The organism is Proteus faecis, from assembly GCF_003144395.1.
In the GTDB taxonomy this organism is placed as follows: domain Bacteria; phylum Pseudomonadota; class Gammaproteobacteria; order Enterobacterales; family Enterobacteriaceae; genus Proteus; species Proteus faecis.
Genome location: NZ_PENZ01000034.1, coordinates 288,358 through 403,700 on the forward strand (window position 1 = coordinate 288,358; position 115,343 = coordinate 403,700).

107 protein-coding genes (2 of these 107 only partly in view) are annotated in these 115,343 nt (G+C 37.3%); 42 read left to right on the forward strand and 65 right to left on the reverse strand.

Features of this window, described 5'->3' with window-relative positions; translation table 11 throughout:
- On the reverse strand, positions 1-108 hold the 5' end (the start) of the coding sequence (locus DK858_RS10935) for a YaiI/YqxD family protein (protein ID WP_109397421.1). It extends 348 nt beyond the left edge of the window; the window shows 108 of its 456 coding nt (coding positions 1-108); the start codon lies at positions 106-108; its stop codon lies off the left edge, out of view.
- Between the two features lie 478 nt (positions 109-586).
- Here DK858_RS10935 and hutW point away from each other — a divergent pair, with 478 nt between their 5' ends.
- The 8 genes from hutW to fhuB all read left to right on the forward strand — a co-directional run bounded on the left by hutW (position 587) and on the right by fhuB (position 11,170).
- On the forward strand, positions 587-1,933 hold the full coding sequence (gene hutW / locus DK858_RS10940) for a heme anaerobic degradation radical SAM methyltransferase ChuW/HutW (RefSeq protein WP_109397422.1): 1,347 nt from the start codon (positions 587-589) through the stop codon (positions 1,931-1,933).
- 42 nt (positions 1,934-1,975) lie between these two features.
- Positions 1,976-2,464, forward strand: a complete 489-nt coding sequence (gene hutX / locus DK858_RS10945) for a heme utilization cystosolic carrier protein HutX (RefSeq protein WP_370685725.1) — start codon at positions 1,976-1,978, stop codon at positions 2,462-2,464.
- Positions 2,465-2,470: 6 nt separating this feature from the next.
- Entirely contained in the window at positions 2,471-3,097 is a 627-nt protein-coding gene (locus DK858_RS10950) for an NAD(P)H-binding protein (protein WP_109397424.1), read from the forward strand.
- Between the two features lie 239 nt (positions 3,098-3,336).
- Positions 3,337-4,935: an ABC-F family ATPase gene (locus DK858_RS10955; protein WP_109397425.1), complete on the forward strand. Its 1,599-nt coding sequence runs from the start codon at positions 3,337-3,339 to the stop codon at positions 4,933-4,935.
- A 437-nt stretch (positions 4,936-5,372) separates the two neighbouring features.
- Positions 5,373-7,457, forward strand: a complete 2,085-nt coding sequence (locus tag DK858_RS10960; RefSeq protein ID WP_109397426.1) for a TonB-dependent siderophore receptor — start codon at positions 5,373-5,375, stop codon at positions 7,455-7,457.
- 74 nt (positions 7,458-7,531) lie between these two features.
- The gene (locus tag DK858_RS10965; RefSeq protein WP_109397427.1) at positions 7,532-8,314 is read left to right on the forward strand and encodes an ABC transporter ATP-binding protein; all 783 of its coding nucleotides are present in this window, start codon (positions 7,532-7,534) and stop codon (positions 8,312-8,314) included.
- Positions 8,305-9,213 (forward strand): iron-siderophore ABC transporter substrate-binding protein, encoded by a 909-nt coding sequence (locus tag DK858_RS10970; protein WP_109397428.1) that lies wholly within the window; start codon positions 8,305-8,307, stop codon positions 9,211-9,213. The genes DK858_RS10965 and DK858_RS10970 overlap by 10 nt, the downstream gene beginning before the upstream one ends.
- On the forward strand, positions 9,203-11,170 hold the full coding sequence (fhuB, locus tag DK858_RS10975; RefSeq protein WP_109397429.1) for a Fe(3+)-hydroxamate ABC transporter permease FhuB: 1,968 nt from the start codon (positions 9,203-9,205) through the stop codon (positions 11,168-11,170). Before DK858_RS10970 ends, fhuB begins: the two co-directional genes overlap by 11 nt.
- Before the next feature lie 63 nt (positions 11,171-11,233).
- Here the strand turns inward: fhuB and DK858_RS10980 are convergent, their stop codons facing one another.
- Positions 11,234-12,442, reverse strand: a complete 1,209-nt coding sequence (locus DK858_RS10980) for an MFS transporter (protein WP_109397430.1) — start codon at positions 12,440-12,442, stop codon at positions 11,234-11,236.
- Positions 12,443-12,582: 140 nt separating this feature from the next.
- Between DK858_RS10980 and DK858_RS10985 the strand changes: the two genes are divergently transcribed.
- Positions 12,583-13,173 (forward strand): TetR/AcrR family transcriptional regulator, encoded by a 591-nt coding sequence (locus tag DK858_RS10985; RefSeq protein WP_109397431.1) that lies wholly within the window; start codon positions 12,583-12,585, stop codon positions 13,171-13,173.
- Positions 13,174-13,245: 72 nt separating this feature from the next.
- On the opposite strand, the gene DK858_RS10990 is transcribed toward DK858_RS10985, so the two are convergent.
- The gene (locus DK858_RS10990; protein WP_109397432.1) at positions 13,246-13,842 is read right to left on the reverse strand and encodes a TetR/AcrR family transcriptional regulator; all 597 of its coding nucleotides are present in this window, start codon (positions 13,840-13,842) and stop codon (positions 13,246-13,248) included.
- 152 nt (positions 13,843-13,994) lie between these two features.
- Between DK858_RS10990 and DK858_RS10995 the strand changes: the two genes are divergently transcribed.
- Entirely contained in the window at positions 13,995-15,497 is a 1,503-nt protein-coding gene (locus DK858_RS10995) for an MFS transporter (protein WP_109397697.1), read from the forward strand.
- 3 nt (positions 15,498-15,500) lie between these two features.
- On the opposite strand, the gene DK858_RS11000 is transcribed toward DK858_RS10995, so the two are convergent.
- On the reverse strand, positions 15,501-16,388 hold the full coding sequence (locus DK858_RS11000) for a LysR family transcriptional regulator (protein WP_109397698.1): 888 nt from the start codon (positions 16,386-16,388) through the stop codon (positions 15,501-15,503).
- A 78-nt stretch (positions 16,389-16,466) separates the two neighbouring features.
- Entirely contained in the window at positions 16,467-17,429 is a 963-nt protein-coding gene (accA, locus tag DK858_RS11005; protein WP_109397433.1) for an acetyl-CoA carboxylase carboxyl transferase subunit alpha, read from the reverse strand.
- Positions 17,430-17,730: 301 nt separating this feature from the next.
- Here accA and ydeE point away from each other — a divergent pair, with 301 nt between their 5' ends.
- Positions 17,731-18,918, forward strand: coding sequence for an efflux MFS transporter YdeE (ydeE, locus tag DK858_RS11010; protein WP_109397434.1), 1,188 nt, complete (start codon positions 17,731-17,733; stop codon positions 18,916-18,918).
- 135 nt (positions 18,919-19,053) lie between these two features.
- Here ydeE and DK858_RS11015 read toward each other — a convergent pair whose 3' ends face one another.
- Positions 19,054-19,590: a metallophosphoesterase gene (locus DK858_RS11015; protein ID WP_109397435.1), complete on the reverse strand. Its 537-nt coding sequence runs from the start codon at positions 19,588-19,590 to the stop codon at positions 19,054-19,056.
- A 132-nt stretch (positions 19,591-19,722) separates the two neighbouring features.
- Positions 19,723-20,502, reverse strand: coding sequence for a helix-turn-helix domain-containing protein (locus tag DK858_RS11020; RefSeq protein ID WP_228407292.1), 780 nt, complete (start codon positions 20,500-20,502; stop codon positions 19,723-19,725).
- 288 nt (positions 20,503-20,790) lie between these two features.
- Between DK858_RS11020 and DK858_RS11025 the strand changes: the two genes are divergently transcribed.
- Entirely contained in the window at positions 20,791-21,348 is a 558-nt protein-coding gene (locus tag DK858_RS11025) for a GNAT family N-acetyltransferase (RefSeq protein ID WP_109397437.1), read from the forward strand.
- A 63-nt stretch (positions 21,349-21,411) separates the two neighbouring features.
- Here DK858_RS11025 and DK858_RS11030 read toward each other — a convergent pair whose 3' ends face one another.
- From DK858_RS11030 to DK858_RS11045, 4 genes are all read right to left on the reverse strand, one after another.
- Positions 21,412-22,695 carry a cystathionine gamma-synthase family protein gene (locus DK858_RS11030; RefSeq protein ID WP_109397438.1) on the reverse strand — a complete coding sequence of 428 codons (1,284 nt, stop codon included), beginning with the start codon at positions 22,693-22,695 and terminating at the stop codon, positions 21,412-21,414.
- Positions 22,696-22,972: 277 nt separating this feature from the next.
- Positions 22,973-23,773 (reverse strand): MetQ/NlpA family lipoprotein, encoded by an 801-nt coding sequence (locus DK858_RS11035; RefSeq protein ID WP_109397439.1) that lies wholly within the window; start codon positions 23,771-23,773, stop codon positions 22,973-22,975.
- 217 nt (positions 23,774-23,990) lie between these two features.
- On the reverse strand, positions 23,991-24,524 hold the full coding sequence (locus tag DK858_RS11040; protein WP_109397440.1) for a carbapenem self-resistance protein CarG family protein: 534 nt from the start codon (positions 24,522-24,524) through the stop codon (positions 23,991-23,993).
- A gap of 204 nt (positions 24,525-24,728) precedes the next feature.
- Entirely contained in the window at positions 24,729-25,106 is a 378-nt protein-coding gene (locus tag DK858_RS11045; RefSeq protein WP_228407293.1) for a lysozyme inhibitor LprI family protein, read from the reverse strand.
- Positions 25,107-25,641: 535 nt separating this feature from the next.
- On the opposite strand from DK858_RS11045, the gene DK858_RS11050 reads away from it, so the two are divergent.
- Positions 25,642-26,730, forward strand: coding sequence for an alpha/beta hydrolase family protein (locus tag DK858_RS11050; RefSeq protein WP_162556667.1), 1,089 nt, complete (start codon positions 25,642-25,644; stop codon positions 26,728-26,730).
- 118 nt (positions 26,731-26,848) lie between these two features.
- Here the strand turns inward: DK858_RS11050 and DK858_RS18070 are convergent, their stop codons facing one another.
- From DK858_RS18070 to DK858_RS11070, 5 genes are all read right to left on the reverse strand, one after another.
- A complete protein-coding gene (locus DK858_RS18070) occupies positions 26,849-26,998 on the reverse strand; it encodes a VOC family protein (protein ID WP_162556668.1) in 150 nt (49 codons plus the stop codon).
- A 22-nt stretch (positions 26,999-27,020) separates the two neighbouring features.
- Positions 27,021-28,121: a D-alanine--D-alanine ligase gene (gene ddlA / locus DK858_RS11055; RefSeq protein WP_109397443.1), complete on the reverse strand. Its 1,101-nt coding sequence runs from the start codon at positions 28,119-28,121 to the stop codon at positions 27,021-27,023.
- A 316-nt stretch (positions 28,122-28,437) separates the two neighbouring features.
- The gene (gene yqfB / locus DK858_RS11060) at positions 28,438-28,758 is read right to left on the reverse strand and encodes a N(4)-acetylcytidine aminohydrolase (protein WP_109397444.1); all 321 of its coding nucleotides are present in this window, start codon (positions 28,756-28,758) and stop codon (positions 28,438-28,440) included.
- Positions 28,759-28,819: 61 nt separating this feature from the next.
- Positions 28,820-29,668, reverse strand: a complete 849-nt coding sequence (ada, locus tag DK858_RS11065; protein WP_109397445.1) for a bifunctional DNA-binding transcriptional regulator/O6-methylguanine-DNA methyltransferase Ada — start codon at positions 29,666-29,668, stop codon at positions 28,820-28,822.
- Between the two features lie 78 nt (positions 29,669-29,746).
- On the reverse strand, positions 29,747-30,355 hold the full coding sequence (locus DK858_RS11070) for a DNA-3-methyladenine glycosylase family protein (protein ID WP_109397446.1): 609 nt from the start codon (positions 30,353-30,355) through the stop codon (positions 29,747-29,749).
- A gap of 244 nt (positions 30,356-30,599) precedes the next feature.
- Between DK858_RS11070 and DK858_RS11075 the strand changes: the two genes are divergently transcribed.
- Positions 30,600-31,619: a methyltransferase gene (locus DK858_RS11075; protein ID WP_228407295.1), complete on the forward strand. Its 1,020-nt coding sequence runs from the start codon at positions 30,600-30,602 to the stop codon at positions 31,617-31,619.
- A gap of 65 nt (positions 31,620-31,684) precedes the next feature.
- On the opposite strand, the gene leuE is transcribed toward DK858_RS11075, so the two are convergent.
- Entirely contained in the window at positions 31,685-32,332 is a 648-nt protein-coding gene (leuE, locus tag DK858_RS11080; protein ID WP_109397447.1) for a leucine efflux protein LeuE, read from the reverse strand.
- A gap of 876 nt (positions 32,333-33,208) precedes the next feature.
- Here leuE and DK858_RS11085 point away from each other — a divergent pair.
- Entirely contained in the window at positions 33,209-33,976 is a 768-nt protein-coding gene (locus DK858_RS11085) for a GNAT family N-acetyltransferase (protein WP_109397448.1), read from the forward strand.
- 527 nt (positions 33,977-34,503) lie between these two features.
- On the opposite strand, the gene DK858_RS11090 is transcribed toward DK858_RS11085, so the two are convergent.
- Positions 34,504-35,229 carry a sulfite exporter TauE/SafE family protein gene (locus tag DK858_RS11090; RefSeq protein ID WP_194294840.1) on the reverse strand — a complete coding sequence of 242 codons (726 nt, stop codon included), beginning with the start codon at positions 35,227-35,229 and terminating at the stop codon, positions 34,504-34,506.
- Positions 35,230-35,372: 143 nt separating this feature from the next.
- On the opposite strand from DK858_RS11090, the gene DK858_RS11095 reads away from it, so the two are divergent.
- The 8 genes from DK858_RS11095 to DK858_RS11130 all read left to right on the forward strand — a co-directional run bounded on the left by DK858_RS11095 (position 35,373) and on the right by DK858_RS11130 (position 47,654).
- Entirely contained in the window at positions 35,373-36,254 is an 882-nt protein-coding gene (locus DK858_RS11095; protein ID WP_109397450.1) for a LysR substrate-binding domain-containing protein, read from the forward strand.
- A 366-nt stretch (positions 36,255-36,620) separates the two neighbouring features.
- Entirely contained in the window at positions 36,621-38,804 is a 2,184-nt protein-coding gene (gene glgB, locus DK858_RS11100) for a 1,4-alpha-glucan branching protein GlgB (RefSeq protein ID WP_109397451.1), read from the forward strand.
- 1 nt (position 38,805) lies between these two features.
- Complete coding sequence (gene glgX / locus DK858_RS11105; RefSeq protein WP_109397452.1) at positions 38,806-40,875, forward strand: glycogen debranching protein GlgX; 2,070 nt, start codon at positions 38,806-38,808, stop codon at positions 40,873-40,875.
- 21 nt (positions 40,876-40,896) lie between these two features.
- Positions 40,897-42,240, forward strand: coding sequence for a glucose-1-phosphate adenylyltransferase (glgC, locus tag DK858_RS11110; protein ID WP_109397453.1), 1,344 nt, complete (start codon positions 40,897-40,899; stop codon positions 42,238-42,240).
- Positions 42,237-43,670, forward strand: a complete 1,434-nt coding sequence (glgA, locus tag DK858_RS11115; protein WP_109397454.1) for a glycogen synthase GlgA — start codon at positions 42,237-42,239, stop codon at positions 43,668-43,670. The genes glgC and glgA overlap by 4 nt, the downstream gene beginning before the upstream one ends.
- Positions 43,671-43,715: 45 nt before the next feature.
- Entirely contained in the window at positions 43,716-46,166 is a 2,451-nt protein-coding gene (gene glgP, locus DK858_RS11120; protein WP_109397455.1) for a glycogen/starch/alpha-glucan family phosphorylase, read from the forward strand.
- Positions 46,167-46,292: 126 nt separating this feature from the next.
- Positions 46,293-46,682 carry a RidA family protein gene (locus tag DK858_RS11125; RefSeq protein WP_109397456.1) on the forward strand — a complete coding sequence of 130 codons (390 nt, stop codon included), beginning with the start codon at positions 46,293-46,295 and terminating at the stop codon, positions 46,680-46,682.
- A gap of 3 nt (positions 46,683-46,685) precedes the next feature.
- Positions 46,686-47,654: a threo-3-hydroxy-L-aspartate ammonia-lyase gene (locus DK858_RS11130; RefSeq protein WP_109397457.1), complete on the forward strand. Its 969-nt coding sequence runs from the start codon at positions 46,686-46,688 to the stop codon at positions 47,652-47,654.
- A 121-nt stretch (positions 47,655-47,775) separates the two neighbouring features.
- On the opposite strand, the gene DK858_RS11135 is transcribed toward DK858_RS11130, so the two are convergent.
- The 10 genes from DK858_RS11135 to DK858_RS11185 all read right to left on the reverse strand — a co-directional run bounded on the left by DK858_RS11135 (position 47,776) and on the right by DK858_RS11185 (position 58,958).
- Entirely contained in the window at positions 47,776-48,687 is a 912-nt protein-coding gene (locus DK858_RS11135) for a dihydrodipicolinate synthase family protein (RefSeq protein WP_109397458.1), read from the reverse strand.
- An 18-nt stretch (positions 48,688-48,705) separates the two neighbouring features.
- Entirely contained in the window at positions 48,706-49,308 is a 603-nt protein-coding gene (locus DK858_RS11140; protein WP_072063946.1) for a dihydroxyacetone kinase subunit L, read from the reverse strand.
- A gap of 2 nt (positions 49,309-49,310) precedes the next feature.
- Positions 49,311-50,306 (reverse strand): dihydroxyacetone kinase subunit DhaK, encoded by a 996-nt coding sequence (locus DK858_RS11145; RefSeq protein WP_109397459.1) that lies wholly within the window; start codon positions 50,304-50,306, stop codon positions 49,311-49,313.
- Positions 50,307-50,443: 137 nt separating this feature from the next.
- Entirely contained in the window at positions 50,444-51,934 is a 1,491-nt protein-coding gene (locus DK858_RS11150; protein WP_109397460.1) for a tripartite tricarboxylate transporter permease, read from the reverse strand.
- 15 nt (positions 51,935-51,949) lie between these two features.
- Positions 51,950-52,387: a tripartite tricarboxylate transporter TctB family protein gene (locus tag DK858_RS11155; protein ID WP_072063949.1), complete on the reverse strand. Its 438-nt coding sequence runs from the start codon at positions 52,385-52,387 to the stop codon at positions 51,950-51,952.
- Between the two features lie 31 nt (positions 52,388-52,418).
- The gene (locus tag DK858_RS11160) at positions 52,419-53,363 is read right to left on the reverse strand and encodes a tripartite tricarboxylate transporter substrate binding protein (RefSeq protein ID WP_109397461.1); all 945 of its coding nucleotides are present in this window, start codon (positions 53,361-53,363) and stop codon (positions 52,419-52,421) included.
- A complete protein-coding gene (locus DK858_RS11165; protein WP_072063951.1) occupies positions 53,363-54,607 on the reverse strand; it encodes a PfkB family carbohydrate kinase in 1,245 nt (414 codons plus the stop codon). Before DK858_RS11165 ends, DK858_RS11160 begins: the two co-directional genes overlap by 1 nt.
- 499 nt (positions 54,608-55,106) lie before the next feature.
- Positions 55,107-56,117 (reverse strand): LacI family DNA-binding transcriptional regulator, encoded by a 1,011-nt coding sequence (locus DK858_RS11175; protein ID WP_109397463.1) that lies wholly within the window; start codon positions 56,115-56,117, stop codon positions 55,107-55,109.
- A gap of 72 nt (positions 56,118-56,189) precedes the next feature.
- Positions 56,190-57,587, reverse strand: coding sequence for a sucrose-6-phosphate hydrolase (locus DK858_RS11180; RefSeq protein ID WP_109397464.1), 1,398 nt, complete (start codon positions 57,585-57,587; stop codon positions 56,190-56,192).
- The gene (locus DK858_RS11185) at positions 57,588-58,958 is read right to left on the reverse strand and encodes a sucrose-specific PTS transporter subunit IIBC (protein WP_109397465.1); all 1,371 of its coding nucleotides are present in this window, start codon (positions 58,956-58,958) and stop codon (positions 57,588-57,590) included.
- Positions 58,959-59,637: 679 nt separating this feature from the next.
- On the opposite strand from DK858_RS11185, the gene dmsA reads away from it, so the two are divergent.
- From dmsA to dmsD, 4 genes are all read left to right on the forward strand, one after another.
- Positions 59,638-62,076 (forward strand): dimethylsulfoxide reductase subunit A, encoded by a 2,439-nt coding sequence (dmsA, locus tag DK858_RS11190; protein WP_109397466.1) that lies wholly within the window; start codon positions 59,638-59,640, stop codon positions 62,074-62,076.
- An 11-nt stretch (positions 62,077-62,087) separates the two neighbouring features.
- Positions 62,088-62,705: a DMSO/selenate family reductase complex B subunit gene (locus DK858_RS11195; protein WP_023582154.1), complete on the forward strand. Its 618-nt coding sequence runs from the start codon at positions 62,088-62,090 to the stop codon at positions 62,703-62,705.
- Between the two features lies 1 nt (position 62,706).
- Entirely contained in the window at positions 62,707-63,564 is an 858-nt protein-coding gene (locus DK858_RS11200) for a DmsC/YnfH family molybdoenzyme membrane anchor subunit (protein ID WP_109397467.1), read from the forward strand.
- 175 nt (positions 63,565-63,739) lie between these two features.
- Positions 63,740-64,351 (forward strand): Tat proofreading chaperone DmsD, encoded by a 612-nt coding sequence (dmsD, locus tag DK858_RS11205; RefSeq protein WP_109397468.1) that lies wholly within the window; start codon positions 63,740-63,742, stop codon positions 64,349-64,351.
- 100 nt (positions 64,352-64,451) lie between these two features.
- On the opposite strand, the gene DK858_RS11210 is transcribed toward dmsD, so the two are convergent.
- Positions 64,452-64,913: a nucleoside deaminase gene (locus DK858_RS11210; protein ID WP_109397469.1), complete on the reverse strand. Its 462-nt coding sequence runs from the start codon at positions 64,911-64,913 to the stop codon at positions 64,452-64,454.
- Positions 64,913-65,599, reverse strand: a complete 687-nt coding sequence (locus DK858_RS11215) for an ankyrin repeat domain-containing protein (protein WP_109397470.1) — start codon at positions 65,597-65,599, stop codon at positions 64,913-64,915. Before DK858_RS11215 ends, DK858_RS11210 begins: the two co-directional genes overlap by 1 nt.
- Before the next feature lie 228 nt (positions 65,600-65,827).
- Here DK858_RS11215 and DK858_RS18510 point away from each other — a divergent pair, with 228 nt between their 5' ends.
- The 6 genes from DK858_RS18510 to kdpE are packed head-to-tail and all read left to right on the forward strand — an operon-like array spanning position 65,828 to position 73,680.
- Positions 65,828-65,911: a potassium-transporting ATPase subunit F gene (locus tag DK858_RS18510; RefSeq protein ID WP_100158289.1), complete on the forward strand. Its 84-nt coding sequence runs from the start codon at positions 65,828-65,830 to the stop codon at positions 65,909-65,911.
- Positions 65,912-65,913: 2 nt separating this feature from the next.
- Positions 65,914-67,617, forward strand: coding sequence for a potassium-transporting ATPase subunit KdpA (gene kdpA, locus DK858_RS11225; RefSeq protein WP_109397471.1), 1,704 nt, complete (start codon positions 65,914-65,916; stop codon positions 67,615-67,617).
- A gap of 11 nt (positions 67,618-67,628) precedes the next feature.
- On the forward strand, positions 67,629-69,686 hold the full coding sequence (gene kdpB / locus DK858_RS11230; RefSeq protein ID WP_109397472.1) for a potassium-transporting ATPase subunit KdpB: 2,058 nt from the start codon (positions 67,629-67,631) through the stop codon (positions 69,684-69,686).
- A gap of 10 nt (positions 69,687-69,696) precedes the next feature.
- Complete coding sequence (kdpC, locus tag DK858_RS11235; RefSeq protein ID WP_109397473.1) at positions 69,697-70,293, forward strand: potassium-transporting ATPase subunit KdpC; 597 nt, start codon at positions 69,697-69,699, stop codon at positions 70,291-70,293.
- Between the two features lies 1 nt (position 70,294).
- Positions 70,295-73,000 (forward strand): two-component system sensor histidine kinase KdpD, encoded by a 2,706-nt coding sequence (kdpD, locus tag DK858_RS11240; RefSeq protein WP_109397474.1) that lies wholly within the window; start codon positions 70,295-70,297, stop codon positions 72,998-73,000.
- Positions 72,997-73,680, forward strand: coding sequence for a two-component system response regulator KdpE (gene kdpE / locus DK858_RS11245; protein ID WP_109397475.1), 684 nt, complete (start codon positions 72,997-72,999; stop codon positions 73,678-73,680). Before kdpD ends, kdpE begins: the two co-directional genes overlap by 4 nt.
- A 113-nt stretch (positions 73,681-73,793) precedes the next feature.
- Here kdpE and DK858_RS11250 read toward each other — a convergent pair whose 3' ends face one another.
- The 6 genes from DK858_RS11250 to DK858_RS11275 all read right to left on the reverse strand — a co-directional run bounded on the left by DK858_RS11250 (position 73,794) and on the right by DK858_RS11275 (position 81,280).
- Positions 73,794-74,096, reverse strand: a complete 303-nt coding sequence (locus DK858_RS11250; protein WP_109397476.1) for a hypothetical protein — start codon at positions 74,094-74,096, stop codon at positions 73,794-73,796.
- 11 nt (positions 74,097-74,107) lie between these two features.
- Positions 74,108-75,412 (reverse strand): insecticidal delta-endotoxin Cry8Ea1 family protein, encoded by a 1,305-nt coding sequence (locus DK858_RS11255; RefSeq protein ID WP_109397477.1) that lies wholly within the window; start codon positions 75,410-75,412, stop codon positions 74,108-74,110.
- Positions 75,413-75,659: 247 nt separating this feature from the next.
- The gene (locus DK858_RS11260; protein WP_109397478.1) at positions 75,660-75,965 is read right to left on the reverse strand and encodes a hypothetical protein; all 306 of its coding nucleotides are present in this window, start codon (positions 75,963-75,965) and stop codon (positions 75,660-75,662) included.
- Between the two features lie 348 nt (positions 75,966-76,313).
- Positions 76,314-77,441 carry an ABC transporter permease gene (locus DK858_RS11265; RefSeq protein WP_109397479.1) on the reverse strand — a complete coding sequence of 376 codons (1,128 nt, stop codon included), beginning with the start codon at positions 77,439-77,441 and terminating at the stop codon, positions 76,314-76,316.
- Positions 77,442-80,198: a ribosome-associated ATPase/putative transporter RbbA gene (gene rbbA / locus DK858_RS11270; protein ID WP_194294847.1), complete on the reverse strand. Its 2,757-nt coding sequence runs from the start codon at positions 80,196-80,198 to the stop codon at positions 77,442-77,444. It lies immediately after the preceding gene.
- A gap of 8 nt (positions 80,199-80,206) precedes the next feature.
- Positions 80,207-81,280: an HlyD family secretion protein gene (locus DK858_RS11275; protein WP_109397481.1), complete on the reverse strand. Its 1,074-nt coding sequence runs from the start codon at positions 81,278-81,280 to the stop codon at positions 80,207-80,209.
- An 853-nt stretch (positions 81,281-82,133) separates the two neighbouring features.
- On the opposite strand from DK858_RS11275, the gene DK858_RS11280 reads away from it, so the two are divergent.
- Together DK858_RS11280 and DK858_RS11285 are read left to right on the forward strand one after the other, a co-directional pair.
- Positions 82,134-83,168, forward strand: a complete 1,035-nt coding sequence (locus tag DK858_RS11280; RefSeq protein WP_109397482.1) for an isoaspartyl peptidase/L-asparaginase family protein — start codon at positions 82,134-82,136, stop codon at positions 83,166-83,168.
- 340 nt (positions 83,169-83,508) lie between these two features.
- Positions 83,509-84,501, forward strand: a complete 993-nt coding sequence (locus DK858_RS11285) for a tyrosine-type recombinase/integrase (RefSeq protein WP_109397483.1) — start codon at positions 83,509-83,511, stop codon at positions 84,499-84,501.
- A gap of 87 nt (positions 84,502-84,588) precedes the next feature.
- On the opposite strand, the gene DK858_RS11290 is transcribed toward DK858_RS11285, so the two are convergent.
- The 5 genes from DK858_RS11290 to DK858_RS11310 all read right to left on the reverse strand — a co-directional run bounded on the left by DK858_RS11290 (position 84,589) and on the right by DK858_RS11310 (position 89,800).
- A complete protein-coding gene (locus DK858_RS11290; protein ID WP_109397484.1) occupies positions 84,589-86,040 on the reverse strand; it encodes an AMP nucleosidase in 1,452 nt (483 codons plus the stop codon).
- Between the two features lie 66 nt (positions 86,041-86,106).
- Positions 86,107-87,546 carry a hypothetical protein gene (locus DK858_RS11295; protein ID WP_162556669.1) on the reverse strand — a complete coding sequence of 480 codons (1,440 nt, stop codon included), beginning with the start codon at positions 87,544-87,546 and terminating at the stop codon, positions 86,107-86,109.
- Between the two features lie 114 nt (positions 87,547-87,660).
- Positions 87,661-88,569 (reverse strand): AEC family transporter, encoded by a 909-nt coding sequence (locus DK858_RS11300; RefSeq protein WP_109397486.1) that lies wholly within the window; start codon positions 88,567-88,569, stop codon positions 87,661-87,663.
- 189 nt (positions 88,570-88,758) lie between these two features.
- The gene (locus DK858_RS11305; protein WP_109397487.1) at positions 88,759-89,244 is read right to left on the reverse strand and encodes a GNAT family N-acetyltransferase; all 486 of its coding nucleotides are present in this window, start codon (positions 89,242-89,244) and stop codon (positions 88,759-88,761) included.
- A 100-nt stretch (positions 89,245-89,344) separates the two neighbouring features.
- On the reverse strand, positions 89,345-89,800 hold the full coding sequence (locus DK858_RS11310; RefSeq protein WP_109397488.1) for a hypothetical protein: 456 nt from the start codon (positions 89,798-89,800) through the stop codon (positions 89,345-89,347).
- A 248-nt stretch (positions 89,801-90,048) separates the two neighbouring features.
- Here DK858_RS11310 and catA point away from each other — a divergent pair, with 248 nt between their 5' ends.
- The 3 genes from catA to DK858_RS11325 all read left to right on the forward strand — a co-directional run bounded on the left by catA (position 90,049) and on the right by DK858_RS11325 (position 92,666).
- Positions 90,049-90,690: a type A chloramphenicol O-acetyltransferase gene (gene catA, locus DK858_RS11315; RefSeq protein ID WP_109397489.1), complete on the forward strand. Its 642-nt coding sequence runs from the start codon at positions 90,049-90,051 to the stop codon at positions 90,688-90,690.
- 424 nt (positions 90,691-91,114) lie between these two features.
- Positions 91,115-91,696, forward strand: coding sequence for a DarT ssDNA thymidine ADP-ribosyltransferase family protein (locus tag DK858_RS11320; protein WP_109397490.1), 582 nt, complete (start codon positions 91,115-91,117; stop codon positions 91,694-91,696).
- Positions 91,697-91,700: 4 nt separating this feature from the next.
- Positions 91,701-92,666, forward strand: coding sequence for a macro domain-containing protein (locus tag DK858_RS11325; RefSeq protein ID WP_109397491.1), 966 nt, complete (start codon positions 91,701-91,703; stop codon positions 92,664-92,666).
- Between the two features lie 76 nt (positions 92,667-92,742).
- Here DK858_RS11325 and DK858_RS11330 read toward each other — a convergent pair whose 3' ends face one another.
- From DK858_RS11330 to DK858_RS11390, 13 genes are all read right to left on the reverse strand, one after another.
- Positions 92,743-92,961: an ogr/Delta-like zinc finger family protein gene (locus DK858_RS11330; RefSeq protein WP_109397492.1), complete on the reverse strand. Its 219-nt coding sequence runs from the start codon at positions 92,959-92,961 to the stop codon at positions 92,743-92,745.
- Between the two features lie 52 nt (positions 92,962-93,013).
- Complete coding sequence (locus tag DK858_RS11335; RefSeq protein WP_109397493.1) at positions 93,014-94,111, reverse strand: phage late control D family protein; 1,098 nt, start codon at positions 94,109-94,111, stop codon at positions 93,014-93,016.
- Positions 94,111-94,575: a phage tail protein gene (locus tag DK858_RS11340; RefSeq protein WP_036907694.1), complete on the reverse strand. Its 465-nt coding sequence runs from the start codon at positions 94,573-94,575 to the stop codon at positions 94,111-94,113. Before DK858_RS11340 ends, DK858_RS11335 begins: the two co-directional genes overlap by 1 nt.
- Positions 94,575-97,436: a phage tail tape measure protein gene (locus tag DK858_RS11345; protein ID WP_109397494.1), complete on the reverse strand. Its 2,862-nt coding sequence runs from the start codon at positions 97,434-97,436 to the stop codon at positions 94,575-94,577. Before DK858_RS11345 ends, DK858_RS11340 begins: the two co-directional genes overlap by 1 nt.
- Positions 97,429-97,602: a GpE family phage tail protein gene (locus DK858_RS18515; protein WP_072070684.1), complete on the reverse strand. Its 174-nt coding sequence runs from the start codon at positions 97,600-97,602 to the stop codon at positions 97,429-97,431. The genes DK858_RS11345 and DK858_RS18515 overlap by 8 nt, the downstream gene beginning before the upstream one ends.
- Positions 97,563-97,910 carry a phage tail assembly protein gene (locus DK858_RS11355; protein ID WP_109397495.1) on the reverse strand — a complete coding sequence of 116 codons (348 nt, stop codon included), beginning with the start codon at positions 97,908-97,910 and terminating at the stop codon, positions 97,563-97,565. Before DK858_RS11355 ends, DK858_RS18515 begins: the two co-directional genes overlap by 40 nt.
- A gap of 19 nt (positions 97,911-97,929) precedes the next feature.
- A complete protein-coding gene (locus DK858_RS11360) occupies positions 97,930-98,445 on the reverse strand; it encodes a phage major tail tube protein (protein WP_109397496.1) in 516 nt (171 codons plus the stop codon).
- Between the two features lie 3 nt (positions 98,446-98,448).
- Positions 98,449-99,621, reverse strand: a complete 1,173-nt coding sequence (locus tag DK858_RS11365; RefSeq protein ID WP_109397497.1) for a phage tail sheath protein — start codon at positions 99,619-99,621, stop codon at positions 98,449-98,451.
- Positions 99,622-99,732: 111 nt separating this feature from the next.
- Complete coding sequence (locus DK858_RS11370) at positions 99,733-101,406, reverse strand: phage tail protein (protein WP_109397498.1); 1,674 nt, start codon at positions 101,404-101,406, stop codon at positions 99,733-99,735.
- The gene (locus tag DK858_RS11375; RefSeq protein WP_109397499.1) at positions 101,396-102,007 is read right to left on the reverse strand and encodes a phage tail protein I; all 612 of its coding nucleotides are present in this window, start codon (positions 102,005-102,007) and stop codon (positions 101,396-101,398) included. The genes DK858_RS11370 and DK858_RS11375 overlap by 11 nt, the downstream gene beginning before the upstream one ends.
- Positions 102,000-102,908: a baseplate assembly protein gene (locus DK858_RS11380; protein ID WP_109397500.1), complete on the reverse strand. Its 909-nt coding sequence runs from the start codon at positions 102,906-102,908 to the stop codon at positions 102,000-102,002. Before DK858_RS11380 ends, DK858_RS11375 begins: the two co-directional genes overlap by 8 nt.
- Positions 102,908-103,246 carry a GPW/gp25 family protein gene (locus DK858_RS11385; RefSeq protein ID WP_109397501.1) on the reverse strand — a complete coding sequence of 113 codons (339 nt, stop codon included), beginning with the start codon at positions 103,244-103,246 and terminating at the stop codon, positions 102,908-102,910. The genes DK858_RS11380 and DK858_RS11385 overlap by 1 nt, the downstream gene beginning before the upstream one ends.
- Positions 103,243-103,869, reverse strand: a complete 627-nt coding sequence (locus DK858_RS11390) for a phage baseplate assembly protein V (RefSeq protein WP_109397502.1) — start codon at positions 103,867-103,869, stop codon at positions 103,243-103,245. Before DK858_RS11390 ends, DK858_RS11385 begins: the two co-directional genes overlap by 4 nt.
- A gap of 95 nt (positions 103,870-103,964) precedes the next feature.
- Between DK858_RS11390 and DK858_RS11395 the strand changes: the two genes are divergently transcribed.
- The gene (locus DK858_RS11395; protein ID WP_109397503.1) at positions 103,965-104,786 is read left to right on the forward strand and encodes a hypothetical protein; all 822 of its coding nucleotides are present in this window, start codon (positions 103,965-103,967) and stop codon (positions 104,784-104,786) included.
- Here DK858_RS11395 and DK858_RS11400 read toward each other — a convergent pair.
- From DK858_RS11400 to DK858_RS11445, 10 genes are all read right to left on the reverse strand, one after another.
- A complete protein-coding gene (locus DK858_RS11400; protein WP_109397504.1) occupies positions 104,783-105,418 on the reverse strand; it encodes a phage virion morphogenesis protein in 636 nt (211 codons plus the stop codon). The two genes, DK858_RS11395 and DK858_RS11400, sit on opposite strands and share 4 nt — an antisense overlap.
- On the reverse strand, positions 105,405-105,845 hold the full coding sequence (locus DK858_RS11405; RefSeq protein ID WP_109397505.1) for a phage tail protein: 441 nt from the start codon (positions 105,843-105,845) through the stop codon (positions 105,405-105,407). The genes DK858_RS11400 and DK858_RS11405 overlap by 14 nt, the downstream gene beginning before the upstream one ends.
- The gene (locus DK858_RS11410) at positions 105,820-106,323 is read right to left on the reverse strand and encodes a lysis protein (protein ID WP_109397506.1); all 504 of its coding nucleotides are present in this window, start codon (positions 106,321-106,323) and stop codon (positions 105,820-105,822) included. The genes DK858_RS11405 and DK858_RS11410 overlap by 26 nt, the downstream gene beginning before the upstream one ends.
- Positions 106,320-106,730 (reverse strand): M15 family metallopeptidase, encoded by a 411-nt coding sequence (locus tag DK858_RS11415; protein ID WP_194294841.1) that lies wholly within the window; start codon positions 106,728-106,730, stop codon positions 106,320-106,322. Before DK858_RS11415 ends, DK858_RS11410 begins: the two co-directional genes overlap by 4 nt.
- Positions 106,717-107,031, reverse strand: a complete 315-nt coding sequence (locus DK858_RS11420) for a phage holin family protein (protein WP_109397508.1) — start codon at positions 107,029-107,031, stop codon at positions 106,717-106,719. The genes DK858_RS11415 and DK858_RS11420 overlap by 14 nt, the downstream gene beginning before the upstream one ends.
- A gap of 19 nt (positions 107,032-107,050) precedes the next feature.
- Complete coding sequence (locus tag DK858_RS11425; protein WP_109397509.1) at positions 107,051-107,257, reverse strand: tail protein X; 207 nt, start codon at positions 107,255-107,257, stop codon at positions 107,051-107,053.
- Complete coding sequence (locus tag DK858_RS11430; RefSeq protein ID WP_109397510.1) at positions 107,257-107,712, reverse strand: head completion/stabilization protein; 456 nt, start codon at positions 107,710-107,712, stop codon at positions 107,257-107,259. Before DK858_RS11430 ends, DK858_RS11425 begins: the two co-directional genes overlap by 1 nt.
- Before the next feature lie 74 nt (positions 107,713-107,786).
- Positions 107,787-108,455, reverse strand: coding sequence for a phage terminase small subunit (gene gpM / locus DK858_RS11435; protein ID WP_228407297.1), 669 nt, complete (start codon positions 108,453-108,455; stop codon positions 107,787-107,789).
- The gene (locus tag DK858_RS11440; protein WP_109397512.1) at positions 108,455-109,573 is read right to left on the reverse strand and encodes a phage major capsid protein, P2 family; all 1,119 of its coding nucleotides are present in this window, start codon (positions 109,571-109,573) and stop codon (positions 108,455-108,457) included. The genes gpM and DK858_RS11440 overlap by 1 nt, the downstream gene beginning before the upstream one ends.
- A 15-nt stretch (positions 109,574-109,588) precedes the next feature.
- Positions 109,589-110,398, reverse strand: a complete 810-nt coding sequence (locus tag DK858_RS11445; RefSeq protein ID WP_109397513.1) for a GPO family capsid scaffolding protein — start codon at positions 110,396-110,398, stop codon at positions 109,589-109,591.
- 174 nt (positions 110,399-110,572) lie between these two features.
- On the opposite strand from DK858_RS11445, the gene DK858_RS11450 reads away from it, so the two are divergent.
- The 3 genes from DK858_RS11450 (at position 110,573) to DK858_RS11460 (ending at position 115,138) form a co-directional block, all read left to right on the forward strand.
- Complete coding sequence (locus tag DK858_RS11450; RefSeq protein WP_109397514.1) at positions 110,573-112,327, forward strand: terminase ATPase subunit family protein; 1,755 nt, start codon at positions 110,573-110,575, stop codon at positions 112,325-112,327.
- Positions 112,327-113,355 carry a phage portal protein gene (locus tag DK858_RS11455; protein ID WP_109397515.1) on the forward strand — a complete coding sequence of 343 codons (1,029 nt, stop codon included), beginning with the start codon at positions 112,327-112,329 and terminating at the stop codon, positions 113,353-113,355. Before DK858_RS11450 ends, DK858_RS11455 begins: the two co-directional genes overlap by 1 nt.
- A gap of 433 nt (positions 113,356-113,788) precedes the next feature.
- On the forward strand, positions 113,789-115,138 hold the full coding sequence (locus tag DK858_RS11460; RefSeq protein ID WP_109397516.1) for a KAP family P-loop NTPase fold protein: 1,350 nt from the start codon (positions 113,789-113,791) through the stop codon (positions 115,136-115,138).
- A gap of 62 nt (positions 115,139-115,200) precedes the next feature.
- On the opposite strand, the gene DK858_RS11465 is transcribed toward DK858_RS11460, so the two are convergent.
- Positions 115,201-115,343: the 3' portion of a terminase large subunit domain-containing protein gene (locus DK858_RS11465; RefSeq protein WP_109397517.1), read on the reverse strand. Its footprint extends 538 nt past the window's final position; 143 of the gene's 681 nt are visible here — the last part of the coding sequence; its start codon lies off the right edge, out of view — the gene reads right to left on this strand; its stop codon occupies positions 115,201-115,203.

A 115,343-nucleotide genomic window follows, 5' to 3' on the forward strand; every position in this document is an offset into this window, starting at 1 on the left:
TCGTTGATTAGCAACAAAAGTAATCATCACTTTTTCTCTATCTGCTGCACGATATAACACTTCTTTGATTACTTTTGGACATGCATCAGCATCAACCCATATAGGCATAACAACACTCTCTTTGTTATTTAGTATGAAAATAGTCTGTATTGATGATGTTTAAAATAACATATTAATTGAGACTAAGTGGTTGAAATTTTGATCTTTACCGTTTTCTGATTATTGATTAGCTCGGATACTGACTAATATCAAGCTTGTTCTCAGTATCTATAAACTCATCAATTGCTCCCCTAGGAATCAATGTGCATAAAATTACATTCTTAATTCTTACCTTGATTTAAATCAAAAATGTATTCTATTTGCCATTTTTATGTTGATGAATGTTAAAACTTAAACTATAAAGCGAATGATAATAATTAGCACTCTCATATTATCAATGTGCTATTGCTAATAATGTTTCACCTAAAGAAGAAACATTGGTTGTTACTACAACATATAGCTCATCTTCTTTATGGGAGCGTGGAGTTATTGCATCAACAGTTTTACCCCGCTGATCCTATTAATAATAAGTAGGAATGATTTAATAATGAAAGAGTTAGTCTCAACACATAGCACACAATCTTTGACTGAAATCGATCTTACTCCCCATTTTGCGCTTGAGGGTGATAGCCCTTTTCGTGATAGACATGCCACGATGCCATGGAGAGGCTCTGTACCTATAGCGAAAGAAGAACAACAATCAACATGGCAAGTCTTATTAGAAAGTAAAACACCTGCATGTAAACGTTTGTTGTATATCCATATTCCTTTTTGTGCCACTCATTGTACGTTTTGTGGTTTTTATCAAAATAATTACCACGAAGAAGCTTGTAAACGCTATACCGACGCATTATTGCGTGAGATATCGGCTGAATCAGATAGCTTACTTTATCAATCAGCACCAATTCATGCCATTTACTTTGGTGGTGGAACCCCTTCTGCATTATCAGCAAAAGATCTCTACCGTGTGATCACGCATTTGCGCCAATCACTTCCTTTGGCGTCAGATTGTGAAATAACGATTGAAGGCCGTGTTTTAAATTTTGATGATAATCGAATTGATGCTTGTTTAGATGCGGGAGTAAACCGTTTTTCTATTGGTATTCAAACATTTAACAGCAAAATACGTAAACGAATGGCAAGAGCATCAACCGGAGAAGAAGCCGCTAATTTTATGAAAAGACTCTGCTTACGAGATAGCGCTGCTGTAGTGTGTGACCTGCTATTTGGATTACCGGGGCAAAATACGGTGAATTGGCAAGAAGATCTCACTATTGCTCATGATATTGGTTTGGATGGGGTCGATCTCTATGCATTAAATTTATTACCCAATACACCATTAGGTAAAGCAGTCGAAAATCAGCGAGTAATTGTACCAACACCGATAGAACGGCGTTCACTCTATCTTCAAGGCTGTGATTTTATGGCGAATGCGGGTTGGCGTCAGATCAGTAATAGTCATTGGGCGAAAACGACTCGTGAACGCAATCTCTATAATTTATTAATTAAACAAGGCGCAGATTGCCTTGCCTTTGGCTCTGGTGCTGGTGGCTCAGTTAATGGTTATTCATGGATGATAGAACGCTCACTGGATAGCTATTATCAAAACATTGCAGATAATAAAAAGCCCTTAATGATGATGAGTCGTACAACTGATCGTGGCTTTCGCTGGCGTTATGAACTACAAGCTGGCATCGAGTGTGGACGTGTAGATTTAACCAAATTAAGTTCACAAGCGACTCAGCTCTCCCCTTTATTAACTCAATGGTATCAAGCCGGTCTTATTGAAGACGATTTTCTTTGTATGAAACTCACTAATGAAGGTCGTTTTTGGGCTAGTAATTTGCTGACATCTTTACAGCAATTAATTTTGCAATTAAATACACCTCATTAGTTTTATTCTATTAAATATTACTTAAAAGATGGAAATAACATCATGAATATAGCGTTGCAACAATTTTTAATAACCGAGCCTGATGGAACTCTGGAAACTATTGCAATGCAGTTTGATACAACCTTGTTAGAAGTTGTGAGACATTTGCCATCACACTCATTAATAAGTGGTGAACAATTCGATCTAGTGTGGGATAACGTGATGAAATGGGGTAATGTCACCACACTTGTTCATACTCAAGATGTTATTTTAGAATTTAGCGGTAAATTACCAAGTGGTTTTCATCGCCATGGCTATTTTAACTTACGTGGTAAAAAAGGAATGACAGGCCATGTTAAAGCCGAAAATTGCCAATTTATTGCGATGGTCGAGCGTAAATTTATGGGTATGGATACTGCTTCTATTTTATTTATCAATCAAGAAGGCGTTGCAATGTTTAAAATTTTTCTTGGTAGAGACGAACACCGTCAATTATTACCAGAACAATTATCAGCCTTTCGTCAATTAGCTCAACAATTAAATAAGGAATAATTGCGAGTGAAAACCTGGGTTATTTTTGGCGCTGGCGGTAAAGGTGTTGGCGCACATATTGCAGATATTGGCGTTACACAACAACGCCCTATTGTGGCTTTAGTGCGTTCCGAAGAGGCTGCTAATCGGTTAGAAGAAAAAGGGATCAAAACAGTTATTGGTGATTCAATTGATGCTAAGGCTGTTGAAGCTGTTTTAACATTGGCAGGAAAAGAAGCTGATATCATTTCCACGATGGGCGGTGAAAATGATTATCTCGCTCATCGAACCGTCATTGATACGGCGGAGAAAATGGGTTTTCAACGTATGTTAATGGTTTCATCTTTAGGATGTGGTGATAGCTGGGTTACTTTATCTGACAGGGCAAAAGCCACGTTTGGTCAAGCCGTAAGAGAAAAATCATTAGCTGAAGTGTGGTTGCAAACTAGTCGTTTTGATTATGCGATAGTAAGACCAGGTGGATTGCTTAATGGTGAAGAAACGGGAAACGCTCAGCTTTATCAAAATGAAGAGATCCATGGTTTAGTTAATCGTCGAGATGTTGCGCGTTTAGTGACTCAGCTTCTTGAAGCCGATCTTCTCGAGGATCAAGTTTATGCGGTCGTTGAACCGGGTTTAGTGCCTTCCAAGTAGTTGCATTCGCGATAGCTATATTACGCTTCAAATTAACATCACCATTAAGAGATAGCGTATTGGCGTTATCTCTTGTTTCTTACTTTTGTTATAGGCAATAACTCACAATATGATGAGTTTTTCTCTTATGGTAATAATTTCTTAACCGACATTCGTCACTTTACTGTCTTAATAGGGGGAACTTGTGGCATAATGCCGCCCCATTACCTTTTGTCATTCACTAATAATGAGTATTTGTCTTGTTAATCAGCAATAATATCACTATGCAGTTTGGCTCAAAGCCACTGTTTGAAAACATTTCTGTCAAATTCGGTGGCGGAAATCGCTATGGTTTAATCGGTGCCAACGGTAGCGGTAAATCAACCTTTATGAAAATTTTAGGTGGCGATTTAGTGCCAACTAGCGGCAACGTATTCCTCGATCCTAATGAACGTCTTGGTAAACTAAAACAAGACCAATTTGCTTATGAAGAATTTACTGTGCTTGATACGGTAATTATGGGGCACACAGAACTTTGGGAAGTGAAGCAAGAGCGTGAACGCATCTATAGCTTACCTGAAATGAGTGAAGAAGACGGTTTACGTGTTGCCGATCTTGAAGTGAAATTTGGTGAAATGGACGGTTATACCGTTGAATCGCGCGCTGGCGAATTATTGCTAAACGTAGGTATTCCATTAGAACAACATAATGGCCCTATGAGTGAAGTGGCTCCGGGTTGGAAATTGCGAGTGTTACTTGCACAAGCCCTATTTGCTGATCCTGATATTTTGTTACTGGATGAACCGACGAATAACTTGGATATTGATACTATTCGTTGGCTTGAGCAAACGCTAAATGAACGTAACAGTACTATGATCATTATTTCCCATGACCGTCACTTCCTAAATATGGTGTGTACGCACATGGCTGACTTAGACTATGGTGCGCTTGCTGTTCATCCCGGCAACTATGATGAGTATATGTTTGCTGCAACTCAAGCTCGTGAGCGTTTATTAGCGGATAATGCGAAGAAAAAAGCACAAATTAGTGAATTACAATCTTTCGTAAGCCGCTTTAGTGCTAATGCTTCTAAATCACGCCAAGCTACTTCTCGTGCGAAACAAATTGAGAAAATTCAATTAGCTGAAGTGAAAGCATCAAGTCGCCAAAACCCATTCATTCGCTTTGAGCAAGAGAAAAAATTATTCCGTAATGCGCTTGAAGTAGAAAATATCTCTAAAGGTTATGATGATAATGCCCCGCTGTTTAAAGACGTCAATATGATGCTTGAAGTGGGCGAAAAAGTCGCTATTTTAGGTAATAACGGTGTGGGTAAATCGACGTTGATCAAAACATTAGTCGGTGAATTAACACCAGATACAGGCCGTCTAAAATGGTCTGAAAACTCAAACATTGGCTATTATGCACAAGATCATGCAACTGATTTTGAAGTTGATATGACGGTGTTTGATTGGATGAGCTTATGGATGAAACCTGAAGACGACGAGCAATCTGTACGTAGCGTATTAGGTCGTTTACTGTTCTCTCAAGATGACTTGAAAAAATCAGTTCAAGTGTTATCTGGTGGTGAAAAAGGCAGAATGTTATTTGGTAAGCTAATGATGCAAAAACCAAACATTTTGATTATGGATGAACCTACCAACCACTTAGATATGGAATCTATTGAATCACTGAATATGGCATTAGAACTTTATCAAGGCACATTGATTTTTGTTTCTCATGACCGTGAATTCGTGAGCTCATTGGCAAATCGTATTATTGAAATTACACCGGAAAAAGTGACTAATTTCCAAGGTACTTATGATGAGTTCTTGACGAAAAAAGGTATTACACTTTAATTTCATAATAAATTAGAGCAATAATTAAATGAGGCTTGATACTCTTTATCAAGCCTTTTTTTATTGTTATCAAAAAGATCACAATAATTTTGCCCTACTATTTTTTCAATAAAACATTATAACGGTGCACCCGAAAATAATGGTTATCCTATAGGATTAATGGATGATGATTTTAACGCCATTGTGGCCAACGCACTTTAATGCGTGCTAGAGCTTGGTATTTACAGCAGGTAGCAGGAATGCGAACTTTATGTTTAACCCATCATGCGCAGCATAGCAGCACTTCTGTCGGTGGAAGGCGGACTTGAATTGATATAAACAGTTAATTAACCCCAAAAATTATCATTTATAGATATTTTTGCATAAATTAATTTACCTTAGTATCAATTATATGAATAATAATGGTAATAGTAATAATTATTATTCGGTGACTCATTGTGATTGATTTTTATGCATTTAAATTGAAACCAGTGGCATTACTTTGTTCTGCCACCCTTCCTTTTATTTTGACTACACAGGCTTTTGCGCAAGAAACGGCAAAAACGGAACAAGTTGAGAAACTTGTCGTTAGTGCCCAGGCTTTAAAAGTAAATACCAGCTTGCAAGAAACTCCTAAATCCGTTTCTGTTATTTCTCAAAAAGATCTCGAAACACATGCTCCTCAAAAACTTGATGAAGCTTTACGTTATACTTCCGGTGTTGTTTCTCAGCCTTTTGGTGCTGATAACGATACTGATTGGCTTCGCGTGCGGGGGTTTGAAGCTGCAACCTATTTAGATAACAGCCGCCTTTTTCGTGATGGTTATTACACATGGTTATTAGAGCCTTATGGCTTTGAACAAATTGAAGTCGTAAAAGGTGCGTCAGCGGTTTTATTTGGTGAATCGACACCCGGTGGTGCAGTTAACGTCGTACAAAAGAAACCTAGTTTCAAATCTCAAAATGAAGTATTTCTTGAGGTCGGAAATAATGATCAGCATGGGTTAGGCTTTGATGTTTCAAGTACAACAGATGATAAACGTGTACGTTATCGCCTTGTTGGGTTAATGAAAAAATCAGATGGAGAATTATCTCATACTGATAATGAGCGTATTTATCTTGCGCCAAGTATTGCGATTAATCTGACGGATGATACAGCACTAACCTTTATGGCGACCTATTTGCATGATAGTGGTACACCAACCAATCCTTTCTTCCCCGCTGCTGGTACATTAATTTCATCCCCTTTTGGGAAAATTAAACCGTCAACTAACTTAGGTGAACCAGGATACGATAAATATAAACGTACCCAAATTTCAGCAGGTTATTTATTAGAAAGTAATATCAATGATGTTTGGCGTTTTTCTCAACGTTTAAACTATGGTTATAACGATCTGTTATTACGTAGTGTCTACGCATTCCCTAATTCAGATATTACGGCAACAGAACTGAATCGTGGCATTGTTTTCCGTGATGGTAAAAATCAAAGTATCTCTTTTGATAATAATATTGTTGGTGAATGGGATACGGATAATTTCGAACATACATTATTAGCAGGTACTGAGTTGCAATATCATCAAACCAAAGGCGATGAGCAAGATAATTACAGCTTTGGTACGATTAATCCGTGGAACCCTATTTACGGCAAATATACCCCGCTTAACCCTGCTAACAATGTCAATCGCACCATAGATAAAACACAATATAGCCTTTACTCACAGTATCAAACTAGGTTTGATAGCCACTGGGTTGCAATGGCAGGTGTACGCCAAGATTGGGTAAAAACAGAAAATAAAGCCAAGGTAAAAAATGAGGATAAATCACGTACTGATAGCGAATTTAGCCTCAATGCAGGTTTAATGTACTTAGCTGATAATGGCTTATCTCCTTATGTGAGTTATTCAGAGTCCTTTGAGGTGATGAGTACTATCGATCCTGCAACTCAAGATCTGTATAAACCATTAAAAGGTGAACAAATTGAAGCAGGGATAAAATATACACCTGATTTTATCGATGGTTACCTTAATGTTGCTTGGTTTGATATCACTCAGAAGAATGCGCTGGTTGCAAACCCAACGACTTTTGTTTCAACACAAACGGGTAAAGTGACGTCAAAAGGGGTTGAAGTAACCAGTGAAATGCAATTAACAGAACGTTTAGCGTTAAAAGCCAATTACACTTATACCGATATGCAAACAGATGACACGGGTAATAAAGGTAAACAACAAGCCGGTTTAATTCCTAAACATACGGCATCTGCTTGGGGAAGTTACACAATTCCAATTACAGGAACCCAAGATTTAACTTTAGGAACCGGTGTTCGTTATTTAGGTAAATCTAAAGATAATCCTAAGAGCAGTGATTTAACCGTACCTAGTGCAACATTATGGGATATGGCTGCGATCTATAATTTCAATAAACAGTGGCAATTACAGTTAAATATTAACAATATTCTCGATAAAGAATATCTCTCTGGTTGTGATTATTACTGTTATTACGGGCAATCTCGTTCTGTTCTATTGAATGCTAAATATCGCTGGTAATTTTCTTTATTATTCCGCCTTTTGTTGTTAATCATGCAATAAAAGGCGGAATATCATTTTATAAATGAGTGACCATGTTTGAACTCTCAAATATTCAAATGGATCGCGGTGGACGCACTATTCTATCTATTCCCTCACTGCGTATTTCAGATCTAGGATTGACCATTGTGCTCGGCCATAATGGCTCAGGTAAATCGACTTTAGTCAGTTTGTTATCAGGTCAGCAAGCCCCAGATAGTGGCTCTATTACACTAAATAACAGCAATATTTCACATTATAAGCCTCGTGAGCTGGCTAAACAAATTGCCTTTCTCCCACAAAAACTTCCCGCTTCTGCTGGATTAACGGTTAGAGAATTAGTGCGTTTAGGACGCTTTCCTTGGCGTGGAACATTAGGCCGTTGGAATAAAAAAGACGATGAAATTATCACAACAGCGATGGAAAAAGCGGGAGTCCTCCCTTTTGCTGACACGCTTGCTGATGATTTATCAGGTGGCGAACGTCAACGGGCTTGGGTTGCCATGTTACTGGCTCAACAATCACCTATTTTGATTTTAGATGAACCAACATCAGCATTAGATATACATCATCAATATCAACTTATGGAATTGTTGAGTGAGCTAAATCAAACTCAGCATGTTGGTATCATCGTTATTTTGCATGATCTTAACCTTGCCTTACGTTATGCCACTCATATTATCGCGCTTAAAAAAGGCAAAATTGCATTTGAAGGTGAAGCTTCATTACTTTTTGATGATGAACGACTTTCTGCACTTTATGAGACACCGATTAAGCTGATTGAGCACCCTGATAATAAAGGTTCACAACAACATAAGGTGGCGGTGGTATGCGTGTAATATTACAAAAAATAGTTAAATCACTGTCTTTGGGGCTGGCTATTTTATTGATCACTCCTAGCGTAAATGCCACACCAAATACCAATAAAATACCGCAACGCATTATTGTTTTAGATTGGGATTTACTGGAACAAATATTAACACTAGATGTTATTCCCGTAGGTGCGACCGAAATTGCAGGGTATAACCAATGGGTAGCTCATCCTATTGCCCCAAACTCTATTGAAGAAGTGGGTATGCGGGCAGAGCCTAATTTAGAAAAAATGGCATCGTTAAAGCCCGATCTTATTTTAGCGACAAGTTCGCAACAAGATTTATTGCCAGTGTTGCAAACTATCGCTCCTGTTGTGTATTTACCTAATTTTTCTCGCCAAGATAATGCTGCCAATGTGGCTTTAGCGCATTTTAATACCCTAGCCTCTCTTTTAGGGAAAGAGACGCTTGCGCGGCAAAAATTAGCTGAGATGGACAATACTTTTGCACAATTAAGAGAAAAATTACAATTATCATTTATTACGCTACCAGAAGTCGAAGTGATCCGTTTTTCTACATTAACGTCCGTCTTTTTATACACAGAAAACTCAACAACTGAATTTGTAGTTAAAAAGTTGGGATTGAAATCAGCAATATCGTTACCTCCTCAACCTTGGGGAATCGACCAAAGAAGAATGAATGTGTTGCAGCAGATTAAGCAAGGTTACGTTCTTTATATGTTGCCTTTTCCCGATGAAAGTAAACTGCAAAAGTCCGTGTTATGGCAAGCCATGCCATTTGTTCAAAATGGACATTTTCATTCGGTAAAACCCGTCTGGAATTATGGCGGAGTGACATCGTTAACGTTAATGGCCGAAGCCATTACAGAAAGTTTATTAGATATGGCACCGAATAATGAAAATTAAGCAATATACTTTCTATTTTTTGGCAATTATCTTATTAAGTATTATCAGCTTACAAGTTGATAATTCTCTTTCATTATCTCACCAATGGTATTTATTAAAACATCCAGAAATATCCTCACCATTCGCTGATGTTTTTTTTATTCATGCACAATTACCACGTTTAGCAATAACACTGCTGATTGGGGGGATCTTCGGTGTTGTCGGGAGTTTAATGCAGCAATTAACGCAAAATAACCTGACATCGCCCTTAACATTAGGAACCTCATCAGGAGCTTGGTTAGCTTTAGTTATTGTGAATATCTGGTTTACCGATTGGGTTGCTGATCACAGTGCATTAGCTGCAACAATAGGCGCTTTATTTGCATTTGGTTTTGTGATTATTATTGCCGGCATTCGTAATATGACCGGTTTACCCCTTGTCGTTTCCGGTATGGTAGTCAATATTCTATTAGGTGCTATCGCGACCGCATTAGTGACATTAAATTCTCAATTTGCTCAAAATATATTTATGTGGGGAGCCGGAGATTTGGCTCAAGATGGTTGGAATTCATTTTTTTGGTTATTACCGCGAATTGCACCTGTTGTACTTATTTTTATTTTTGCCCCTCGTATTCTCACATTATTACGTTTAGGTAATGAAGGCGCGACAGCTCGAGGATTGTCTGTTTTACCTGCATTTGCCTTTTTTATTATATTAAGTACTTGGTTAGTTTCTGTCTCTATTACTGCTGTTGGGGTGATTAGTTTTATCGGATTACTTGCACCTAATATTGTTAGAACATTAGGTGCAAGAACTGCTCGCCAAGAACTTATTGCCAGTTGCCTAATGGGAATATGTTTATTGCTTATTACGGATAGCTTGGCGATAGGGCTTGGACAGTGGCTTAATACAGTTATTCCAAGTGGTGTTACCGCAGCCGCTATTGGAGCACCTGCATTAATTTGGTTTAGCCGTAAGAAAATGCGCGCTCAAGATCAGCTTTCGATTTCAATTAATTCACAGGCTAAAACAGTATCAAAATATGCTGTGATAGGAATATTTGTATTATTAATACTCGGATTAGTCCTTACCCTTTTCATTCATATTAATGAACAACAATGGTTCTGGGAAATACCTTCTGTTTATCAATGGGCATTGCGATCACCCCGCTTATTGGCTGGATTATTTGCAGGTATTGCTCTTGCTATTGCTGGTGTTATTTTACAGCGTTTAATTTATAACCCATTAGCTAGTCCAGATATTTTGGGGGTGTCATCGGGTGCTACTTTTGCATTAGTTTTTTCGAGCTTAATTTTAGGGAGCACCTTACAAACATCACTGTGGGGAGTTGCGCTATTAGGCAGCTGTGTTGTTATGATTATTTTATTAGTTTTAGGCAGAAGGCACCAATATGCACCAGCCAGCTTAATATTAACGGGTATTGCATTAACCGCGAGTTTGGAAGCCTTTATTCAATTTTTCTTAGCTAAAGGCTCCTTAAATAGCTATAAAATATTACTGTGGTTATCAGGCTCGACTTATCGTGTTAACAGTGAACAGGCTCTCTATTTTGCATTCGCAATCACATTAATTGTGGGTAGCGTCTTTTTATTAACGCGCTGGCTTGCATTAATATCTATTGGTCGAAGTTTTGCCTTAGCTCGCGGATTACATGCTGGGCATGCCAGTATTGTTTTATTAATCATTGTCTCGTTATTATGTGCCTTAGTAACTTCAACCGTTGGCCCTATTGCCTTTATTGGCTTAGTGGCTCCGCATACGGCAATATTACTTGGTGCCCATAAAATCAAATCACAATTGATGGTTTCAGGATTAATTGGTGGAACCTTAATGGTGTGGGCGGATTGGCTTGGGCAAATATTTATTTATCCCGCTCAAATTGCAGCAGGAACTTTGGTGGCGATTTTAGGTGGTAGCTATTTCCTTTGTTTAATGTTGTTAAATCGTAGCCGTTGATTTAAAAAGCCTAAGATATTGTCATTAATTTTTGCTGATATCTTAGGCTTTGTGCGTTATTAATCACACATAACTTTTATTGTTTTTATGATTAATGCGTTGAAAACCTAAAAATCCAATTAACATCACTAAAGCACTTGCTCCAATTGCAACCCATATACCAGATTGAACACCGGAATAATCAATCCGTTGCCCTGTTAATGTTGCACCAATTGCTGTACCTACATTTAACCCCGCAAGTAACCATGTCATTCCTTCAGTTAGCTGATTTTCTGGTACATTTTTCTCAATAAGTGACATGGTCACGATTATCATAGGAGCAAAGAAGATCCCCGAAATTAATACGACAAAACTTAAGCTATAAATAGAGCCGACGAAAATAAGAGGCAAAATAGTAAGAAAAGTTGCGATGCCACCTAAGCATAATAAATGGTGTAAAGGTGTTGATAATTTTAACGTGCCAAAAAATAAGCCTGCAAAACAAGAGCCAACCGCATAGGCTGCTAATACAAAACTGGCTCCTGCGGGTATTTTTTGGGCATTGGCAAAAGCCACACTAAAAATATCAATAGTACCTACAATAACGCCCATAAAAATCATAATAACAGTTAAAATTTTGACAAGAGAAAAACGGATCACAGAGTGTGTTTTATGAGATGTTGATTCAGACGATATTGATATTATTGCCGGCTCTGTATCACGTTGTAAAACGAGTAATAACACACCAATAATAAGAAAAAAAGCGGCTAGTAATAACCCGGCTTGAGGGAAAAAAGCGACACTTAACGTGACAGAAATGGGTGGACCAATAATAAATGTCACTTCATCAAACACACTTTCTAATGAATAAGCTGTTTGTAAACGACTATCTTCTTTATAAATTGCAGTCCATCTCGCTCTGATCATGGCAGAAATACACGGCATAAAACCAATTAGTACTGCAAAAATAAATAATAAACTAATATGCCACTGTAACCATGTGGCTAATAGCATCCCCCCGATCCCAATCACACTAATTGATGTGAATAAAGGTAAAATTCTATATTGCCCATAATTATCGACTAAACGTGATATTTGGGGTGATAGAATTGCGTAAGTAAATACAAAACTAGCAGAGATTGTTCCCGCTAATGCATAACTCCCTGTAAGTTGTGAAATCATCATTATGATACCAATCCCCATCATTGGTAATGGTAATCTTGCAACCATTCCCGCTAAGGTGAAATATAGAGTGCCTTTATAGCTAAACAGTGTTCGATAAGTGTTTATCATCGTTTTCCTTATGTTTACCCTTGCCATTTTGACGAGGGTTAAAGATAATACATACATTGCGTATGTATAAATCATATATACATACGAATTGAATGTAAATATACAAACAATACGTATGTATATTTAAAAAAGGAGATGAAATGGCTAGACGTACGCGTGCTGAAATGGAAGAAACACGACTATTATTGCTACAAACAGCGAGAAAAGTCTTTTGTGAACAAGGTTATGCAGAAGCATCAATGGATGACTTAACGGCGCAAGCAGGATTAACTCGGGGGGCGTTATATCACCATTTTGGTGATAAAAAAGGATTGTTATCTGCTGTTGTTGCACAAATAGATGCAGAGATGGATGCGCGTTTGCAGGCTATTTCCGATATTATTGATGATCCTTGGTTGGCATTCTCAATGCGTTGTCATACCTATTTAGAAATGGCTTTAGAGCCTGAAATTCAACGTATTATTATGCGAGATTCACGTGCCGTATTAAGTGATAAATTGGCGGAACTCCCCACTCATTGTGTAATATCAATGAGCAATATGATTGATAAACTTATCGAAAATAAAATAATTATCAAAACCGACTCAAAAATGTTGGCTCTATTTATTTATGGTAGTTTAGAAGCGACGGCTTTATGGATAGCGAATAGTCTTGATGGTAAAACTCAACTAGAGCAGGCTAAATCAACATTAGATACTTTATTAAACAGTCTACGTAATTCGACAGAATAAATAAAAAGGGTAATTCTACCCTTTTCTCTTGTCAAAACCTCATGCCGTGACAGTGTCACGATAAGATTTCATTTATTTTAGCAATTGAGTAAATTGCTGATATAACATATTACCTAATGTTTTTGCGGTATATTCTTTGCTATGGTCTAAATTATCAACAGCTGCATGCATACCATGATAAATTAATGTACTGATTAATTCCGGTTGTGTTACGTGCCAAGTTTTATTTTCTGAACCCGAAATTAATAGTGTTTTAATTTGCTGTAATGCCCTATTTTCATGAATATTACTGCTTTGATGAAATACTTGATGAAAAAGCATATCGTGTAATGCTTGTTTCTCAACATAAGCAATAACGCTAACTTCACACCATTGTTTTAATTTTTCACGATGATCTTGTTGTGAGCAGGCGTCCATTGCGTTATCTATTTTATTTAAATACCAATCCATATAACGTGTTCTCAGTGCATCAAGAATGTCTGTTTTGGCAGAAAAATAGTGGTAATACGTTCCTTTGGCTACCCCTGCTTTTTTTACGATATCGCTAACGGTTGTGACATCAAAACCTTTATCAAGAAATAACGTTTCTGCTGCATTCATTAACTCTTCTAAACGAACCTCGGCGGGTTTTGTTCTTGGTTTATCTGTTGTTTGTTCTTCTAATGACATTACTTATCTCCCTCAAAGGCGCTTGTAAAGCGTACTCTATATTAAAGCGACTCACAATGATGATAAATGAAACTCATTATCAATATAAATTGACCGACGGTCAGTCGAATACTATGATGCTATTATTATTCATCATTAAGGCAATAAAGCTTATGACTTCTTTAAAACGACCGTCACTTATCTGTGCCATTTGTTTAGGTACTTTTATGGCAACGCTCGATATTAGTATCGTAAATGTGGCTCTACCGACGATTCAAAATGATATACATGCTGACATGGCAACCTTACAGTGGATTGTTGATGCTTATGCACTTTGTCTATCAGCTTGTATTTTGTCATCCGGTCCTTTAAGTGATCGCTTTGGACGAAAAAAAGTGTGGCTATGGGGCGTAATTATCTTCACGTTAGGCTCAGTAATTTGTGCAATTGCACAGCAACATGAAATATTAATTCTTGGACGTATTATTCAAGGTATTGCTGCGGCTGCACTTATTCCGGGTGCACTGTCTTTAATCACTCATGCTTTTCCTATTGATATTGAACGGGTTCGCATCATAGGAATATGGTCTTCTGTTAGTGCATTATCACTCATCATTGGGCCTATTTTAGGTGGTGTTTTAGTTCATGCGAGTGGTTGGGCGAGTATATTTCTTATTAATATTCCTATTGGCATTCTTACCGTTTTATTAGGTTGGTATGGATTAAGTGAGAGTGCTGATCCTGAAAATGTTGCTTTAGATCCTTTTGGTCAATTAACCAGTATGTTGGGATTAGGATCACTGACTTATGGTTTAATTGAAGCTGGCTCTGTGGGGTGGTCACATTATAGAACGGTATCAACACTGATTGCGGGAATTATATTTCTTGTCCTTTTTTTAATGATAGAAAAACGCGTTCAACGTCCTTTACTACCATTGACTTTATTTAAAGATCGCACGTTCTTTCAATATAATCTTTCTTCTTTTACCTTGGGTTTTGCTACATACAGTAATGTCTTTTTTATTGCTTTCTTTTTGCAAAAAGCACAAGGCTGGAGTGCATTAGAAACGGGATGGAGAATGGCACCAGAATTTATTGCAATGGCACTGTTTTCTATGTCTTTTGGACGACTCTCTTCTTATTTCTCAGTCAGAAAGCTTATGATCTATGGTTTCTTATTTATCGCTATTTCTTCTTGTTTATTAGCGACATTAGCAACAAATAGCCACTATGGAATAACAGGAAGCTATCTGTTTGTATTAGGTGCTGGAATGGGATTATCAACACCCGCAATAGGTGCTTTAGTGATGAAAAGTGTGCCACCATCTCGTTCTGGTATGGCGTCTGCAACTATGAATGCATTAAGACAAACCGGCATGACAATGGGAATTGCTTTATTAGGGACATTGATGGTGCAACAAGCTATTCATTATATGGTGATCCAAAGTCAAGTATTAGGAATATCTGTAAATTATATCGATATTGTTGGTTTAGTGACTGAAAATACGACAAATAGTTTAGACAAAGATTTTGTTACTTTGTTACCAGAGGCGTTTAATTCAGGATTTGCTTATGCAATTGCGACTGCGGGGATCTCATGTTTTGTGACTTTATTTATTGTGCTCTTTCCTATTAAAGCAAAACATAAGGCACTTACTCAACAAATCACAGATTAACATTTATAAACGTTGAGTTAGAAATTCAAGAAAAGACTCAATATTACGTGAAAGTGTGCTACGAGTTGCATATATTGCCACTAAATTAATCGTTGCGGGTTGTTGAGGAAACTCAATAGCTCGTAACTTACCTTCTTTAATCATATCAAGGCAACAATGCTCAGCTAAAATAGCAAATCCCAATCCCTTTAATACTGCTGATTTTGCTAATATGGCGCTGTTTACTCGATAATTACTATTAATGGTTATTTTGATTGGTTTTTTATCTTCACCCACAAATATCCAAGGTTGCCCTTCTAGTGCGCTTAAGCTTGAAATACACGGCATTTTACTTAATTGTTCAATATGTGTAGGTATTCCTGTTTTTTCTAATAATTCATTAGATGCGACAACAATGCTGCGCCATGATTTAATTAAGCGTGAGTGATAACTACTATCTGCTAAATTTCCACGATGAAAGGTTAATAACAAATCAATATCATCATCGATGATATTTCTTGGCATTAATTGGGTATCACATTGAATAAGCAAATTAGGATGAAGTGCGGCAAAATCAGCCAAAATATCACCCAGTAGCTCACTACCATATTCACTTGGAATGGTTAAACGGAAAGTGCCCGTTAATGGTCCATCACGGGTGATATTGCTAACCACATTATCTAATTCAGTTAAGTTTTTTTTCCCTTGCTGATAGAGTATTTTACCTTGTTCAGTGAGGCGCATCTTTCGGGTTGTTCTATCAATAAGCTTACAATTAAGTTGTTGTTCAAGTTGTTTAATTGCACGACTAATATTTGAGGTAGGCATAGATAATTGCCGAGCCGCAGCTGCAAATTGTCCTTGATCTGCAACGGCAGAAAAAATACGTAATAAATTAAGATCGATTTGCATAAATAATTCACTGCCTACTGTATTTCTATTACCTAATATAGACAGTGTATCATTCATTTTCTTTTCTCTCGTTAATAATTAACAGTAACCATAAGACATGAGTTTTTGATAACGTTTATCTAAAAGCGCCTCGGTTGAGTAACTTTTTAATAAGGCTAAGTCAGTTAATAATTGTTGTTTAAGAAATTCAGCAGCTTGTTGATAATTTCGGTGAGCGCCACCTAATGGCTCTGGGATAATGCTGTCGATAATACCTAATGATTGTAATTTAGGTGCTGTCATTCCCATTGTTTCTGCCGCAATTGGTGCTTTATCAGAACTTTTCCATAAAATAGAGGCACATCCTTCTGGTGAAATTGCCGCATAAGTACTGTATTGGAGCATATTAACTTTATCACCAACACCAATGGCTAGCGCACCTCCAGAAAATCCTTCACCAGTAATTGTGCAAATAATAGGTGTTTTTAATCGTGACATTTCAAGAATATTACGCGCGATAGCTTCGGCTTGTCCTCGTTCTTCTGCACCGACACCTGGGTAAGCCCCTGCTGAATCAATAAAAATAATAACGGGTAGATGAAAACGCTCCGCCATTTTCATTAAACGTAATGCTTTTCTATAACCTTCAGGTGATGGCATGCCAAAATTGCGAAGCACTTTTTCTTTTGTATCCCGCCCTTTTTGCTGCCCAATCACCATGACAGGCATTTTGTCTAAACGCGCTAACCCCGCCACAATCGCTTTATCATCGGCGTAAGCCCTATCCCCCGCCAATTCCTGAAAATCAGTAAAAATCGCTTTAATATAATCAAGGGTATATGGGCGCATAGGATGACGAGCGAGTTGCACAATTTCCCAAGCACCTAAATCAGTAAAAATCGATTTTGTCAGCGAAAGACTTTTTTGCCTTAAGCGTGCGATCTCTTCATCTAAATTAATGCTGGTTAGTTCATCTTGAGATTGTTTAAAAGTGAGTAATGCATCTATTTTTTCGTCTAATTCAACAATAGGTTTTTCAAATTCAAGATGAATAAAAGACATAATGACCTCAGATTTAATGCAGTAAATAAAACAGTAATGAGATCAGTTTAGAAAAAATAATAGTGTGTTAATAGTGAGGAATTTGATAAACACTATTATCAAAAATGGGATAATTAAACTTAGCAATAAGAACCGCAAGAAAAAAGAAGATCAAAAAGAGCTTTTTCTCTTATTTTAAGCTATACAGAAATTATTAAGTCATATATTAATATACAGTGTGATTTTATTCTTTCTTCACCCGTAAAAATCGCTCAAGTTATAAAATAAACCATAAAATACAAATAATTAGAATAAATATAATATGCTCTCAAAAAAAACACGCTCAACAACTGCACTGCTATTTTCATCACTTCTTCTTACAATAGGAAGAGGTGCAACATTACCGTTTATGGCTATCTATTTGTCTCGGGAGTATCAATTACCCGTTGATGATATAGGTATTGCTATGTCTATTGCATTAACAACGGGTATTTTTTTCAGCCTTGGCTTTGGGATGCTTGCTGATAAATTTGAGAAAAAACGTTATATGTTGCTATCGATTATAACGTTTATTTTTGGATTTGCTGCAATACCTATGATCCATAGTACTGTTTTAGTCGTTATCTTTTTCTCGGTGATTAACTGCTCTTATTTAGTATTTTCAACCGTGTTAAAGGCCTATTTTTCTGAAACGTTATCAATTTCAGCGAAACCTAAAATATTTTCTCTCAACTATACCTTTATCAATATAGGGTGGACAGTTGGCCCACCTATTGGCACCTTATTATTAATGTATGGAACACAATTACCGTTTTGGCTTGCCGCTATTTCTGCCAGTATCCCACTTTTTATGATCCAGCTATTCGTTCAACGTTCTAAAGTAATAAATGTTGATGCAGAAAATAGTGTGAAATGGGATCCGAAAATAATGTTAAAAGATAGAGCATTAAGTTGGTTTGTGCTTTCTACTTTTTTCGGTACATTGACATTTGGCTCTTTTGCATCCTGTATTTCACAATATATTTTAGTGGTTTATGATGCAAAATTAGCAGAGTCTGTTATTGCGGTTGTATTACCTGTAAATGCCGCCATTGTAGTCTCTCTACAATATATAGTAGGTAAGCATGTTACAGCCGAAAGACTACGTAAATTAATGACACTTGGTACGCTATTTTTTATGATGGGCTTACTTGGTTTTATGTTTGCAGGCAACAATTTAATTTTTTGGGCATTAGCTATCACAGTGTTTACCTTAGGTGAGTTAATTTATGCACCAGGTGAGTATATGATGATTGATAACATTGCGCCGTTAGGAATGAAAGCAAGTTATTTTTCTGCTCAGTCATTAGGTTGGTTAGGTGCTGCACTTAATCCATTGGCCAGTGGTTTTATTCTGACTTCCTTCCCTCCGGTTTCTTTATTTGCGATTTTAATGGCTGTTTCTGCATTAGCTTGGTTTTGTATGATCCAAGGCATGAACGCCAGTAAAAAAAGAACGATTACACTTTAGCTTTGTTTAAATATGCAGACTAAAAAGACACCTTGGTGTCTTTTTTATGAGTCATAGTAGAAAACGGATAACTTATCAGTCTCTACTTTTCCTTTTCAAGATTGCGTTATATAAGCTAAATATGGCTCAATTTAACTATTTTGACGCTCTTCTTATGATTGTTTCAATGCTAATAGGGAAAAAATCGTTAACATCAACACCCACGTTAATGGCATTTTTTCCTAAAACATCTAAACGCTTACGTTGAGTCGGATCTTTTTGTGAATTATGAACATGACCATATAAATGAATTGAATCACGGAAAAAACCAGCCCATTCCAATATAGGATAATGAAACATCACAATTTTTCTTTTTTTATAATCCAACTCAAAATAATCTTTTACCCATTCAAATGCCGATGCATCAAATTCCGGATCGTCTAGAAACTTGTCGTGATTTCCACGGATAAGGTACTTTTTACCTTTTAATCGGCGCAAGATTTGATTGGCATCTCGCCCTGTTCCGCGATAAAGAAAATCACCTAAAATGTAGATTTCGTCATTATCAGAAACGTAAGCATTCCAATTATGAATTAAAGTGTCATTCATATGACTAACACTGTTGAATGGACGATCACAAAGATTGAGGATATTTGAATGGCAGAAATGTGTATCAGAAGTAAAGTAAATCATAGTAATTTCTTAATAAGTAATAAAGTTCTCAACCTTAAGAAAATATTTTCCCTCGGTCTGCATAGTGATATTTTTTCAAAATAATTCCCTCCTTTAGTTAAAAATAAAACAATAAGTACAATATCATCTGTCTTATTGTCGTTGATGTTGTTTACGGTAACCCGATAAAGAGTTACCTGTTTCTCTTTTAAAATATCGGCATAAATATGAGGGATCATCAAAATGAAGCTTCATTGATAACTCATTTACCGAAAGCGAAGTGTGCATTAATAATGTTTTTATTTCAAGAGTAACCTGACGATTAATCAAGGTCTTAGGCGCATCATTAAAGAATTGCTTTGTTATTTGTGATAAATAAAACGGTGTAATGTTAAGCTGATTTGCATAAAAAGCCACCTCTCTATGCTCTAAACAATATTTTCCGATCAATTCCCAAAACTGCCAGCAAAGCTTTTCTTTACGACTAAATTCTTTGTTGGCGATCGAGAAATGAGGGGGTATTGATTCAGTAATCGCAAAAAAAAGATTTTGTAAGTGGTTTTTTAACATTAATTTTCTGTGTTCAGAATAACTGTTATCTATATGTATTAGCTGTTGAGTCCATCTATTTAAGTCTTCATATTGCTCTTTTTGTGGGTGGCAAACAGGGTTTTCATGGAGAAATGAAAATAAAGTATTAGAAAGAGAATAAGCAATTTCTGAGGCAAAAGATTTATCAAGAAAGCAATAAAACAAGCGAAAGTTTGCTGATTTTTGATTCAAAACAGTCATCATATCATCGCCTAAAATAAGAATATCATTCGCTTTGATCACCTGTTTTTGAAAACCAATATTGGCTATTGCCCTACCTTCTAAACAAATCATAATCACAATATAGGATAAAGGTAGAGGATAACCAATTTCATTTGTCATATTACTTTCACCTATTATGGCATGTTGCGATGACGCATTAAGTCGTGACAGAACTTGACTCAACATAAATCAATTAACCTCTTTTAATGCTTACCTAGCCCATTTGCTATTTTTATCTTTGACGATATTGAATTTAATAACAAGTATCCATTCTCATTTAGTTGTCAAAAGTACCGATTTTACCTGTTTTATGACATTCGGTTTTTTAGCTGTTCTCTTTAGAATACTCACATCTTAAAGGCGTAAGATAAATTGCAAAACACTTGAAAATTAAGAGAACTTATTGAAATGAAAACATTAAAAACAGAGAGGCTTATACTTCGCCCATGGAAACTTTCTGATGCATCAAGTTTGTATCAATATGCAAAAGATGAACGCATTGGTCCAATTGCAGGTTGGCCAGCACATAAAAGTGTTGAAGAAAGTGCCGAAATTATTCGCTCTATATTTATGCGTAACGAAGTTTATGCCGTTACGTTAATTGATGATGATCTCGCTATCGGTTTGGTTGGATTATCTTTCGCAAATGAGAGTAATTTCCCTATTGGAGATAATGATGCTGAAGTTTCTTATTGGATTGGTGTGCCATTTTGGGGCAAAGGTTTAATACCAGAAGCTGTAAAAGAAATCTGTCGACATAGCTTTGAAACATTGGAATTAGATAATTTATGGTGTGGCTATTTCGCTGATAATGAGAAGTCACAAAAAGCACAAGAAAAATGTGGATTTAAATTCCATCATGTTATTGAAGAACAATACGTGGAATGTTTAGATGAAGTGAAAGTTGAAAATATTTGTCGCTTAACTAAAGATGAATGGAATGAAATCCAAAAACAGATGGATTAAAACAAAACACCAGATTGTGAAATTCATATTATCTGGTGTTTTTTAATTAACACGATAATTTAATTAAACATGTGCTAATGCTTGGGATAAATCAGCAATTAAATCTTGAGGATTTTCTATTCCAATAGATAAACGAATAGTGGTGTCTTGAATGCCAATGCTATGTCGTAATGTTATTGGTACACCCGAATGCGTTGTTGAACCAGGATGACATGCTAGAGATTCTGTTCCCCCTAGACTTACTGCCAGTTTAAAAATTTTCATGGCATTAAGAAAACGGAAAGCTTCACTTTCTCCACCCACAATATCAAATGAGAAAGTTGAGCCCGCACCTGTACATTGTTTAGTAAAAACTTGAGCTTCAACAGAATTTTTATTAGCAAAAGGTAAATAATGGATTGCTTTTACTTTTTCATGGTCACGCAGAAACTCTGCAACTAATAATGCATTCTGATTGGCTTTTTCCATTCTAATTTGTAACGTTTCTAACGAACGACCTAACATCCAGCAAGAATGCGGATCCAGTTGCGTCCCTATAGCTCCTCTTAATAATCTGATTTGATTAATAAGCTCACGAGAGCCCATTGCTGCACCTGCGACTAAATCTGAGTGTCCACCAACATATTTAGTTAAAGAATAGAGTGAAATATCAGCACCTTGTTCTATTGGATGTTGGTATACAGGGCCAAGTAATGTGTTATCACAAACAATAATAGGACGATAGCCTTGCGTTTTTTCTAATTGGTCAGCAACATTTTTTAATGCTTCAATATCAACTAATGAGTTAGTCGGGTTTGCAGGAGTTTCTGCAAAAATAACGGATACACGCCCCTTTTGACTGGCTTTATCGGCTTGTTCTTGAATAAGTGAGAGATTTAATCCATCAGTAAATGGGGTTGCTTGAATACCAAATTTAGCAAGTGTTTTGGCAATTAATGTCTCAGTTCCACCATAAAGTGGCTGTGAGTGTAAAATGACATCACCTGGTTGCGTTAATGCCATTAATGTTGTGGTGATCGCGGACATTCCTGATGAAAATAATACACAAGATTGTGTATTTTCATAAACTGCTAATCTGTCTTCAACAATTTCACTATTCGGTTGGTTAAAACGAGAATAAACTAAACCCGCTTTTTCACCTTCTGGTAAAGGTTTTCTACCACTTACTGTATCAAAAAAAGCTTTGCCCTCTTCAGCACTTTTAAAAATAAAGGTGGAGGTTAAAAATACAGGTGGTTTAACTGAACCTTCAGAGAGTAATGGATCATAGCCATAACTCATCATTAGTGTTTCTGGTGATATTTTATGTTCGCCGATATATTGTTTTTTCAGTTGAGAATCAGTCATTTTTTATTTCTTGTGTTTAATGAAGGATCTTTATCATACTGAAAAAAATTCATGTTGTTAGAATGTTTTATATAGAGTAAAAACCTGTGGTTATATAAACATAATGAGTTCAAACATAAAAATAGCTTTAAATAAAAAGTTCTATTCATTGGTCGGTATTTAAACAAGATGATTGGACTAAATAAGCGTTGATTATTCTAGTTAAAAAGAAGGAAAAAATAAGATAAACTTAAAGATAAAAAGATGAGTGTCTCTTTTTACCTTTAAGTTAAGGAGCTTACCAAGCTCTTACAGCATCACCTTTATACATTTCTTTGAATTTTAACTCGATTTGTCTTGAATGCAGAACTGAAATCAGTTTCTTTATATTTTCATCATTTTTATTATCTTCACGCGTAACAATAACATTAGCATAAGGTGAATTTTTATTTTCTAAGATTAATCCATCACGAGTCGCAATGAGTCCAACTTGAGATGAAAAATTATTGTTTATTATAGCCATTGTAATATTTGGATCATTTAATGATTCAGTAAGCTTAGGTGAGTCGACTTCAACAAAAACTATTTCTTTAGGGTTATGTATAATGTCGTCTACTGTTGCCGTAAAACCGACATTATCATTAAGAGTAATGAGATGGTTTTCTGCTAGCAATAAAAGTGCACGCCCTTTCATGCTAACTTCATTTGAAATTGCAACGACATCACCCGGCTTTAATTCATCTATATCACTAATTTTTTTAGAGTATGCCGCTAAAGGAAAAATATACGTTTTACTGGCAATATGAAATTGGTAGCCATGCTCTTTCATTTGAGCTTGAAGATAAGGAATAGATTGAAACGCATTCGCATCAACTTCTTTGTCGTTCAATGCCCTATTAGGCTGTACATAATCATTGAAAGCAACAACCTCAACATCTAACCCTTCAGTTAGTTTTGCTAAACGAATAACTTCATCCCAAATTACTTGATCAGGCCCTGTATTAATTGCCACTTTTACTCTATGTGTATCTTCTTGTGAACAAGATACAGTAAACAGTGATATTGAGGCTAGAAGTAAACCTGTAATAATTTCCTTCATATCTCCCTCTTAAACAAACTTTGATAAAACAGCGCCATAAAAATCATTTTGATTAAGAAATATCCTAACAGTAGATTAATAACAAGGAACAAGAAATGATACAAGTACCCAATGCATATAAAGAAAAGAATATTGTTTATATTTTTACAATGCATTGTTTTATAAAACAAAAAATAACACATCATAATATGATGTGTTTGCAGTTTAAATTGTAAATTTATTCATTAATAATTTTGTTTATGCAGTTATCAGAATATGCATCTTCTACGTTGAGATAGGATGATTCAGTTACACAATAGGTATTAAATTGCCATTTAAATTGAGTTTCATCACTTTTTTTATTTTCTGAAATAGAATGACTTGAAAAGCGAATTGGAGTGGGTTTCTGTAAGTTGTTTCCTATTTTTTCAGCACTTAACAATATAATATGATTTTTTTTCTCAACAAATTTGAAATCAGAGATGGTGATATCTGTACCTTTAATCTTATTGTTATAAAGACTCAAAGCGTTAGCATAGATAGACGGAACAATATAAACCTTTTGATCTCTTCCTTTGATATAAACAGTTGTCATATCAACAGATGTTGAATCATCGAATGACCGTCTAGATTTAACGACAACATCAGGAATACCATCACCATTAAAATCGATAAGATTTACACCATATTCAAGTTTAATATCTGCTGATACTGAAGCAAATGGTAGCGATAAAAAAAGTAATCCTAGCCCAAGTTTTAATATCTTATTCATTATATTCAGTTCTTTTTTGCTTGTTACTTGCGCATCAGACTACTTTATGATAATGATTAGTCAAGATTTTTTATGTTTCAAAATAATACAAAATTTACATTTTCACCATTTATAAAATATTTTTATGATAATCACTATACTTATTTAACCATTATAAAAAGAAGATATTCTAGATGTATATTTTTTTAGATTTAATGTTTCCTGTTAATATAGAGCAATGTAATTTTTAAGGTCGTTAATTCTTTCTTTTGTTTTATCTTTTAAACAACTACTATATACCATTGGCGCTAAGCTACCACCTTGATAATAATCAGCTTCATATTGGCAAGAGAGATCTCTAAAATCAATCCAAACCAACTGAGCTTGTTTAAGTTGATCTTTTCGAACACCTTCTAACTTAGCATAATATTGTTGATAAATACGGTTAAGCTCTTCATCTTTCTGCTGAAAATCTTGATATACACATTGATTAATTTCAGTTTGAGTCGCGGCATTTCGACAATCAAAATTATCTGCTTGTAAATGTATCGACCAAAATAGTATACCGCCAGATATTGTACCGAATAGAATAAGTTTTTTCATCACACCGTCCATTTTTTGATTAAAAACATAGCTAAAGATATTTGTTTTATTTCTTTACTGCTTGATTTAGAAGATAAAAACAAAGTAAGTTCTTTATCATTTTAACAAGGTTTTCATATGACAATTACATGAAGACAAGGAAGAATTGCCCTATTTTAGATAATCCAAGTTAGGTAACAGTATTGAACGTTGAGTAATTATATTGATATTTTTAGGTGGATTATTTATCTAATAAAAAATTCAAAAAAGACAACCTGATGTTTTTATTCTTTAGAAATAAATATCATTTGCAAAAAACTAAGTGAAATAATAGTTATATTCTATTTTTTGCATCGAAAAATATTTATTGAAAGCATCTAATAAATTTCACATTAATAAGCAATTTATTTTACTAGTTTCTGTTTAAGTAAATCTTAACAAAACAGCTTTAATTTATTGGACTAATTAGTCTAATTAGTACATGTTATATAACTATAGTTACAAATGTTCGCTTTATAATAATCAGGGGCTATCCCCATGGTGGATTTTTCAAAATATGAAAAAATGTTTCAAATCAATTTGGTTTTATTTAGGGCTTATCACACTTATTGTTGTGATTATCATCAGTCGTAGTCAGTATTCTGATTTTGAATTGGATGATCATGCATTAACGATAATACCGATTAGTTTTACTTCTAAAACAAGCTCGTTATCTGGAACATTAGTTTTACCCAATCAGAACAAGATAAAAGCAGTTGCTATTTTTATTCATGGTGATGGTGCTCAAGATCGCTTTGCAAATAGTGGATATTTGCCATTAATTAATAGCTTGGTGGATGCTGGTATTGGTGTGTATACATGGGATAAACCTGGCGTGGGAGAAAGCCAAGGAAATTGGTTACATCAATCGATGCAAGATAGAGCAGATGAAGCACAAATAGCATTACAGGTTATTCAAAAAAAATTTACTCAACCCGATATTAAAGTTGGTTATTTAGGATTTTCACAAGCTGGCTGGGTTATCCCTATTGCAGCGACGCAATCTAACCCCGATTTTTCCGTTATTATTGGTGGTGCTGTAAATTGGCGAGATCAAGGTGCTTATTATCACCAAGTGCGTTTAAAAGCCGACAATATTGATGATAATGAAATTATTCGAAGGGTTTCAGAACAACTGCAACAAAACGATCGGGTGTTTGGCATTAATGGTAGCCATGATATTTCAGCGCAGGAAGATATGTCTGACGATCGTTTCCATTTTGTTATTCAAAACTATTTAAGTGATTCATCTAAAAATTTACCGCACATGAATGGACGAGTATTGGCTATGTTTGGTGAATTAGACCTTAATGTCGATGCACTGAAAAATGCATGCTTATATAGAACACTATTAGGAAATCATGTAGATAAGACTGTTATCCTATTTCCCAATGCTTCTCATGGTTTATTAAAGGCACCTTTCTTTAATTACCAGTTGGATAATCAATGGCCTTGGTGGAAACAGGTACTTTTCATTTATCAAGGGCGAGATAGTTATTTCCCTGATGCTTTAAATTACTTAACAGCATGGCTCACTGAAGAGATGACAACATCTTCTGATTATATTGATTTTGAATGTAAAAACAGCAATACAAATATAAGATGAAATGTTGATAACGCCTGAGAGTGGCTCTTTAGGTGTTGAAGTGTAAAAACACAAATCAACCGAACCTAAGTTGGTTTTGCAACGTTAAGAAAAAGTCTTTTTCCTACTTGATGAATATTTACTTTTGAGAACCCAAAGTGAGTGCTTTGCGTACTTCTTTAAACGTAATAACGTTATAGCCAGCTAATACGCGATGATAAAAATTACAGGTTATCTGAATATCAGCAACAGTTAATACCAAATTGTTGAGGTATGTAATTTTTATCAAGCACTCACTTTTTATACATCAATTAAAGTTCACACTTTGTTTTTAAAACAGTTGTTTTTCTATGGTGATCTAGTGCTAGCTCAATTAATTTAGTAATTAATGATTGATAGCCTAAACCCGCACTCTGCCATAATTTAGGATACATGCTGATATTGGTAAAACCAGGTAGCGTGTTAATTTCATTAATCACAACACGATTATCTTGCGTTAAGAATACATCTACACGAGCCATACCTAAGCAATTAAGGACTCGGTATGCTTTTAAGGCAACTTGGCGAATATGCAAACTCGTCTTTTCATCCATTACTGCAGGGACGACAACCTTAGCACCATCTTCATCAATATATTTTGTGTTATAGGCATAGAAAGCATCGTTTAATACGATTTCGCCACAAGGGCTAACTTGAGGATCTTCATTACCTAAAACAGCGCACTCTATTTCACGACCTACAATAGCACTTTCAACAATCACTTTAAGATCGTATTCAAAAGCCATTTCTAATGCTGCGTTGAATTCTTCTTCATTATTAACTTTGCTAATTCCTACTGAAGAGCCTAGGTTCGCAGGCTTAATAAATAAAGGGAGTCCTAATTGACGCACCATTTCATTGTAATGAATATCATTAATTTGATGTGCCATAATGGTAATAAATGGTGCAACCGCTAATCCTGCACCATCAAGTAAACGTTTAGTAATATCTTTGTCCATACAAGCAGCTGAACTCATGATATTAGGCCCAACATAAGGCATATCAATCATGTGTAATAAGCCTTGTAGTGTCCCATCTTCACCGTATGCACCATGGACAATTGGAAATACCACATCGATTTGAGGTAATGCCTGACCATCTTCAAGTGAAATAAATTGTTTTTTCACACTACCTGGAATAATAGCAACCGCTCTTAAAGGTTTGCTTAATGAAATAGTTTTAGGATTATCGCTATTTAGTAAATAGTCAGTTTCTGAATATTCATGCCACTGACCTTGTTCATTAATACCGATTAAGCAAAGGTCGAATTTCGTTCGATCTAATTCATTAATAATGTTTTTTGCTGACTGTAATGAAACTTGATGTTCCGTGGATTTACCACCAAAAATAATAGCGACTCTTAATTTACTCATTTTCTAACCTTTTATAGGACAGCTATAGCGAATAGGTAGCAATATATCATGATAAAAACCCCCAATGTAGGCAGATAGTTCTTATCTGCGAAAAATCACGATAAAATGATGAAATTCTATGATTTAGAGTGCTAAAACATCACTTTTTCAAGATATAGTGACGCAATAACAAAACCTATTCTATTGGTGTAAGTAGACACCATGGCTGATGTAAACCAACCGAAATGAACGTTATTGATTATTCAGTTAAAGCAATCAATTCAGATAGCTAAAGTTTTGTTTAAGCAAAAGGATCACGGTGTGATCTTTTTTGTTCTTATTTTATTAACTGATATTCAATAAGATATAAAGATTGTGTTGTAGGATAAATATCTTTGATAAGCGCTTTCAACACTGGAAGTGTCATGCCTTCCTGTTGCGCGTGATACTCATTGATATCGTCATAACGTAAAGGTGATACCGTTATGATTTTCAATTTTCCATAATGAGTACGATGTTCATTAGCAAATAATTCAACAATGCTTCCTGGCTTATAATTACTTTCACTTTTATCTCGGATAGTAATCACTTTTTTTCCTTCAAGAATAGAAGGAATTAAACGTTCGAAAAAAGTAATTTCTGTTGGTATTGCCGACATAATATTAACTCATAAATTTATTGATAACATACTGATTATCTTATCATGCAATAATAAATTATTATTCTTTTTTGCCTAATTTGGCGTTATTTAATGCCTCTGTCTGAAGCAACTTGGCTTTACGCTCAATCCCCCAACGATAACCTGATAATTCACCATTTTGTCGAATAACACGATGACATGGAATAGCAACGGCTAGCTTATTAGCCGCACAGGCATTAGCGACAGCACGATATGCCTTAGGGGCTCCAATTTTATTGGCAATTTCTTGATAAGTCATCGTGCTTCCAAAAGGAATATCTAATAATGCCCGCCAAACTTTTTGTTGAAATACAGTTCCTTGGATATCAAGAGGTAAAGATAAGGGCTGTTGAGGTAACTCAATAAAACCGATGACTTGTGCAATGATTTGCTCAAACTCTTCATTCGCACCAATTAATTCAGCCAGAGGGAATTGTTTTTGTAAATCGTCTAATAACAACTCAGCATCATCTCCTAACATTATGGCACAAATCCCCTTTTCACTTTGTGCCACAAGAATACTTCCTAAAGAACACTGCGCGATAGCAAAAAAGATAGCAATATTCTTACCTCCTGTACGCCAATTCGTTGGCGTCATACCTAATATTGCTTTTGCATTTTCATAGAAACGACTATTAGCATTGAAGCCAGATTGATAAATTGCATCTGTAATACTGCCATCTTGAACTAACGCTTTTTTTATTAATTTTTGACGATATGCATTAGCATAATCTTTTGGAGTGATCCCCATCGTTGATTTAAATAAGCGATGGAAATGATATGGGCTTGCCATAACATGCTTTGCAATACTGGCTAGTGACACATCACCGTTATTTTTTTCAATAAAACGGCAGGCTTGCTCAATAAGTTGATTATGTTTATTTTCCATTATGGTAGTCCTTTAAATACAGAATTATAGCTATTAGTAACAAAATATAATGAATAAAGAACTCCGTTTGTTGCTCAATTACTCTGGCTCTTTAGATAATGCCCATAGATAAAGCGATGCCGTAGAACCATAGGGTGAATAGCGTTTTCGATAACGTGCAAAGCGTACTTTATTCAATGTTTTATGGCGATAAAGACGCATAATTCCACGTTGAATAGCTAAATCTCCCCAACTTAAAATATCTGGCCGATTAAGTGAAGAGATTAATAGCATTTCTGCAGTCCAAACCCCAATACCTTTTAATTGAATTAAAGTATCGATAACTTCTTTATCTGTCATATCAGGAATTTTATTTAAATTTAGTTTTTCTGAAATAACTGCATCCGCAATACCGATAATATAGCCAGCTTTGCGCATAGTCATTCCACACTGCTGTATCTCTTGTTCTGATAATTTTGCAATACGTTCTGGTGTGTAAATCCCCTCACATAATTTGAGTAATCGCAGATTAACGGTTTCGGCAGCAGAAACTGAAATTTGTTGTTCAATAATATTTTTAACTAATGCTGTAAATAAATCAGGAGTAAGAGGCCGCTTTATATCCCCTATTCTTTCAATAAGCGCGGCTAAACGCTTATCACGATTTTTTAAAGTATTTATCTCTTTCTCGCCATACTGAAAATACATAGCTATCTCATATCAAAATATACTAGATAAATGACAGTATAACTTGAAGCTTAAGGTATTATACACCCCGTTTCTTGCTTTTTTATTTTCATGTAATTAATAATAATTATAGAAAAAATCACAATTAAAAACGATGAAATTAAATATTTACAAATTTATCTAAATTAAAAAAACATTCTATACTTCATTCTAAATACTTATTTTTATAAACCAATATGTATTATATATAATGGAGATTAATATCATGAGTAATAGTTTAGATTTAAATAATAAGTCAGCAGCATTAGAATTAATGAAAAAATCCATGTGCTTTACTATACCAGCCGCTTTAAGAGTTGCAGCTAAATTAAAAATTGCTGATTTATTAAAAGAAGGACCTAAAGATATAAATGAACTTGCAAAAAAAACGAATTCAATTCCCTATGTTCTAAATAGAATATTAAGAATGTTAGCATCTGAAAGTATATTTTATGAATCGGAAGGTTCTCGCTATTCTCTTGCTCCAGCAGGACAGTTTTTATTAAGCGATCATAAATATAGCTTACGTGATGCCGTGCTAATGTTAACAAATGAAACGTTATGGCGCCCAGTAGGTGATGTCATTGAGTCTGTTCAAGGTAATCCCGCTTTTGAAAATATATATGGCATGTCTTTTTATCAATATTGGCAAGATAATATAAGAAAAGATCATGATTTTCAAGCAGGTATGAGCTCACTATCAAAAATAGAAAATTATTTTATTATTAAGCATTATAATTTTCCAGAGAATAAAACAGTGACAGACATTGCTGGAGGATTAGGTGGATTATTATTAGAAGTCTTAAAGAATAATCCGACGTTAAAAGGACAGTTGTTTGATCGCCAGCATGTGTTAGAAAGAACGAAATTAGTTGAATTAGGTGATGATAGTCGATGGAAATTAATACCTGGTGATCTATTTGGAGATTATCCTGAATCTGATATCTATTTAATTAAATATATTATCCATGATTGGGATAATGACAGTGTTATTAAAATATTTAAAAACTTCCGTAAAGCTATGAAGAAAGATTCAAAAGTACTTATTATTGAACCTGTTATTTTTAAAAAGAATATACCTGATGTCGCTAAATATATGGATATTCTTTGCATGAGTGCATTCCCAGAATCAGGTGAGCGTACAGAAGATGAATTTATAGCTTTATTGGATAAAGCAGATTTAAAAATAAATAAAGTGATAAAGACAGAAACATATAACTCAATATTAGAGGTTGTTATTAAATAATCTATTGGGATGGTCATTTGTTTGTATTAAAAAAAGCCACTTTAGAAGTGGCTTTTTAAATAAAATTATGCAGTTAATGCCAGTTTTGCACCAAAAAGTAAGAATACGGCACCAATACAACTATTTGATAATGAAGCTAACCGTTTGTTATGTTTTACTTTATTGGTAATTGCAACACCGCCAAAAATAAGGACTGATAAATAAAGCATACTGCATATTTCTAAAATAACACCTAATACAAAGAATGGTATACCTGCATTTTCATACTTAGGGTCGATAAACTGAATAAAGAACGAAACATAAAAAATGATCATTTTTGGGTTAAGCATACTTAAAAATAACGCTTTAACATAAAGACCATCTTTTGCTTTTACTGTAACTTCAGTGACTTGCTCTGGTGTCTCATTTTTCTTTTGAAACGTTGCATATAACGTTTTTAATCCTAAATAGGTTAAGTAAAGAGCACCTGCATATTTAATAACGATAAAGAAAACGGGTGAAGTCTTGACTAATGAAGCAACCCCCAAAAATGCCAAAAAGATTAATAATGCATCACCCGTAAAAACACCAAGAGCGGCTTTATACCCCCCTTTTACGCCATGCTTCGCACTGGAAGTAAGAACGAAAATCGAGTTTGGACCTGGTATTAAGGTAATAAAAATAACGCCTAAAAGGTATGTCCAAATATTTGAAATACCGATACTTTCTAACATACGACGCCTTTTTCAAAAAAATAACATGCTGAATATGTGAGCTATCATATCCATAATAATATTTTTGTAAAACAATAATCTTTATAATTAATAAAGATAAGTCAATTACTCTGCCTTTGAATATAAAAACCAGTTTATAAATCTTTATTTATTTTTGTTTTTAGAGTTAAAAACCAGTTTAAACATGCGTTATAGTATGATGCTGAAATTAAATTTTATACAGATTTAATAACCACCCAAAAAGCCAATATACAGAATCATATCCTATGTTTTTGGCTTTATTTGGATGTAATGCTCTGTTGTTTGTTTTTTGTTATGGTTTATTATTCTTTTTGTGATCTAAACCTATGTACTACTTTTAAAACCAAAACAATCCGACTCATTAACATAATGAAAAATAAGTTTTTTTATTATTTAGTCAGTTAATTAGCACAAAAATAAGGAAGTAAAAAGATTATATTTATTAAAACCGTTATTCTGTGTCGTTTTTACTTTGCATTTATTCTCATGACAAAGATGGAATTATGCCACTTTATTCAAAATGAGATTATTGCAGTAGAAGATTACATTGATAATAGTGATGAACATCACCCTGAACGTATTGTATGCCATGTATAAGCGATTTTTTATGATAATTTTATGCAAACAGGTAAACTAACAATAAAACAGGTTGCAGTTGGTGAAAGGTCTACGCCTAAAGATCAGATGTTAATTATTGGAGAAATATCTCCTTATCTGGGGTATACCTTGTTACTATGCACGCTATCGTGACATTGTCACCTTTATTTTATAAATGCGTTGTACAACACGCATTTACAAAAAGCGGAACCTTTATTAACGCCATATCGCGTATCACGATTCAGCTAGAGAACCATTATGGATGCACAACTGTATAAAGAATTTAAAATAGTAGAAAAAGCCTTTTGGTCAGAAATTTGTGAAAACAATATTCGTATTGGTGATCATACTCATTGCTTTATGACACCAATGGATGCCGCCATTTTTAACTTTATTTATTTACGCCAAGGCGCAACAGAAAGCTCATTTCAGCAAGCCAGCACCCTTTTTACTTCACAGAAAAAAGACCATATTTTGGTATTACCTGAAACATTATTGCCTGAATTTGAAGGAATAATAAAAAATGCAGGCTATACCGGTGATGGTATGACAACTGCAATGTATTTAACCTTATCGGAAGCAGTATTTCCATCTTATAGTAATAATCCTTGCGATATTATTTTAACCAATCACAATCTTGAACAGTGGGCGCATCCATTAAAAACAGCGTTCCCTGTGGGAGATGATAGTGATGATACGATTGTTAATGAATATATTCGTTATCACCAGAAAGCATTAGATAATGGTGCAACTATCTTCCATTATGCATTATTAGTTGAAGGTCAACCTGTATCGTCATTAACGCTGACATTGCATGATAAATTAGCGCGATTTGACGATATCGGAACCGATATTGCTTATCAAGGCAATGGCTATGCGACTCATTTGATTAAACATGTGTTAGAGTTTTGTCGTGAGCAAGGTGTAGAACGCTGTTTTTTAGATGCATCAGCAGATGGTTTAGCACTATATCGTAAATTTGGTTTTAAACCACTTTTTAACTATTTAAGCTTTATTAACCAATAATTGTATAAGAAGGTTCAATAACTCTATTGAGCCTTTTTTAATGTATAAATTTACTTATAAAACACCATGCGTCTCACTTAACAAAATAAAAATCTAAATAATTGAATTTGTCTTTGATGTATATAAAAAAATACCCAACCTTAGTTGGGTAATATGGCTATGAAAATGAATATTTAAACTTTAGAACGGGGAACAAGGTAACATAAAAAATAATGAAAAACATACCCATAAATAAAATTTACTCAATAGTTGCATAAAAATATCAATATGTCTTCGTGGTGTTTAATATAATGATTTTCGCAAAAAATCTTAATGTAACTAAAAGATATTAAAATTTTTTTATAAAAGGAAATAAAATAATTCTATCTTATATTTTTATGTGATTTTTTGATAATTTAAATTAATGTTAATTGATTTATTATAATAAAATATTTAGATTGAAAAAGTACATTGTCACTATTAAATTCTTGCTCTATTTAATCCATCTTTAAAAAAGATGGATTTTTTTATGTTAATATTTGTTTTTATTAAGTGATAACCCCATTAATAAACAGTGAGCTACCTGCAAAGATCAACATAGCATCCAATAACCATTGAAAAAGTGTTGGTGTTAGTTTTAATACCAGTTTCTTGCCAAGGTAATTTCCTACAGTTAGGCCACAGCCGACTAATCCCCCGCTAATTAAAATAAAGCTATTAACTGCACCAAGTTGGCTAAATGTCATAGCTTTGGTGAGGTAGATAACAAATGAGGCTGCTGCTTCAGTCGCAAGTAATGGCCCTAATGTTAGACCATATGCCGAAAATATAGGGATCGTTAATGGTCCTGTGGAAAACACTACCCCAGTTAAATAACCGATAACTGCACCAGCAATAATAACTTGGTAGGTTTTCATTTGTATTTGATATTTGCGCAGTAAGTGAAGCACGGGGATCATCAATATAAAAAACAGCCCCATACCAATATTTAGCCATTTTTCAGACATTATCCATAATGTATTAGCGCCAAGAATAACCGCTGGGATGCCGAGTAATAAATAATAAAATAGTGGTTTAAAGCGAATACTATGACGCCATAAATAAATACGAGATAAATTTCCCATTACTGAAGCTAATGCCATAATAGGTACGGCTTCCTTGGCACCAAATACATAAGTCAAAGCAGGTATTAATAATATAGAAGATCCCGTTCCCACAACGCCACTGATTACGCCAGACAATACTGCTAATAAAATAACTGCGATAAAACTCATTATCATCCTTTAAGTTCAATAAGTTAAAGACACTTTATCATACCTATCTTCTTTATTTTTACCTGTGATAAAATGTCACGGTATTGTGAGTTTTAATCAGAAAGTCGCTTTATTTATGCTAAATAAACCATAATGAGAAAATTATGATGAGAAATCTTCCTCCATTACCTTCATTGCGTGCATTCTTAGTCGCTTGTCATAGCCAAAGTTACACTGAAGCCGCACAAACATTATGTGTTACTCATGGAGCGATCAGTCGTCATATCCAAGTTATAGAGAAATGGTTTGGTGTCACTTTATTCAATAAACAAGGTTTACGCCGAGTACCCACTCCCTATGCATTAACATTGGCACAAGAGTTAAGTGACGTTTTTGATAAATTAAATGATATTGGTTTTCGTTATGGTAATGGTGGAAAAAACGACATTTTAAATATCAGTGTTCCTACCACACTTTGTTTAAAATGGCTTATTCCGCGAATGGAGAATTTTTATCTTCAATATCCTAATGCAAATATCCAAATTGCTTCTGCAAATAGTGAGCGATTTCATTTGATTAGTCATGATGATCTGATTATTCGTCCTCAACCTCAGCAACAAGAGTATTCATCTGTTGTTTTTTTAGCGGATAAACATTGTTTAATTGCTTCTGAAAAACTCTTAAAGCGTTACAGTGTCACTAGATTTGAAGATGTTTTTGATTGCCCTGTTATCGATACGCTTACTCGTCCTGGTCATTGGCAGCAATGGTTAATGGCGACTCATCTTAATACACAGCGCTCATTCTTACGTCACTACCGCTTTGATCACTTTCATATTTCTCTTCAAGCCATTATTGAAGGATTAGGTTTAGGCATTGGCCCTGTTTCTATTTTATCGAATGAAATAAATAACGGTACTTTAAAAGTGTTATTTCCCGATATCCAAATTGCACCTATAAGTTACTACGCTTTAACACCATTAGGTGTACAAAAAAACAAAACACATCTTGATTTCGAGCAATGGCTAACTCAACAGAAATATTAATCATTACTAATAAAATAAGTAATTGTTTTTCATAAAAATAGCGATTTAAATCCTATTAATTACATTTTTTAGAACCGTCTATTAACTATTTTGTTAAAAATACTTAATGATAGTTTCTTTTTTATAAATATCTAAAAAAAGCTAATTGTGCTATTTTTATAATTCATCCCCCAATCTAGCTCATTCATTAAAGTTATTTAAATTCAATTAATTAAATACAAAAAACAAGTAAATTAACCTATGTTAATTATTTTGATTTTAAATAATCTGTTATAAACACTTATTGTTTAACTTAAATTAACGTTCTATGCTGATATTAATATATAAAATTTATTAATTTATTTGCTAGCAACGAAGGACGATAAGATGTCTGTAGCTGTGACAAAAAAAGCAATAGAAAAACTAATTAATGGGTATGAGTCTGATCCTTTTGCACTTCTTGGTATGCATGAAACATCAGTGGGCTTAGAGGTTCGTGCTTTTTTACCAGATGCAGTTGCAGTTAGTGTCATTGATAGAAAAAATGGACGAAAAGTCGCGACACTAGAGCGTATACACCCTAGTGGTTTTTTCTGTGGCGCGATCCCTCGACGTAAACGTCGTTTTAATTACTGTTTAGATATAATCTGGGAAAATGCACAAGGTGTCGTTGATGATCCCTATCAATTTGGCATTTTATTGCAAGAAATGGATATTTGGTTTTTAGCGCAAGGTCATCACTCCCGTTCTTATCAATGTTTAGGCGCCCACCCTGCCAAGTTGGGTGATATTGATGGTATTACTTTTGCTGTCTGGGCACCTAACGCAAAAAGCGTAAGCGTTGTAGGCGATTTTTCATTCTGGGATGAGCGGCGTTTTCCAATGCGATTACGCCGTGAAAGTGGAATATGGGAGCTTTTCCTTCCCCAAGCGCATCTAGGGGATTGCTATAAATACTCTATCCTTGATGCGACTGGCGAACGTCGCTTAAAAGCAGATCCTTATGCTTTTGAAACACAAATACGTCCTGAAACTGCCTCAATTATCAATACATTACCCCTCGTTCAACCAATGCCATTATCGCGTCAGCAAGCAAATCAACGTAATGCACCAATGTCTATTTATGAAGTTCATTTAGGTTCATGGCGTAGACATACTGACGATCAAAGCTGGCTAAGTTATCGTGAATTAGCCGAACAGTTAATTCCATACGTTAAAGAAATGGGATTTACTCATATTGAGTTGCTCCCTATTAATGAACATCCTTTTGATGGTTCATGGGGATATCAACCGTTAGGGCTATATTCACCAACTCGTCGCTTTGGTTCTCCGATGGATTTCCGTGACTTTATTGAAGCAGCGCATCAAGCAGAAATTAATGTCATTTTAGATTGGGTTCCTGGTCATTTCCCTGAAGATGATTACGGCTTACGTAATTTTGATGGCACATCACTCTATGAATATGCAGATAGACGTGAAGGATTTCATCCCGATTGGAATACGTTGATTTATAACTATGGGCGCAATGAAGTACTAAATTACCTTTCTGCTAATTTATTGTATTGGCATGAGCATTTTGCGCTAGATGGTTTTCGTTTCGATGCTGTGGCCTCAATGCTTTATCGTGATTACAGCCGAAAAGAAGGCGAATGGATCCCAAATAAACACGGTGGACGTGAGAATTTAGAGGCGATTGATTTTATTCGTCATACCAACAAATTACTGGGTGTAACTTGTCCAGGGACTATCACGATTGCAGAAGAGTCTACTGATTTTCCTAGAGTCACCTTACCGCCTGATGAAGGAGGTTTAGGTTTTAATTACAAATGGAATATGGGTTGGATGCATGACACGTTAGCTTATATGCAACGTGATCCTATCTATCGTAAATTTCACCATAATCAAATGACCTTTGGCATGCTCTATGCCTATAACGAAAACTTTATTTTGCCTCTTTCTCACGATGAATTTGTGCATGGTAAAGGCTCATTGATTGGTCGTATGGTTGGCGATGATTGGCAAAAGTTTGCCAATTTACGTGCTTATCTCGGCTTTATGTGGGCTTATCCCGGCAAAAAACTGTTATTTATGGGATGTGAGTTTGCACAATGGCGTGAATGGAATCATGACCGTAGCTTAGATTGGCATCTTCTTGAAGAGCCAAATAGTCCGCATCAAGGTATTCAACACTTTGTGCGAGATTTGAATCTCTCTTATCGCGCTAATGCCCCACTGTATGAATGTGATTTTGAACGTGAAGGTTTTGAATGGCTTACCGTTGATGATCACAACAACTCTGTCTTTGCTTTTTGCCGTAAAGATACACAAGGGAATGAAATCATTGTTATTAGTAATTTCACTCCTGTCGTTCATCATAATTATGTTGTTGGTGTAAATAAAGCAGGTACTTATCAGGAAATTCTCAACAGTGATTCTGAGTTTTATAACGGTAGCAATGTAGGAAATTTAGGTGAAATAGAAACAATTACAAGTGCATTTAATGGCAAGCCTCACTCTTTGTCATTGACACTGCCTCCGCTTGCGACACTGTATTTAAGATTGAAGGATTAATATGTCTTTAGATTATGGACGTCCTTTTCCTATGGGCAGTCATTATGATGGCTATGGAGTAAATTTTACCCTCTTTAGTGAAAATGCCACTAAAGTCATTCTGTGTTTGTTTGATAAAGCAGGTAAAGAGATCCGTTACCCATTACCGGGTAAAACAGGTGCAATTTGGCATGGATATTTGCCTGGTGCAGGGCCTGGTTTACATTATGGTTATCGTGTAGAAGGTGAATGGAACCCAGAGTACGGATTGTTCTATCAACCTCAGCAACTATTATTAGATCCTTATGCAAAACAGGTGACAGGTATTATTGATAATACATTACCTTACATTTCTCCTGTTTTTAATCTATTAGAGCATGATGATAGTGCGATTACGCCTAAAGCGGTGATCACTGATGATAGCCGTTGTTTTTGTCATTCTTATAAAGAAAAAGACACTTATCAGCCTTTAAATACGCCATGGTCAGAAACTATTATTTACGAAGGACATGTAAAAGGACTGACAAAACTTCATCCTGAAATACCAGAAAAACTACAGGGTACTTATGCAGCATTAGGGCATCCTGCTTTTATTTCACATCTGAAAAAACTAGGTATTACGGCATTAGAATTACTGCCTGTTCAATATCATTTAACAGAGCCACATCTTCATAAAATTGGTTTAAAAAACTATTGGGGTTATAACGTATTAGCGCCTTTCGCTTTATCGACTCAATATTATTCTAATTCGGGTCGGAATATTATTGATGAATTTAGAGAAGCCATAAGATGCTTACATAGAGCCAATATTGAGGTGATTTTAGATGTAGTATTTAACCATACTGCGGAATTAAGTGATCAATTCGAAGGTTATATTGTTTCGCAACGTGGTATTGATAACCAAAGCTATTATTGGCTAAACGACGAAAACAAAGCTCAAAACTGGACGGGTTGTGGTAATACACTCAATTTAAGTCGCCCTGAAACGGTGCAGTGGGTGATGGATTGTTTGCGTTATTGGGTGACAGAATTTCATATTGATGGTTTTCGTTTTGATTTAGCGACAAGTCTTGGTCGAGTCCCTTATTTTGATCCTCAATCACCACTACTGACAGCAATACGACAAGATCCGCTATTATCTCGTATTAAACTTATCGCCGAGCCTTGGGATTTAGGCTCTGATGGTTATCAAGTCGGTAATTTTCCTGTTCCATTTACAGAATGGAATGATGGCTATCGTGATGTTATTCGCCGTTTTTGGTTGTGGCGTGATGTCTCTATCGCGACATTTGCAGACAATATTACGGGCTCTGCAAAACTGTATCACCAAAATGGCAGACCTCCCTACTCTAGCGTCAATATGATAACGAGCCACGACGGCTTTACACTAAGAGATTTAGTAAGTTATCAGAACAAACATAATGAGGAGAATGGCGAATCAAACCTAGATGGACATAACACCAATTATAGTGTGAATTTTGGTGAAGAAGGTTTGATAGTTAACGAAAATATAAATCAACACAGATTGCTTGCAATAAAGAATATGCTGGCAACTTTACTGCTTTCTAGAGGAACCCCTCATTTACTCGCTGGTGATGAAGTGGGTAATACACAATATGGTAATAACAATGCTTATTGTCAGGATAATAAAGTCAGTTGGATCAAATGGTTTCAACAGCCTTACAACTTAACTGATTATATTCACCGCCTCATTGAATTACGTCACCAAATTACACCATTAAGTTCACTTAAATGGTGGGAGGAAGATAGCCAAAATATTATTTGGTTAAGTCAGAATGCTCAACCTATGAGTCATGAAGATTGGCAACAACTTCCCCCTTCACCATTACAACTTCTTTTAGCTCAACAGTGGATCTTAATGTTTAACCCATTAAGAAACAGCGTAATTTTTTCTTTACCTGAAGGGGCTTGGTCTTGCTTGCTTGATACAACTAGCTGGCCTGATTGTCACCCGACTCAATTTGAGCATTGTGAAGTACAACCTAACAGTATCACCCTTTGGCGAAAGCGTGCTTTTTATACTCAATCTTCTACTGAAACATTACCCATTATTTCCTCCCAGATTAAGTGATTTGATTGGAGTGCTATAACTATGATGACGACAGAACAAGGCCAAAAATTAATGTTGGCACAACAACTTCCTAAAGAGGCAATTGCACTCGTTTTAGCGGGAGGTCGTGGTACACGTTTAAAAGCATTGACTTCAAAACGTGCAAAACCGGCGGTTTTCTTTGGTGGGAAATTTCGAATTATCGACTTTACATTATCAAATTGTCTTAACTCTGGGATCCGTCGTATTGGTGTAATCACACAATATCAGTCGCATTCACTAGTTCAACATATTCAGCGTGGTTGGTCATTCTTTAATGAAGATATGAATGAGTTTGTTGATTTATTACCTGCTCAGCAACGTCGTAATACTGAACATTGGTATATGGGGACAGCTGATGCTATCTATCAAAATCTCGATATTCTTCGTAGCTACCAAGCAAAATATGTCGTGATTTTAGCTGGCGACCATATTTATAAAATGAACTATGCACGTTTATTGCTTGATCATGTTGAAAACAAATCAAAATTCACCGTAGCTTGTATTCGTGTTCCTAAAGAAAATGCATTCCAATTTGGTATTATGGATATCGATGAAAATCGTAGAGTACTTAATTTCTTAGAAAAACCATCAAACCCGCCTTGTATTCCTAATGATCCAGAACACTCACTAGCAAGTATGGGGATTTATGTGGTTGATAGAGATTACCTTTTTGATTTATTGGAAGAAGATAGCCGTGATCCAAATTCACATCATGACTTTGGCCAAGATATTATTCCTAAAATCACAGAACGTGGTGATGTTCTTGCTCACCCTTTTGAACTCTCTTGTGTCAGTTCAGATCCCTCCGTCCCTCCCTACTGGCGCGATGTAGGAACCATCGAAGCATATTGGTCTGCTAACCTCGATTTGGCCTCTGTCACTCCTGAGCTTGATATGTATGCGAAAGATTGGCCAATCCGCACCTTTATGACCCCTTTGCCACCAGCTAAGTTTGTTCAAGATAACCATGGCGAACACGGAAAAATGATGAATTCGCTGATTGCTGACGGTTGTATTATCAATGGTTCAACGCTCTATTCATCTGTTCTATTTCCATTAGTTCGCGTTGAGTCTTTCTGCCATATTGAAAATTCTGTGATTTTACCTGATGTGACAGTGAGTCATCATTGCTATTTAAAACGCTGCATTATTGAACGTAGTTGTACAATTCCCGAAGGGACAGTTATTGGGATGAATGCAGAAGAAGATACCGCACGTTTCCACCGTACTGAAGAAGGTATCGTACTTGTAACAAGAGAAATGCTTGAGCAATTAGCCCGTAAAGAAAATTCAACTAAAACGAAAGCAGAACAAAAAACGCAACATGAGGAGGCATTTTCGTGAATGTTCTTCACTGTTGTTCTGAATTATTTCCTCTACTAAAAACGGGCGGATTAGCTGATGTTATGGGCTCTTTGCCTTTAGCCCAGAAAAAGATTGGTTTAGATGCGCGGGTTGTTATTCCCGCATTTCCTGCTATCAAAGATAATATTCCCGATCTCAAATTAGTAACTAATATCGATACATTTGCAGGTAATATTTCTCTGCTTTACGGACAATACCGAGGGGTTGATATTTATCTTATTGATGCTCCTCATCTTTATCAACGTACAGGTAGCCCTTATCACGATCAATATCAACATGCTTATGGTGATAATGTTTTTCGTTTTGCCTTATTAGGTTGGGTAGCAAGTGAACTTTCTGCGGGGTTAGATCCCTTATGGCGAGCAGATATTGTTCACGCCCATGATTGGCATGCAGGACTAGCTTGTGCTTATCTAGCAATAAAACATTACTCTGCAAAATCTGTTTTTACTGTTCATAATCTGGCTTATAAAGGTGAGTTTTCACCTTATCATCTGCATCAACTTGAATTACCTGATGACTGTTTTTCAATTAATGGACTGGAATATTACGGACAAATTTCATTCTTAAAAGCAGGCCTCTTTTATGCTAACCACATTACGACCGTCAGCCCAACTTATGCCAAAGAGATAACCACTCATGAGTTTGGTTACGGCTTAGAGGGATTATTGCGTCAACGTGCTGATGAGCAGCGATTAAGTGGCATTTTAAATGGTATTGATGAGGCGGTTTGGGATCCCTCAATAGATAGATTAATTACGCGTTGTTATGGTGTTCAAAACCTGAATATGCGTTTAGATAACAAAACCGTATTACAGAAAAAATGCGGTTTACCTGTCAACAATAATGCCCCTCTTTTTGCGGCCGTAAGTCGTTTAACTTCGCAAAAAGGGCTCGATTTAGTGATTGAAACACTACCAGATATCGTTGAACAACGTGGTCAATTTGTTTTATTAGGTACTGGTGATAGTCACCTTGAAGCAGCATTTTTACACGCACAACAGCAATACCCGAAAAATGTAGCGGTTCATATTGGCTATGATGAAAGTTTTTCACATCAAATTGTCGCTGGCGCTGATGTAATTATGGTGCCTAGTCGTTTTGAACCTTGTGGATTAACCCAGTTATATGGCTTGAAATATGGCGCTCTACCTTTAGTGAGACACACCGGTGGGCTAGCCGATACGGTTAATGATTGTTCATTAGAAAATTTAGCGCATCACCAAGCTACGGGGTTTGTTTTCTATGAAGCAACATCGGACTCTCTGCGTCAGGCTATAAATCGAGCCTTTACCTTATGGAATATGCCTAAACAGTGGCAACAAACTCAAATGGATGGCATGAGTCAGACTATTTTTAGTTGGGAAACCGCTGCAAAAATGTATGCGACACTGTATCAACATCTATAGATATGAAGTCTATTTGAACCAGTGGATCACGAAAAGAGATTTATAATGAAAAATTTATGTGAATTTGATTATCTATCACCCAATAAGGATATTGAATCATTAAAGCGTTCTATTGTTTACAAGCTAATGTTTATCGTTGGAACATCGCCCAAATATGCAACACCAACAGATTGGTTAAATGCCACATCCTATGCTATTAGAGACCGTTTAGTTGAACGCTGGTTAATATCAACCAAAGCAGAGCTTTCACCGAAAGTAAAACAGGTTTATTACATTTCGATGGAGTTTCTTATGGGGCGTTTTTTAACAAACGCCATGCTCTCTTTAGGTGTTTATCTCGAAGTTAAAGCGGCGCTACAAGAGTTAGGGCTTGATCTTGAAAAACAGATTGAACTTGAACCTGATCCTGGTTTAGGTAATGGTGGCTTAGGCCGTTTGGCTGCTTGCTTCCTTGATTCTTGCGCCACACTAGGTTACCCCGTTACAGGTTATGGTATTCGTTATGAATACGGTATGTTTCGTCAGCAAATTAAAGATGGCGAACAATATGAAGTCGCGGATAACTGGCTTGAAAAAGGTAATCCTTGGGAGTTTCCTCGTCATGATCTGCAATTTGAAGTGGATTTTGGCGGACGTTTACAGCAAGAAGGTGAGAAAAGTTATTGGGTTGATACTTTTAATGTTATGGCACAACCTTACGACTCTATTGTTCCGGGTTATAACACGCAAGCAACAGATACCATTCGTTTATGGTCAGCAAAATCAAACGTTGCGTTTAACTTAGGTAAATTTAATAAAGGTGAATATCTAGAAGCAACAGAAGCAAAAGATCGCTCTGAAAATATCTCTCGTATTCTCTACCCGGACGATTCGACCGCGTCAGGTAAAATGTTGCGTTTACAGCAAGAATACTTCTTAGTGAGTGCTTCTGTTCAGGATATTTTGCAACGTCATTACCACTTGCATCAACGCTTTGATAATCTAAAAGATTTTATTGCCATACATCTTAATGATACTCACCCTGTGCTTGCTATTCCTGAGTTAATGCGTCAATTGATAGATAATCATGAATTTAGCTGGGATGAGGCATGGGAACAAACTATTCAGATATTTTCATACACAAACCATACATTAATGGGTGAAGCATTAGAAACTTGGCCGGTTGATATGCTAGGTCGTTCGCTTCCTCGCCATTTACAAATTATTTTCCAAATCAATGATAAATTTCTGAAACAAGTTAGAACACAATTCCCTAATGATAACGATTTATTACGTCGCGTTTCGATTATTGATGAAGAGAATGGCCGTAATGTTCGTATGGCATGGTTAGCGGTTATTATCAGCCATCAAGTTAATGGTGTTTCTGAACTTCATAGCCAATTAATGGTGCAATCTTTATTTGCTGATTTTGCGACGATCTATCCTAAGAAATTTTGCAATATTACTAATGGGATCACACCACGTCGTTGGTTAGCGTTAGCAAACCCTTCTCTCTCTAGAACAATTGATAGCCATATTGGTACAAATTGGCGAACAAATTTAGAGCAGTTGGGTGAATTAATGCCATTGATAAAAGATAAAAATTTCTTACACCAATTAAAAGATTCAAAAAGTATCAATAAACAAAATTTTGCTCAGCTCATTAAGGAAGAGTTAAATATTGATATTAATCCTGATGCACTGTTTGATGTGCAAATCAAACGTATTCATGAATATAAACGTCAACTTCTCAATGTATTAGGCATTATCACTCGCTATAATCGCATTTTAGAAAATCCAGAGAAAAACTGGGTACCTCGCGTATTTATTTTTGGCGGTAAAGCTGCGTCAGCTTATTATAATGCAAAGAAAATCATCAATCTTATCAACGATATTGCAAGCAAGATTAATAATGACGAGCGTATTAAAAATAAACTAAAAGTGATCTTTATTCCTAATTACGGCGTAAGTTTAGCGCAACATATTATCCCAGCGGCAGATTTATCTGAGCAAATTTCATTAGCAGGAACAGAAGCTTCTGGTACAGGAAATATGAAGCTTGCCCTAAATGGTGCATTAACCATCGGTACACTTGATGGTGCTAATATTGAAATTGGTGAACATGTTGGTTTTGATAATATGTTTATCTTTGGTCACAATGCACAAGAAGTGGCAGAATTAAGACAGCGTTATTCCCCTCGTCGCTATTATGATGAAGACATTGAGTTACATACTGCGCTCAATCAAATTGCTAATGGTTTCTTTAATCCAACTTCCCCTGATAAATACAAATCAATTTTCGATAGCTTAATTGAATTTGGCGATCATTATCAGGTATTAGCCGATTATCGTAGCTATGTTGATACTCAAGATAGTGTTGATGTTCTCTATCAAGATGAAGAGGCTTGGTTGAAAAAATCAGCGTTAAACATCTGCCAAATGGGCTATTTTTCTGCAGATCGTGCGGTAACTGAATATATGCAGCGAATTTGGAAAGCTTCTGCGATTACATTGTAAAAACTAAACTAAATATCCTGCTCTTACCTTAACTTTTTGTAAAAAATAAACTATTGATCTAAAGTTAGACGTTGCGTATAACAAAGGTATACATAACGTCTAACTTAAGTGAAATAGGATAATAAAATGACCTCACATCTTACACTACAAAATATTGATGCCCTCTCATCCCCAGGTGGGCATTACTCCCATGTTGTTACTGCAAATAATATGTCGTTTATTTCTGGATTATTACCCTTAGATAACCAAGGCACCCCATTAGCAGACAAACCCATTGAAGTCCAAATTACACAAGTGCTTGAAAACTTAAATGCTTGTCTTCTCGGAATTAATGCAAAGAAAACCGATATTGCTCAAGTTAAAGTCTATGTGACAGATATTAACGAGTGGCCTATCGTTAATGAACTATACGCAAAATGGATTGATGAACACAGACCAGCAAGATTAGTCGCGGGGGTAAAAGAGCTTCATTTTGGAAGTAAAATTGAAATTGAAGCCGTTGTTATCAAGGAATAATCTATGAATAAGTTACCTACTCCTACTTATAAAGATGTTGCTGAAGCTCATCAGCGTATTCTGCCATACCTTAATAAAACACCTGTTCTAACCTCTCGCACCATTAATGCGTTAACAGGGGCACAGTTTTATTTTAAGTGTGAAAACTTCCAGAAAATGGGCGCATTTAAATTTCGTGGTGCAATGAATGCGTTATCTCAATTTACCGCAGAACAACGTAAAAATGGTGTTGTGACCTTTTCATCAGGTAATCATGCACAAGCTATTGCGTTATCGGCAAAGCTATTAGGGATCCCCGCAACAATTATCATGCCTGAAGATGCGCCGAAGGCAAAAATGGCAGCCACAAAAGGTTATGGTGGTCGGGTGATCACCTATAACCGTTATACAGAAGATCGTGAAGATATTGGACAACAACTGGCACAAAAAGAAGGGCTTACCTTAATTCCGCCTTACGATCACCCTCATATTATTGCTGGGCAAGGTACTGCTGCAAAAGAACTGTTCGATGAAGTTGGTGAATTAGATATGCTATTTGTTCCGTTAGGTGGTGGTGGCTTACTATCAGGCTCTTTGTTATCTACCAATGCCCTTTCACCAAATTGTAAGATATTTGGCGTTGAACCTATCGCTGGAAATGACGGACAGCAATCATTACGTAAAGGCGAAATCATTCATATTGATACACCGAAAACAATTGCAGACGGCGCGCAAACCCAGCATCTAGGTAATTATACTTTTGAAATTATTCGTCACTATGTGAGCGATATTTTAACTGCAACAGATGAAGAATTAATTTCGACTATGCAGTTTTACGCCCAGCGGATGAAAATGATTGTAGAGCCAACGGGTTGTTTAAGTTTAGCGGCAGCTTGTCAATTTGGTGATAAATTAAAAGGTAAGAAAATAGGTATTATTATTAGTGGTGGTAATGTCGATATCGCGCAATATGGTCGCTTTTTAGCGCAATGAATCATGACATCTTATGCATGTATAATATGAAAAAAAGCAGTATAGAAAAACCTATACTGCTTAAAAAAACCAACATGCAACCAATCAACTAAAATAACGGGGACGTTTGTTTAACGACTTTTTAGTTAAGTAAAAAAGTAATCCCTGCTTCTTTACATAATTGTGTCAGATTTTCTTTTAATTGTTGGTTTTCTTCAGGCAATAAATCGAGTTGTGGCAAACGCATATGACCGCCGTCTAAACCACGCATGGTTAATGCCGATTTAAATATTGCCATATTCGCGCCAGACTTAAGCGCATCACTAAATTTCACACAAAATTGTTGCCACTGTTTTGCTTCTCGGTAATTACCTGTGATATAGGCTTTATACATATTCACAAATGGCTCAGGGAATACACAAGCACAACCTGAAACTGTACCGTCACAGCCTGCATCTAATAAGCCTAGGAATAATTTATCGTAGCCATGAAGAACTGAAAAACCCTCCGCAACCGCAAGATAACTTAATGTTGTATTGTTATCAGCAAAACTGTATTTAATACCAATCACATTTTTACACTGCTGTTGTACTTTTGCCACTAATTCAGGCTTTATATTATTTGCGGCACATTGTGGAATATTATACAGATAAACAGGGAAATTATCTGGCACGCTATTTGCCACTGTCACAAAATAGTTTTCTAATTCTCGCTCTGTCGCACCAAAGAATTGTGGTGTCACCACACCAATACCATCGGCACCAATGTCAACTGCATGTTTGGCTAATTCAATGGTTTCATTTAATGTCATTGCACCAACATGAATAAAAACAGGTAAACGCCTATTCGCTGTTTCAACAACGGTTTTCGCAACATTTTTACGTTCTAGCGCAGATAAACGTAACATTTCACCCGTTGTACCACAAGGATAAAGGCAATCAACGCCTTTGGTTACTAGCATTTCAGTTAATGCAGATAATGCTTTAATATCGACTTGATCCTTTGAATCAAACGGAGTAACCATTGCCACTGTAACGCCAAATAATTTTTTCATATAAAGACCTTTATTAAATCAGATTGCTTCTACAATAACTTTAATTGCCAACATACCCGGATCATCTAAACCAATAGATTTTTCTGGGAACATACGAGCTCGACCTAATAAATTAGGTTTTTGGCGAAATTCATTAAGCGTACTTTCGATGCTTTGTAAGGCAGCTATTTTTAGATCATCGATAGCTAATGGTTTTAGTGCTTCAGATAAATGGTAAAGAATATCGAGTACGGATTTTTGTCCTAACTCCCCTTTTCCCCTCGCCATCATGCTTTGGTATGCAACAGTTAATAGTGGTGAAATATCGGAAGATGATATTTCTTGAAGTTGATTTTCTTTACAGTATTTTGCCATTGCCATAAAAGCGGTTGCTTGTAATGTGCCAAAAGAAGATGCACAAGCTTTTTGTAATGATTTACTGCATTGAAAAAGCGCTTTGCTGAGATCATCAGGCCAATCTTGTGAATCGTCTGCAATTTGTCGCCAGCCTTTTTGCATGGTGATCCCTAAATCTCCATCACCTAGGCGACTATCTGCTTCACACAACATAGGTTGAAATTGTTCGCAAGCGATAGCGATACGGTTTACCGCTTGTTTGAGCATTTCAAGCGTAATATTCATCGTTATACCCTCCAGAATGCACAATGAGCCGGTGCATTCATCAAGGCTTCTAGCTCATCATCCAATTTACATAACGTTAAGCTTGCTCCTGTCATTTCCATAGACGTGGCATAACGGCCAACTAATGGATGCACAATTGTTGCACCCGCTTTATCAATCAACTGTGCAATTTTGTTGTACAAAATATAAAGTTCTTCTAATGGTGTTGCGCCTAAAGAGTTAACTAATACAGAGACTTTATCACCCGTTTTCAATGATAATTCTGTTTGTAAGCGCTCAAACATCTCTTGTGCAATATCATCTGCGCTACGTAATTTATCACGCCAAATTCCTGGCTCACCGTGAATACCCATCCCCATTTCCATTTCATCTGCACCAATTTCAAAAGTAGGATGCCCTACTGCGGGTAAGGTGCAAGATGTCAACGCACAACCAATAGTTCGGGTATTTTTCATGGTTTTTTGAGCGATACGCGTGACTTCTTCCAGCGTTGCCCCTTCTTCGGCTTTGGCACCCGCCATTTTGAAACCATAAATCATCCCGGCAACACCACGGCGTTTGTGCGCTTCCTCTGATTTTGCTGAAGCCACATCGTCAGTGGCTAAAACGGTTGTACAACGAATCTCATCTTCAAAATCAACAGTTTCGGTCGCCATATCAAAATTCATGATATCGCCACCGTAATTACCATAAAGTAGCAATACACCTAAGCCACTGTTTGCTTCACGAATGGCATCTGCCATTAAATCTGCTGAAGGTGAAGCAAAAACATCGCCTACAGCTGCTGCATCTAATAAGCCCTCACCGACATATCCTGTAAATACCGGTAAGTGACCCGAACCGCCTCCCGTTACAATACCCACTTTGGGTTTGTTTGCTTTTTTCGAACGAGTAATCAATCTTGGCTGTGGTTGACGATAAATATCACCATGAGCAAGGCATAAACCTGCTAATGTTTCATCGACATAATTTTCTGGCTTATTTAATATTTTTTTCATGTGATCACCCGATATTTTTATTTATCTGCTGATTTCGACATCTTAAATAAATTCATTTTATTTAAGACGAGTTTTCCCTGATACTTAAAAGTATCTATAAATAAATGCTTATTAATAAATAATATTAAATAGGTTTTTTATTTAGCTTTAAAAACACCTCTAATTTGCATAGCCACAATAAATAAAAACACACTAGCTAATACCATCGAAATCGGTCTATTAACAAAGTTAATTAAGTCACCATCAGCTTTCATTAATGATGAGAGTAAGTTTTTTTCTAACATTGGTCCTAAGATCATCCCCAAAATAATAGGTGATATTGGGAATTTACGTTCTTGAAGGAAATAGCCAATAACTCCCATTACTAACATAACAATAATAGAAGACATCGTATTTGTAATTGCATAAGAGCCTACAATACTAAATAAAATAATTGCTGGATAAATAATTGCATTATCAATAGCAACAATCTTCTTCAATAAATTGACAACAATAAAAGCGATTGGTAATAAAACCAGATTAGCGATAAAGAAAATAATAAAGACCGCATATAATTTATCAGGATTAAATAAAAACAGTGTTGGTCCTGGTTGCATATCTTTCATATATAATACACCGATAATAATTGCAGCCGCTGAATCGCCTGGAATACCAAATACTAAAGATGGGATCCAACTTCCGGCTAAACTTGCATTATTACTCGCTGAAGCATCAACAATACCTTCCTCAGAACCATGACCATATTTTTCTGGTTTTTTAGAGAGTTTCTTTGAAACAGCATAAGAGATCCATGCTGCGATATCGGCCCCCGCACCGGGTAAAGCACCAATTAATGTTCCAATTATTCCGCTACGGAAAATACCACTTTTACGCTGTCGAACAACACCACCAACCCCTTTAAAAATGTTGTAAGAATTATTTTCAGCATTCACTTCACTTAACGTAATTTGCTTTTTTTTCCAACGCTCAACGTAATATTTAATTGCACCAGAAATTGCAAACAACCCTATCATTGCTGGAATAAAACTGACTCCTTGCATTAAAGAGACTTCACCGAAAGTAAAGCGAGCTTGCCCTGTAAATTCATCATAACCAATGGTGGCTAATGCAATACCAAAGAATAGTGCTAATAAGCTTTTTCGAATATGTGAACCTGAAACAATTGTTGCACAGCTAAGCCCAATTAAAGATAACCACATATATTCATAAGAACTAAATTTTAAAGCAAACTCAGCTAAAATTGGTGCTGTTGACGCTAATATAATCGTACCTATAACACCACCAATCACAGAGCTTGTTAGCGACATACCTAATACACGATTTGTTTTCCCCTCTTTGACTAAGGTATGTGCATCATTGGTATAAGCTGCCGATGCAGGTGTACCCGGAATATTTAATAAAGCGCCGGGAATATCACCCGCAAAGATAGAGGACGCTCCGACAGAAATCATTAAAGCTAAAGCTGGAATGGGTTCAAGAAAAAAAGTAAATGGCACCATTAATGCGATAGCCATTGTTGATGTTAATCCAGGAATTGCACCAACAAATAAGCCAAATAAACAAGCGCCAATCACGACAAGTATTGTTGTGTAATCAATATAAGCAAGTGCGCTAATTAATATATCCATACTGTTATTCTCTATTTATGAAAATAGCTGAGGTAGCGGTACTAACAGTACAGCGGTAAATAAGTAATACACACCTAACACCACACTGGCTGAAATAATAAAACTGTATATAGGTTTTGTTGTTGCATATTTCATCATTAATGGTGCTGTAATAATTAAGCCCGTTAAAATAAAACCTAGATAATTTGATGCAAAAACATAAAAAAGAATAATGCCAATGATTAATAAAACAAATTTTATTTCATGCCATGAAACTAATGGAATATCACTTTCTTGATGGCGTGAAAATATATCTATTAGTGAAAATATAATTATGCCACCGCCAATAATAGAAGGCATAAATGCGGCACCATATTCACTAAAATCACCTAATGAATACGCACTATAAACAATAAGAAATAAACCAAAGCAACAAAATATTAGCGATAGAATATGACGATTTAGCATAGGCATAAAAACGGCTGCTGTTCAGCCGTTTCCTCAGTTATTTCTTTATAATTTCACCAAACTTTTTATCTTCATTGGCCATAAATTGAGTGGCATCATCGCCATATAGTTCGATAACTTCAAATCCTTGTTTATTTGCAAACTCAGCTAATTCGCCAGAGGCATACACTTTTTTCATTGCAGACGTAAGTTTGTCTTGTACTTCTTTATCTAACCCTTTTGGCGCAACTAACATATTCCACGCTTGTAAATCCCAGTTATAAGGTGTGGCTTCTTTAAATAATGGGACATCTGGGTAAAAAGCCGATTTCTCATTGGACATAATTGCCATATGCTTCACTAATCCCGCTTTTACCATGCTGTCTGCCTCTCCTAATGAAGAGGTCACAATATCAACCCCGCCAGAAGCAAGCTCTTGTAATGCAGCACTTGCACCTTGAGAAGGAATAAAGCGAATGGCGTTATCAGGCAATCCCGCAGCACGCAACATCCCAATAGTATTGAGATGCCAGATTGAGTTTAAACCACTACCGGAAGCTTTTAATTTACCCGGATTTGCTTTCGCGTAATCAATAATTTCCTGTGCATTTTTAAATGGTGAAGACTTTCCAACTTGTAATCCACCATAAATAACAGCAAGACGTGTAATTGGTGTGTAATCTTGATAAGTTAAATTTGTCATTCCTTGATGATGCATCATGGCAATTTCAACCGTTGCAATACCCAGTGTGTAGCCATCGGGTTTTGCATTTTTAATAGCATCATGACCAACGACACCACTACCGCCTGTTTTATTTACCACATTAACGGTCACGCCTAATTCTTCTTGTAGCCCTTTAGCTGCTAGGCGTGCAACTGTATCAGTATTACCGCCAGCAGCCCAAGGAACAACAATGGTAATTGGTTTTTCAGGGTATTGAGCGAAAACCGGAAGTGTAAAAATGGAACTGCATAGGGTAAATGCCAGAAGTGTTTTTTTCATTATATGCACCTTTTCTCATTGCAGATTATTTGTGGTCGAATATCTTCGAGCCTTGATTTAAGGCGAGCCTGAACTTGAGAAAGTACAGGCATTGCTGTTACGCCTTTTTGTTCTATAAATGCAGAAAGGAAAGCACTGGCAAATAATATACTCTCATGCATTGTGCCTCCTGCCGCTATTTTTGAAGCAAATGCGCCATTAAAAGCATCCGTGGCTGCCATCGTATCCACTCGTAACGATGGCATAGGCGGTATATGAAAAGTGGCTCGTCCATCAAAATAGACCACGCCAAGCTCATCCATATAGATAATAACTTTCTTGTTTTCATCACCTGAAATAACGTTAATAGCCTGTTTTGCGTCATTAATGTTGTTTATTTCAATATCAGCCCAATGTGATGCTTGATTCGCATTTAAGGTAATAAAATCAATATTTGAATAAAGCTGTTTTAGATTTTCATTATAAGGCGCAACATTTAGCACAACTGTTTTATTAACTGATTTTGCAAACAGTGCGGTTTTAATATTAGCTTCTATATTTATTTCACCTTGGAGCAATAACACATCCGCTTCACTTACATAAGGTAAAGAAATATCAATCTCTTGATCTGAAAATGTATTGTTCGCCCCTAAATAAGTCGCTGTAATATTGTTTTGTGTTTCATCCGCTAAATAGCTAATTGAACTGCCTGTTGGCTCTATTTCTGTTTGAAAAATAGTGAAAGAATCAATGCCACTTTCTTGTAAATATTTATAAGCATATTTACTAAAATGATCTTCACCGACCTTCGTTATTAAATGCACTTTCGCATCCGAAAAACTGGCAGCCATTGCCTGATTTGTTCCTTTACCACCGGGACCTATCGAATTGCTTTTAGAGTTAATTAGCTCACCGACTTTTGGAAAAGAATCGACATTGGCAATAATATCTACCACAAATGACCCAAGTACGCAGACTTTGCCTTCTGGCTTTCTATCTTTACGTTCTCTTACGATTAATAAATCGTGCAATAAACATGAAATATCAAAGCTATCACTAAATTTACTTATTTTTTTAATTTCTTGTTTCCCTAGTATGGCGCCACCATGACAACGTTTGATCAACCCTTCTCCTTCAAGGTATTTCAAATCACTGCGAATAGTTTCCAATGTGACACTGAATTTTTCCGCAAGCTGAGCCACTTTAACTTTCTTTTGTTCCCTGATGATGGTGTAAATTTCCTGTCGCCGTTCTTCTGAAAACATACAAAGTGCCTCCGTATCATTGATAACGAGAATAAGGAGATTAGGTTCGTGATTCTGCGATGGCATTCAAAACAAAAAACCAAAAGCAAAAGCAAAACCAAATCGAAGCAATTTAGATCACATTTTTTTAACACAACATCAATTGTCATACGTTAAAAATGAGAGGTGAAACGAGTCGAATAAAGAATGGTAATTAAGAAAAGAGAGGTAGAATCAGCCGTTCAAAGGCGGCTGATAAAATAATGATTTAAATTATTACAAAAATGATAGTTTTTTATTGTGAATATAATGTTAAATAAAATTACCTTGGTATCTAGTTTTGCAAGGCGTAAAGGCCAAATATGCAAAGCACGAAGGTTAAAAGCACGCATTACTTGCCTATCTTCATTATTATTTTTAATTTTTCCCATTTATCTATATTCACTTCTAATTCATTAATCTTATGGATAATGATTATCAGTCAGTAAAGATAAATGAGATTGCATAAAATTACTTAATCTTACTCATGACGCTGATGAATTTTTGCTGGAACAAAAATTTGATGATTTCCTAAATTTGTCTGGTTAATTAATCCCATAATTAACCGGAAGCAGTGTGAGGCTAATTCAGGATTATTTTGAGCAATAGTATCTATTGGTATTGATAATGAATTATAAAGATAGTGATCATCAAAACCTGCCAAATAGACTTCATTTTGCATATGTTTATTTTGGCTTAGATAACGCAATACACCGTCTAATAAACCACAAGCTGAAGTAAAAACAAATTTTGGCGGATGACCTAAGGACGCACATAAAGAGCCGAACATTTCATAGCCTGAACTTGGGTGATAATGTCCATGAATGATCCACTCAGATTTCAGATTAATATTCGCTTGTGAAAGCCCTTGAGTGAAACCTAAAAGACGATCGGTGGTTGGTGAAAGTGTTGATTGTCCACCTAAAAAATAGAACTCATCAATACCTTTTGTAGAAGCAATCTCTGAAATAAGTTGTTGCGTCGTGGTTATTGAATCTGTAACAACAAAAGGTAGTGTTGTTCCTTCAAAATAACGGTCAAATAATACAACCGGAATTTGTTGACTCAAACGTTGATATTCAATATCACTTTGTAAACACGAGGCAACAATCAAACCATCTATTTGTCGTGATAATAGATGTTCTATTACCAGTGTTTCTTGAGCGGCATTCTCATCAGTACAAGAAATGAGTAACTGAATACCCGCTTCTCTACATAATATTTCTAGTTCATAAGCCACAGAAGCGAAACCATAGTTAGTAATATCAGGAATAACTAATCCCAATGCATAACTACGATTATCACGCAAAGAGCGTGCATGAATATTAGGTTGATACTGATATTGTTCAGCAATGGTTATAATGCGTGCAATAGTATCATCAGAAACACGCATCTCTTTACCTCGGCCATTTAATACTAAACTTGCCGTTGTTTTTGAAACCCCTGCTAATTTTGCAATATCGGTGATCGTGATACGTTTTTGTTTTTTCACTGTTATTCTACTTAATGTTACATTCGCTGAACGTAAACTATTTTATCGTTTATATAATTGTATTTAACTAATTTATGCATTCTTTAATCGCCAAGCAGTGAGGTTTATTGTGTCTTTTCCCAAGAAACAGATTGTCTGTTTTTCTGACGGGAAAAAACGGCTACTCATTACACCTGCTCCGTGATTAAAGAAAATTTCCACACTAGAGTTGTCACATAATATTTGAAGATGTTTTATATCACCAGACCAGAAACGTGATTGCCACGCCCCGTTTTTAACACTACGACGTTTTAACACGGCTTGGCTATTTTCAATAATTAAAGCAAGATTATCAGAAAAATAAATAGCCAAGGAGCCGAACAGCTCTACTTCTAGTTCAAACAAAAATCCGTGAATATCAGGCGCATCATCAGCCAAACCTTGCCAATATATGGCCTTTTGTCTGAGTTGCTGTAATTCTTTTATGGGTTGTTGATAAAGCTTATTTTCTTTTATGTGCAATTCACGAGGGCATGTCATTTGATGTATCCAACCATTAGCAATGGTCGGTTGATACATTTCCTCTCCATCAGGAACTCCCATCCAACCAAATAATAGACGTCTGCCATTGGCTAATGTCGTTTGAGGTGCATAAAATTCAAACCCTGCATCGAGCTCAATTAAATCGCCATGTTGGAATTGCAAAGTTGAATAATCAAAGCTTCCTATTAAATAAGCACTAGGATGCGGGTTTAAAAATCGATGTTGCTCTTTTTTTATTCCTTGAGGGCAAGTTAATAAAATAAAGTGTCCTTCAAGCTCAAAGAGATCTGGGCATTCCCACATATAACCTGCATCATTTAACCCCCCTAAATGACTACCGGCTAACTCACCGACTAATTGCCATTGATATAAATGAGATGCACGATAGAGTAAAACCTTACCCTGTTTATCTAAAGTTTGTGCACCTAACACCATGTACCATATATCGTTATATTGCCAGATTTTGGGATCACGAACATGGCCACTGTAACCTTCTGGAAGCCCTAAAACAGGCCCTAACTTATCAAACCCTCCCTGCTTATTTTCTACGGCTAAACATTGCCAAGCCGTACGAGCTCCATCTTGAAATTTTACATTGCCGGTATAACAGAGCGTTAATTGTCCTTCATGGATCACTGCACTACCAGAATAACAACCATCTTTGTCATAAAACTCATCAGGTAATAAAGCAATGGGTTGATGTTGCCAAGTAATAAGATCCCTTGACCGCCAGTGACCCCAACATTTATTTTTATGCTCACAAGATAAAGGGTTCCACTGATAAAATAGATGATAATATTCTCCATCAAAGCAAAACCCGTTGGGATCATTTAATAATCCTGTTACTGGCGCTAAATGCCAATGTGGATAATATTTATCTTTAGTAGCGTTAGCACTATTACGCATAACAGCGTGTAAAATTGCAGACAACCCTTCACTTTTTGTCATTTAGGCCGACTCCACTTTATATTTTAATAAAAGAGAAAGAACAAAAGCCGTTAAGAATGCAATCGCTAAACCAATAACATAATTAATAATTGAACCTGCTTGTACAATCGCAATCCCCGGAATAGCAGTAAGCCCAACGGCTGTCATATAAACATGGGAACCCACAACCCAAGCCCCCCCAGCAGCACCACCAATTAATGCGGCAATGAAAGGTTTTCCATAACGTAAATTAATTCCGAAAATTGCCGCTTCAGTGATCCCTAACATAGCGGAAAAACCTGAAGGGATCGTAATAGCTTTAATTTTTGCATCAGTAGTTTTAAACCAAACTGCTATACAAGCGCCACCTTGAGCAATATTCGCCATTGCCCAAATAGGTAATAAGAAATTAACCCCAATATTAGGATTGCCTAATAAACCTGCTTCAACTGCATGAAAACTATGATGAATACCAGTGATAACAATAACTGAATAGAGCCCACCAAAAATAAGCCCTGCTATCCAACCGGCTTGAGTGATCAAGGTACTTAGTATTAATGAAATACCATCACCTAAAAGACGACCTACTGGGCCAATAACTAATAACGCAACAAAACCGGAAATAATAACAGTTAGGAATGGCGTGATAATTAAATCAAGAGCATTAGGAACAACTTTACGTAATTGTTTTTCTAGTACACTCATAAACCAGACAGCAAGCAATACAGGGAAAACAGTACCTTGATAACCAATCATGGCAACTTCTAACCCAAAGAAATTCATGGTATTAAAGCCAGCAGCAACTCCCCATGCATTAGTTAAGGCAGGATGGGTTAAAATACCACCAAGTGTTGCACCAAGATAAGGGTTTCCACCAAACTCTTTCGCTGCAGTAAAACCAATTAAAATAGGTAAAATAATAAATGCCGCAGAGCTACACATATCAAGCATGATATAGAGTGCATTGTCAGGACTTACCCACTGGTTGGTTTTCATTAATCCCAATAATCCCATTAATAGACCTGATGCTACAATGGCTGGGATAATGGGCACAAAAATATTAGAAAGCAGTCTTGCTATTCGTTGAAATGGATTGAGTTTTTTAGCTGCAATATTGGCGGCTTCAGATTTGCTTGATTCACCAATGCCTGCTGCAGCAATGAATGCGGCGTGTACTTTATTGACTAACCCAGTACCAAAGATAACCTGAATTTGCCCTGCATTACTAAAACACCCTTTCACCCCCTCTAATTTGTTTATTGCTTCTTTGTCTGCTTTTGAGTCATCAACAAGAACAAGCCTTAGACGCGTAGCACAATGTGCTGCACTTGCAATGTTTTCAGCACCACCTAATAAAGGTACAAGCTGATGAGCAACTTTTTCAATATTCATCATAGCCTCTGTCATTCTTTTTTATTTATGTCGCGAGTATTTGGTTTTATCACAAAACTAAACCGGTTTAGCTAATAATTAGATTAAATAAAAATCAATTCAAGATAGCAATGAAAACTCAGTTAACGGGCATTTAATTGTGATCTAAGTTACAAAAAAGCACATTTATTAATCACATTTTGACTATTTAAAATAATTAAAAATAACGACAAGCTAAACAAATTTTAATTTTTTGTTTAGCTAAACAGGTTAATCGATTGTTAGATAATTATAGCTTCTAAAAACGACTGTTGAGCATTAATAAAAGTGACTATTGAACTAACAAAATCATATAGATAGAAATGAATAAGCAGGCTTAAAAAATGTTACTGATAACATCAAAATACTTAATTAATCGATATATATTTATTTATACAAAGATGTTAATCAAATGATTAAATTTAGCTAATACAAAAACTTAAAGTAACCTTTAAAAACTAGTAACTCTTGTAATAAATCACTTTTCTTTGATGTAAAGCAACTACGACTTTTAGGAAATACGTAGTATCCACATTAACAGTTGGGTTTTATTGCCTACGTTAAAGTAGTTATTTTTTAACAACAATAACAATAATTATTTCTTTATAAGCTTGTTGGCTTCTGTTTCTTCTTAAAATGTAAATAATCAAGTGAGTAATGTATGAAAAACATCAAAGAGATGGCGTTACTTTCCACTCCCTTATCTCGCCGTCGTTTTGTAAAAACAGGTGCAGCGGGTGGTTTAGCAATAACTGCGGGTGGTTTATCCCTTCCCTTTCATCAAGCCGTTGCCTCAGAAACACAATCAACACCAAACAGCGAAAAAGTGGTATGGAGTGCCTGCACAGTAAACTGTGGTAGTCGCTGCCCATTACGCATGCATGTAGTTGATGGCGAAATTAAATATGTAGAAACTGACAATACAGGCAATGATGTCTACGAAGAATTACACCAAGTTCGTGCCTGTTTACGTGGTCGCTCTATGCGTCGCCGTGTTTATAACCCAGATCGTTTACGTTACCCAATGAAACGTGTAGGTAAACGCGGTGAAGGCAAGTTTGAACGTATTTCATGGGATGAAGCGTTTGATACTATTTCAGATACCATGAAACGTTTAATCAAAGATTATGGTAATGAATCTATTTATCTAAACTACGGTACAGGAACTTTAGGTGGCACCATGACAAAGTCTTGGCCACCAGGTGCAACGCTAATTGCACGTTTAATGAATTGTTGTGGCGGTTATCTTAATCATTATGGTGATTACAGTACGGCACAAATCGCAGCGGGTTTAAATTATACCTATGGTGGTTGGGCTGATGGTAATAGCCCTTCAGATATTGAAAACACCAAACTTGTCGTGATGTTCGGTAATAATCCAGGTGAAACACGTATGAGTGGTGGCGGTGTTACCTATTACGTTGAACAAGCACGTGAAAAATCTGATGCAAGAATGATTATCATCGATCCTCGTTATACGGATACCGGTGCGGGTCGTGAAGATGAATGGATCCCTATTCGTCCCGGAACAGATGCTGCATTAGTTAATGCATTAGCTTATGTCATGATCAAAGAAGACTTAGTTGATAAGCCTTTCTTAGATAAATATTGTGTTGGTTATGATGAAACGACTATGCCAGAAGGTGCGCCAAAAAATGGCCACTATAAAGCCTATATTTTAGGTAATGGTGCAGATGGTCAGCCAAAAACGCCTGAATGGGCAGCGCAGATCACGGGTATTCCTGCTTCACGCATTGTTAAATTAGCCCGTGAAATCGCAACAGCGAAACCTGCTTATATTACACAAGGCTGGGGGCCTCAACGTCGTTCTAACGGTGAGCTTACTTCTCGTGCTATCGCAATGCTCTCTATTTTAACGGGGAATGTGGGAATTAACGGCGGTAATACTGGCGCTCGTGAAGGTTCTTACAGTATTCCTTTTGTTCGTATGCCGACTCTAACTAACCCAGTGACCACCAGCATTTCTATGTTTATGTGGACGGATGCCATTTTGCGTGGCCCAGAAATGACAGCAACCCGTGATGGTGTTCGAGGTAAAGACAAGCTTGACGTACCAATCAAAATGGTATGGAACTATGCAGGTAACTGCCTAGTAAACCAACACTCTGAAATCAATCGCACTCATGACATTTTACAAGACGATAAAAAATGCGAAATGATTGTGGTGATCGATAATCATATGACTGCATCAGCTAAATATGCCGATATTCTACTTCCTGATTGCACAGCATCAGAACAGATGGACTTCTGTATGGATGCATCAGCAGGTAATATGTCATATGTTATTTTCGCTGATCAGGCAATCAAACCTCGCTTTGAAAGCCGTAATATCTATGAAATGACAAGCGAAATTGCAAAACGTATGGGGGTGGGTGAAAAATTCACTGAAAACCGTACTCAAGAAGAGTGGCTACGCCATCTTTACGAACAATCTCGTCAAAACTTACCTGAACTACCGACTTTTGAGGAATTCCGTGCTCAAGGTATCTTCAAAAAACGTGACCCTGAAGGTCATCACGTTGCTTATCGCAAATTCCGTGAAGATCCTGCAAACAACCCATTAACAACACCATCAGGTAAAATTGAGATCTATTCTTCTCAACTTGCTGAGATTAAAGCGACATGGGAGCTCGCGTCTGACGATGTGATTGATCCACTGCCTATCTACTCCGCTGGCTTTGAAAGCTATGGCGATCCGGCTATGGAAAAATATCCATTACAAATGACAGGATTCCACTATAAATCACGCACCCACTCAACTTATGGCAACGTTGATGTCTTAAAAGCGGCTTGCCCTCAAGAAATATGGATCAACCCTGTGGATGCATCCAAACGTGGTATTAAACACGGTGATTTAGTGCGTATTTATAACGATCGTGGTGAAGTTCGGATCAATGCGAAAGTTACCCCTCGTATTTTACCGGGCGTAGTCGGTTTAAGTGAAGGTGCTTGGTATAACCCAGATAGTAACCGTATCGATCATGCTGGTAGCATTAACGTGTTAACGACACAACGCCCTTCACCTCTCGCTAAGGGCAATCCTTCTCACAGTAATCTTGTTGAAGTCGTCAAGGCGTAAGGAGTCTGGTTATGTCAACGCAATATGGTTTTTATATTGATTCAAGTCGTTGCACCGGCTGCAAAACCTGTGAACTGGCGTGCAAGGATTTTAAAAATTTATCCCCTGAAGTCAATTTCCGCCGTATCTATGAATATGCTGGTGGTGATTGGACAGAGCAAGATGGTGTTTATACACAGAACGTTTTTGCTTATTACTTATCCATTTCATGTAACCATTGTGACGATCCGGCTTGTGCCAAAGTTTGCCCAAGTGGTGCAATGCATAAGCGCGAAGACGGCTTTGTCGTTGTTAATGAAGATATTTGTATCGGTTGTCGTTATTGTCATATGGCTTGCCCTTACGGTGCTCCACAATTTGATGAAGTCAAAGGTCATATGACCAAATGTGATGGTTGCTATGAACGTGTAGCTGAAGGTAAAAAACCGATTTGTGTCGAATCTTGCCCACTGCGTGCATTGGATATGGCACCGATTGAAGAGTTACGCGCTAAATATGGTGATTTAGCTGAAATTGCACCACTTCCTTCAGCAAAATACACCAAGCCAAATATTGTCCTTAAATTAAATGCCAATAGCCGTCCTGTGGGTGATACCACTGGTCATCTGGCAAACCCAGAGGAGGTGTAAGATGGTGGGATTGCATGAATGGCCACTAATGTTTTTTACCGTTATCGGTCAAAGCGTTGCTGGCGCCTTTATTATTATGGGATGCGCTATTCTTTCGGGTAAGCTCTCCGCCGAAATGAACCGAAAAGTGCATTACAGCATGTTTGGACTCTGGGCATTAATGGGAATTGGCTTTTTATTATCCATGATGCATATGGGAACTCCATTACGTGCATTTAACTCATTACTTCGTCTTGGACACTCATCATTAAGTAATGAAATCGCCAGCGGTTCAATTTTCTTTGCACTGGGGGGAATTTACTGGTTACTGGCTGTACTTAATAAAATGCCTGCTGCATTAGGCAAATTATGGGTCGCACTGGTTATGGTATTAGCCGCATTATTTATTGTGGCGATTTCTCGTGTATACCAAATTGATACTGTTCCGACGTGGTATAACAGCTATACCACATTTAATTTTGTGCTGACCGCATTTATTGCTGGTCCTATTTTAGCCGCGCTCTTAATGCGCATTGCAGGCTTTAACCTAAACTGCGTTAGTGCATTACCACTACTCAGTATTATCGCCATTATTGTGAGTGCTATTGTGGCAATATCACAAGGTTTTGAATTAGGTTCTATTCAAACCTCTGTGCAAAAAGCGGTGGATTTAGTCCCTAACTATGGTGCGCTAATGGGCATTAAATTAGTGGCTTTAGTCTTAGGCTTAAGTTGCTGGATTGCCCCACTGTTACGTAAAAACAATCCTTCTGTTGCTTTGTTAGCATTGGGCTTTATTTTAGTGTTTGCTGGTGAGTTTATAGGACGCGGTGTGTTCTATGGTTTACATATGACTGTCGGTATGGCAGTAGTTGGTTAATTAATTTCTCACCCTTCTAAACCGCTGTAATAGTTAAAAAGTACGTTCTTTTTATCTGTTATAGCGGTTTCTCTTTTATATTACGGTATCGCTCTTTTTTAATCTTCGTCATTATGTTTAGATAGAAAATCGCATATAGTAAAGACAATAAATCTAAGCGGATTATAAAAATATTATGGAACAACAACTTATTACTAATATTTCTCTCACTGCCCGTATTTTAGGCGCTGCATTTTATTACGCACCTACTGAGAAAAGTGACATTGTCGAACTGCTGTCTAGTCAAAAGTGGGTTGAAGAATGGCCTTATGGCAGTGATGAGGAAAAACAACGTATTGCTAGCCTTCTTTCACAAACCACATTAGAGGAAGAAACGTTAGCACAGGCATATCAACGTTTATTTGTCGGTCCTTACGCACTGCCTGCACCACCTTGGGGCTCTGTTTACCTTGATCATGAAAATGTATTATTTGGTAACTCAACATTAGATTTACGCGAATGGATGCTAGAAAATGGTATTGATATTGCGTTAACTCAAAATGAGCCAGAAGATCATATTGGTTTAATGATAATGATGGTGGCATGGATTGCAGAAACTCGCCCTGAAAAATTAAATGAGTTATTAGCAGAACACTTACTGCCATGGGCTTATCGTTATTTAGAGAAGTTATCTCTGCAAGGTGCATTCCCTTATTATGAAGGTTTAGCCATGTTGACGACATTAACACTAAAAAACTGGCAATCTCAGTTAAATGTTAAACCTGCTGAAAAACAGCTATTTTGTTGATTAATAAATAGATAGCAAAAATAAAAAGCCCTAAAAGTGAATGTTAAAATGACCCTGTAACATTCAATTCTTTTAGGGCTTTTACTTATAAAATGAATATTTAAGACTGTTTTGACCAAATTTGGTAAAGTGTAGGGTGTGCTTCATCTTCGGTTTTTATCTGTATAAATTGCAGACCATCTTGTTGTTCTGGTGCCTTTCTTAATGCTTGAGCAATCGTAGAAGTCGATAATCCATAAGGCTTGGCATCTGCATCCGAATAAGCATAAAAAATCTTAGAAATCCCGGCCATACGCATTGCCGCAAGACACATTGGGCAAGGTTGTCCACTAGCATAAACAACACAATCATCTAACTTTGGCCGTCCTAATACCTTGCCTGCTTCCCGTAATGCTAATAATTCAGCATGCGCAGTAGGATCATTTGTCTCTATTATCTGATTAACCGCACTTGCAATCACTTGACCATTATTCACAATGACAGCACCAAATGGTCTTCCCCCTACTTTCACATTATCCAGAGCAAGCGAAATGGCTTGTTGTATAAACTGTTTATCTAACATTATTCTGCCCCCGCCTGTTTAAGAATATTAACGATGTTTGTATAACCTTTATCCTTTGCTAAGGTTAATGGTGTTTGACCTGAAGCATCGGCAAGGTTGACATTAGCGCCACCCTCTATAAGTAAAGTCACAATATCTTCATATTTTTGGCTACCATCACCTAAGATAATGGCTTCAATTAAAGCTGTCCAACCTAAACGATTAATATGATCAACATCTACACCCGCATCAATTAATGTTTTTACCGTTTTTACATGTCCTCGCTCAGAAGCTGGAATTAATGCTGTTCCACCATAACGATTCACACTTTTAAGAGAAGCGCCATGTGATAAAGTTAATTCTAAGATCTCCTGTAATCCTCTCGCTCCCGAATAAAGATAAGGTGAATCTTGAATCGCATCACGAGCATTAACATCGGCACCTTGTTCAATAAGATATTTTGCAACATCAATTTGGTTAGCATGTGTGGCAGCCATTAAAGGGGTGCGCAATTTTAGATCTCGCTGTTCTATATTCGCACCTTGTTCTATCTGACGCTTTAATTCAGATAAATTCCCTTCTTGTGCCAATGTAACTAAATATGCTTTATCAGAATTAGCCATCACTTTAACCATAAAGATAAATGAAATTATTAACAGGCTTGAGAAATATAAAAACCATTTAGCCTTTAGATAGAGAGTATTCATTCAATATCTCCTAGAAAATGCTAATTTTGGCTCACTTAATTAGCATACTATTTAAACTTATAATTATATCTAACAAAGCGATGACATTATTTCAACAAATCAATAGGTAATTAACTGCCTATCAAGTCATTTTTATACTTTTTTTACACTTCCCCAGTCTCTTTTATCAACATCTTTACAGACCTTTAAGTACGCTTACTGAATCTAAATAGATGAAGGATAGTTCTGATGTTGATATTCGGTGCTGTGACGTTAGTTGTTTTGCTCACTGCTTATCTTATCTATGTGTTATTTAACGCAGAGGCATTTTAAAAATGGCAACAACGATGTTGATATATCTTGCTGTTTTTCTGGTCACATTATTTGTGATAGGGAAAATGCTTGGACATTATTTAGCTCGCCTTATCGAAGGTGATTTACCTCATTGGATCACCCAAACTGAACATGTTATTTGGCGTTGTTGTGGTTTTAAGCCAGCAGGAAAAACCATCCAGCCAATGAGCTGGTATCACTATATGTTTGCCCTACTTATTTTTAATTTAATGGGTGCAATTCTATTATTTGTCATATTACTTAACCAAGGCTATTTACCTTTAAATCCTCAATTTGCTCCTAATATGAGTTGGGATTTAGCGTTAAATACCACAGTTAGTTTTATTACTAATACTAATTGGCAAGCTTACAGCGGAGAAACCGCAGTGAGTTATTTAAGTCAAATGACAGGGCTTGCAGTGCAAAACTTCTTATCTGCAACAACAGGCATAGCTGTCGCTTTTGTTTTAATTCGAGCGCTAACACAGTCATCTTGTACTTCATTAGGCAATGCTTGGGTTGATATCGGACGCATTACATTATATGTGCTACTCCCTTTATCAATTATTTGGTCTCTGTTATTCGTCAGCCAAGGCGTCATACAAAACTTTCACCCAGCAGTATTAAGCCAAGGCCTTGATGGGCAACAACAATGGTTGCCAATGGGACCTGTGGCATCTCAAGAAGCGATAAAACTATTGGGTACAAATGGTGGTGGCTATTTTGCGGCAAACTCTGCCCATCCTTATGAAAATCCAACATCATTAAGTAACTTTTTGCAGATACTTGCCATATTTCTTATTCCTACCGCCTTATGTTTTGCCTTTGGCCGTTTAAGTGGAACGCAACGCCAAGGTCATACGTTGCTTTGGACTATGACACTAATTTTTATTGTTGCTGTTACTGTTATCACGTGGGCTGAATGGCAAGGAAACCCAGAATTTATCTTTGCAGGTACAGATAGCTCGCTGAATATGGAAGGCAAAGAAACACGCTTTGGCATAATAGGTAGTGCTATTTTTGTTGCCGTCACAACAGCAGCATCTTGTGGCGCAGTTAATGCCATGCATGACTCATTAACGGCTTTAGGTGGCATGGTGCCAATGTGGCTAATGCAAACAGGAGAAGTGGTATTTGGTGGTGTAGGATCAGGGTTTTACGGCATGATCCTCTATGTATTATTAGCTGTGTTTATCGCTGGATTAATGGTTGGTCGAGCACCTGAATATCTGGGTAAAAAGATAGGTGTTGCCGAAATGAAATGGGTAGCCGTTGCTATTTTAATTTCTCCCGCCGTTATTTTATTAGGTACAACCCTCGCCTTATTTACCGATATTGGTCGTGAAGCCATTTTGAATCCAGGACCTCATGGTTTTAGTGAAGTGTTATATGCCTTTACTTCTGCGGCTAATAATAATGGTAGTGCTTTTGCAGGGCTTAACGCCAACTCACCCTTCTATAATTTATTATTAGGGCTTTCCATGTTGATTGGTCGCTTTGGTGTCATGTTACCTGTTTTAGCTATTGCAGGTAGTTTAGCCGTGAAAAAGCGTCAGCCAGAAAGTTTGGCAACACTCTCTACCACTTCACCGCTATTTATTTTGTTATTGATCCTCACAGTATTAATGATCGGCGCGTTGACTTTTGTTCCGGCATTAGCACTTGGCCCTATTGCAGAACACTTACAGCTGTTTTGGGCGAAATAAGGAAACGTATCATGAAAACAACCCAACTATTTGACAGAAAAACCGTGATATCGGCTTTCTTTGATGCAATAAAAAAATGCACACCTCAAGCACAATGGCGTAACCCTGTGATGTTTATTGTTTATGTTGGTGCGCTTTTAACGACCGGAATTTGGATTGCTTCGTTGTTAGGTTATCTCCCTGATGATAATCACTTTACTTTACAAGTGATGTTTTGGTTATGGGTAACATTGTTATTTGCCAATTTTGCTGAGTCATTGGCAGAAAGTCGAAGTAAAGCACAAGCTGCTAGCTTACGTGGCGCGAAACAACAATCCAAAGCGGTGCGTTTACATCACGCAGACATTAACGCCCCGAAAGAAACCGTTGACTCTTTTTCATTACATAAAGGTGATATTGTTTTAGTCAACGCCGGCGAAGCTATTCCTTGCGATGGTGAAGTAATAGAAGGTGGTGCCTCTGTTGATGAAAGTGCGATTACGGGCGAATCAGCGCCTGTGATCCGTGAATCAGGCGGTGACTTTTCTTCTGTAACGGGAGGAACGCGAGTATTGTCAGATTGGCTGATTATTCGTTGTACTGCTGAAGCAGGTAATTCATTTCTCGACCGCATGATTGGAATGGTAGAAGGTGCTAAGCGTAGAAAAACGCCGAATGAAGTTGCTTTAACTATCTTATTAACAGCACTGACACTTATTTTCTTATTGGCTTGTATCACCCTTTATCCATTTAGTGTTTTTGCGGTTGAGTTCCAAGGGCATGGTAATGTTATTTCTGTTGTCACTTTAATTGCTCTATTAGTGTGTCTTATTCCTACCACGATTGGCGGTTTACTTTCATCAATCGGTGTGGCTGGCATGAGCCGAATGCTTGATGCCAATGTAATTGCAACTAGTGGACGTGCTGTTGAAGCCGCAGGTGATGTTGATGTCTTACTGCTTGATAAAACAGGCACAATTACACTGGGCAATCGCCAAGCTTCTCGTTTTATCCCTCTTTCAGGTATTAGCGAAAAACAGCTTGCTGACGCAGCACAGCTAAGTTCGCTTGCAGATGAAACGCCGGAAGGCAGAAGCATCGTGATCCTCGCTAAACAGCGTTTTAATTTGCGTGAACGTGATTTAGCGTCAATTGGTGCTTCTTTTATTCCCTTCTCTGCAATGACAAGAATGAGTGGCGTTAATTTAGGAGATCGCTTGATCCGTAAAGGTTCCGTTGATGCTATTCGCCGCCATATTGAAGTCAGTCACGGCCATTTTCCCGATGAAGTCACCACGATAGTAGAACAAGTCGCCAGAACAGGTGGGACACCGCTGGTGGTCGTTGAAAATCAGAAAATCTTAGGTGTTGTTGAACTTAAAGATATTGTGAAAGGTGGAATAAAAGAACGCTTTGCTCAACTTCGCCAAATGGGTATAAAAACCGTGATGATCACGGGTGATAATCATCTTACGGCTGCAGCTATCGCAGCAGAATCTGGTGTGGATGATTTTCTGGCTGAAGCAACACCTGAGGCAAAATTAGCATTAATTCGTCAATATCAATCAGAAGGTCGATTAGTCGCAATGACAGGTGACGGTACTAATGATGCACCAGCCTTAGCACAAGCTGATGTTGCTGTTGCAATGAATTCAGGTACACAAGCTGCCAAAGAAGCGGGAAATATGGTTGATTTAGATTCTAATCCAACAAAACTGATCGAAGTTGTGCATATTGGTAAACAAATGCTAATGACACGAGGTGCGTTAACGACATTTAGTATTTCTAACGATATCGCCAAATATTTCGCCATTATTCCTGCTGCTTTCGCGGTCACCTACCCGCAACTCAACATGCTTAATGTCATGAACTTACATTCACCCGCATCTGCAATGCTATCTGCGGTTATTTTTAATGCCTTAATTATTGTCTTTTTGATCCCTCTGGCTCTTAAAGGCGTTCATTATCGTCCGGTTTCAGCACACTCATTATTGCGCCGTAACCTCTCTTTATACGGGATCAGCGGGTTATTAGTTCCTTTTATTGGCATTAAAATCATCGACATGATCTTAACGTTGATTGGTTTTTAAGGAGTTGTATATGCATCTATTTCGTTCATCATTAGTGATGTTATTATTACTCACACTAATAACTGGACTCGCCTATCCTTTACTTGTTACTGGATTAGCCAATCTTATTTTTCCATGGCAAGCTAACGGTTCACTGATTTATCAAGATAATAAACTGATTGGTTCTAAACTGATTGGGCAGCAATTTACGCGAGATGATTATTTTAAAAGTCGCCCATCAATGACGGCAGAAATGCCCTATAACAGTATGGCATCAGGTGCCAGCCAATTAGCTGCATCAAATCCATTACTTCTTAATGAGATAACTAAACGTATCCAAATATGGAAAAAAGAAACACATAATCAACACGTTGTTCCTGTTGATTTGGTCACGGCATCAGGAAGTGGACTTGATCCTCATATTTCCTTACAAGCCGCTTATTATCAAATTGAAAATATTGCATATTCTCGCAAACTCACTAAAAATGAAATTGAGCAATTAATAAAAGACAATACAACATCACCACTCATGTCATTTATGGGTGAACCTGTTGTGAATGTGTTTATGCTAAATCAGGCACTTGATAAGTTAAGTGCAGAAAAGCAGCAAAAAGTGAGTACTCAATAAAATGGAACTCGATCAGCAATGGCAACGTCCTTCACCCGATGATTTACTTGCTTCAACGCGAACAACAACTCGTGGACGACTAAAAATATTTTTTGGTGCTTGTGCGGGGGTTGGGAAAACTTACGCCATGTTGCAAGAAGCTCAACGTCTCCACCAGCAAGGTATTGATGTGCTTGCTGGTGTTGTTGAAACGCACCAAAGACAAGAAACGGCCGCGTTACTTCACGGGTTACCTTTATTGCCACCACAACGTATTCATCACCATGGTAGAAAGCTTGTAGCGTTTGATTTAGATGCCGCATTAGCTAGACATCCAGCGGTGATCTTAATGGATGAGCTGGCATTTAGTAATCCTCATAAATGTCGGCACCCTAAGCGTTGGCAAGATGTGGAAGAATTGTTGGATGCAGGTATTGATGTACTTGCCACAATAAATGTACAACACATCGAAAGCCTTAACGATATCGTGGGAAGTATTACAGGAATTCGTGTCCAAGAGACGATCCCTGATTATATTTTTGATAGTGCCGATGAAGTGGTTATGGTGGATTTACCACCTGATGATCTACAACAACGTTTACATGAAGGCAAAGTCTATCTAGCCGGACAAGCAGAACGAGCTATTGAACACTTTTTTCGTAAAGGTAATTTAATCGCGTTACGAGAATTAGCTTTACGCCGTATGGCAGATAGAGTTGATACACAAGTCAAAGAGTTTCGAGATAGTCAAGGAACGGCACCGGTTTGGCACACTACAGATAGTTTAATGGTATGTCTTGGCGCTCATGGCGGTAACGACAAATTAGTTCGCACAGCAGCGCGTTATGCTGCTGCTTTTGGCTGCCAATGGCATGCTATTTATGTTGAAACACCTAAGCTTCATCAAATTGGAGAGCATAAACGCAGAGCTATTTTGCACTCTTTAAAATTAGCACAACATCTAGGTGCAAGAACCGCGATCCTTTCTGATAACCAAGCTGAAAAGGCCGTGATCCGTTACGCTAGAGAGCATAATCTTGGAAAAGTGATTATTGGTCAACGTGCTTACCAGAAATGGCAATGGTTAAAACGCTGGATACGGATGCGTTTTGCAGAAAAATTAGCACGCTATGCACCTGATCTCCATGTTATCAGTGTTGCCCTCAATGATGAGGACATACGTTATAAAACTAAAGCAACGCCACTGCAAAATAATGAAAAATGGCGACAAGAAATAAGAGGCTATCTCACTGCGATTGGATTATGTTTAGCAATCACTTTATTTTCTCGCACATTTCTACTAGCACTTGATAAAGCTAATTTAGTGACACTCTATTTGTTGGGTGTTGTATTAATTGCCCTCTTTTTTGGCCGTCGCCCTTCTATTTTTGCGGCATTAATCAACGTTATTAGTTTTGACTTATTTTTTGTACAACCTCACTTTTCGCTGGCTGTACTCGACATGCAGTATTTGATCACTTTTACTGTGATGCTTATTGTCGGATTAGTGGTTGGTAATTTAACTGCGGGTATGCGTTATCAAACTCGTGTTGCACGTTATCGAGAACAGCGTACTCGCCACTTATTTGAAATGACAAGAGAACTGGGTCGAGCGGTAACGCTACAAGATGTTGTTCGTACCAGTTACCATTTTTTATCAAGTGCATTCGATGCCAAAGTTTGCTTGTTACTCCCCAACAAACAAGGTGAATTAACTCCTTTTCATGCGCAAGGTATGGAGCATTTACCTATTGATAATGCCATTGCACGCTGGTGTTGTGATAAAGACCAAATTGCAGGTGCAGGCACAGATACTCTACCAAGTGTGCCTTACCAATTACATCCAATTACCGCCTCTCAACAAGTTTTAGCTATTTTAGCGATTGAACCAAATAATCTTCGCCAACTACTTATCCCTGAACAACAGCAATTATTGCAAACTTTCAACGGTTTGATTGCTAATGCGCTTGAGCGATTACAACAGGCTGAAATTGCAGAACAATCTCGAATTAATATCGAACGAGAACAATTAAGAAATGCATTATTAGCCGCACTTTCTCATGACTTAAAAACACCGCTTACTGTGCTTTTTGGACAATCAGAAATTTTGCTTCTCGATTTAAGTGCTGAAGGTTCATCCCATACAGAGCAAGTCAACCAAATTCGACAGCAGATCCTTACAACCTCAAGATTAGTCAATAATTTACTTGATATGGCGCGTATTCAATCCGGTGGCATTCAAGTGAATTTACAATGGAATTCGCTACAAGAAATAACAGGAAGTGCCATTCGTTCTCTCTCTTATTTACTTGATAAACATCCATTACAAATTGATATTTCTGCTGATTTATTGCTTTATTGCGATGGTAATTTAATTGAACGAGTTATCACGAACTTACTTGAAAATGCAGTGAAATATACGACATCAAACACAAAACTCGGAGTAAAAGCCTATATTGAAGCTGCTAAGATTCATGTTGAAGTATGGGATGAAGGCCATGGGATCCCTACTGACCAACTACAACTTATTTTTAATAAATTTTCACGTGCAGTAAAAGAATCCGCAATTCCTGGTGTTGGATTAGGTTTAGCAATATGTAGCGCCATTATTCACTTACATGAAGGTGAAATTTGGGCTGAAAACAATAAAAAAGGTGGAGCAAGTTTCCACTTTGTTCTACCTTTAAAATCACTCCCTGATATTGATGAGATTGAAATAAAACAGTGACTCCATATAACATTTTAATTATTGAAGATGAAAAAGAGATCTTACGCTTTGTTCGACTCGCTTTAGAGAACGAAGGATTTCGTGTTTATGAAGCCAATGAATGTCAACGAGGACTAATTGAAGCAGCATCAAGAAAACCTGATTTAGTTATTCTTGATCTGGGTTTGCCTGATAAAGATGGCCTCTGTTTTATTCAGGATTTTCGCCAATGGAGTAGTACACCCGTTATCGTACTATCAGCGCGAGATTCAGAGCAAGATAAAGTGAAAGCACTTGATGCAGGAGCGGATGATTATCTGACGAAACCTTTTGGTATTAGTGAACTACTCGCCAGAATCAGAGCATCACTACGCCGTTTTGTTAAACAAGAAACACAAAGTACACAATTTACTTTTGGTGATATTACGATTGATTGGGTTAATCGTCTTGTTACTCGTCAAAATGAGCCCGTTCATTTAACGCCGACAGAATTTCGTTTGCTAAGTGAATTGGTTAATAACAGTGGTAAAGTACTTACTCAACGGCATTTAATGCAACACGTTTGGGGACCTAATTTCGTTGAACATAGTCACTATTTGCGTATTTATATGGGGCATTTACGCCAAAAACTAGAAACCGATCCCGCATGTCCGGTGCATTTAATGACAGAAACGGGGATCGGCTATCGATTTATGCCTTAACTAAGGCTATTGGAGAAGAAATAAGGTTAATCTATTAATTAATCCGTTTTCTTATTTATACAATATATACATGCTTAACCTGTGTAAGAGCTCACCTGACCATCAAGTAAAAGCTAATCTAAAATTTCAACAATAGCCGCACCCACCTTGGTATCATCCGAGTTAGTTACATTAACTCTGTAGTAGTAAAATGATCGTTCGGGTGCTTGAACAATAATCGTGTCATTAGGTTCAACCCAATATGTGGTATCGGGATAAAAAACATGTGATGGTGGTGCCCAGTAATTCACAACTTCTAATTTCGTTTCACCATTATTAGTAACAATTACACTTTTAGAAACTGTTGGAATGATAGGCTCAGCATCGTCCCATACTGTAACTGTTTCCAAAGGTTGAATCACATAATTAGTCGACATAATGCACCTCCTTAACTGTTTTTATATAGGCTGCTGACATATTGCATCGCAAGTTCATTATTATATATTGCTGAAATCGCTAACCCACACATTTGATGGCCAGATGATTGAATATATCCTGCAGCATCAGAGACCACATACATGGAGTTAATTGAAAATGGGCTGACTAAAGTGACTTCTTGCATAGAGTCATCATCAGGATGCTGACCTGCTACCATTGTATTATTAAGATTAGTGGTGAACTCAATTTGTGAAACAAAAGACTCCGATCTCACGGACACCTGATTAATAAACTCACCACCATCAACATTAATACTCATGGTGTTTTGTCCAACATTGAATGAGTCATTGTTATTTGGCGTCATACCCATTTCATATTGTTCATCAGACCCACTACAGGTAAACATTAACCCAGTAGTTCGATGTGACACGGACAGGTCTGTATAAACATCGATAAAATTAATATAGCCATCTGGATAAGATGTTGGCTCCTGATATAAAGATCCCAGGATGTTTGTAGAAGGCATCATTGAGTTATCAGCTACTTCAGCAAATGCCATAGGCACTGAGTAATTTTGCCCGTCTAGGCTTATAAGCTTATAGAAAGATCCTGCTGCCATGGCTGGAACGTAGTAATTTTCCAGCGGGGCTGGCGCATTATAGTCTTCATAATCCTCTGACCATAGTTCATTAAATAAAGACACACTTGTTCCATAATATAACTTCACACTAAAGTAGGTCTGTATGTTGTTAAGATAAGTACTGCCTATTGACGAATTTATTGGAGATAAATAACTCTTGGAGCATTGAACATCAGATTGAAGCAATGACTTTAATTGATTAACTTGATCTTGAGTTAATCCTAATTCATTAGAGTATTTAATCCCTTCAAGATATAAGGCAATTTTTAAATTCATAACAGCGACAAAAAGTGGAGCAAATGCATATTTGAAATTAGTCCCTTTTATTTTGAAGTTTTCTTCAATTCCAACTATATCTACAACCACTGTCATCAGTTCAGGGCCAGCCGTATCATACTGGGCATTAATTAACTGGTCATTGATAAATGATACTTTATCCTGAAGCTCGCTTACTGCGGCCACAAGGCGATCCCAGTCGTCCTCTTGAATATCTTCATTTATAAGGCTTTGAACTTCCTGTTTAATCGTACTCCATATATCTTCCTTATCTGTTGGCCATAAAAGGCCAAAAATGGTGCTTAGTACACCTCCGACAACTGGAATCTGACTGATACCATAATGTATTATCGCACCGATATCGGATAAACCATCATTAAGCTTAAGTGTAGATGACATATTTAACCTCTTAAATTATAGCAATGATAAAAAAACAGAATGAGTAACTTAATATGTTTTCTCTCTCGATTAGTTTCCGCCCTTGCCAGAAACTAATTAATTAAAAACCAATAAGAAAATCTTATCTTTTGTAGTGCGGATGTATATGACTTTTCAAAGGGAAATGTAATAAATTCAACGCAAGGCAAGGTTTCGCAAGTTATTTCTATAATTTTCTTATATTTCAGTGACTTTTCCTAAAAATAGTCTATGCTTTGTTCAGGCAGTCTCTTAGCATTAAATTGTCATCAGGGGCGCTGTTGGTTAACCAAAAACCCACCATCATTCTACTGTTCTCTTTAAGTATCACAAATTGACCTTCAGTTATTACATCACCATTAGGTTGTGATTCTAAGCGTGTATATCCGACTGTATGTCTATTATTTGATAAAACACCATCAGAATAAAAAACAAAATGCTGTTTACTTCTATCTATTGTTAAACCAGTATTATTCTCTAAAAACGTTGATGTCAAAATAACAAATAATTTATCTCTAATTGGTTTAACATCCATTATATCCTATGCAATTTTTTCTTCTTTATTAAATTTCCTTTCTCTTATTACTTTTTTTAATATTTTAATTGTTCTCATTAAACCAGCCTTATTAAAAATAAATTTAACTCAATCAATAAAAATATATAAATTATGTCATTAAAGTAATGGATAAAATCCTTTATTAATAAATTTTATTTAACGTCTTAATTTAAATAGATTATGTACCTTCTTGAATATTATTTATTGAAATCTCATCGTTAAGTAAAAACACCAACATTAGATAATTAAATTAATAAAAAACCTATTCCCTTCTATATTTAACAATAGAAGAAAATAGGTTAATTTATCGATTAATATTTAAATTTATTAGGCCATAGCCGAAATGGTTTTTCTAAAACGTAATAAAGCTAATGAAAAAAACACCGAACCAATAACAATTAAGATAATGAATTGAGGCCACACAATTGAGAAGTCAGCACCACGATATAAAATAGCCTGAGCTAAGCTAACAAAGTGTGTGGTTGGCATTGTTTGCATTACATCCTGTACAAACTGAGGCATACTTTCTCGTGATGTCATCCCTCCTGATAACATATTTAATGGCAACAATACCATAATCATCAATAAACCAAATTGAGGCATTGAACGAGCCATTGTTCCTAAAAAAATACCTATCGAGGTTGTTGCAAATAAACTTAAAGCAACACCACACATAAACAGTAGAACAGAGCCTTCGATAGGAACATGAAGTAAAGATTTCACGACTAATACCAGCGACATGGCTGATGCCAATAATACAACCAATCCCATTGACCATATCTTAGAAAGCATTATTTCAAAGGGAGTAACTGGCATAACCAGTAAGTGCTCTATAGTGCCATGCTCTCGTTCTCTTATTAATGCTGCTCCTGTTAATACTATCGATAACATGGTGATATTATTGATAATTGCCATAACTGAACCAAACCAAGATTGTGTCAGATTCGGGTTAAAACTCATCCTAACTTCCAAATCAACAGGCAGTGGATCGTTGCTTCTATTTTTCGCTAAAAAGGTTTTTGCTTCACCCATTACAATATTTTGAATATAGCTATTACCTAAGAAGGCTTGGCTCATTCTCGTTGCATCAATATTAACTTGTATTTCCGGTTTTCGACCCGCTAAGAGATCACGCTGAAAATTAGGCGGGATATCTAGTGCAAAGGTATAAGCGCCTCTATCTAACAAACCATCAATTTGCTCAGGTGTAATATCGGCAGGAGGTAAGAAGTAAGGCATATAAAAACTATTTACAATACGTGCGGATAACTGAGATTTATCCTGATCAGCAACGGCAATCGGCGCATGATGTAACGAACCGGGTGTAACAGTTGCAGATGAGTAAATTGACACAGTAAAAGCAAATACAATTAATGCCAGCATCGCTTTATCACGAGAGAGACTGCGCAGTTCTTTTACGCCTAAATTAAACACATTTTGAATTGTGCGCCACATTTAAGCCTCCTGCTTTTTTAAAAAAAAGACACTCAACGCAATAACTATTGGAATAGTGATAAGCAAAGGAATAAAAGACCAAGGTAAATCAAAAAGGTTTAATCCCTTAGAGAATGTCCCTCTGGAGATGGTTAAAAAGTGAGACGTAGGATAAATATGCCCTATCCATTTACCTGTACCTTCCAGTGACGAAACAGGGTCAATCATTCCTGAAAATTGTGTTGCTGGAATTAAGGTAATAATTGAAGTACCAAAAATAGCGGCAATCTGACTTTTCATAAAGCAAGAAATAAGTAATCCCATTCCTGTGGCAATAGTGATATAAAGTAATGCTCCTAAAGAGAGCGTTAACATACTCCCTTTAAAACTTACGCCAAACACAAAGACAGAAAGCGCACAGAGCATAAAGAAGTTAAACATGCCCAGTAAGATATAAGGAAATTGCTTACCTAACAAAAACTCTGCTTTAGTGACAGGTGTAACATAAAGATTGATAATCGAGCCAAGCTCTTTTTCACGCACCACACTCAATGCACTTAACATTGCGGGGATCATCATTAATAAAAGAGGAATAACTGCAGGTACAATAGCCGGTAAACTTTTTACATCAGGGTTATAGCGATAGCGGGTTTCTATATTAATGGGTGACAATTTATCAACCACACTAGTTGGTTGGCGCATAGCCATATCAAGCATCCATGTTAAATGCATTGCCTGAATATAACCACGAACAGTTTCAGCCCGATTAGGCATTGCACCATCAATCCAAACACCTATTTTCACAGTGTGACCTTTGGCAACATCCCGCGCAAAATTAGGTGGGATTTCAATCGCAACCGTAATATCACCACTACGCAGTCGCTTTTCCAGTTGCTCATAATCGGTGATGGGCGCCTTTTCAATAAAATATCGAGAGCCTGAAAGATTTTGACTATATGCCTGACTTAACCCTGTTTTATCTCGATCCATAATACCAAAGCGTAAATTTTCAACATCTAAACTAATACCGTACCCCATAATAAACATCAGGATCACTGTACCTAATAGTGCTAAAGTAAGACGTACCGGATCTCGGCGTAACTCCATGCCTTCACGAATACTATAACTAAATAAACGCCGTAAACTGAATCTTTGTTTTAATGCTTTTTCCGCACTTTCATCACTAGATGCAGGAAGTTGTAGGCTTTTTTCATTAAGTTCAGGAGCTTCTTGTTCACCCGATGCCTTTTTAAGGTAATCAATAAAGACTTCTTCAAGTGTATCAAATTGGCTATTTTTAACTAAATTTGCCGGCGTATCTGTGACTAATACTTTACCCGCATGCATGAGTGACATTCGGTCACAACGTGCCGCTTCATTCATAAAGTGAGTTGAGATAAAAATAGTGACACCGTCACGTCTAGATAGGTCAACCATCAAATTCCAGAACATATCTCGCGCAATGGGATCAACCCCAGAAGTCGGTTCATCCAATATCAACATTTCAGGTTTATGGATAACAGCAACTGCGAGTGACAAACGCTGACGAATACCTAATGGCAACCCATCGGGCATCATTTCTTCAACATCAGTTAAATTAAAACGCTCACTCATTTCCTTAACACGTTGGGGAATTTCTTCTTCTGGAATATGAAAAAGCTTGGCGTGTAATTCAAGATTCTGCCGTACAGTCAATTCACTATAAAGTGAAAATGCTTGAGACATATAGCCAACACGGCGACGAGTTTCAATATCTTTAGGATCAACTTCTTGACCAAATAACCAAGCTCGCCCTTCGCTCGCTTCAAGTAAACCTGTCAGCATTTTCATTGTGGTTGATTTACCACAACCATTCGATCCTAAAAATCCAAAAATTTCTCCTTTAGGAATACGAAAGCTTACATGGTCTACTGCAACAAATTGCCCAAAACGCATAGTTAAATCTTGCGCTTCAATCGCAATGGTATCATCGTCACTTTTATCTCTTGGTGGGATAATCACTTTTTGGTGATCTTTCTTTTTTTCTTCTGGCAATAATTCGATAAAGGCAGCTTCTAGTTCATCAGTATGAGTTTGGGCTTTTAATTCATCAGCGTGACCTGTTGCTAATATTTTTCCTGCATCCATTGCAACCAACCAATCAAAACGCTCCGCTTCTTCCATATAAGCGGTCGCAACTAACACGCTCATATTTTTTTGGCGTTTACGTATACGATTAATTAATTCCCAAAATTGTGCTCGCGATAATGGGTCAACGCCAGTAGTCGGTTCATCAAGAATAAGTAATTCTGGATCATGAATAAGCGCACAACATAAACCCAATTTTTGTTTCATCCCCCCAGAGAGTTTACCCGCAGGTCTATCACGGAATGGGGCTAAACCCGTACTTTCAAGTAAGTCATTTATGCGTTCTGCCCGTTCTTGCTTTGATTGACCAAATAAACGGCCAAAGAAATCAACATTTTCAAAAACAGAAAGCGTGTGATAAAGGTTTTTACCTAATCCTTGAGGCATATAAGCAATACGAGGACAGACGGCTCTTCGGTGTTCAACATCATTCATATCACCGTTTAACACAATGACTTGTCCAGTTTGGATTTCTCTCGCACCAGAAATAAGCGAGATCAAGCTCGATTTCCCTACACCATCTGGGCCAATTAATCCGACCATTTTTCCAGCAGGAATAACCAATGTCACATCATCAAGCGCTTTGGTATCGCCATAATGTTGGGATACATGAGTCAATTCAATGATATGAGAATGGTTTTGCGTTCTCATTGTTTGACTCATTGCGGTAATTTCACCTCTAAATCAGTTGGCCATGATTGGCTATTATCTAAGCGAATATAAGCACGACCAGGTAAACCTGTTTTTACATATTCAAGGTGTTTTTCAAGTAATTCAGGCGCAATACGAGCTCTTACACGGAACATAAGTTTTAATCGTTCATTATCAGTTTCAACAGTTTTCGGGGTAAATTGAGCGACACTAGCAACGTAGGTTGTTTTTGCAGGAATAACAATATGAGGGGCTGCATCTAAAATAATATGAACGTCACTTCCTAATGCCGCTTTACCAGCAGCTTCTGTTGGCAAAAAGAAAGTCATATAAACATCACTAAGATCAACCATATTTAACACACGACCGCCAGCACCTAAAACTTCACCGGGCTCTGCGACACGGTATTGAACTCGACCATTACGCGGTGCCTTTAAAATACTGTCATCTAATTCGGCCAAAATGCGTCTTTCGGTTGCCGTTGCTGCATCTACTTTTGTCTTAGCTTGAATGATCCCCGCTTTAGCCGATTCTATTGCTGCAATGGTGGCGGTTTCTTGAGCTTTAGCCGCTTCAACCGCAGCTCTTGCTCCTTCTGTTCTTGCAATATCATCATCTAATTGTTGAATAGAAATAGCATTTGTTTTTACTAATGCACGAGAACGATTAAGTCTTTTTTGTGCTGCATCAAGCTCAGCAATACGTTGACGAACAACAGCTTGGGCTGCAAGTTGTTCACTTTTACGTTGTGATAATGCAGATTGTGCAGTAACCACACTGCTTTTTGCTTGGTTTAATTGAGCTTGCACTTCATGAAGTTGTTCTTTAAGTGTTCGAGTATCCATGTTTGCTAACACTTCACCCGCTTTAACAAAATCACCTTCTTGAACTAAAATAGTGTCTATTCTTCCTGGACTCTTCGTTGAAATATCAATTTCTGTTGCTTCTATTCTCCCATTACTTTGAGCAAATCCTGAAGGAAGTGTTGGCGCTTGAGATTTCCACCAAAAAATTCCCGCGGCAACAACCGCGACAATAATGATGCTATAAACAAAAAAACGACTCTTGTTTTGATTTTTCATATAAATTATTTAACCTTCCTTTAGCCATAAAAGAACACCAAAAAATATGTTTATCCACTGTATGTAAGAAAATAGTTAAATAATGAGACGTATTAATTTTTTATTTTATATCTATTTAAAAATAGTTCATTTGTGTTGATAAAGCTAACGAACTCACTATAAAAAAATAAAATATTAAATGCTAACCTTATGAATTATAAATGTTATGTTATTATAATAGAGCTTTAACTCAAATTAATGTAGTACTTTTATCACAGAATCCATCATCTATTTTTGATTATTCGAGGAAACACACAAATTGTATATAGAAAACTAAATTTAGTTACATTAAAATACAAATGAAACAATAACAAAACGTTACCAACGATAAATCAATATTAAAGATTACTTAGTTTTTTTATAAACATTTCAACACAAAATAGATTTATTTCCCTATTTAACATTATTATAATTTTATTTATTATATAATTGGGTGAATTTTATTTTTTTAAATTTCATCATATAAAATAAAAACAAAAAGTAAAAACAACAATATTATTTTGTTTTTTAAAAAATATTATTAACTACATTTTATATTTATTCCCTTCATTAAACCAAGAAATACAAAAAGAACACAACGTATTGATTTTCATTTTAAAATTGATAAAAAAAAGCAGACTATAACACAATAAATACCGATAAATTAAAAAGAAAATTAAGTGTTCAGACCACTTATGTCTTAAACTTTTTATATAGTGATTATTGCAGTTAGTTATCAAAGTACGTAGATGTAATTAATTAGAGTTTAAGATCAAGATCGTAAAATCCATATGATAATACCGCGTTAATTTTAATTAAAAAAGAAGGGTTATATATGAATAATATTAAGTATAAACTCGCCACAATGACACTTTGCACCCTGTTTACTACCTCTGTTTTTGCAAATAACGCTCCTCCTATTCGCCTTGTAATTCATGGTGGTGCCGGGACAATCACTAAAGACACCATCACGCCAGAACAAGAAAAAGAATATAAAGAAAAACTAACTGAAGCATTAAATGCTGGATATGCTGTTCTAAATAGTGGAGGAACCAGTATAGAAGCAGTTCAAAAATCGATTAATATCATGGAAGATTCACCATTATTTAATGCGGGGAAAGGTGCCGTTTTTACCCATGATGGTCGTAATGAACTTGATGCTTCCATTATGGATGGTAAAACCCGCAAAGCTGGCGCTGTTGCAGGTGTAACTACAATTAAAAATCCAATTAATGCTGCCATAGCTGTGATGGAAAAAAGCCCACATGTTATGATGGTTTCTACTGGTGCTGATCTTTTTGCTAAAGAACAAGGACTTACTATTGTTGAACCTTCCTATTTTAGAACTGAACATCGTTGGCAACAGCTTCAAAAAGCAATAGAAAAAGAACAAGTCGTTTTAGACCATGATGGCAAAACGGCCGCTCTTTTTGTTGCTCCTATGATGTACGATTATAAATATGGCACCGTTGGTGCAGTTGCTCTTGACCAACATGGCAACTTAGCAGCGGGAACTTCTACGGGAGGAATGACAAACAAGCGTTATGGCCGAGTTGGTGATTCCCCAATTATTGGGGCGGGTAATTATGCTGATAATGAAACTGTTGCTGTATCTGCAACAGGATCTGGTGAAATGTTTATCAGAACATTAACTGCCTTCAATATTGCAGCCCAAGTTAAATATAAAAATTTACCTTTAGAAGAAGCTGCTCAAAATGCACTTGATGAAGTTAAAGCGATCAATGGTAGTGGTGGTGTTATCGTATTAGATAAAACAGGTAACTACACAATGAGTTTTAATTCTGAAGGTATGTATCGTGGCACAATTGGTAATGATGGAAAACCTGTTGTCGCAATTTATAAAGAGTAATTTAACTAGCCATTGATTATTTCGCACCCAATTTTTACTGTTATCTTCATTATTTTTAAATCGATAAAAGGTGAAAATATTTGGGTGCGAAAACGATCTAAACGCCTTTTATCCCTTCTTATTCCCCACTCTTTTTCTTAACGCCATTTACCCTATTTTTTTCTCAATCCAATTTGACTATTATTCACACTAGAAAAGCTCACATAGCAACCTTATTGATGACAAAACAAACAAGATCATCTCTACTTATTAAAATGATCCTTTGAAAAAGTAGCTTTTTTCTTTTTTGGATCTGTTAGAATATTCATCATGGTTATGTTGATTTAATAAGGAAATAGCAGTGGAATTTCACCATGACGATCAGGACTTAACACCTGAAACATCGCTAGTTTTGCCGGAAAAACAAGCATTATTGGATTTGAATACAACATTCACCTCGCCTGCTCATACTAATCCAGCAATGGCTTATTTAATGAGTTTAGGTTCAAAACGTAGTCGTCAAACAATGGGATCGTTTCTCACTATTGTTGCTAAGATGATCGGGTTTTCTTCTCTTAAAAATTGCCAATGGGGAGCACTTCGTCGTCATCATATTCAAGCCATTATTGATATGTTGTCCGATGCTAATAAAGCCCCCGCCACTATCAATACTTATCTCGCTGCATTAAAAGGTGTCGCTTTAGAAGCTTGGGCAATGAAACAAATGGATACTGAAAGTTATCAGCATATCCGCCAAGTTAAATCAGTAAGAGGAAGTCGATTACCTAAAGGCCGTGCACTAACTAGCAACGAAATCCGTGCATTATTTAGAAGTTGTGAAAAAGACAATTCATCGAAAGGTTTAAGAGACGCCGCAATATTAAGCGTGCTATTAGGTTGTGGATTACGTCGTTCAGAAATTGTGGCTCTAAATTACGAGCATATTCAGTTTCGTGATCAAGCTTTTCTTGTTAGAGGTAAAGGTAATAAAGAGCGCATGTCTTATATGCCAGATGATACTTGGGATCGTGTTCAATTATGGATTGATGAAATAAGAGGAACTCAAAATGGTGCCCTTTTTACTCGAATTCGTCGGTTCGATGATGTTACTGATGAGCGAATAACAGACCAAGCCATTTACTATATTTTAGAAATACGCCAACAAGAAAGTGGTATTGATAAATTTGCTCCTCATGATTTAAGAAGAACATTTGCTTCTGCAATGCTTGATAATGGTGAGGATATCGTCACCGTAAAAGATGCCATGGGACATGCCAGCATTATGACAACTCAGCGTTATGATAGACGTGGAGATGATCGACTAAGAAAAGCAGCTAGGCATTTACGTTTTTAGTTTTTATTCTGAAATAATACCCATTTAATAAATTAAAATGGGTATTTAAATTAAGCTTATTTTTTTTAAATACTATTTTGTTACAGTTTATCTGAACGGTGGCTCATTAAATGTTCTTAATTTACGCGAGTGTAAATTACTCTCTTCTTGTTTAAGTAATTCAATGGCTTGAATACCAATTTGCAGATGTTCGGATACCGCCCCTTCATAAAAATGATTAGCCTGACCCGGTAATTTAATTTCACCATGCAATGGTTTATCTGATACACACAATAAAGTGCCATAAGGAACGCGAAAACGATAACCTTGTGCAGCAATTGTGGCACTTTCCATATCAACAGCAACGGCGCGACTTAAGTTAAATCTTCTTGCAGAAACCGAAAAACGTAATTCCCAGTTGCGATCATCCGTTGTAACAACAGTTCCTGTTCTTAATCTCTGTTTTATTTCATGCCCTGGTTTACCGCTGATCATTTTCGTCGCATCATAAAGTGCACGTTGTACTTCAGCAATATTTGGAATAGGAATATCAGGAGGTAAAACATCATCTAAAATATGATCATCACGTAAATAAGCATGAGCCAAAACGTAATCACCAAGTTGTTGGCTTTCACGTAATCCACCACAATGACCAATCATTAACCAAACATGAGGACGTAAAACAGCCAGATGATCACAAATTGTCTTAGCATTTGAAGGGCCAACACCAATATTAACTAATGTTATTCCGGGACCTTCTTTAGCTATTAGATGATAGGCTGGCATTTGGTATTTCTTCCAAGTTAAATCAGATATTAACTTTTCAGGATCAACAGTTTCGGCTGTAATTCGCTGAAACCCAGCACAGGAAAGTGCACAATATGGGCTATTTTTATCCGCAACTTGATCGCAAGCCCAACGAACAAATTCATCAACATAACGATTATAATTCGTATATAAAATATAGGGTTGTACATCTTCAGGTAATGTACCTGTATAATGTTTTAAACGCGCTAACGAGAAATCAGTACGTAATGCATCAAAATGAGAAAGTGGCAACATTTCCCTATCACAAATTAAACCGTCGGTAATTTCATCACCGATTTTAGATAAATCAGTTGTTGGAAAATATTTTGCTAAAGAGGCACTCATTTTTCTATCAAAACCAATACCTGTTCCATCAATCACAAAAGGATAAGGAATTTCTTGCTTTGAAGCGCTGACTTCAAAAGTGGCATGGTAAGCATCAGCAATAAGTTGTAGTTGTTCTGACAGGTAATTTTCAAATAAAGCCGGATTAGTAATCGTGGTAGAATAATTACCTGATTTTGATAATCGACCATAAGCTCGTGTTTTATCTTCTGTTTTAACTTCACCATACCAATGTACAGTTAATTGGGGGTAAGCAAATATTCCTTCCGCTCTTTGTTTTATATCTGGTAATTTTCCATCTTGGGCATAATCAATAATTGCATTGCGTAATGCATCTACAGCATTTTGATATTGTTGTTTTAATTCATTAATAATTTTTTGAATTTCTGGATTATGAGGTTGTGACATAAAAGAGCCTCTTATTTATTATTGGTTTATAACCATAATAGCAAGAAGCTTCTCTATGCCATAGTGCTAAATATTTAGATAGGAATATTCATAATAACTTTTCTGTGGATCTACGCTGATATTTTGATTTTTAACATTATAGGTAAAAACTAATTGTATATTTTCTTCTAAAAGAGGTATGCTCTTAGAGGGATCAAGTTCCTGATAAACATCATTTTCATCCAATATATTAAAAACCTCTGCTGAATTAGACGGCTTATTGAGTGCATTATCACATAAAAAATGCAATAAATTAATTTTACTTTTGGTATAAAATGTTAGACCTTGATTTATATATTTAGAAAAAAAAGAATCAGCATTTTTTTTACCTAACTCCTCTTTTTCGTTTAATGTTTTTTTATTAGATACAGTAATTACTAGGTTTTCATCTTTATCTTTATCAATCATTATTGTAGATTTTCCATCAATCGGAGAAAAACCCAATAAAAATAAAGGATCTATACCATGAAAAGAATCTTTTACTATATTGAATACACCTTGAGATATTAAATTATAAATGATAATCTTTTTATCAGAATCTACATTTTTAAATTCTCCTTCTATTTCTTTTAAGCCGTTATTCATCAAATTTAACTTTAGACATTCAATTTTATTTTCTTTAGTCTCTTCATCTTCATTACTTTCAGAAAAAGCTTTTATCTTTGATTTAATTATATTTTTGTCAATTAACTCTTTACCCAATAGATGATAATCCATTCTTAATAAATCTTTATGAAGTGTATTAGTAATTTCTCCAAGCGTTACATTTTTAATTAAATTATTTAAATTTGGTATAAACTCATTGGTATTAACCTTTAACCTATCAGTCTTTTTTTCAAGATATTTTATATTTTCACTATAGAAAATAGATTCATCGATAACTTCAGCATTTATTTTTCTTTTCATTTCATTAATAATGGATTTCATTACATTGGCTTTTGTCTTCTCTTTATCAATGTTATCTATATTTATCATTCCTTTTTCGTCAAAATAATTAGTATTTTCTTTATTAATGAGTTCTAATATTAAGTATTTAAATACCTCATTATCTAACTCGCTAGTTTTAGGTAACTTTATCTCAATAAGGTTTTCTTGTATTTTTTTTATTTTTTCTATTTCTATTATATCTTCTTCTTTAGTAAATTCATATTTAACATCCACTTTACCAATAGATAAGCACAGTAAATCATCTACTACTTCTATTTTAAAATCATCACTTGAATTATTATTTTTTGATAATTCTTTCATAGCCTTAAAACTTTCTATTCTTTGATATAAATTTGGTTCTTTATTAATAAAAACATCTTTAATTAAAGATAATATTTTTTCTTTTTCTTCAATATTACCGATATGGAAGAATTTTTGTATTTTTTCCCATATCGTTAATGCTGCAGATACTTTATCAGTTTTTTTTATTTTTTCTATTTTTTGATTTGTAATCTCCACACCACCTACATTTACTTTCATATTTATCCTGTATCCCTTTTTCTTTATTTTATAAAAAGGATAATTTTGAACTAAAAAAATAGATATAAAAAAAACACCTTTAAATTAAGAAATTTATTTCTATTAAATAAAAATTTAAATTGCTAATATACTCAATATGATAGGCAATGTTATTACTGCAAATATCGTTTGAGATGTAATAATCCCTGCCATGAGTTCAGAGTCCCCACCTAATTGTCTGGTTAGAATATAAGACGTGGGTGCCGTTGGTATCGAAAAGAAAATAACCAAAAGCATCATGACTAACGGAGACAAAGCTAAAAAATAAGCAACGCTATATGCTACTATCGGTACAATAAGTAAACGAGTAACAGTATTAATACTAATCATTTTGCTCTCGGCTTTTAGCGTCGAAAGATGTAATGCAGCACCTATACAAATAAGCCCCAAAGGTAAACTGGTTGCTGATAACAACTTGAGAAATTGATCACTACCAAAAGGAAGACCAATTCCTGATAGATTTATTATGATCCCAAGAATACAAGAGATAATTAAAGGGTTTTTTATGATAGGCAATGCTAGTTGACGCAATGTCACATTTTGCCCAACGGTTAAACAAAGTACTGAAGTGACATTTGATAGAGGAACCAATGTTGCTAATATCAATGCGGCTATTCCTAGACCTTCAACACCAAATAAATCAGCGACAATAGCTAAACCTAAATAAGTGTTAAATCGAATATTGCCTTGAACGATCGCACCAAAGCGGCCAGCAGACCAGCCTGTTATTTTTTTCAAAATAATACACAAAATAGTAACAATAATGACTACAGAAAAAATAGCTCCTGCAAGATGAGGTAATTGAGGATCAGATAAAGGAGCATTTGCTAAACTATTGATCAATAAGGCAGGAAAAAGTAAAAAATAGTTAAGCTTTTCAGCTCCTACCCAAAATGCTGGTTCAAACGTTTTATTTTTTCTTAAAATTGCACCGAGCGCAATTAACGCAAATAACGGCCATAACGTTAATAACACATTTTGCATAGTATTTATCCTAGAGATATCATGATACTTTACAATATCGCAACATCATGCGGATTGCTATTTTATGTTATTAATATAAAAGCTAATTCAAAAAATGATAAAAATAAATTTATACCGCATTTTAAGTATAGCTTTTTTATTATTAGCCTATCACAAAACATCTTTTCAAGATGGTTAAAATATAGACGACTAATCTAAATCAATACACATGCGGTAACAATGTAAATTTGCTTTCGCTAAATCAGAATAATAATCACGTTCTTCTAATACTTTAAAGTCTTGCTTTAAATAAAATGATACTGCATTAGGTGTTGCATCTAAAAATAACTTGGATTGCCCTCTCTTAATTGCTTCATATTTCAATTGTTTTAAAATGAGTCCTGCAAATCCCTTTCCCATGTATTCAGGTAATGTGAAAATAGCTTCAGCAAAACCGGTTTTAACATCTAAAAAACCCGAAGCAACAGGAATATTGTATTCTTGGTAATCAATCACATAAAATGGATTACCAATAATAGCCTGCCGATATCCTTCAGGCATTTCATCAGGGGTCCAAGCAGCTAAAATCTCAGATGGATAAACATTCTTACAACCAAATCGCAGTGCTTGATTGCGTAAATACCACAATCTTTTAGCTTCCTGTGGTTCAGCGAGTCTAAGTTGAATCATACTCATTTCCATCTTATTTATTGGGTTCAATAGCTTTAAATTAGTAAAGTAATTTATTCTAATAATACTGTTTAACCATTTATCTATTATTATTTTCTTTCTCTTTTTAGTCTTTATTGATGTCAACTTTATAGGCTGATGGTGCAAGCAAGGCGATCAACCCTGCTATTAATAAAATAGAAAGTAATACCATTAACATAAATGGTGCATTAAATAATAAATATGGTGTTAATAAAATAGGACTAACTGTTAAAACAAGTGAAATAATAACAGGATAGCTTATACCTATATCTCTTATTCGTTGAGATAAAATAAGTGTAAATATGTAGATTTGTATTATTAAAAATACTATTTCTATTAAGCCATATGGTGTGAAAGAAAATAAGTAGTAAAAATTATTTTCAGTGATTAATTCTACTTTATCAGGATAAAGTGATATATACCATCGATATGCTAAGTTTTCTGCAATAGAAAATAAAATTGTCCAAGCAATTTCTAGGCCTAAAAAAGAAAGTCTCCCACGCCGTTGTTGTTTCCATTGATAAGCAAGTTTAGCTTGCATAATAAATCCCTTCATTTTTAAATAGTAACTTTATAGTTTTTATCATAATACACTTATGTCATCATCTAATGAAAGCACAAAAATACCTTCAATTTTTGATAGTTAATGTGATAATTCTCTCTCAATACTTTTTTTATTTAACTAAAATATAAAATACATAAGGAGTTACGATGCTATCTATTCAGACAACCCGTTTTGCCCTTCTTCGTTAAAAATCAATTTATTACTTAACAAGAAGGGCTTTAAATATGAATTATAAAAAAGTCGATTTAGAACAATGGAATAGAAAAGAACATTTCTTACATTATCGACACAACCTACAGTGTGGCTTTAGTTTAACCACTAAAATAGATATTACTGTCTTAAAAACAGTATTAGATAAAAATAATTTTAAGTTTTATCCGGTAATGATCTATTTAATTGCCAAAACCGTTAATAGCTATCCTGAGTCTAGAATGGCGATCAAGGATAATGAATTAGTTATTTGGGATTACATCAACCCGGCATACACTATTTTTCATCCTAAAACGGAGACTTTCTCTGAGTTATGGAGTGAGTACTTTGAGGATTGGCATTCTTTTTCACAAGGATACAATCAAGATTATCAAGAATATCAAGATAATCTGAGTCTATCCGCAAAATCTAATTTCCCCGAAAATCATTTCTGCATTTCGATGATCCCATGGGTAAGCTTTGATGGATTTAATCTAAATGTAGCTAATGTAAAAGATTATTTTCCTCCTATTTTTACTATGGGAAAATACACCCATCAGAGTGGCAAGTTTTTATTACCAATATCCATTCAAGTGCACCATGCTACATGTGATGGTTTCCATATAGCTAGAATGATCAATAAACTCCAAGAGTTATGTGATGAATTTTTAGGCTAAAGAATAGAGATCTTCGATAAGTAAAAAGTGTGAAATAGAAAAAGCATCTCAATAGAGATGCTTTTTACAAACAATATTAGTAATAATACTAATAGCTAATTTTTAATTCTGATTTACTTATTTTGCACTGGTGCGAATCAAGTAATCAAATGCGCTAAGTGAAGCGTTTTATACTAACTTAATATACTGATATAAAAGGATTTAGTCAGCGTAAATGTCCACATATTGACCACACTTCGGAAAGCCTCTTGAAAGAGAGGCTTTATATTTTGCTTATTTTTCAATGGGTGGAAGTGTTTTTAGCCTGCTCACTTAATAAATCAATAGCTGTGAACTAGATTTTGTTTTGACTTTATTATCATTGACATAATTTTTATTGATTGTATAAATCAAACAATTGATTAATTTTACTAAGGTATTACTAATGAGTAGAAATACACAAATTCAAGATCAATCTCTTTTATACCATCTTACATGTATGGATAACCTACCAAGTATTCTTAAAAAAGGTTTATGTTCAAGAGAATCACTTGGTAATGGGTTTACAGATGTTGCAGATGGTCAGATAATCCAAGGAAGAGAAGCTCTTAATTTACAACGAATGGTTCCTTTTCATTTTTTTAGTAACAACCCCTTCGATGGAAGGGTAAAGAAAAATCATAAAGATAAAACTTTTTGTATGATTACAGTTAATAGAGATTTCGCAAAAGAAAATAACTGGAAAATAATCCCAACTCATCCACTTTCTGCATACAAAGAAATTGAATTGATGGATTATACTACAGGATTTTCTAAAATAGATTGGAACCTAATGAATCAACGAGATTATACAATTCCTGAATGTAAACAAGTCTGTATGGCTGAATGCCTTTCACCAACTACCGTCTATGCAAAATCTTTTCATTGCTTTTATGTAAAAGATGATGTGGCTAAATCACATGTACTTAAGTTACTTGATGAATACAAGCTAAATACTTACGTCAATATCAACTCTACGATGTGCTAACAATATGATTCGATATGAAAATGGTAACCTCCTTGAATCTCAAGCCGTTGCTCTCGTAAATGCAGTCAACTGCCAGGGGATTATGGGTAAAGGAATTGCTTACCAATTCAAGGAAGCCTTTCCTAAAAATTATGCAGTGTACAATAATGCCTGCAAAAATGGAGAAGTCAAAATAGGATCTGTTCTTATAGTAAATGAGAACAGTAAACTTATTATTAATTTTCCTACTAAAGATAATTGGAGAAGAAACTCACAATATGACTTTATTGAAAGAGGACTAAATGACCTAAAAAAAGAGATTATGAGAAGAAATATACCATCAATCGCAATCCCCCCTTTGGGCTGCGGAAATGGTGGCTTAGAATGGAAATCTGTTGAATCTATGATTATCAACATTCTAAGTGATCTTGATTCTGTTGATATTATTCTGTTTTCTCCACCAACAAAAGAAACATTAAGAGATAAAAAAGATTTAATTAACGTTAAGCATCTTCTGATCCATTATGTATTTGAACAGTTAGTTAATAAATATAGATATACTCTTAATACAATATTTTATATGTGTAATTTTTTAACTAAAGACAATTACTTTAATTTTACAATAAAATATGGAAGACCCTATTCTGAGGAATTAAATATAGCAATCGATGAACTCAAAACGATAAAAGAAAAATATGGTAAAAACTTTGAGAATTTCATTGAAAATTATATTAATACTCACCTAACCAAAGAAATGGAGGTGAATTTCAGAAAACATATACCAGCAATTAATTATTGTACTACTTTATTAAATAAAATTAATTCAAAAGATGATTTTATTATTATATGTAAGTTATTAAGGGAGATATCCAAGAATAACCTCATTAACTATGAGGCATCAACCTCTGAAAAAATTATTTTAGAAAAGTTACTTCAAGAAGGCATAATTATAAAAAATATATTTAATGAATTTGAAATTGTAACATTTTAAAAATATAGCTTACTTAATGAAGGCTCATAAATTCCTAGAGCCTTAGTTAACGTTATATTAAATCAGTATTTTTTCATCAAATCCCCAACACCTGCTGACAACACTTATCAACATGCAGCTCTACTCGCTCAATCAATTGAGGCTTTGAAATAAACCGCGTTACGGTTTCATGGCTGACGAACGTCGCGCCACAATTGATATTCTGGCACTGGTTATAACGTTCTTTGGTATCGGAAGATATTTGCTGACTACTACGGGTATGCGCGGCATGACCACAAACAGGACAAATCATCATAAACGGGTTACCTCTTTATGATGTGGAAATTACCTGTAATTATACACAGGCACTATTCCTTATCCATATCTATATCACTGCTTTTAACTTCTAATTCTAACGAGGTGGTAAATCCGCTATTGTTCAGTGAATGGCTCACCGTGACCAACGTCCAATAGGCATTATCAATCTCAGGCTTAAACCCGCTCACTTGTACCGGTAGCTCAGGAAAGAGATCCGCACGCCCTTTCGCAAGGGTAATACTAAAAGAGGCAACACCTCGCTGTATTTTTTCCCACGCGGCTTTCGCGGCACGTTCAGCATTGGTTTTACTCGCATAAGTATGAGACAACACCATCACATTACCTTCTTCACCGACAAGGTACTCCCCTTGTTTCTGCTCTTCTTTTTTCGGTTTATTGGTAGTGGGTTTTCTACGGCGAATTTGTGATTGTGTTTTTTCTTGCGGTTTACGGGTATTTAAATAATTGGCCGTCACACCGGTGTAAGCGCCCCTATCCACTAATGAAAAACGGTGTCCATCACCCACACTTCGGGTAATTTGTACCAAAGGTAACGTTTGACCGCTAGCAGTGGTATTGCCCCCTTGCACCATAAACAGCAAATTGCCGTTTTTAACACAGGCGGTGGCACCGTTTAATTGCCCTAAGCGGGTTAAAAAACTGCCGTCTGACTCATTGGTCTGATCGATATGTTCAATCTTTACCGTATCAAGACCAGGATCAACCACCGCCGTGACATTATTACGCCCTGCAATGGTTCTGACGATATCGCCTAATGTTTTTTGGTGGTAAGACATTTCACGGCGCACATTGAGCGTTGCCCTAAAATCGGCACTACGGGCGCGTAATGTCATTTTATCGGGTACACCTGAATGCTCTATTTCATCAACTGTAAATGAGCCTTTATGAATAAGGTTTTCACCCTGCCAACCAAGATGCAAGGTCAACACCTCGCCCCGTTTTGGCATCATTAATGCGCCGTCAGAATCATCTAACTCAATATCAAGCCGGTCAGCTTCAAAGCCCCGATTATCCGTTAATGAAAGTGATATTAATCGCCCTTGAATTTTGGTGCTGATATCTTCATCACCGGCGATTAACACAAAAGCCGGCGTGCTACTTTTACCGTTGATCATTTCTGGCAACATTATGATAAAACCCCTTTCATTGCTTCACCGGCACCATTGGCCATCATGCCTAATTGGTCGCTTAAATCCCCTAACATCTGACTGATAGAGTCATCCACCCGTTTTAATGTCAGCGAGAAATCAATTTTTCTTGCAGCACCATCTTGGAAAAATTCGGTGTGAGTGCGTTGTAAATCGGTGATCACAAACATGCCGTGAATGGTGCCTGTACCATCAATAAACGACCACGCTTTACCGCTATCCGCCATTAATTCTAATGCCAGCAACGACACTTTACCGCCGGTTAATGAGGGATAAAGCGCCCCCGATAAGGTGATCACATCGGTATCAGGGCCAATAAATTGTTGTGCCGGTCGGCGTGCGACACGTTGAGTAAAACCATGTCGCCATGTTTGTTGTTTTTGTAGGGATTGATAAGGCACTGTGCGTAACTCAAACACAAATACCCCAAGTGCTGCCATCATTACCACACCTCACTGTCTTGATAACGGCTATTTAATCGTGCTTGCTTGTCGCGCTCACGGCGTTCAATTTCCGCGATAACAAGTTGTGCGATGTCTTGCGCGGATTGATTCGGTTGAGGGTGAATATTAATTTCATAATGTGCCGGCGCGCCTTGATAACGCTGTTGTTGAATGTTCACGTTAGCCGGTGCCGTGCGATAGTTTTCAACCGGCAAACTGTGCGGGTGCAACGGGGCATTTTGTGCCTGTAATGAAAAGGCACTGCCTAGCGATAATGCGGCTGTCGCTAACATGGCGGTGTGCTTACGGCTGGTGATATTCGCAGGACCCTCAACAATTTCAGGACCATTTTCGCCGGCAATACCAAACTGACCACGCGGGATATAACCGCCTGAATCATACATACCGGCAAAGTTGCTATTGTAAGAATCTAATGCAGACTGCACTTTCGGATCGGATGTTTTAGCAAATTCCGGTGTCAGTGCTTCTTTGGCGGCGGTTGCCAATTCCCCAATGCTATTTTTAAAGTCCGTCCATTTGTTTTTTATCCCCTGAATAATGGAATCAATCAGGTCACTACCGAACTGTAAAAATTTAGCCGGCAACGCTTTAGTATCTTCGACAATTTCATCCCATTTAGTCGATATCGTTGTTTTAAGAAATTCCCATTTTTCTTGTGTGTATTTAACGATTTGATCCCAATTACTATAAATAATTCCGGGTAACGTTTGTGTCATAAAAAAGGTTTTAATGCCTTCCCATATCCCTGAAATTACAGATTTAACCGACGCCCACGCGGTTTTGGTATAGCCGACAATACTGTCCCAATGTTTTGCAATTAAGCCCGGTATCGTCCAGTTAAAGAAGATGTATTTAATCCCTTCCCATACTTTTAAAATGGTGTCTTTCAATGCTTGCCATGCAATAGCAGTACGCTGTTTAACAGACTCCCATACTTTGGTGACATACGGCTCAATCTTATCCCAATTTTTATAAATCAGATAAATAGCACCCGCAATAACAGCAATAGCCAGCAAAATAGGGTTAGCTAACATGGCTTTACCCAATCCTAAAAATGCACTGCCTAATAATTTTATTGGTTTTAATAACAGAGCGAGTGCGCCACCGCCTTTAATGCCTAAAATTGATAGACTTAATTTCGCGGCGGCTAATGGTCCTAACATTGCGGCAATGGATAACGAGAGAATACCGAGCGTGGTAATTATGCCGGCTATCGCTAAGCCCACCATAGTCAGTGTTTTTGCCAGCTCAGGATTTTCTTTCATCCACACACCCACATTAGAAATCACACTGGTAATACTTTGTGATATCTGACGCAATGGGCTATCAATGCCGTCAAAAATCTGAATGCCTAAATCTTCCCATGCAGATTGTAGGTTTTTCATATCCCCGCTTAAGTTGTCCGTCATGGTGCCCGCGACTTTTTGGGCTTCGCCTTTAGCTTTCTTTAAGTCGGCAACAAGGTTTTGCAACTCCCCCTTACCCGCTTGTTCTGCCAATACCGATAACGCGGAGAAGGCTTCTTCACCCGCAATATGTTTAAAGAATCCCGCCCGTTGCGCATTACCCATATTGGCGGTTTTCTTATCCAATTCAGCTAATAACTCAGGAAAGTCGCGTAAGTTGCCTTTGGTATCACGAGTCTTAATGCCCAGTTCTTCTAACGCTTTCGCCGCTTGCTTAGGTGGCTCCGCCAAACGTCCTAAAATTGCCCGCAATGAGGTACCCGCCATTGAGCCTTGAATACCGGCATCACCCAATTTACCCGTTGCGGCGGCAGCCGTTTCTAAATCAACCCCTAACCCTGACGCCACCGGTGCAACGTATTTCATCGTGTCGCCAAGCATCGTCAGACTGGTATTTGAACGGGTAAAGGCACCGACTAACACATCACTCACTCGCCCCATTTGGTCAGAGTCGAGTTTAAAGCCGGTTAAAATATTTGAGCCGATATCCGCCGTCGTACCTAAATCAATATCACCCGCCAATGACATTGCCAATGTACCCGGCATAGCATTTTTAATTTGTTCAGGCTTAAAACCTGCCATTGCATAGAATGCCTGACCTTGCGCCACTTGGTTGGCGGTAAATGCCGTGGTTGCGCCTAGCTCTCGTGCTTGTTCTCGCAACATCTTAAATTCATCGGAGTTTTTATCTAAGCGCGTTAATGCCTGCACCTTTGACATACCGACATTAAACTCGTACCCCGGCATTAAGGTTTGTTTCGCGGAATACAACATACCGGCACCGGTTGCCGTCATGGTAGCACCGGCACCCGCCATTTTATTTCGCACATCAAGTGTCTTTTGATACTGCGATTTAGCCGCCGCCATGCGCCTTTCTTGTTCGGCACTGCGCCTTAATTGGTTTTCTTGCCGGCGGAGTTGTTGCGTGGTGCGTTCAATATCACCATTAAGCCGCCGTTGTGCTTGACCGAGTTGATTAGTAGAAATGCCATTGGCTTGTAATGCCGAGCGCTGTCGCTGTGCCGACTGCTGTAATTGCTCATACTTGGTTTTGAGTTGCCCCGCTTCCCGTTGCGCTTTTTTAAACGCCTCTAACTGTTTTTTCGTGGGGTTTTCACTGTTGGCTATTTCTTTGGCGAGAGTGGCAACACGTTGTGTGGCGGATTGGTACGCTTGCTGTGTAGAGGTTAACTGCTGTTTAATCTTGCGAAAGCCGTCAATTTGTGAGGATTGCTGATTAAGGGTTTTTAACGAATCACGCGACTGGCGCACAGCGGACGCCAATCGTTTATTACTTTCTTGCGCACTGCGAAACGGTGCAGTTAATTTATCAACCGCACTCAGTACAACTTGTAATTTTAAGTTATTACTCATCCTGTTGTCCGCTACGTTTCGCCGCTTGATAGCGCCATGACAATAATTCTGAAAGGCTCATTTTGCCGGTGTCTGCCGGTGACCAATGAAAAATGACGGCAATATCTGCCGCCAGTTCATCAGTGGTTAATTCGCTTGGGAATCGGGCATAACCGACTTCGGTAATAAAAAATTGACCACCTGCACGCTTAAGTTAACTAAATCGCCCGCAGCTAATGACAGCACATCGTTTTTGGTTAGCGTTGGCATAGTAATACGCGGTAAGACTTGCATCATGCTATCAACATCCATATCCATTAACGGCTGTAAACGCACACCGCGTAATGCGCCTGAATTGGGTTTAAGCACGGTCACTTTTTCAATTTTGGTTTCACCACGCATAAGCGGTTGTTCTAGTGTCACCGTCGCTTGGTCACCATTAACAACAACCCATTCAATTTGCTCTTGGTTTTGTTCTTCGATTGGCTTTTTCATGTTCTCTTTCCGCATTTAATTAAAGCCCCAGCGCGTCACGCTGTGCTTGTAACAAGTCTTTACCGTCCACTTTTTCCACCATATTGACGATATCAATCTCAATGATTTCTTGACCATCCATCACTAACTTGTAGTAAGTGGGTTTTACGGTAACTTTGGTTTGTGTGTTGTCGCCCGATTTCCAGTTGCCCGGATCGATTTCGCTATAACGACCACGCAGAACCACTTCAACGGCTAATGTTTCCCCCGTATCATCACGCTGATAAGCGCCACATAAACGCAATTGCACCGCATCAATAGTGGATGCGCCCCATTGGCGGTAAACGTCAATATCAGCGCCACCAAGAGTAAACTCACTATCAAGCGCACCGTCATCAAGGCCCATATCAATTTGCACCGAGCCATTCATACCGCCCCCGCGATAGGCTTCTAACTTGCGGGTGATTTTGGGTAATGTGAGTTCTTCGGCAACGCCCACATAATTGGCGCCATTCATAAATAAATTAAAATTCTTTAGCTTGCGTGGTAACGCCATGATTTACCCCTTGATTTTGTTACCGAAATCCATCAGGTATTTATCGGTAATACGCTGACGTAACATCAGATTTTCCATTGGTGGCACGGGTGTATAGTCATAATCCAGTGTGAGCTTGCCGTCTTTCAGTTCTTCTTTGCTATTTGATGTCGGGTCATACCAACATTCACCGCCTAACAAATAGCCCTGACTGACCAATGAACGTAATTTTGCGTTGATGGTTTCAACGATATCCCGCGCTAAAGATGGCGTTAACGGCTTATCAATCGCCCACATTTGCCCTTCTGCCATGGTGTCAGCAAGGACTTGTGCGCTACGGGTATAAGATTCAAACGCAAACAGTGGATCATCCGAACAGGTACGCGAACCCCAAAAACGAAAACCATCACGACGAATAAGTGTCGTCACGCCTTTTTCATTCAGTAAACCAGCATCGGTAGCGGGATCTTGTAAATCCCAATAGATATCCTTAGAAATACCCGTCACACCATTAACGGTGATATTAGATAAGGTTTTATGCCAACCAATATCATTGTCTAACTTGGCACGCAAACCTAGCGCACGCGCAGTGGCGTAAGCCGTAGTCTCGTTATTAGTGGTGCTATCCCATGACGTGAAATCAGGGAAAATCACCATCAATTCACGCTGACCAAAGTTGTCACGGTACTTGATTGCTTCGCTGATATTTTTACAGTCGTAAGCAGACACATAACCAAATGCGCGGAGCTTTTGACAAATCACCGCAATCTCATTGGCAACGGCTAACGTGTCGTGATCGGGTGCGCCAATAATACGAGGCTTAATGCCGTGTTGGGATTGAGAGGCTAGCAGTGCTTGTAACCCTGTTTTTAGCCCTTCTTCGGTAGTACCACCGATAATATTAGTAGTGGTTTCTGCTTCACTTTCGCCTTGTTCTACACGCACCACAACGGTGATGGGTTTAGCCTGATCTGCAATCGCCTTTAACGTGCTGGCTAAGGTACCGGTTTTCCCTGCTTTACCGATAACTTGTGATACATCAGTCAGTAAAATAGGTTTGTTTAAAGGAAAGGTTTTTTCGTCCGCATCATCAGCGGTGCAAACCACGCCGACAATAGCGGTGCTGATAGTGCGAATGGGGCGGGTGCCTTCGTTAATTTCAATAACGCGCACACCGTGATGATAATCTTGTGCCATGCTCACGGACTCCTATAACTGTGTCCGTGTAGCATGAAAAATTAGCGGATAAATTGCACGAAAGCGGGATTGTTTGAGGGTTGGTACAAAATCATTTAAATATATAAATATTTAATCAGACACCCATACCTCACTCCAATCCATATAAACGCCACGCAATGATTTAAGTGTTTTTCCACTGTTTAGTAAACAAATATCACAAAACCCAGTCTGTCCTTGATGAATAGCAACTCCGATATTATCAATAGGAGGCATCATAACTGTTGTCCAATTTTCTCCTCCAGATCCACCCGGTAGTTTGAAATAAATCTGCTTTCCTCTAACATCTTCCGTTAATGAAATCGTAGAAGTAGAGTTTCCCGCGCCACCCACTTTACGCCAATTTTTCCCGCTACCTTTTTTTTCATATCGTGCATCACCTTGTCCTTGAGTTAAAGCCCCTATATCACTCGCATTTAAATTAATATCTCCGCTCAATGGTTTACCATTTACTTTACGTGTATTAGGCACTCGACCATTGGCATTATTGTTAGCATTATTAGCCGCAGTCTGTGCATTGTTTGCGGCAGTTTTGGCTTCATTCACTTGTGCCGGTGTTGCAGCACCCACATCACCCGCCGTTAACGTAATATCAGCACTTAGTGGTTTTCCATTCACTTTGCGAGTGTTAGGCACTCGACCGTTAGCGTTGTTATTCGCATTATTTGCTGTGGTTTGTGCTGCGCTTGCTGCAGTCTGTGCATTAGATGCAGCTGCCTTTGCTTCGTTAACTTGTGCTGGCGTCGCCGCGCCCACATCACCCGCCGTTAATGTAATATCTGCACTCAATGGTTTATTGTTCACTTTGCGAGTGCTAGGCACTCGACCATTGGCATTATTGTTAGCATTATTAGCCGCAGTCTGTGCATTGCTTGCGGCGTTTTTGGCTTCATTCACTTGTGCCGGTGTTGCAGCACCCACATCACCCGCCGTTAATGTAATATCTGCACTCAATGGTTTATTGTTCACTTTGCGAGTACTGGGCACTCGACCATTGGCATTATTGTTAGCATTATTAGCCGCAGTCTGTGCATTGCTTGCGGCAGTTTTGGCTTCGTTAACTTGTGCTGGCGTCGCAGCACCCACATCACCCGCCGTTAACGTAATATCAGTGCTCAGTGGTTTATCATTAACTTTACGGGTACTAGGTACGCGACTATTGGCGTTTGTGTTAGCGTCATCCGCTGATTTTTGTACTTTACTTAAACCCGTACTTAATTCGGCTTTGGTGGCATAAAGCTTAGCCACTTCCTCCAATGTCTGTTTTGAGGCACTTTCAATGGCATCATTGACAAATTCACGGGTCGCCAATATCACCGAGGGGTCAACCTTTAACTCGACTGACTCGGTATGACTAACGGTTAATATCATGCGAATAGTCTGTGTTCGCCCGCTTCCCTCTTGCAATTGGGGTTTATAGGTTTCGGGGCAATTACCTACAGCAATTAAACTGCCTTCATCATCAAATAAACCAATCTCACGTATCCAGTAACCGCCCTCATTTTCAGGGATCACTTGTTCAGCAATAATCTGGCTGTCGTTTTTTGGATCAACAAATAAGGTGTTTAATCCCGCCCGGCGTTTCTCACCCACGAGTTTAGTTTGTTGTGTATCGGGTGTGGGTAACGTTCCGCCACCGTCACCCACGGCCATTTGAGTAATTTTTAAGGTGGTGCCTAATGCCGTGGCTTTTGCCAATTTATTGGCACCAATCACGGTTAATAAGGCGAAAAACTTAGCGCTCATGTGCGACCTCAACTTTATCAATAATGTGTACTCCGACCGCCGTTAATGGCGCACCAGACACGGTAATTTCTTCTGCAAAATACGGATAAACCGTTAACTCATCACCGCTAAACGTTGCAGCAGAGAGATAAAACTCACCTTGTGAATCAAGGTTGATAGATAAACCCAAGAGGTGCCGACTAACAGGGCGTGCATCAGCAATCAAACGCTCTAATTCGTCATAGATTTCTTGGGTAATACCGTTTTCTTGCACACCCACATCAAGGCGAAACGTGCCCGGCGGATCGTCGGTTTGCCACCATTCCGTCACTTTGATGATGTAACCGAGTGGCTCAACCACACGCTTAAGTGCGCCAATGGTGCCCTTGTGTCGGTGAATAAACATCGAATCCCGTACTACTTGGCGCTTAACAGGCTCCGACCAATTTTCATCCCATCTATCAACCGACCAGGCCCATGCAAGGTATGGCAATAAATCAACGGGGCATGTACTGGCGTTCCATAATTGGCGCAATGGCACCGGCAACGTTTGCAAGGATTGACAGGCAATGGCAGCCGCCTTTTCTAATGGGCTACTGCCTGATGGTAATAAGCTATTCATCCGAGCCACCAAGGGTCAAGGTGCTTTGGATGCAATACGAGGCTTGCGTTTTATCGAGCACCACATCTTTTGCGGGCTGTTTTAATTCCACTCGTTGCACACCTTCCACATGCAATGCGGCATAAATCGCTGACAGGCGAATATCACGCCCTAAGCGGTGTTGCTCTGTAATGTATTGCGTCAGACGTTGATTTGCTTCTTTGCGTATCGGCTCCGATTCGGGTCCCGGAAAGAGAAATAACGTCGCATCAATTTGATAAGGGATAATTTTTGCGGATTGTACTTTGATGCGGTCAGCAACCGGTCTCACATCTTCATCGTTTAACGCGTGCTCAACAATGCGCAGTAATTCTTCGGATGCGGTGCCGTCACCCTCACGAGATAACACGGAAATAGTGACATTTGCCGGTGCTGGACTGATCGCAGACACATCGGACACCCGACCATCGGCACTACGGGCATGAAATTCATAACTGCCTACCGGCCCCGCAACACTTAACCCCTCAAAAGCGGCGGGAATGCGTAAACGCAAATCATCGTCAGACTCTAAAATCGCTGGTGTGGGCGGAATAGTCTGGTTATTGGCGGGACGTAACACTAAACGCGATAAATTATAATTCGCGGCTAATTGGTCTAAATCTGCCCCTCTCGCATACGCCACCATCACCGCACGCGCAGACTCATTAATTAGTTGGCGTAATAACAACTCACGATAGACGTTTTCTTCTAACAGCTTGGTCAGGGGTTCAGACTCTAACGATAACGTGTTAGCCACCGCATCACGTAAATGCGTTGGCATCGAGCCAATCAATGCCGTTTTGCGTTCGCGTAATAGTTGCTCTGCATCTAACGACTCAATCACATCGGGCGGTGTTAATTGGCTTAAATTAATCGTTGGCATTATGTCACCGGTAGAGAGAAATTAATCGGTTGTTGGTTATGGGCGTAATAGCCGGTGATATCGACAATCACCTGTTCCTGTTGGCTATGAATATCAATGGCAGTCATCACAATACGTGGCTCCCAACGATAAACCGCGGTGTAACATGCCGACATCAATTGCAGTCGCATCTTGGCGTTAACAGGGCCGTCAATTAAATCGGCAAGCAAACTGCCATATTCTCGGCGCATCAATCGGCTACCAATGGGGGTGTTAAAAATATCTTTCACCGACTGGCGAACGTGCTCAATATCGGTAATACGTTCACCGGTTTGTACATTCATACCGAGATAGTTCATTGCGGCTGTCCTGTATTACCATCACCTGTACGCACACCACCGTGAGTATGGGCTGAAACCACCACGCCATTAGAGGACATTTGTCCGCCAACATGGGTAATATCGCCGGTCATTGTGCCGCCTTTTTGCACCGTCAGTGATCCCGTGGTTAAGTTGTTGGTGCAAATAACGGTAGGGGTATCAAGGGTAATTTTGCTCGTTGCCACGCACATAATGTCGGGTGATGTGACTGTGACAGATTCACTGGCTTCAATCTCGGCGGTTTTAATTCCCGTGACTATTAACGCCCCGGTTGCGGGTTCATATTCAATTACTGCACCGTCTTTATACTCATGACGATGGGCAGTTAATGAGGTTGATGGCTCTGAAAAATCGTCACTAAATATTGCCGGTAACACAAACGAGGTGGTTAAATCACCACCGATTGACAGCAATAACACTTGTTCGCCGATACTCGGCGCCCACCATGAACGCGATTTTCCGGCACGCGCAGTAAGCCACGGGCGCCAGTCGGTTTCATTGTCGCCCGTTTTAACTCGACAGCCTTTTTCCGCACTGACATCAATCACAATGCCAGTACGGATCAAGTTTTGTATTTTTCGGATAAGTTCTGCGATATTCATACTTACAATGTGCCTAAGATGCTTGTTTATTGCTTCATTATTTTTTTGTTTCGCTTATGATACAAAGCACTTAGTTTAATTGAGGGTATAATAAAATGATCAAACTTGGCATTTATGGATATGACATTAAATATGAAAATTCATTTTTTTTTGGACGGATGATTCCATATAAAAACATGGATATTAGTGACAAAAAAACAAATTGTTATCTTTCTGCTTTTTTAGAAATAGAACATGATGAAAATACAAATAGAAATATAAAAATATTAGAAGCAATACTTTGTTTTATTGAACAAAAAGAAGTGTATATAAAAAACCCATTAAAAACTCATGAAGATTATTCTAATCTAGACAATGATTACCCTAATTCTCTAGGCGATAGAAAATATTCTCCCGCTATAATATTAGAAGAAAAATATAAAAAAGATTCTCGAAAATTATTTATAGAAAAAGCTTTTGACAAATTAAATTCAGAGGAAGATGCATTTTCAGTAATGTTTTTTAAAAAAGAACTATCTATAAAAATGATACCATCCTATATTGATGTTACTTACTTTTTATTATTTTCCGGCTTAGAAGCATTTGCTAGAGATTATTATCAAGCATATCATCCTGCTAAAGTTAATAATGTATTTGATAAAATTTTCAAAGAATTTAATATAGAAATAAAATCAAATGAATCTGAAACAAAAAGAAACACCTTAGTTTACACTAAGCTAAGAAATACTATTTTTCACAATGGAAAATATACAACTAATTTAAATAATTCAACCACTGGGGAAGAAATAAATCTAGCTGATTATTTTTATTTTTTTAAAAATATATTTAATATTGTTATATTTAAATATATTGATTTTGATGATAAATCTATCAATATGAATCCATTCTCAAGAAGCAGGTTTATTAAAAGAAATTAATGAGTAAGAAATTCAATTAATTGATTTTCAATATGTTTAATATCTGCCGGTGAAAAGCCTAATAGCTTTCGTTCAGGGTAGTGAATTTCTAATGACTTGCCCCGCACACGCTCTTTCAAACCGTAATGATGCACCGCAGCAATGCCCGCCACTTGCGGAGCAAAAGAGAGGGTGACACCTTTATCGTTTGCTGACATTCGCAAATAACGGGCGGTGGCTAAACGCTTAAACATACGAGTCTGTTTATTCGGCTTTGTGGTGCTGATTTTGTCTTTTTTCACTTCAATAAAACGCAAGATATCGCGCTTATAAAAACTGCGTTCGGCTCTCTTTTCTAAATCGTAGCCGGTGATCACCTCGCCCTTTTTCGTTTTGCGTAGTCGCCAATTTTTTAAACTGCGTGGCTGTCCTTTCCAGACAAATTTCATTCCTCGCAAAACGGTAACCGTTGAGGCTTTACGCTTAGTGAATGCCGTTCCATCGGGATTTTTTTGCGCACGAATACGTTGCAAATTGCTTTTGCGTAAATCACGGGCAATTTCACGGGCTAATTTTTTACGTTCATTGGGTGACGCTTTTGCCAACATGGCGGCTAATGCTTGGGTTAACGGGCTGAAATCATCGGCGTTCATGAGCCACACTCTCCCAAATTTCAAATGGATCAGTCGGCTCTTCAATGGCACCGACAACGAGTTTATCCGCTTGCGCATTGACGAGGACACGCTCAGTCAGCTTTAAATCAATGCTGATACTGGCGGTTTGGTGACTATCAATAAAGGCATCAAAGGTAAAATGACTTTGGCGTTTATCGGGATTGAGGAAAATATCAGGTTGATGTTGTTCAATCCAACCAATGATCACCGCCATTAACACATCTTGGTCACCGGGATAATCATCAATAATAATATTGAGATTGTATTGATACTCATAAGATTGACTACGGGCACCGGTTGCCACAATCGCCCCACCATCAATAAAGGTGTAGAGCCTATCGGGATTTTCGCCTAAATAAGCGACCTTTTTAATTAAGGTATCACGCAGGTTTGCAGGCTTTTTCATGGTTTAACTCATTGATGTATTGCAATAATCGATTTGTATAATCAATCAAATATTCCGTTTGTGCCTTATTCTCCGCCATCATTTCGAGGAGACGTAAATAATCTTGTTGAGCTGTTTTGGTAAGTCGTGCGGTGGTTGCATTACCCATGCCGGCGGTGGCGGTGGTGTGATTATCGGGGTTGGGGCAATCGGCTTTGATGTACACCCGTTTAGTATTATTGCGCAACTCATCATTAAGCCGGCTAATATCATTTTTTGCATCGGTTAGCGCCTTTGTGTGTTGTTTATCCAGTTCTGATAAACGAGTAAGTTCTTTCTGATAGTGCTCAATAGCATTTTTATGACTGATAACATTTTGCTTAAGGGCGAGGTTGTCACCCTTAAGCTGGCTATTCTCAGTGAGCAAGGCATCAAACTTAAATATCAGTAGCAAGCCCATCACGACCGCGACAATAATAAGCAGTACGTTCCTTTTCATCGTGGGATCTCAATATGAGGATAGTCAGGAAAGCGGGTTTCAACGGGTAAACTGGGATCACTTTTCCAGTTTTTACCAAAGCGCAATGTTACCCCCTCTTCATCTGTGGCTTGTTTAAAGGCTCTTAAAATCGGCTCAAAGAAATGTGGTTGCCATTCCATTCCCGGTTTAATCACAGAAGGTAAAATATCAATGGCATCGCCTGTTAAATGACGGCTGTTTAATGTTTTTGAAACACCCTTTTTGACGTTTTCTTTTTGCTTTTCGAGTGTGCGAACACCTTCAATCACTGCAAAGTCCGCCGTAGAAATGTCTAACGCACGATAAGCAATTTTCACTAACAGCGGGTTAACGCCACTAAGATTATTTTTACTGCGCTGACTAAAGATAAATTTACTCACCGGCAACCTTCCTTAAGAATAACTTTCCGACTGCGCTAATAAATGCTGACCCCATCCAGCCCGCCATGCCCGCTATACCGCCGGCAATTTCAGGTTGCCACTGAAAATAACTTGCACCGAATAAAATCAATGCCCCTGAAAACATAGAGACAACGATTTGCGCAAGTAAAATGGCAAAGCGGAACGGTTCCCCTTTCACTATTTTATTGGCATAACTGGCAATACCACCAAAAACCGCCATGCCGGCAATTAATAAGGCGGTAAACCAATTAATATTACTTGGATCTTTATAGGGCATCTTCTTCATACCTTCCCCCTTAAAGGGGTTAATCCCAAAGTTGTAAAATCGGTGTGGTGCTGTGTTGTTGGGGCGTGTCCGGTAACTCAATCGCGGTGCCGGTGGGTAAGATTGCCCCCCATTCAACCAGCCCAGGATTAGCCTCTAATACTTGCTCAATCATGCCGGATGACTGACCAAAGTAACGCCAACAAATATCATCTACGGTATCCCCTTGTTGGGTGTAAATCCGCATTAGATAAGCTCCACCGTGTTATGGGTTTCCCCTTTGATACGTTGTAAAGCCCATTGACCATCACGCCACACTTCATCAATCACCGGTGTCATGGTGTCGGCTTTTTTATTACCTTGTGCGGTGGTATCAATATCGCGATAACGTTCGATTAAACTGGCTTTTGCAAAACAGAACACCGCACGCTGATATAAAACCATCAGTTCACTTTCACCGTTAATCTGTTCGGCTGGCACGTCTTTTAATGTTTTCGCAGATTGACCTATGCGCCACTGATACAACTCGCGATTCACTTCAATCATGGCGTTCAGTAACGTGCTTTTCAGCCGTTCCGGTGTCACCGTGCCATCGACGCGAGTCTGCAATTGAAAATCACGAGTTTGAATATCAGGGAAAAAGCCATTATTTTTAATGGTTTCGTCTTTTTGTGGCACAGGGTTAGCAGAAACATAATCCATAAGAAAACCTTAAAATAGGTGGGCGGTGGACGAAAGAAAGCAAATTGCTTTTTCCGTGCCGCCCTGACGTGGTGTCACAATGCTTTTTCAGCGTCACGCTGGGCTTTGAGCACTTTATCTAGTTGCTTTAATTCGGTTTTAATCCCGACATTTATGTTTAACTCTAAGGCTCGACTTAATACGCAGTAGCTTTCTTGTGGTCGATTATTATCGCGTAGCACTAACCCTAAGATTTTATAGAGTTTTGCTCTCACTTCATCGGGCATATCTTCATCATCAGTAAGGGCGCGTGTACGCTCTAACGTTGCTAAAGATACTGGTAATTTCACGGCATACGCTCGCATTGCCGAATCGGCAATTTCTTCGGCAATCACGGTGCCCGTGGTGCGGTTAACACCGGGGATCACTAAACGGTTAGCTAATGCATAAACGGCAATATCTAACGCCCCCTCATAATCACCCGCATCAATTTTCCACAGCAAAATCGTCATTAAGACATCATCTTGCACACCGCTGCCACCAGACAGCGCCCCATCAACCCACGGCTGATAATTGGCTAATATCTTGCGTTTATAAGCTTCTTTGCGTTCCCGTGACTGAAAATGTTTTAGCTCTTTTTTATCTGTCGCAAGACGTAACAGCATCATGTGATAGCCTTTCGTATTGCGACTAACATGCCCACCCAATTGAGTGGACTGTTGCGCACTTAGGCTCATGCGGTGTTTTTCCCACGGAGATAACATTATTTCGCCTTTTTATTTTCAGCCGATGCTTCTTCTGTTACTGCGCTGTTGTCTGTACCGTCAGTGGTTTCGGGTGGTGTTTCTTCGGCATCTTCGCAAACGATATTTTCAACGAGCGCCACACCACGGAAATCTTCAACCACGAAATCTTCATTGACTGACTCGTAGTTTTCGATGCGATCACGTTTTGCATTATCCAGCACTTGGCGACGACGAGAATCCGCAAGAAAATAAATCGACAAGTTATCAAGACGAGTAATAAAAAAGGTATTTTCAGGGAAGAACGGCGCACGTACAGCCGGTAAACCGCCAATACGTTTCTGACTGATAATGGTATCTGCTGCCAGCTTTTCGCTGTTGTTTTGGTCTTTATTGACCAGTGGGAAGTATTTATCTGCTAACAATTTACGCCCACAAATCACAACAAGCCCCGTATCGTCCTGATATTCTGGATCAATTGCCTTATCAATGGTGTCTTGGACTAACGCATCGAAATTTTGATACGCGCGCCCTTTACCAACATAAACCGGTTTGGCTGTTGTTGTACCGTCTTGCGTGATACTGCCCATCACATGTTCAGGCGCACGTTCGCGTACTTTTTGTAACCAGCCCGAATTCACATCTTGCAGTAAGGGATATTTTTTACGATCAGAGTTATCGGCGCGGTGCGTACCATTAAACCCAATCATAATGCGGTCTAATGCCTGACGGCGGATAATCGCATCACGGATACGGGTTTGAAAGTCGGTAAACTTCGCCCACATATCAATTTTTGCGTAATCAAGATGGGTGTCGTAATTGGTTTTCTGGCAAAGATAGCTGTTCTTTGTCAGCTTAATCGGATCGCTTGTTTCACGGTCTTTTGCTGTTGTGTCAGTGGTTCCCGCAATAGTCGAACCGATACCTAAACCAATGGCTTCACCAACTTGCTCATCAACCGGCACGATATTAATGTGCGTTAAAAACTCCGCCGATTGCTGGATCGTAGTTTCTAATTTTTGAGCCGCAGATGGTTCAATCGGTACTTTGGTATCGCTAAACTCTTGCGCGCTAACACCGTAAATTTTACCGAGTTGCGTCATATACGCATTAAATTTAAAACGAGTTTCTTTTTTCATGGTTTGTTCACTACCTTAGCAATCCGTCAGCACTTCGCCGTTATTTTCGCCACCCGTTGCCGGCGGACGATGTGAGAACGAGGCGTCTGTATTTTCAAATTGGTTTTTTAATTCCGTGAGTTGTTGCGTGAGCGCTTTTACCGCTTCGCTTTGATCGGCGCTTTTTAATGCGGTAATTTCTGCTGAAAGGGTTTGCACTTCTTTGGCGCACAGCTCTACTGCCTGATGCACATCGGTAAATCGCGCATCATCACTGTGTTGTTTTTTAGAAAACATCTCTTTAATGACGCTAAAAAGTCCCGGCTTATCGCTTTCTGGTTTTTCGTCAGTAAATTCGAGATGCGTTTCTTCTGCGGCAGTAAAGACGTTATCTTTGCTTTGTTTGCGCTCTGAAAGTGGGCTACTTTGTGCGCTGGCACTAAATTGCAACATTTCAGTGCCTAAACTCGCGGGGTTATCAGTCACTGCAAGACCGACCAGATAGGCTTCACCGGTATCTGAAAAACTCGGGTTAATTTCGACAGAGGTGTAAACTTTTTGACGTTTTTTATTGAGTTCAATTAAATCAGGTGTCGGATTGATCACGCCGTATAATGCCAACTTACCTGCCAGTGCCCCTTCTTTGATTTCCTCGGTATATACCGATTCCACATCACCAAAGCGTGGCGCCCATGAATAGTTATAGTGATCGATATTGACTCGCGCACCATAAACCGCGGGATCAAAGTTTTTTGCAATTTGGGTTAACCATTCGCGGTCAACTCGACGCCCGTCCGTTGTCGCCCCTTCAACACAAAGACGAACCGGTTTTGATTTCTTCGACATGCACACTACTCCAGACTGCATCCGTTTATTCGTTGGTCTGTATGTTGTCGGTTAAAAGGGGCGTTAAACAATGGATAAGGTTTGTTTGAGAAATGGCACAAAGGGAATGAAGCGAATCGGTGATCCACGGTCAATAGACTAGCCGTAACTTAAGCAAGAAATAGTGATTGTGCAATGGCTATTACCGAAACATTTGATAACCGAAAAAAAGCAATGCACCTGTATTTTTCAGGTTACCGCATTGCTCGCATAGCGGAATCGCTAGGCGAAAAGGCGTCCACCATTCACAGTTGGAAACGCCGTGATAATTGGGATGAAATCAACCCAACCGAACGCGCAGAGTTAACCGTTGAAGCGCGTTATTGCAATCTGATTTTAAAAGAGAGCAAAGAAGGCAAAGATTTTAAAGAAATCGATTTATTAGGGCGTCAACTTGAACGCATGGCGCGGATCAGAAAATATCAAAACGGTGGTAATGAAACTGACCTTAACCCTAAGATTGCCAACCGCAATAAAGGCGAACGCCGTCAACCAGAGAAAAACTTCTTTTCAGAAGAACAAATCGAAAAATTAGAAGATGAGTTTCGCAATACGTTATTTGAATATCAAAAGGTGTGGTATCGCGCCGGTCATCACCGTATCCGCAATATTTTAAAATCTCGTCAAATCGGCGCAACGTTTTACTTTGCCCGTGAAGCCTTTATTGATGCCCTGACCACCGGACGGAATCAAGTTTTCTTATCCGCCAGTAAAGCGCAAGCCTATATGTTCCGTGAATACATTATCAAAATGGCATTAGAGGTTGATGTTGAGTTAAGAGGCGACCCGCTGATGTTGAGCAATGGTGCAACGCTCTATTTCCTCGGCACTAATGCACGCACAGCACAAAGTTATCACGGCAATTTATATCTGGATGAAACCTTTTGGATACCCAAGTTTCAGGAGTTACGCAAAGTGACTTCAGGTATGGCCATACAAAAACATTGGCGACAAACCTACTTTTCAACACCGTCAACCATGAGCCATGAAGCGTACCCGTTTTGGTCGGGCAAGCTATATAACCGCGGACGCAAAAAAGAAGATAGAGTTGATATTGATATTTCACATGAAGCCTTAGTCAATGGGCGCTTATGTGAGGATGGGCAGTGGCGACAAATCGTCAACATTGAAGATGCGTTGCGAGGCGGTTGTGATTTATTCGATTTAGAGCAACTCAAAAAAGAGTATAGCCCAGACGAATATAACAACCTGTTAATGTGCCACTTTATGGATGATATCGAATCCCTATTTAACTTTAACATGATGCAAAATTGCATGGTGGACAGTTGGGAGGTGTGGGATGACATTCAACCATTAGCCCTGCGCCCTTATGCCTATAATCCTGTTTGGGTAGGTTATGACCCCAGCAAAGGCGGTGAAAATGGTGATAGTGCCGGTTGTGTGGTTATCGCTCCGCCGAAAGTACCCGGAGGGAAATTCCGCATATTAGAGCGCCATCAATGGCGTGGTATGGATTTTCGCGCACAAGCTGACGCCATAAAAAAAATCACCGAACGTTTCTATGTTGAATATATGGGTATTGATACCACCGGCTTAGGCCATGGGGTTTATCAGAATGTTATCCAGTTTTTCCCTGCTGCGCGTGAGTTTATTTATAACCCGAATGTCAAAAATGCTTTAGTCATTAAAGCTTATGACGTGATTAGTCACGGACGTTTAGAGTTCGACGCACAGTGCGTTGATATCATTCAATCTTTTACTTCCATTCGCCGTACTACCACCGGAAGCGGTAACCGCCCTACTTATGAAGCCTCACGCAGTGAAGAAAGCGGACATGCTGACCTTGCATGGGCAACGATGCACGCCCTCTTCAACGAACCATTAACCGGCACCACCGAGAACAGTAATAATATTGTGGAGATTTATTGATGAGCCGTAAAAATAAAAAAAGTTTTAAAGCACAACAAACGGCAACCGCCAATAATAGTATGGAAGCCTTTACCTTTGGTGATCCCGTTCCGGTGTTAGATAAACGAGAAATCTTTGATTATCTGGAATGTGCGCAAGTTGATAATTGGTATGAGCCACCGGTTAGCTTTGATGGGTTATCAAAACTGTTTCGTGCGGCGACGCATCATAGCAGTGCAATTTATGTGAAACGTAATATCTTAGTCAGCACATTTCAGCCTAACCGTTTTCTCTCTAAGTTAGACTTTAGCCGGTTTGCTCTCGACTTCTTAACCTTTGGCAATGCCTACCTTGAACGGCGTAACAATATGGTGGGTAACTTATTAAAACTCACCCCCGTTCTCGCCAAATATACCCGCCGTGGTGTTGCTGATGATAGCTATTGGTTTGTGCGTTATGGCTATGACTCACAGCCTTATGAGTTTAAACTCGGTAGCGTGTTTCAGTTATACGAACCCGATTTAAATCAAGAGCTATATGGATTACCGGAATATCTGGCATCCACTATGTCAGTGCTACTGAATGAAGCCGCTACCCTATTCCGTGTTAAGTATTATCGCAATGGTAGCCATGCCGGATTTATTTTATACGTCAGTGATGCATCACAAAACCAAAGTGATATTGATAAAATTCGTAAAGCAATGCAAAACTCAAAAGGTCCCGGCAATTTCCGCAACTTGTTTATCCACGCACCGAACGGCAAGAAAGACGGCGTACAAGTTATTCCACTAAGTGAGATTGCGGCGAAAGATGAATTCCTTAATATCAAGAATGTTAGCCGTGATGATATGTTAGCGGCACACCGTGTACCGCCTCAAATGATGGGGATCATTCCACAGAATACCGGTGGCTTTGGTGACGTAGAGAAAGCGGCAAAGGTTTTCTTTCGTAATGAGTTGGCACCACTGCAAAGCAAGATATTACAGATCAATGATTGGTTAGGTGAGGAAGTGATTAAGTTTGATAAGTACACATTAGATGATGAGTAACCTCACCGCACAAAGAACAATACCGCCGACACTGGCGGTATTTTTTACCTGTAAAGTATAAGGTGAATCCGCCTAATTCCCGCCCTCTCAAACCCGTATTAAATGCATCTACAATCCATTTTAAGCACACGTAATTTATTTGATATTCAGATATCTTTTTCTTGTTTTAATCGCTCTATGCGCTGGAAATTTGCGAGGAATAATGTTTTTAACCCCATCAAAACGCAATCGTGACCCCGCCACGCCCGCGCACTAAATGTGTCGGTTTTTATGCAGATGCAAATTCTCATCATAGCGCCTAGCAATGGCATTAGTGTATATAAAAAATGACGGCACAATAGATTCAATATCATGCAAAATTATTCAGAATTGCTTACCATGCAATAGTAACTATCTAAATAGATTTCATATTAAACGTATTTAAGGAGTTGTTATGAGGTTATCACCAGAAGAACCTGATTTTTCTCAAGGATTTACAAGCGAAAATGATATTTTTAATAGGAAAGTTTTATATGAAAAAATTATTAATGTCGTAAACCATTCTGAAGATAGTAACTTAGTTCTTGCATTAAATGATAAATGGGGAAATGGTAAAACCTCTTTTGTAAAAATGCTAAAAGCAGAATTAGAACTATCAGAAAATAATATTAATGTTATTTACTTTGACTCTTTTAAAAATGATTACCAAAAAGACCCATTATTACCAATGATATCATGTGTATACAATAGTATAGAACATGATGAAAAATCTATAAAAGAGAAAGTGTTCCAAACAGGTAAAAGTGTTGCTTTAAGCATTTCAAAACAAGTTCCTAAAAGTATAATCAATATATTAACCTCTAAACTAATCGACAGTGATGATATAGATAAAATTAAGGAATCAATTGTTGATGCCACAAATGCCCCTTGGGAAAGTTACATTGAAGATAAAATAAAAAACTCACAAGAAGAAGAGGATAAAATCGAAAGTTTTAGAGCCATATTAAGGTCTATACACCAAAAAACAAATAATAAAACCTTATTTATTATTGATGAGTTAGATAGAGCAAGACCTGATTTCTCATTAAATCTTTTAGAATTAATAAAACACATATTTAATGTTGAAGGTTTTTATTTTTTACTAGTTATGAATAAGCAACAATTTGAAGAATCAATAAAAATAAGATATGGAAATATTAACTCATCATTATATTTAAATAAATTTATAGATTATTGGTTTACCTTGCCTAAAGATATATTTACAACAGAAGAATACATAAATGGCGAAGGGTATCGTATGCCTAAAAATTTAACTTTAGGTGCTTATCTTCAACATATAGATAAAAATAATATTCTTATGAAAGAAAGCGATGCATTTAATATGCTACTGTACCTATTTAACTTCAACAATGTATCTCTTAGAGAAATAGAGAAATGTTATTCTTTAATTTCAATTATTAAAAACTCCAATAAAATAATGATGCTTGATAAGCCATATCAAGTTATTGTTGCTTTGGTTTGTTTTTTGAAAATTAACAATGAACCATTATTAGATAAATTAAAAAGAAGGGATGCAACTCCAGAAGAAGTACTTACACTATTGAATATACCATTGGATAAGGATTTATTTGATACATCAATTCACTATTTATATATAGTACTGCGTTATGAATTACTTACTGGTGAAGAATTTAAAAAACTTAAAGGTGAAAATTATTTTATAGGTATAGAAGGTTATGCTGGCAGAAAAGTAAGATACTTAGAAACGATAACCGATTACTTTGAAAACATGTCCATAGATTAATTCCATGATGGCTTAAATTATTCCTAAGAATATTTTAAGCCACTTTTTGTTAATTTCATAAATCAATTTTTATTAAATTGACACAATATCATTTCATTAAAATAATCATCACCCCTATCATTTCTTATATTTTCCATATTTAAAAAGTTATAACACCCCATATTAATAGATGGAACGACATCCCAATACGTTTCCTCATCAAAAA

Coding starts and splice junctions, on each gene's coding strand:
- hutW (WP_109397422.1), top strand. CDS start 587: ATGAAAGAGTTAGTCTCAACACATAGCACACAATCTTTGACTGAAATC.
- hutX (WP_370685725.1), top strand. CDS start 1,976: ATGAATATAGCGTTGCAACAATTTTTAATAACCGAGCCTGATGGAACT.
- DK858_RS10965 (WP_109397427.1), top strand. CDS start 7,532: ATGTTTGAACTCTCAAATATTCAAATGGATCGCGGTGGACGCACTATT.
- DK858_RS10970 (WP_109397428.1), top strand. CDS start 8,305: ATGCGTGTAATATTACAAAAAATAGTTAAATCACTGTCTTTGGGGCTG.
- fhuB (WP_109397429.1), top strand. CDS start 9,203: ATGAAAATTAAGCAATATACTTTCTATTTTTTGGCAATTATCTTATTA.
- DK858_RS10980 (WP_109397430.1), bottom strand. CDS start 12,442: ATGATAAACACTTATCGAACACTGTTTAGCTATAAAGGCACTCTATAT.
- DK858_RS10985 (WP_109397431.1), top strand. CDS start 12,583: ATGGCTAGACGTACGCGTGCTGAAATGGAAGAAACACGACTATTATTG.
- DK858_RS10990 (WP_109397432.1), bottom strand. CDS start 13,842: ATGTCATTAGAAGAACAAACAACAGATAAACCAAGAACAAAACCCGCC.
- DK858_RS10995 (WP_109397697.1), top strand. CDS start 13,995: ATGACTTCTTTAAAACGACCGTCACTTATCTGTGCCATTTGTTTAGGT.
- DK858_RS11000 (WP_109397698.1), bottom strand. CDS start 16,388: ATGCAAATCGATCTTAATTTATTACGTATTTTTTCTGCCGTTGCAGAT.
- accA (WP_109397433.1), bottom strand. CDS start 17,429: ATGTCTTTTATTCATCTTGAATTTGAAAAACCTATTGTTGAATTAGAC.
- ydeE (WP_109397434.1), top strand. CDS start 17,731: ATGCTCTCAAAAAAAACACGCTCAACAACTGCACTGCTATTTTCATCA.
- DK858_RS11015 (WP_109397435.1), bottom strand. CDS start 19,590: ATGATTTACTTTACTTCTGATACACATTTCTGCCATTCAAATATCCTC.
- DK858_RS11020 (WP_228407292.1), bottom strand. CDS start 20,502: ATGACAAATGAAATTGGTTATCCTCTACCTTTATCCTATATTGTGATT.
- DK858_RS11025 (WP_109397437.1), top strand. CDS start 20,791: ATGAAAACATTAAAAACAGAGAGGCTTATACTTCGCCCATGGAAACTT.
- DK858_RS11030 (WP_109397438.1), bottom strand. CDS start 22,695: ATGACTGATTCTCAACTGAAAAAACAATATATCGGCGAACATAAAATA.
- DK858_RS11035 (WP_109397439.1), bottom strand. CDS start 23,773: ATGAAGGAAATTATTACAGGTTTACTTCTAGCCTCAATATCACTGTTT.
- DK858_RS11040 (WP_109397440.1), bottom strand. CDS start 24,524: ATGAATAAGATATTAAAACTTGGGCTAGGATTACTTTTTTTATCGCTA.
- DK858_RS11045 (WP_228407293.1), bottom strand. CDS start 25,106: ATGAAAAAACTTATTCTATTCGGTACAATATCTGGCGGTATACTATTT.
- DK858_RS11050 (WP_162556667.1), top strand. CDS start 25,642: ATGAAAAAATGTTTCAAATCAATTTGGTTTTATTTAGGGCTTATCACA.
- ddlA (WP_109397443.1), bottom strand. CDS start 28,121: ATGAGTAAATTAAGAGTCGCTATTATTTTTGGTGGTAAATCCACGGAA.
- yqfB (WP_109397444.1), bottom strand. CDS start 28,758: ATGTCGGCAATACCAACAGAAATTACTTTTTTCGAACGTTTAATTCCT.
- ada (WP_109397445.1), bottom strand. CDS start 29,668: ATGGAAAATAAACATAATCAACTTATTGAGCAAGCCTGCCGTTTTATT.
- DK858_RS11070 (WP_109397446.1), bottom strand. CDS start 30,355: ATGTATTTTCAGTATGGCGAGAAAGAGATAAATACTTTAAAAAATCGT.
- DK858_RS11075 (WP_228407295.1), top strand. CDS start 30,600: ATGAGTAATAGTTTAGATTTAAATAATAAGTCAGCAGCATTAGAATTA.
- leuE (WP_109397447.1), bottom strand. CDS start 32,332: ATGTTAGAAAGTATCGGTATTTCAAATATTTGGACATACCTTTTAGGC.
- DK858_RS11085 (WP_109397448.1), top strand. CDS start 33,209: ATGGATGCACAACTGTATAAAGAATTTAAAATAGTAGAAAAAGCCTTT.
- DK858_RS11090 (WP_194294840.1), bottom strand. CDS start 35,229: ATGAGTTTTATCGCAGTTATTTTATTAGCAGTATTGTCTGGCGTAATC.
- DK858_RS11095 (WP_109397450.1), top strand. CDS start 35,373: ATGATGAGAAATCTTCCTCCATTACCTTCATTGCGTGCATTCTTAGTC.
- glgB (WP_109397451.1), top strand. CDS start 36,621: ATGTCTGTAGCTGTGACAAAAAAAGCAATAGAAAAACTAATTAATGGG.
- glgX (WP_109397452.1), top strand. CDS start 38,806: ATGTCTTTAGATTATGGACGTCCTTTTCCTATGGGCAGTCATTATGAT.
- glgC (WP_109397453.1), top strand. CDS start 40,897: ATGATGACGACAGAACAAGGCCAAAAATTAATGTTGGCACAACAACTT.
- glgP (WP_109397455.1), top strand. CDS start 43,716: ATGAAAAATTTATGTGAATTTGATTATCTATCACCCAATAAGGATATT.
- DK858_RS11125 (WP_109397456.1), top strand. CDS start 46,293: ATGACCTCACATCTTACACTACAAAATATTGATGCCCTCTCATCCCCA.
- DK858_RS11130 (WP_109397457.1), top strand. CDS start 46,686: ATGAATAAGTTACCTACTCCTACTTATAAAGATGTTGCTGAAGCTCAT.
- DK858_RS11135 (WP_109397458.1), bottom strand. CDS start 48,687: ATGAAAAAATTATTTGGCGTTACAGTGGCAATGGTTACTCCGTTTGAT.
- DK858_RS11140 (WP_072063946.1), bottom strand. CDS start 49,308: ATGAATATTACGCTTGAAATGCTCAAACAAGCGGTAAACCGTATCGCT.
- DK858_RS11145 (WP_109397459.1), bottom strand. CDS start 50,306: ATGAAAAAAATATTAAATAAGCCAGAAAATTATGTCGATGAAACATTA.
- DK858_RS11150 (WP_109397460.1), bottom strand. CDS start 51,934: ATGGATATATTAATTAGCGCACTTGCTTATATTGATTACACAACAATA.
- DK858_RS11155 (WP_072063949.1), bottom strand. CDS start 52,387: ATGCCTATGCTAAATCGTCATATTCTATCGCTAATATTTTGTTGCTTT.
- DK858_RS11160 (WP_109397461.1), bottom strand. CDS start 53,363: ATGAAAAAAACACTTCTGGCATTTACCCTATGCAGTTCCATTTTTACA.
- DK858_RS11165 (WP_072063951.1), bottom strand. CDS start 54,607: ATGTTTTCAGAAGAACGGCGACAGGAAATTTACACCATCATCAGGGAA.
- DK858_RS11180 (WP_109397464.1), bottom strand. CDS start 57,587: ATGACAAAAAGTGAAGGGTTGTCTGCAATTTTACACGCTGTTATGCGT.
- DK858_RS11185 (WP_109397465.1), bottom strand. CDS start 58,958: ATGAATATTGAAAAAGTTGCTCATCAGCTTGTACCTTTATTAGGTGGT.
- dmsA (WP_109397466.1), top strand. CDS start 59,638: ATGAAAAACATCAAAGAGATGGCGTTACTTTCCACTCCCTTATCTCGC.
- DK858_RS11195 (WP_023582154.1), top strand. CDS start 62,088: ATGTCAACGCAATATGGTTTTTATATTGATTCAAGTCGTTGCACCGGC.
- DK858_RS11200 (WP_109397467.1), top strand. CDS start 62,707: ATGGTGGGATTGCATGAATGGCCACTAATGTTTTTTACCGTTATCGGT.
- dmsD (WP_109397468.1), top strand. CDS start 63,740: ATGGAACAACAACTTATTACTAATATTTCTCTCACTGCCCGTATTTTA.
- DK858_RS11210 (WP_109397469.1), bottom strand. CDS start 64,913: ATGTTAGATAAACAGTTTATACAACAAGCCATTTCGCTTGCTCTGGAT.
- DK858_RS11215 (WP_109397470.1), bottom strand. CDS start 65,599: ATGAATACTCTCTATCTAAAGGCTAAATGGTTTTTATATTTCTCAAGC.
- DK858_RS18510 (WP_100158289.1), top strand. CDS start 65,828: ATGTTGATATTCGGTGCTGTGACGTTAGTTGTTTTGCTCACTGCTTAT.
- kdpA (WP_109397471.1), top strand. CDS start 65,914: ATGGCAACAACGATGTTGATATATCTTGCTGTTTTTCTGGTCACATTA.
- kdpB (WP_109397472.1), top strand. CDS start 67,629: ATGAAAACAACCCAACTATTTGACAGAAAAACCGTGATATCGGCTTTC.
- kdpC (WP_109397473.1), top strand. CDS start 69,697: ATGCATCTATTTCGTTCATCATTAGTGATGTTATTATTACTCACACTA.
- kdpD (WP_109397474.1), top strand. CDS start 70,295: ATGGAACTCGATCAGCAATGGCAACGTCCTTCACCCGATGATTTACTT.
- DK858_RS11250 (WP_109397476.1), bottom strand. CDS start 74,096: ATGTCGACTAATTATGTGATTCAACCTTTGGAAACAGTTACAGTATGG.
- DK858_RS11255 (WP_109397477.1), bottom strand. CDS start 75,412: ATGTCATCTACACTTAAGCTTAATGATGGTTTATCCGATATCGGTGCG.
- DK858_RS11260 (WP_109397478.1), bottom strand. CDS start 75,965: ATGGATGTTAAACCAATTAGAGATAAATTATTTGTTATTTTGACATCA.
- DK858_RS11265 (WP_109397479.1), bottom strand. CDS start 77,441: ATGTGGCGCACAATTCAAAATGTGTTTAATTTAGGCGTAAAAGAACTG.
- rbbA (WP_194294847.1), bottom strand. CDS start 80,198: ATGAGAACGCAAAACCATTCTCATATCATTGAATTGACTCATGTATCC.
- DK858_RS11275 (WP_109397481.1), bottom strand. CDS start 81,280: ATGAAAAATCAAAACAAGAGTCGTTTTTTTGTTTATAGCATCATTATT.
- DK858_RS11280 (WP_109397482.1), top strand. CDS start 82,134: ATGAATAATATTAAGTATAAACTCGCCACAATGACACTTTGCACCCTG.
- DK858_RS11290 (WP_109397484.1), bottom strand. CDS start 86,040: ATGTCACAACCTCATAATCCAGAAATTCAAAAAATTATTAATGAATTA.
- DK858_RS11295 (WP_162556669.1), bottom strand. CDS start 87,546: ATGAAAGTAAATGTAGGTGGTGTGGAGATTACAAATCAAAAAATAGAA.
- DK858_RS11300 (WP_109397486.1), bottom strand. CDS start 88,569: ATGCAAAATGTGTTATTAACGTTATGGCCGTTATTTGCGTTAATTGCG.
- DK858_RS11305 (WP_109397487.1), bottom strand. CDS start 89,244: ATGAGTATGATTCAACTTAGACTCGCTGAACCACAGGAAGCTAAAAGA.
- DK858_RS11310 (WP_109397488.1), bottom strand. CDS start 89,800: ATGCAAGCTAAACTTGCTTATCAATGGAAACAACAACGGCGTGGGAGA.
- catA (WP_109397489.1), top strand. CDS start 90,049: ATGAATTATAAAAAAGTCGATTTAGAACAATGGAATAGAAAAGAACAT.
- DK858_RS11320 (WP_109397490.1), top strand. CDS start 91,115: ATGAGTAGAAATACACAAATTCAAGATCAATCTCTTTTATACCATCTT.
- DK858_RS11325 (WP_109397491.1), top strand. CDS start 91,701: ATGATTCGATATGAAAATGGTAACCTCCTTGAATCTCAAGCCGTTGCT.
- DK858_RS11330 (WP_109397492.1), bottom strand. CDS start 92,961: ATGATGATTTGTCCTGTTTGTGGTCATGCCGCGCATACCCGTAGTAGT.
- DK858_RS11335 (WP_109397493.1), bottom strand. CDS start 94,111: ATGTTGCCAGAAATGATCAACGGTAAAAGTAGCACGCCGGCTTTTGTG.
- DK858_RS11340 (WP_036907694.1), bottom strand. CDS start 94,575: ATGATGGCAGCACTTGGGGTATTTGTGTTTGAGTTACGCACAGTGCCT.
- DK858_RS11345 (WP_109397494.1), bottom strand. CDS start 97,436: ATGAGTAATAACTTAAAATTACAAGTTGTACTGAGTGCGGTTGATAAA.
- DK858_RS11355 (WP_109397495.1), bottom strand. CDS start 97,910: ATGAAAAAGCCAATCGAAGAACAAAACCAAGAGCAAATTGAATGGGTT.
- DK858_RS11360 (WP_109397496.1), bottom strand. CDS start 98,445: ATGGCGTTACCACGCAAGCTAAAGAATTTTAATTTATTTATGAATGGC.
- DK858_RS11365 (WP_109397497.1), bottom strand. CDS start 99,621: ATGGCACAAGATTATCATCACGGTGTGCGCGTTATTGAAATTAACGAA.
- DK858_RS11370 (WP_109397498.1), bottom strand. CDS start 101,406: ATGAGCGCTAAGTTTTTCGCCTTATTAACCGTGATTGGTGCCAATAAA.
- DK858_RS11375 (WP_109397499.1), bottom strand. CDS start 102,007: ATGAATAGCTTATTACCATCAGGCAGTAGCCCATTAGAAAAGGCGGCT.
- DK858_RS11380 (WP_109397500.1), bottom strand. CDS start 102,908: ATGCCAACGATTAATTTAAGCCAATTAACACCGCCCGATGTGATTGAG.
- DK858_RS11385 (WP_109397501.1), bottom strand. CDS start 103,246: ATGAACTATCTCGGTATGAATGTACAAACCGGTGAACGTATTACCGAT.
- DK858_RS11390 (WP_109397502.1), bottom strand. CDS start 103,869: ATGAATATCGCAGAACTTATCCGAAAAATACAAAACTTGATCCGTACT.
- DK858_RS11395 (WP_109397503.1), top strand. CDS start 103,965: ATGATCAAACTTGGCATTTATGGATATGACATTAAATATGAAAATTCA.
- DK858_RS11400 (WP_109397504.1), bottom strand. CDS start 105,418: ATGAACGCCGATGATTTCAGCCCGTTAACCCAAGCATTAGCCGCCATG.
- DK858_RS11405 (WP_109397505.1), bottom strand. CDS start 105,845: ATGAAAAAGCCTGCAAACCTGCGTGATACCTTAATTAAAAAGGTCGCT.
- DK858_RS11410 (WP_109397506.1), bottom strand. CDS start 106,323: ATGAAAAGGAACGTACTGCTTATTATTGTCGCGGTCGTGATGGGCTTG.
- DK858_RS11420 (WP_109397508.1), bottom strand. CDS start 107,031: ATGAAGAAGATGCCCTATAAAGATCCAAGTAATATTAATTGGTTTACC.
- DK858_RS11425 (WP_109397509.1), bottom strand. CDS start 107,257: ATGCGGATTTACACCCAACAAGGGGATACCGTAGATGATATTTGTTGG.
- DK858_RS11430 (WP_109397510.1), bottom strand. CDS start 107,712: ATGGATTATGTTTCTGCTAACCCTGTGCCACAAAAAGACGAAACCATT.
- gpM (WP_228407297.1), bottom strand. CDS start 108,455: ATGTTATCTCCGTGGGAAAAACACCGCATGAGCCTAAGTGCGCAACAG.
- DK858_RS11440 (WP_109397512.1), bottom strand. CDS start 109,573: ATGAAAAAAGAAACTCGTTTTAAATTTAATGCGTATATGACGCAACTC.
- DK858_RS11445 (WP_109397513.1), bottom strand. CDS start 110,398: ATGTCGAAGAAATCAAAACCGGTTCGTCTTTGTGTTGAAGGGGCGACA.
- DK858_RS11450 (WP_109397514.1), top strand. CDS start 110,573: ATGGCTATTACCGAAACATTTGATAACCGAAAAAAAGCAATGCACCTG.
- DK858_RS11455 (WP_109397515.1), top strand. CDS start 112,327: ATGAGCCGTAAAAATAAAAAAAGTTTTAAAGCACAACAAACGGCAACC.
- DK858_RS11460 (WP_109397516.1), top strand. CDS start 113,789: ATGAGGTTATCACCAGAAGAACCTGATTTTTCTCAAGGATTTACAAGC.